Annotated in this window: 114 protein-coding genes, 5 tRNA genes and 2 other annotated features (1 of these 121 running past the window's edge); of the genes, 29 read left to right on the top strand and 90 right to left on the bottom strand. The window is 53.7% G+C overall.

Translation table 11 applies throughout. The annotated features are described in order from the left end of the window. The first annotated feature begins 64 nt into the window (after positions 1-64). The 5 genes from PEL01S_RS07125 (at position 65) to PEL01S_RS07100 (ending at position 3,426) form a co-directional block, all read left to right on the top strand. Entirely contained in the window at positions 65-391 is a 327-nt protein-coding gene (locus PEL01S_RS07125; protein WP_063184166.1) for an SPW repeat protein, read from the top strand. A gap of 96 nt (positions 392-487) precedes the next feature. Next, a complete protein-coding gene (locus tag PEL01S_RS07120; RefSeq protein ID WP_063184167.1) occupies positions 488-913 on the top strand; it encodes a universal stress protein in 426 nt (141 codons plus the stop codon). 160 nt (positions 914-1,073) lie between these two features. After that, positions 1,074-1,817 carry a hypothetical protein gene (locus PEL01S_RS07115; protein ID WP_127459813.1) on the top strand — a complete coding sequence of 248 codons (744 nt, stop codon included), beginning with the start codon at positions 1,074-1,076 and terminating at the stop codon, positions 1,815-1,817. Positions 1,818-2,124: 307 nt separating this feature from the next. Further along, the gene (locus tag PEL01S_RS07105) at positions 2,125-2,787 is read left to right on the top strand and encodes a TetR/AcrR family transcriptional regulator (protein ID WP_010492089.1); all 663 of its coding nucleotides are present in this window, start codon (positions 2,125-2,127) and stop codon (positions 2,785-2,787) included. 48 nt (positions 2,788-2,835) lie between these two features. Then, positions 2,836-3,426, top strand: coding sequence for a GNAT family N-acetyltransferase (locus PEL01S_RS07100; protein WP_063184169.1), 591 nt, complete (start codon positions 2,836-2,838; stop codon positions 3,424-3,426). 68 nt (positions 3,427-3,494) lie between these two features. On the opposite strand, the gene PEL01S_RS07095 is transcribed toward PEL01S_RS07100, so the two are convergent. Continuing rightward, positions 3,495-4,745: an MFS transporter gene (locus PEL01S_RS07095; RefSeq protein WP_477529344.1), complete on the bottom strand. Its 1,251-nt coding sequence runs from the start codon at positions 4,743-4,745 to the stop codon at positions 3,495-3,497. 293 nt (positions 4,746-5,038) lie between these two features. On the opposite strand from PEL01S_RS07095, the gene PEL01S_RS07090 reads away from it, so the two are divergent. Continuing rightward, a complete protein-coding gene (locus PEL01S_RS07090) occupies positions 5,039-6,508 on the top strand; it encodes an aminotransferase class I/II-fold pyridoxal phosphate-dependent enzyme (RefSeq protein WP_010492085.1) in 1,470 nt (489 codons plus the stop codon). Positions 6,509-6,549: 41 nt separating this feature from the next. On the opposite strand, the gene PEL01S_RS07085 is transcribed toward PEL01S_RS07090, so the two are convergent. Next, complete coding sequence (locus PEL01S_RS07085; protein ID WP_127459812.1) at positions 6,550-7,392, bottom strand: Cof-type HAD-IIB family hydrolase; 843 nt, start codon at positions 7,390-7,392, stop codon at positions 6,550-6,552. A gap of 138 nt (positions 7,393-7,530) precedes the next feature. On the opposite strand from PEL01S_RS07085, the gene PEL01S_RS07080 reads away from it, so the two are divergent. Further along, positions 7,531-7,950: a DUF1885 family protein gene (locus PEL01S_RS07080; protein WP_010492081.1), complete on the top strand. Its 420-nt coding sequence runs from the start codon at positions 7,531-7,533 to the stop codon at positions 7,948-7,950. A 124-nt stretch (positions 7,951-8,074) separates the two neighbouring features. Here PEL01S_RS07080 and PEL01S_RS07075 read toward each other — a convergent pair whose 3' ends face one another. The 3 genes from PEL01S_RS07075 to PEL01S_RS07065 form a co-directional block, all read right to left on the bottom strand. Then, entirely contained in the window at positions 8,075-8,374 is a 300-nt protein-coding gene (locus PEL01S_RS07075) for a DUF1292 domain-containing protein (protein ID WP_010492079.1), read from the bottom strand. A gap of 98 nt (positions 8,375-8,472) precedes the next feature. Beyond that, entirely contained in the window at positions 8,473-9,087 is a 615-nt protein-coding gene (locus PEL01S_RS07070; RefSeq protein WP_063184174.1) for a stalk domain-containing protein, read from the bottom strand. Between the two features lie 233 nt (positions 9,088-9,320). Next, on the bottom strand, positions 9,321-9,668 hold the full coding sequence (locus PEL01S_RS07065; protein ID WP_127459811.1) for a YhjD family protein: 348 nt from the start codon (positions 9,666-9,668) through the stop codon (positions 9,321-9,323). 188 nt (positions 9,669-9,856) lie between these two features. Here PEL01S_RS07065 and PEL01S_RS07060 point away from each other — a divergent pair, with 188 nt between their 5' ends. The 3 genes from PEL01S_RS07060 (at position 9,857) to PEL01S_RS07050 (ending at position 12,689) form a co-directional block, all read left to right on the top strand. Next, positions 9,857-10,600, top strand: coding sequence for an MBL fold metallo-hydrolase (locus PEL01S_RS07060; RefSeq protein ID WP_063184176.1), 744 nt, complete (start codon positions 9,857-9,859; stop codon positions 10,598-10,600). A gap of 44 nt (positions 10,601-10,644) precedes the next feature. After that, complete coding sequence (locus PEL01S_RS07055) at positions 10,645-10,878, top strand: DUF3892 domain-containing protein (RefSeq protein ID WP_025853309.1); 234 nt, start codon at positions 10,645-10,647, stop codon at positions 10,876-10,878. Positions 10,879-11,048: 170 nt separating this feature from the next. Beyond that, positions 11,049-12,689, top strand: a complete 1,641-nt coding sequence (locus PEL01S_RS07050) for an ATP-binding protein (RefSeq protein WP_127459810.1) — start codon at positions 11,049-11,051, stop codon at positions 12,687-12,689. On the opposite strand, the gene PEL01S_RS07045 is transcribed toward PEL01S_RS07050, so the two are convergent. Both PEL01S_RS07045 and mobA read right to left on the bottom strand, forming a co-directional pair. Then, complete coding sequence (locus tag PEL01S_RS07045; RefSeq protein WP_127459809.1) at positions 12,643-13,173, bottom strand: divergent PAP2 family protein; 531 nt, start codon at positions 13,171-13,173, stop codon at positions 12,643-12,645. The two genes, PEL01S_RS07050 and PEL01S_RS07045, sit on opposite strands and share 47 nt — an antisense overlap. Positions 13,174-13,291: 118 nt before the next feature. Next, positions 13,292-13,924 (bottom strand): molybdenum cofactor guanylyltransferase, encoded by a 633-nt coding sequence (gene mobA / locus PEL01S_RS07040; protein WP_010492071.1) that lies wholly within the window; start codon positions 13,922-13,924, stop codon positions 13,292-13,294. Positions 13,925-14,130: 206 nt separating this feature from the next. Here mobA and PEL01S_RS07035 point away from each other — a divergent pair, with 206 nt between their 5' ends. Continuing rightward, positions 14,131-14,853, top strand: a complete 723-nt coding sequence (locus PEL01S_RS07035) for a Crp/Fnr family transcriptional regulator (RefSeq protein WP_063184179.1) — start codon at positions 14,131-14,133, stop codon at positions 14,851-14,853. Here the strand turns inward: PEL01S_RS07035 and PEL01S_RS07030 are convergent. Beyond that, the gene (locus tag PEL01S_RS07030; protein ID WP_063184180.1) at positions 14,850-15,143 is read right to left on the bottom strand and encodes a DUF1811 family protein; all 294 of its coding nucleotides are present in this window, start codon (positions 15,141-15,143) and stop codon (positions 14,850-14,852) included. The genes PEL01S_RS07035 and PEL01S_RS07030 overlap by 4 nt on opposite strands. A 294-nt stretch (positions 15,144-15,437) precedes the next feature. Here PEL01S_RS07030 and PEL01S_RS07025 point away from each other — a divergent pair, with 294 nt between their 5' ends. Beyond that, positions 15,438-15,884 (top strand): PilZ domain-containing protein, encoded by a 447-nt coding sequence (locus tag PEL01S_RS07025; RefSeq protein ID WP_239551317.1) that lies wholly within the window; start codon positions 15,438-15,440, stop codon positions 15,882-15,884. On the opposite strand, the gene PEL01S_RS07020 is transcribed toward PEL01S_RS07025, so the two are convergent. Beyond that, positions 15,861-16,811, bottom strand: coding sequence for a hypothetical protein (locus PEL01S_RS07020; protein ID WP_174806910.1), 951 nt, complete (start codon positions 16,809-16,811; stop codon positions 15,861-15,863). The genes PEL01S_RS07025 and PEL01S_RS07020 overlap by 24 nt on opposite strands. 188 nt (positions 16,812-16,999) lie before the next feature. On the opposite strand from PEL01S_RS07020, the gene PEL01S_RS07015 reads away from it, so the two are divergent. After that, positions 17,000-17,072, top strand: a tRNA-Val gene (locus PEL01S_RS07015). Between the two features lie 202 nt (positions 17,073-17,274). Here the strand turns inward: PEL01S_RS07015 and PEL01S_RS34875 are convergent. After that, positions 17,275-17,808: a hypothetical protein gene (locus PEL01S_RS34875; RefSeq protein WP_176594913.1), complete on the bottom strand. Its 534-nt coding sequence runs from the start codon at positions 17,806-17,808 to the stop codon at positions 17,275-17,277. 422 nt (positions 17,809-18,230) lie between these two features. Between PEL01S_RS34875 and PEL01S_RS07005 the strand changes: the two genes are divergently transcribed. Both PEL01S_RS07005 and PEL01S_RS07000 read left to right on the top strand, forming a co-directional pair. After that, entirely contained in the window at positions 18,231-18,989 is a 759-nt protein-coding gene (locus tag PEL01S_RS07005; protein WP_127459807.1) for a hypothetical protein, read from the top strand. A gap of 127 nt (positions 18,990-19,116) precedes the next feature. Further along, positions 19,117-19,189 (top strand) — tRNA-Val (locus PEL01S_RS07000). An 80-nt stretch (positions 19,190-19,269) separates the two neighbouring features. On the opposite strand, the gene PEL01S_RS06995 is transcribed toward PEL01S_RS07000, so the two are convergent. The 11 genes from PEL01S_RS06995 to PEL01S_RS06945 all read right to left on the bottom strand — a co-directional run bounded on the left by PEL01S_RS06995 (position 19,270) and on the right by PEL01S_RS06945 (position 24,176). Next, on the bottom strand, positions 19,270-19,833 hold the full coding sequence (locus tag PEL01S_RS06995) for a 3'-5' exonuclease (protein WP_127459806.1): 564 nt from the start codon (positions 19,831-19,833) through the stop codon (positions 19,270-19,272). An 81-nt stretch (positions 19,834-19,914) separates the two neighbouring features. After that, the gene (locus tag PEL01S_RS06990) at positions 19,915-20,238 is read right to left on the bottom strand and encodes a MazG nucleotide pyrophosphohydrolase domain-containing protein (RefSeq protein ID WP_063184185.1); all 324 of its coding nucleotides are present in this window, start codon (positions 20,236-20,238) and stop codon (positions 19,915-19,917) included. A 713-nt stretch (positions 20,239-20,951) separates the two neighbouring features. Further along, positions 20,952-21,122, bottom strand: coding sequence for a hypothetical protein (locus tag PEL01S_RS34390; protein WP_164824252.1), 171 nt, complete (start codon positions 21,120-21,122; stop codon positions 20,952-20,954). A gap of 14 nt (positions 21,123-21,136) precedes the next feature. Continuing rightward, entirely contained in the window at positions 21,137-21,376 is a 240-nt protein-coding gene (locus PEL01S_RS06985; protein WP_063184186.1) for a WYL domain-containing protein, read from the bottom strand. Positions 21,377-21,577: 201 nt separating this feature from the next. Then, positions 21,578-21,778 carry a hypothetical protein gene (locus PEL01S_RS06980; RefSeq protein WP_036677498.1) on the bottom strand — a complete coding sequence of 67 codons (201 nt, stop codon included), beginning with the start codon at positions 21,776-21,778 and terminating at the stop codon, positions 21,578-21,580. Positions 21,779-21,995: 217 nt separating this feature from the next. After that, positions 21,996-22,385 (bottom strand): VOC family protein, encoded by a 390-nt coding sequence (locus tag PEL01S_RS06970; RefSeq protein WP_127459805.1) that lies wholly within the window; start codon positions 22,383-22,385, stop codon positions 21,996-21,998. A gap of 108 nt (positions 22,386-22,493) precedes the next feature. Next, entirely contained in the window at positions 22,494-22,880 is a 387-nt protein-coding gene (locus PEL01S_RS06965) for a spore germination protein GerPE (RefSeq protein ID WP_127459804.1), read from the bottom strand. After that, positions 22,877-23,062: a spore germination protein GerPD gene (locus tag PEL01S_RS06960; RefSeq protein ID WP_063184190.1), complete on the bottom strand. Its 186-nt coding sequence runs from the start codon at positions 23,060-23,062 to the stop codon at positions 22,877-22,879. The genes PEL01S_RS06965 and PEL01S_RS06960 overlap by 4 nt, the downstream gene beginning before the upstream one ends. Further along, positions 23,040-23,666 carry a spore germination protein GerPC gene (gerPC, locus tag PEL01S_RS06955; RefSeq protein ID WP_127459803.1) on the bottom strand — a complete coding sequence of 209 codons (627 nt, stop codon included), beginning with the start codon at positions 23,664-23,666 and terminating at the stop codon, positions 23,040-23,042. The genes PEL01S_RS06960 and gerPC overlap by 23 nt, the downstream gene beginning before the upstream one ends. 15 nt (positions 23,667-23,681) lie before the next feature. Beyond that, positions 23,682-23,933: a spore germination protein GerPB gene (locus PEL01S_RS06950; RefSeq protein WP_082867046.1), complete on the bottom strand. Its 252-nt coding sequence runs from the start codon at positions 23,931-23,933 to the stop codon at positions 23,682-23,684. A 6-nt stretch (positions 23,934-23,939) separates the two neighbouring features. Then, positions 23,940-24,176, bottom strand: coding sequence for a spore germination protein (locus tag PEL01S_RS06945; protein WP_063184192.1), 237 nt, complete (start codon positions 24,174-24,176; stop codon positions 23,940-23,942). Positions 24,177-24,312: 136 nt separating this feature from the next. On the opposite strand from PEL01S_RS06945, the gene PEL01S_RS06940 reads away from it, so the two are divergent. Then, the gene (locus tag PEL01S_RS06940; RefSeq protein WP_063184193.1) at positions 24,313-24,786 is read left to right on the top strand and encodes an Hsp20/alpha crystallin family protein; all 474 of its coding nucleotides are present in this window, start codon (positions 24,313-24,315) and stop codon (positions 24,784-24,786) included. Between the two features lie 111 nt (positions 24,787-24,897). Here PEL01S_RS06940 and PEL01S_RS06935 read toward each other — a convergent pair whose 3' ends face one another. The 22 genes from PEL01S_RS06935 to leuC form a co-directional block, all read right to left on the bottom strand. Further along, positions 24,898-25,116, bottom strand: a complete 219-nt coding sequence (locus tag PEL01S_RS06935) for a spore germination protein (protein WP_063184194.1) — start codon at positions 25,114-25,116, stop codon at positions 24,898-24,900. Between the two features lie 133 nt (positions 25,117-25,249). After that, positions 25,250-25,335: transfer RNA gene (locus tag PEL01S_RS06930), tRNA-Leu, on the bottom strand. Between the two features lie 11 nt (positions 25,336-25,346). Then, positions 25,347-25,423 (bottom strand) — tRNA-Ile (locus PEL01S_RS06925). A 10-nt stretch (positions 25,424-25,433) separates the two neighbouring features. Further along, a tRNA-Met gene (locus PEL01S_RS06920) sits at positions 25,434-25,510 on the bottom strand. 79 nt (positions 25,511-25,589) lie between these two features. After that, positions 25,590-25,754 carry a hypothetical protein gene (locus PEL01S_RS34385; protein ID WP_010492025.1) on the bottom strand — a complete coding sequence of 55 codons (165 nt, stop codon included), beginning with the start codon at positions 25,752-25,754 and terminating at the stop codon, positions 25,590-25,592. A 112-nt stretch (positions 25,755-25,866) separates the two neighbouring features. Next, positions 25,867-26,418, bottom strand: coding sequence for a phosphatidylglycerophosphatase A family protein (locus tag PEL01S_RS06915; RefSeq protein ID WP_063184195.1), 552 nt, complete (start codon positions 26,416-26,418; stop codon positions 25,867-25,869). A gap of 132 nt (positions 26,419-26,550) precedes the next feature. After that, positions 26,551-28,350, bottom strand: coding sequence for a hypothetical protein (locus PEL01S_RS06910; RefSeq protein WP_127459802.1), 1,800 nt, complete (start codon positions 28,348-28,350; stop codon positions 26,551-26,553). A 31-nt stretch (positions 28,351-28,381) separates the two neighbouring features. Next, complete coding sequence (locus PEL01S_RS06905) at positions 28,382-29,638, bottom strand: efflux RND transporter periplasmic adaptor subunit (RefSeq protein WP_063184197.1); 1,257 nt, start codon at positions 29,636-29,638, stop codon at positions 28,382-28,384. A gap of 58 nt (positions 29,639-29,696) precedes the next feature. Further along, positions 29,697-32,792, bottom strand: coding sequence for an efflux RND transporter permease subunit (locus PEL01S_RS06900; protein WP_127459801.1), 3,096 nt, complete (start codon positions 32,790-32,792; stop codon positions 29,697-29,699). Positions 32,793-32,959: 167 nt separating this feature from the next. Further along, on the bottom strand, positions 32,960-33,487 hold the full coding sequence (locus tag PEL01S_RS06895; RefSeq protein ID WP_223275575.1) for a GbsR/MarR family transcriptional regulator: 528 nt from the start codon (positions 33,485-33,487) through the stop codon (positions 32,960-32,962). A 193-nt stretch (positions 33,488-33,680) separates the two neighbouring features. After that, positions 33,681-35,903: a hypothetical protein gene (locus tag PEL01S_RS06890; RefSeq protein ID WP_127459800.1), complete on the bottom strand. Its 2,223-nt coding sequence runs from the start codon at positions 35,901-35,903 to the stop codon at positions 33,681-33,683. A gap of 68 nt (positions 35,904-35,971) precedes the next feature. Next, positions 35,972-37,441, bottom strand: a complete 1,470-nt coding sequence (locus tag PEL01S_RS06885) for an ABC transporter substrate-binding protein (protein ID WP_063184201.1) — start codon at positions 37,439-37,441, stop codon at positions 35,972-35,974. 192 nt (positions 37,442-37,633) lie between these two features. Continuing rightward, complete coding sequence (locus PEL01S_RS06880; RefSeq protein ID WP_063184202.1) at positions 37,634-38,512, bottom strand: ABC transporter ATP-binding protein; 879 nt, start codon at positions 38,510-38,512, stop codon at positions 37,634-37,636. A gap of 4 nt (positions 38,513-38,516) precedes the next feature. Further along, the gene (locus tag PEL01S_RS06875) at positions 38,517-41,414 is read right to left on the bottom strand and encodes an ABC transporter permease (protein WP_108531641.1); all 2,898 of its coding nucleotides are present in this window, start codon (positions 41,412-41,414) and stop codon (positions 38,517-38,519) included. Beyond that, on the bottom strand, positions 41,414-42,517 hold the full coding sequence (locus PEL01S_RS06870; RefSeq protein ID WP_307721997.1) for an efflux RND transporter periplasmic adaptor subunit: 1,104 nt from the start codon (positions 42,515-42,517) through the stop codon (positions 41,414-41,416). The genes PEL01S_RS06875 and PEL01S_RS06870 overlap by 1 nt, the downstream gene beginning before the upstream one ends. Continuing rightward, positions 42,477-43,331, bottom strand: coding sequence for an ABC transporter ATP-binding protein (locus tag PEL01S_RS06865; RefSeq protein WP_127459799.1), 855 nt, complete (start codon positions 43,329-43,331; stop codon positions 42,477-42,479). Before PEL01S_RS06865 ends, PEL01S_RS06870 begins: the two co-directional genes overlap by 41 nt. A 300-nt stretch (positions 43,332-43,631) precedes the next feature. Next, entirely contained in the window at positions 43,632-44,312 is a 681-nt protein-coding gene (locus PEL01S_RS06860; protein WP_063184205.1) for a DnaD domain-containing protein, read from the bottom strand. Between the two features lie 55 nt (positions 44,313-44,367). Then, positions 44,368-45,666, bottom strand: a complete 1,299-nt coding sequence (gene asnS, locus PEL01S_RS06855; RefSeq protein ID WP_063184206.1) for an asparagine--tRNA ligase — start codon at positions 45,664-45,666, stop codon at positions 44,368-44,370. Positions 45,667-45,706: 40 nt separating this feature from the next. Continuing rightward, positions 45,707-46,921 carry an acetate/propionate family kinase gene (locus PEL01S_RS06850; RefSeq protein ID WP_063184207.1) on the bottom strand — a complete coding sequence of 405 codons (1,215 nt, stop codon included), beginning with the start codon at positions 46,919-46,921 and terminating at the stop codon, positions 45,707-45,709. Beyond that, positions 46,918-47,790, bottom strand: a complete 873-nt coding sequence (locus tag PEL01S_RS06845; protein ID WP_127459798.1) for a 3-hydroxyacyl-CoA dehydrogenase family protein — start codon at positions 47,788-47,790, stop codon at positions 46,918-46,920. Before PEL01S_RS06845 ends, PEL01S_RS06850 begins: the two co-directional genes overlap by 4 nt. A 188-nt stretch (positions 47,791-47,978) precedes the next feature. Then, positions 47,979-48,584, bottom strand: a complete 606-nt coding sequence (leuD, locus tag PEL01S_RS06840; RefSeq protein WP_063184209.1) for a 3-isopropylmalate dehydratase small subunit — start codon at positions 48,582-48,584, stop codon at positions 47,979-47,981. A gap of 35 nt (positions 48,585-48,619) precedes the next feature. After that, entirely contained in the window at positions 48,620-50,038 is a 1,419-nt protein-coding gene (gene leuC / locus PEL01S_RS06835) for a 3-isopropylmalate dehydratase large subunit (RefSeq protein WP_063184210.1), read from the bottom strand. A gap of 328 nt (positions 50,039-50,366) precedes the next feature. Here leuC and PEL01S_RS06825 point away from each other — a divergent pair, with 328 nt between their 5' ends. The 3 genes from PEL01S_RS06825 (at position 50,367) to PEL01S_RS06820 (ending at position 51,998) form a co-directional block, all read left to right on the top strand. Then, positions 50,367-50,708: a DUF2512 family protein gene (locus tag PEL01S_RS06825; RefSeq protein ID WP_063184211.1), complete on the top strand. Its 342-nt coding sequence runs from the start codon at positions 50,367-50,369 to the stop codon at positions 50,706-50,708. Positions 50,709-50,732: 24 nt separating this feature from the next. Beyond that, positions 50,733-50,891: a hypothetical protein gene (locus PEL01S_RS34380; RefSeq protein WP_164824251.1), complete on the top strand. Its 159-nt coding sequence runs from the start codon at positions 50,733-50,735 to the stop codon at positions 50,889-50,891. Positions 50,892-51,074: 183 nt separating this feature from the next. Further along, positions 51,075-51,998, top strand: coding sequence for a LysR family transcriptional regulator (locus PEL01S_RS06820; protein WP_063184212.1), 924 nt, complete (start codon positions 51,075-51,077; stop codon positions 51,996-51,998). 26 nt (positions 51,999-52,024) lie between these two features. On the opposite strand, the gene PEL01S_RS06815 is transcribed toward PEL01S_RS06820, so the two are convergent. Both PEL01S_RS06815 and PEL01S_RS06810 read right to left on the bottom strand, forming a co-directional pair. Further along, on the bottom strand, positions 52,025-52,822 hold the full coding sequence (locus PEL01S_RS06815; RefSeq protein ID WP_127459797.1) for a carbon-nitrogen family hydrolase: 798 nt from the start codon (positions 52,820-52,822) through the stop codon (positions 52,025-52,027). 100 nt (positions 52,823-52,922) lie between these two features. After that, positions 52,923-53,711, bottom strand: coding sequence for a class I SAM-dependent methyltransferase (locus PEL01S_RS06810; RefSeq protein ID WP_127459796.1), 789 nt, complete (start codon positions 53,709-53,711; stop codon positions 52,923-52,925). A 291-nt stretch (positions 53,712-54,002) separates the two neighbouring features. Between PEL01S_RS06810 and PEL01S_RS06805 the strand changes: the two genes are divergently transcribed. The 7 genes from PEL01S_RS06805 (at position 54,003) to mtnB (ending at position 61,528) form a co-directional block, all read left to right on the top strand. Further along, a complete protein-coding gene (locus PEL01S_RS06805; protein WP_127459795.1) occupies positions 54,003-55,214 on the top strand; it encodes a pyridoxal phosphate-dependent aminotransferase in 1,212 nt (403 codons plus the stop codon). Between the two features lie 43 nt (positions 55,215-55,257). Next, positions 55,258-55,480 (top strand) — a binding site (T-box leader). Positions 55,481-55,553: 73 nt separating this feature from the next. Then, positions 55,554-56,687 (top strand): glutamate 5-kinase, encoded by a 1,134-nt coding sequence (proB, locus tag PEL01S_RS06800; protein WP_127459794.1) that lies wholly within the window; start codon positions 55,554-55,556, stop codon positions 56,685-56,687. 67 nt (positions 56,688-56,754) lie between these two features. Beyond that, positions 56,755-58,002 carry a glutamate-5-semialdehyde dehydrogenase gene (locus tag PEL01S_RS06795; protein ID WP_127459826.1) on the top strand — a complete coding sequence of 416 codons (1,248 nt, stop codon included), beginning with the start codon at positions 56,755-56,757 and terminating at the stop codon, positions 58,000-58,002. Positions 58,003-58,048: 46 nt separating this feature from the next. Continuing rightward, positions 58,049-58,915, top strand: coding sequence for a pyrroline-5-carboxylate reductase (gene proC / locus PEL01S_RS06790; RefSeq protein ID WP_063184217.1), 867 nt, complete (start codon positions 58,049-58,051; stop codon positions 58,913-58,915). Positions 58,916-58,930: 15 nt separating this feature from the next. Beyond that, positions 58,931-60,229, top strand: a complete 1,299-nt coding sequence (locus PEL01S_RS06785) for a 2,3-diketo-5-methylthiopentyl-1-phosphate enolase (protein WP_127459793.1) — start codon at positions 58,931-58,933, stop codon at positions 60,227-60,229. Next, the gene (locus PEL01S_RS06780; RefSeq protein ID WP_127459792.1) at positions 60,226-60,894 is read left to right on the top strand and encodes a 2-hydroxy-3-keto-5-methylthiopentenyl-1-phosphate phosphatase; all 669 of its coding nucleotides are present in this window, start codon (positions 60,226-60,228) and stop codon (positions 60,892-60,894) included. The genes PEL01S_RS06785 and PEL01S_RS06780 overlap by 4 nt, the downstream gene beginning before the upstream one ends. Next, positions 60,884-61,528, top strand: coding sequence for a methylthioribulose 1-phosphate dehydratase (gene mtnB / locus PEL01S_RS06775; protein ID WP_036677417.1), 645 nt, complete (start codon positions 60,884-60,886; stop codon positions 61,526-61,528). Before PEL01S_RS06780 ends, mtnB begins: the two co-directional genes overlap by 11 nt. A gap of 93 nt (positions 61,529-61,621) precedes the next feature. Here the strand turns inward: mtnB and PEL01S_RS06770 are convergent, their stop codons facing one another. The 11 genes from PEL01S_RS06770 to pyrR form a co-directional block, all read right to left on the bottom strand. Further along, positions 61,622-62,503: an ABC transporter permease gene (locus PEL01S_RS06770; RefSeq protein ID WP_127459791.1), complete on the bottom strand. Its 882-nt coding sequence runs from the start codon at positions 62,501-62,503 to the stop codon at positions 61,622-61,624. Beyond that, the gene (locus PEL01S_RS06765; RefSeq protein ID WP_127459790.1) at positions 62,500-63,453 is read right to left on the bottom strand and encodes an ABC transporter ATP-binding protein; all 954 of its coding nucleotides are present in this window, start codon (positions 63,451-63,453) and stop codon (positions 62,500-62,502) included. Before PEL01S_RS06765 ends, PEL01S_RS06770 begins: the two co-directional genes overlap by 4 nt. Next, positions 63,450-64,574 carry a hypothetical protein gene (locus tag PEL01S_RS06760; protein WP_127459789.1) on the bottom strand — a complete coding sequence of 375 codons (1,125 nt, stop codon included), beginning with the start codon at positions 64,572-64,574 and terminating at the stop codon, positions 63,450-63,452. Before PEL01S_RS06760 ends, PEL01S_RS06765 begins: the two co-directional genes overlap by 4 nt. Positions 64,575-64,588: 14 nt before the next feature. Next, positions 64,589-65,107, bottom strand: coding sequence for a sigma-70 family RNA polymerase sigma factor (locus tag PEL01S_RS06755; RefSeq protein ID WP_127459788.1), 519 nt, complete (start codon positions 65,105-65,107; stop codon positions 64,589-64,591). A 138-nt stretch (positions 65,108-65,245) separates the two neighbouring features. Then, positions 65,246-65,905: an orotate phosphoribosyltransferase gene (gene pyrE, locus PEL01S_RS06750; RefSeq protein WP_054976066.1), complete on the bottom strand. Its 660-nt coding sequence runs from the start codon at positions 65,903-65,905 to the stop codon at positions 65,246-65,248. A 37-nt stretch (positions 65,906-65,942) separates the two neighbouring features. Then, positions 65,943-66,674, bottom strand: coding sequence for an orotidine-5'-phosphate decarboxylase (gene pyrF / locus PEL01S_RS06745; RefSeq protein WP_127459787.1), 732 nt, complete (start codon positions 66,672-66,674; stop codon positions 65,943-65,945). A 117-nt stretch (positions 66,675-66,791) separates the two neighbouring features. Beyond that, on the bottom strand, positions 66,792-70,007 hold the full coding sequence (gene carB, locus PEL01S_RS06740; protein WP_127459786.1) for a carbamoyl-phosphate synthase large subunit: 3,216 nt from the start codon (positions 70,005-70,007) through the stop codon (positions 66,792-66,794). Further along, positions 69,994-71,169 (bottom strand): glutamine-hydrolyzing carbamoyl-phosphate synthase small subunit, encoded by a 1,176-nt coding sequence (gene carA, locus PEL01S_RS06735; RefSeq protein WP_127459785.1) that lies wholly within the window; start codon positions 71,167-71,169, stop codon positions 69,994-69,996. Before carA ends, carB begins: the two co-directional genes overlap by 14 nt. Before the next feature lie 345 nt (positions 71,170-71,514). Beyond that, on the bottom strand, positions 71,515-72,798 hold the full coding sequence (gene pyrC / locus PEL01S_RS06730) for a dihydroorotase (protein WP_127459784.1): 1,284 nt from the start codon (positions 72,796-72,798) through the stop codon (positions 71,515-71,517). A gap of 45 nt (positions 72,799-72,843) precedes the next feature. Then, positions 72,844-73,752 carry an aspartate carbamoyltransferase catalytic subunit gene (locus tag PEL01S_RS06725; RefSeq protein ID WP_063184226.1) on the bottom strand — a complete coding sequence of 303 codons (909 nt, stop codon included), beginning with the start codon at positions 73,750-73,752 and terminating at the stop codon, positions 72,844-72,846. Beyond that, positions 73,749-74,330, bottom strand: coding sequence for a bifunctional pyr operon transcriptional regulator/uracil phosphoribosyltransferase PyrR (pyrR, locus tag PEL01S_RS06720; RefSeq protein WP_063184227.1), 582 nt, complete (start codon positions 74,328-74,330; stop codon positions 73,749-73,751). The genes PEL01S_RS06725 and pyrR overlap by 4 nt, the downstream gene beginning before the upstream one ends. Positions 74,331-74,731: 401 nt before the next feature. Here pyrR and dapD point away from each other — a divergent pair, with 401 nt between their 5' ends. Then, on the top strand, positions 74,732-75,445 hold the full coding sequence (dapD, locus tag PEL01S_RS06715; RefSeq protein WP_010491968.1) for a 2,3,4,5-tetrahydropyridine-2,6-dicarboxylate N-acetyltransferase: 714 nt from the start codon (positions 74,732-74,734) through the stop codon (positions 75,443-75,445). A gap of 76 nt (positions 75,446-75,521) precedes the next feature. Next, positions 75,522-76,670 (top strand): N-acetyldiaminopimelate deacetylase, encoded by a 1,149-nt coding sequence (locus PEL01S_RS06710; protein WP_063184228.1) that lies wholly within the window; start codon positions 75,522-75,524, stop codon positions 76,668-76,670. Between the two features lie 59 nt (positions 76,671-76,729). Here PEL01S_RS06710 and PEL01S_RS06705 read toward each other — a convergent pair whose 3' ends face one another. The 3 genes from PEL01S_RS06705 to lspA are packed head-to-tail and all read right to left on the bottom strand — an operon-like array spanning position 76,730 to position 79,397. Next, positions 76,730-77,893 carry an aminotransferase A gene (locus PEL01S_RS06705; protein WP_127459783.1) on the bottom strand — a complete coding sequence of 388 codons (1,164 nt, stop codon included), beginning with the start codon at positions 77,891-77,893 and terminating at the stop codon, positions 76,730-76,732. A 26-nt stretch (positions 77,894-77,919) separates the two neighbouring features. Then, a complete protein-coding gene (locus PEL01S_RS06700) occupies positions 77,920-78,873 on the bottom strand; it encodes an RluA family pseudouridine synthase (RefSeq protein WP_127459782.1) in 954 nt (317 codons plus the stop codon). Then, positions 78,870-79,397: a signal peptidase II gene (gene lspA, locus PEL01S_RS06695; RefSeq protein WP_127459781.1), complete on the bottom strand. Its 528-nt coding sequence runs from the start codon at positions 79,395-79,397 to the stop codon at positions 78,870-78,872. The genes PEL01S_RS06700 and lspA overlap by 4 nt, the downstream gene beginning before the upstream one ends. A 117-nt stretch (positions 79,398-79,514) precedes the next feature. Here lspA and PEL01S_RS06690 point away from each other — a divergent pair, with 117 nt between their 5' ends. Then, positions 79,515-80,285 (top strand): TraR/DksA C4-type zinc finger protein, encoded by a 771-nt coding sequence (locus tag PEL01S_RS06690; protein WP_174806909.1) that lies wholly within the window; start codon positions 79,515-79,517, stop codon positions 80,283-80,285. Positions 80,286-80,291: 6 nt separating this feature from the next. Here PEL01S_RS06690 and PEL01S_RS06685 read toward each other — a convergent pair whose 3' ends face one another. From PEL01S_RS06685 to bshC, 31 genes are all read right to left on the bottom strand, one after another. Beyond that, positions 80,292-80,618, bottom strand: a complete 327-nt coding sequence (locus tag PEL01S_RS06685) for a DUF5665 domain-containing protein (RefSeq protein ID WP_063184232.1) — start codon at positions 80,616-80,618, stop codon at positions 80,292-80,294. Positions 80,619-80,699: 81 nt separating this feature from the next. Continuing rightward, positions 80,700-83,468: an isoleucine--tRNA ligase gene (ileS, locus tag PEL01S_RS06680; RefSeq protein ID WP_127459780.1), complete on the bottom strand. Its 2,769-nt coding sequence runs from the start codon at positions 83,466-83,468 to the stop codon at positions 80,700-80,702. Between the two features lie 50 nt (positions 83,469-83,518). Then, positions 83,519-83,787: a binding site (T-box leader), on the bottom strand. A gap of 59 nt (positions 83,788-83,846) precedes the next feature. Next, positions 83,847-84,326: a DivIVA domain-containing protein gene (locus PEL01S_RS06675; RefSeq protein WP_127459779.1), complete on the bottom strand. Its 480-nt coding sequence runs from the start codon at positions 84,324-84,326 to the stop codon at positions 83,847-83,849. A gap of 120 nt (positions 84,327-84,446) precedes the next feature. Next, the gene (locus tag PEL01S_RS06670) at positions 84,447-85,229 is read right to left on the bottom strand and encodes a YlmH family RNA-binding protein (RefSeq protein ID WP_127459778.1); all 783 of its coding nucleotides are present in this window, start codon (positions 85,227-85,229) and stop codon (positions 84,447-84,449) included. Between the two features lie 26 nt (positions 85,230-85,255). Then, a complete protein-coding gene (locus PEL01S_RS06665) occupies positions 85,256-85,525 on the bottom strand; it encodes a YggT family protein (RefSeq protein ID WP_088832962.1) in 270 nt (89 codons plus the stop codon). Positions 85,526-85,553: 28 nt separating this feature from the next. Next, complete coding sequence (locus PEL01S_RS06660; protein WP_010491957.1) at positions 85,554-85,979, bottom strand: cell division protein SepF; 426 nt, start codon at positions 85,977-85,979, stop codon at positions 85,554-85,556. A gap of 29 nt (positions 85,980-86,008) precedes the next feature. Further along, positions 86,009-86,698 carry a YggS family pyridoxal phosphate-dependent enzyme gene (locus tag PEL01S_RS06655; RefSeq protein WP_127459777.1) on the bottom strand — a complete coding sequence of 230 codons (690 nt, stop codon included), beginning with the start codon at positions 86,696-86,698 and terminating at the stop codon, positions 86,009-86,011. A 78-nt stretch (positions 86,699-86,776) separates the two neighbouring features. After that, the gene (gene pgeF, locus PEL01S_RS06650; protein WP_127459776.1) at positions 86,777-87,637 is read right to left on the bottom strand and encodes a peptidoglycan editing factor PgeF; all 861 of its coding nucleotides are present in this window, start codon (positions 87,635-87,637) and stop codon (positions 86,777-86,779) included. Between the two features lie 98 nt (positions 87,638-87,735). After that, complete coding sequence (locus PEL01S_RS06645) at positions 87,736-88,035, bottom strand: YlmC/YmxH family sporulation protein (RefSeq protein ID WP_010491952.1); 300 nt, start codon at positions 88,033-88,035, stop codon at positions 87,736-87,738. Positions 88,036-88,461: 426 nt separating this feature from the next. Then, positions 88,462-89,244 carry an RNA polymerase sporulation sigma factor SigG gene (gene sigG / locus PEL01S_RS06640; protein ID WP_010491950.1) on the bottom strand — a complete coding sequence of 261 codons (783 nt, stop codon included), beginning with the start codon at positions 89,242-89,244 and terminating at the stop codon, positions 88,462-88,464. 171 nt (positions 89,245-89,415) lie between these two features. Then, entirely contained in the window at positions 89,416-90,138 is a 723-nt protein-coding gene (sigE, locus tag PEL01S_RS06635; RefSeq protein ID WP_025853411.1) for an RNA polymerase sporulation sigma factor SigE, read from the bottom strand. A gap of 148 nt (positions 90,139-90,286) precedes the next feature. Then, the gene (gene spoIIGA, locus PEL01S_RS06630; RefSeq protein ID WP_127459775.1) at positions 90,287-91,186 is read right to left on the bottom strand and encodes a sigma-E processing peptidase SpoIIGA; all 900 of its coding nucleotides are present in this window, start codon (positions 91,184-91,186) and stop codon (positions 90,287-90,289) included. Between the two features lie 488 nt (positions 91,187-91,674). Then, complete coding sequence (gene ftsZ / locus PEL01S_RS06625; protein ID WP_063184238.1) at positions 91,675-92,811, bottom strand: cell division protein FtsZ; 1,137 nt, start codon at positions 92,809-92,811, stop codon at positions 91,675-91,677. A 49-nt stretch (positions 92,812-92,860) separates the two neighbouring features. Beyond that, positions 92,861-94,108 carry a cell division protein FtsA gene (gene ftsA, locus PEL01S_RS06620; protein WP_063184239.1) on the bottom strand — a complete coding sequence of 416 codons (1,248 nt, stop codon included), beginning with the start codon at positions 94,106-94,108 and terminating at the stop codon, positions 92,861-92,863. Between the two features lie 182 nt (positions 94,109-94,290). Beyond that, complete coding sequence (locus tag PEL01S_RS06615) at positions 94,291-95,208, bottom strand: cell division protein FtsQ/DivIB (protein ID WP_063184240.1); 918 nt, start codon at positions 95,206-95,208, stop codon at positions 94,291-94,293. Between the two features lie 250 nt (positions 95,209-95,458). Next, complete coding sequence (murA, locus tag PEL01S_RS06610) at positions 95,459-96,727, bottom strand: UDP-N-acetylglucosamine 1-carboxyvinyltransferase (protein WP_108531668.1); 1,269 nt, start codon at positions 96,725-96,727, stop codon at positions 95,459-95,461. A gap of 15 nt (positions 96,728-96,742) precedes the next feature. After that, entirely contained in the window at positions 96,743-97,648 is a 906-nt protein-coding gene (gene murB, locus PEL01S_RS06605) for a UDP-N-acetylmuramate dehydrogenase (protein WP_127459774.1), read from the bottom strand. 197 nt (positions 97,649-97,845) lie between these two features. Then, on the bottom strand, positions 97,846-98,919 hold the full coding sequence (murG, locus tag PEL01S_RS06600; protein ID WP_063184243.1) for an undecaprenyldiphospho-muramoylpentapeptide beta-N-acetylglucosaminyltransferase: 1,074 nt from the start codon (positions 98,917-98,919) through the stop codon (positions 97,846-97,848). A 9-nt stretch (positions 98,920-98,928) separates the two neighbouring features. Then, positions 98,929-100,026 (bottom strand): stage V sporulation protein E, encoded by a 1,098-nt coding sequence (gene spoVE / locus PEL01S_RS06595; protein ID WP_108531670.1) that lies wholly within the window; start codon positions 100,024-100,026, stop codon positions 98,929-98,931. Between the two features lie 89 nt (positions 100,027-100,115). After that, complete coding sequence (gene murD / locus PEL01S_RS06590) at positions 100,116-101,537, bottom strand: UDP-N-acetylmuramoyl-L-alanine--D-glutamate ligase (protein WP_063184245.1); 1,422 nt, start codon at positions 101,535-101,537, stop codon at positions 100,116-100,118. A 2-nt stretch (positions 101,538-101,539) separates the two neighbouring features. Continuing rightward, the gene (mraY, locus tag PEL01S_RS06585; RefSeq protein ID WP_036677323.1) at positions 101,540-102,502 is read right to left on the bottom strand and encodes a phospho-N-acetylmuramoyl-pentapeptide-transferase; all 963 of its coding nucleotides are present in this window, start codon (positions 102,500-102,502) and stop codon (positions 101,540-101,542) included. Positions 102,503-102,506: 4 nt separating this feature from the next. Continuing rightward, positions 102,507-103,916, bottom strand: coding sequence for a UDP-N-acetylmuramoyl-tripeptide--D-alanyl-D-alanine ligase (locus PEL01S_RS06580; RefSeq protein ID WP_127459773.1), 1,410 nt, complete (start codon positions 103,914-103,916; stop codon positions 102,507-102,509). After that, positions 103,913-105,406, bottom strand: coding sequence for a UDP-N-acetylmuramoyl-L-alanyl-D-glutamate--2,6-diaminopimelate ligase (locus PEL01S_RS06575; protein ID WP_127459772.1), 1,494 nt, complete (start codon positions 105,404-105,406; stop codon positions 103,913-103,915). The genes PEL01S_RS06580 and PEL01S_RS06575 overlap by 4 nt, the downstream gene beginning before the upstream one ends. Before the next feature lie 109 nt (positions 105,407-105,515). Continuing rightward, the gene (locus tag PEL01S_RS06570) at positions 105,516-107,465 is read right to left on the bottom strand and encodes a stage V sporulation protein D (protein WP_127459771.1); all 1,950 of its coding nucleotides are present in this window, start codon (positions 107,463-107,465) and stop codon (positions 105,516-105,518) included. Positions 107,466-107,540: 75 nt separating this feature from the next. Continuing rightward, complete coding sequence (locus tag PEL01S_RS06565) at positions 107,541-109,934, bottom strand: penicillin-binding transpeptidase domain-containing protein (protein WP_127459770.1); 2,394 nt, start codon at positions 109,932-109,934, stop codon at positions 107,541-107,543. Positions 109,935-109,963: 29 nt separating this feature from the next. Beyond that, positions 109,964-110,392, bottom strand: a complete 429-nt coding sequence (gene ftsL / locus PEL01S_RS06560) for a cell division protein FtsL (protein ID WP_127459769.1) — start codon at positions 110,390-110,392, stop codon at positions 109,964-109,966. 13 nt (positions 110,393-110,405) lie between these two features. Further along, the gene (gene rsmH / locus PEL01S_RS06555; RefSeq protein WP_127459768.1) at positions 110,406-111,362 is read right to left on the bottom strand and encodes a 16S rRNA (cytosine(1402)-N(4))-methyltransferase RsmH; all 957 of its coding nucleotides are present in this window, start codon (positions 111,360-111,362) and stop codon (positions 110,406-110,408) included. Between the two features lie 33 nt (positions 111,363-111,395). Continuing rightward, positions 111,396-111,833, bottom strand: coding sequence for a division/cell wall cluster transcriptional repressor MraZ (gene mraZ, locus PEL01S_RS06550; protein ID WP_010491914.1), 438 nt, complete (start codon positions 111,831-111,833; stop codon positions 111,396-111,398). A 119-nt stretch (positions 111,834-111,952) separates the two neighbouring features. After that, positions 111,953-113,029 carry a DUF4349 domain-containing protein gene (locus tag PEL01S_RS06545; RefSeq protein WP_127459767.1) on the bottom strand — a complete coding sequence of 359 codons (1,077 nt, stop codon included), beginning with the start codon at positions 113,027-113,029 and terminating at the stop codon, positions 111,953-111,955. 163 nt (positions 113,030-113,192) lie between these two features. Continuing rightward, complete coding sequence (locus tag PEL01S_RS06540; RefSeq protein ID WP_127459766.1) at positions 113,193-114,458, bottom strand: adenosylhomocysteinase; 1,266 nt, start codon at positions 114,456-114,458, stop codon at positions 113,193-113,195. Between the two features lie 38 nt (positions 114,459-114,496). Continuing rightward, on the bottom strand, positions 114,497-114,644 hold the 3' portion of the coding sequence (gene bshC / locus PEL01S_RS06535) for a bacillithiol biosynthesis cysteine-adding enzyme BshC (protein WP_127459765.1). The gene runs 1,490 nt beyond the window's last position; 148 of the gene's 1,638 nt are visible here — the last part of the coding sequence; the start codon falls outside the window, past its right edge; it ends in the stop codon at positions 114,497-114,499.

Raw genomic sequence — 114,644 nt, 5'->3', positions numbered from 1 at the left:
ACCTTTTGAAATCGGTTGCATATAGTTAATATAAAACGGCCATCCATTTCAGGGAGGGGTAGGCATGAAGAAAACTGCGGTTCGTAACCTGCTGGCTGCGTTAATTGGTCTTTGGTTCATAGGCGCTCCATGGATTCTCGGTTTTTCCGACCATTCCGGAGCTCTGCGGAGCAGCATGGCCGCCGGCTTTATTGAACTCGCCTTCTCGCTGCTGGCATTGGGCAAAACGGGTTGGGGCTCGTGGCAGCATTGGATAGCTTTTTTGACAGGCGTTTGGTTTATGATGCTGCCCTTCGTATTCTCATTCGGTCTGGGGATGACCCTCTTCATTCTGGTGCTCGGCGTAGTGACCGTCCTCTTGAACTTTTATAATATGAACGAGGAGTCTTAAATATTGTTGGTAATTTTCTGAATTTTCCGTCATGTAAGCGATTGTTTGTGGTATAATAAAATCGTAACCCACTAAACCGCAAATGAGGTGAGGATGATGTTATTTTCAAAAATCCTTGTTGCCTATGACGGTTCGAATTTATCGAAAAAGGCCTTGAAACGTGCGGTCGAATTGGTTCAGGAACAATCTCACAGCCTACATCCTCCGCGGCTCGAAATTATTCATGTGTACGCCCTACCTACTTATATCGGCAGCGAATATGCGGTTAACACCGATTACATCGAAGCTGCCGAAACGACGATCGAGGAAGCCAAGTCGCTCATCCCGTCGACGCTAAACGTGAAATTTACGCTGACCCGGGGGCAGCCGGCTTATACCATCCTATCGCATGCCGAAGAGATCGAGTGCGACCTGATTGTCATGGGGAGCCGGGGACTCGGGAAAATCCGCGAGTTCTTTCTTGGAAGCGTCAGCCATAACGTCGTGCAGCAGGCCAAAGTTCCCGTGCTGATTGTGAAATAAGCCGGATTCCCATATCGTCCGACAGACCGCCCGACCGGCGGTCTATTCGTCGTTGCGAAAATTTATTTTAGCCTAAGCTTGCTTTAAAGTAAGGTTAAGCTTGGATGCCTATCCTATGAATGGTTGCAAAACCAATCCAACATCAGGAAGGTGAACCTGCATGAAGCAAACGTATGCGAAACGGGTAATCGTCTCCTCGCTGGCTCTTGCGCTTCTGCTCGGAGGCGGTTCCCTGTACGGAACCAGACAATTGGCGCACGCCGAAGACGCGGCCGCGCAGCAGCCGTCCGCGGCGGGCCCATTCCACGAGTGGTTCGGCAAGCGAAGCGAGCATGACGGCTCCAAGGACCCCGGCGCTTCCGCCAAAGGCATGCCGATCTTCGAAGAAGCCGCTGCGATTCTCGGCACGGACAAAGCCTCGCTGATCGCCTCGCTTAAAGACAAGACGCTCGTACAGCTGGCCGCAGATAAAAACATGAGCGAAGCCGACTTCGTCGCCAAGCCGCAGGCAGCACGCAGCAAAACGATCGACGAAGCCGCAGCCTCCGGAAAGCTGACCGCCGAACAAGCGGAGAAGTTCAAAAGCCGAATGGCGGATCACCTGAAAAAGATCGTTAACCGTACCTTTGACGGCAACGGCCGCTACGGCATACATGCGGGCAAAAAACATCTGGGCATCGCGCCGGACAAGCTTGCCTCCCTTCTCGGAATAACCGAGGACCAGTTGAAAACCGAACTGAAATCGGGTAAATCGCTGACCGACCTCGCGCAAAGCAAAGGAATCTCTAAAGCGCAGCTGGTCGGCAAAATTAAGGACGAAATGACCCCGTGGATTGAGAATATGGTCGACCGCAAGCCTTCGCAGGATAGGAAAATGCCTGATACGACTAACACGACTCCATAGTACTTACGTACCATACCGTCCCGACAGGGGCGGTTTATTGCTTTTCCAACGTGGTATCTTAATGACGATGTCGGCGGTGCGCAATAGTCCCCCCACTCGAGCCCATGTCGTTCTTCCCCCGGCAAGGAACGCCTCCAAAATTTTTCCGCTATTGAACGTAATCAGTTTTGCGCCCGTCGGCTCGATGCGATCGCGAAATCGTTCCGCTGCAAAGTAAACGACCTCTCGAACGCTCGTTCACACTTCAGGACAATTTTGGTGTATAATAAATGAGGCTCCCGAACTATGCATCAAAGAGGTGTGAGTCATGTTACCCGAATCGAACGAAGATTGGATCGAGCAGCTGCTTAAGCTCAGCGACGAAGAACCGAAAATGACGGAAAAACAAACGAAAATCCTGCATGCGGCCATTGAAATTTTTGCCGAGAAGGGCTACGCCGCAGCTTCCACCAGTGAAATCGCGCAAAAAGCAGGCGTTGCGGAAGGCACGATCTTCCGTCATTACAAAACCAAAAAAGACTTGCTGCTGTCCATCGTCCTGCCGATCATGGCCAAGCTCGTCGCCCCGTTCGTCCTCCGTAATTTTACACCGGTGCTGGAAGCAAAGTATACCCGGTACGAGGACTTTCTGCGGTCACTCATCCGCAACCGGCTGGAGTTTGCCCGCCAGCATTTGCCGATGATCAAAATTTTAATGCAGGAGATTCCATTTCATCCCGATCTTCAGGAGCAATTCAAGACCGAAGTTATGAATGAAGTATTAACGCGCATCAAAAAAGTGATTGTTTTTTTTCAACAAGAAGGGCAGATCATCCCCCTTCCTGCCGCCACCGTAGTCCGGCTGACCGCCTCGGTCATCATCGGCTTCCTAATTACCCGTTTCCTGCTCGTACCGGAACAAGAATGGGACGAGGAAGAAGAAGCGGAGACGTGCATCCGCTTTATTATGCACGGACTCGCCACTCGGTAAGCTGTGGAGACATACGCTTCATACTCGGGTTCCAAAGGAGACAGCTTCATGATTGTACACGGAGACCGGATCTATATCCGACCTCTTGATTTACCGGATGTCCCAGCGCTTCATCTGCTGCGGGCGGAAAACGAAACGTTCTTCCGTCCGTTCGAGCCTCTGCAGGACAGCAACGCTTTTACTCTCGACGCCGTACGAGAATCCTTAGTGAAGACGATCGCCGAACGGGAGCAGGACAGCGCCTACGCCTTCGGTATTTTCTTGAACGGCACAGACGAGCTTATCGGCCGGGTCAGACTATCCTCCATCGTTCGAGGGCCATGGCAGAACGCCAATCTCGGGTATTACATTTCCGAGCGCTTCAACGGGCAGGGCTACATGTCCGAGGCGGTCGGACTTGTGCTCCGGTTCGCTTTCGAGAACTGCGGACTTCACCGGGTTCAAGCGGCGATCATGCCTCGCAACAGAGGATCGATACGTGTCGTCGAAAAAAACGCCATGCGGCTGGAAGGCCTGGCCCGCAACTATTTGCAGATCCACGGCGTATGGGAAGATCATGCGATCTATGCCATGACGCGGGAGGAATGGCCTCCGGTTCCCGGCGATCGAACGGATTCGGCGCTGAGCCTTCTGGAGTAAATAAGAAAGAAAAGCCGTCGCAGCGAACAATCGCATGCGGCGGCTTCTTTGCGTTCCTCAAGATTTCGTTATACGGGCTGTCCCGCTGCCCGGGTATCTGCGCGATCCGCGACGATAAAGCGGTACAGCAAGTACAAGGCAGCGATCGAAAGTACCGCTCCGGTCACGAACGGCACGCTGTGGTTGTAATCGTAAATGCCGGCCCCGAGCAGCGGCCCGGTAATGCGGCCCAGACTGTCCATCGAGGAGCTTAAACCGGAAGCTACCCCTTGCCCGACCTTGGTCTTTTGCGTAATCAGCGAGGTGACGCAAGGACGAATCAGCGCGTTCCCTGCGGCGAAGACGCTCAAGTAAATCGACGCGGTAAGCAGGCTGCTGGAGAACAGGATCAGCACGAAGCCGAGCGCCGACAGCAGCAAGCCGATGCCGATCACGCGGGATTCCTGCCCTTTCTTGACCAGCCTCCGGGCCACGCCGCCTTGAATCAAGGCTCCGACTACGCCGCTTACCGCGAACATGATGCCGAGCTGTGTCGGCGTCGCGCCAATCTGATCCCGTTCAAACAGCAGCAGCGTCGCCTCCAGCCCCGCCAGCGTGAACGAGACGAAGAACGAAAGCACATACAAGTATTTGAGCGAACCGACGAATGCGCTCCAACGGGAAGCTTTTGCTTCTCTTGATTTGCTCCGCATCTCCACGGTGAGCGACTCCGGCAGCATGAAGAAGGCGAACGCGAAGGTGGCCAGCGCCAGCGCGGAAGATGCGAAGAACGGCACCTGCAGCCCGAAATGGCTCAGCAAGCCTCCGAACGCCGGGCCGAAGATGAAGCCCAGACCGATCGACATGCCGACAAGCCCCATGCCCTTGGTGCGGTTCTCCTCGGTCGTAATGTCCGCGACATAAGCAACGGCGCACGCGGTAGTTGCTCCAGAGAATAAACCTCCCAAAATGCGCGACACGTACATCAGCACGAGGTTATCCCCCGCTAATCCGAACAAGAAGAAGCTGACGCTAAAGCCGAGCGCCCCGGTCATGATAAGCGGACGGCGCCCGATCCGGTCCGATAATCCGCCCCATACAGGAGACATCAGAAACGACGCCAAAGAATAGACCGACAACAGCATGCCGAGATGAAAGCTGTCGGCCCCCGATCCGGTGACGGCGGCGGGAAGCACCGGGATGATAATGCCGAAGCCGATAAATATCGTCATCAGCAGTACCATAATAATTGCCAGCTGTTTTTTCATATGCGTAACTGTTCCTCCCGATTCGTTGGTTGAACTAAAAACGGCCTGAGCCGCGGGTTCGGCCGAAGCCATTTGTAGAAATTATCCTTATCGTACCATAACTTTTTTGACGATGGAAACGAAAGCTTTTTAAGATTAACAAAATCGACAAACCTGCGCACGAGAGCCTTTGAAAAGCGCGGCCGGCAAGGCTTTTTCCGCCCTCGATCGCCTCCGCGGTTAATTATTCGGCCAAGTCAACAAACTATTTACCAAAAACCGCTTGCATCCGCGTCGCTTTTTGCTATACTCATTTTGTTTGCTTTTTTTCCGGCGAACGTTAGCATAGCCAACAATACTCGTACACACGAAGGGTAGGGATGACCGTGGATCAGACGAAAACTCCTCTGTTTACCGCACTTAAGGAGCATGCCGGACGCAATCCGGTGCAGTTTCACATTCCAGGACATAAGAAAGGTGTCGGCATGGACCCCGAGTTCCGGGAGTTTATCGGTGATAACGCGCTCTCCATCGACCTGATTAATATAGCTCCGCTCGATGACCTGCACCAGCCGACCGGCGTTATCGAAGAGTCCCAGAAGCTGGCCGCAGCCGCGTTCGGGGCCGATCATACGTTTTTTTCCGTGCAGGGCACAAGCGGCGCCATCATGACGATGATCCTCACCGTCTGCTCCCAGGGCGACAAAATCATCGTACCGCGCAACATTCACAAATCGATCATGGCCGCGATCATTTTCGCCGGCGCGAAGCCGATCTTCTTGAAGCCGGTTCGCGACGAAAATCTTGGGATCGATCACGGCGTGACGACCAGCTCCGTCAAGCGCGCCTTGGAGCGCCATCCGGACGCCAAAGCGCTGCTGGTCATCAATCCGACCTATTACGGCGTGTGCGCGAACCTGAAGGAAATTGTAGATATCGTGCACAGTTACAATATTCCGGTGCTGGTCGATGAGGCTCATGGCGTGCTGATTCATTTCCACGACAAGCTGCCGATGGCCGCCATGGAGGCCGGCGCCGACATGGCCGCTACGAGCGTGCATAAGCTCGGCGGCTCGATGACGCAAAGCTCCGTGCTGAACATTCGAGAAGGACGCGTGAACGTGCGCCGTGCGAAGACGATCATTAGTATGCTGACGACGACTTCGACGTCCTATATTTTGCTCGGGTCGCTGGACTGCGCGCGGCGGAATCTGGCGCTGAACGGCCACATGATGGCGGAACGGACGCTGGAGCTGGCGAACTACGCCCGCGAGGAAATCAACCGTATCCCGGGACTGGAATGCTTCGGAGAAGAAATTTTGGGTACGGAAGCGACCTACGATTACGATCCGACAAAGGTCAATATCCACGTGCGCCATCTCGGCATTACGGGCTACGATGCGGAAAATTGGCTGCGCGAGCACTATAATATCGAAGTCGAGCTCAGCGACATGTACAACGTGTTGTGCCTCGTTACGCCGGGCGATACGCGCGAAAACATCGACATCCTGCTTGACGCGCTGCGTCAGCTGTCCGAGGAGAACTACAACATTCGCCAGGCGAACGAACTGGTCATCAAAATCCCGAAAATTCCGCAGCTCGCCCTGGCTCCGCGCGATGCGTTCTACGGAGATACGGAGCTGATCCCGTTCAAAGAATCGGCCGACCGCATTATCGCCGAATTCATCTACGTTTACCCGCCGGGCATTCCGATTCTGCTCCCGGGCGAAGTCATCTCGCAGGATCTCATTGATTACATTACCGAGCATATCGACGTCGGTCTACCGGTCAAGGGGCCGGAAGACCGCAGCATCGAGTACGTCAAGGTCATCGTCGAAGCTCCCGCGATTTTCTAGAAAAATTCAAAGCTTCTCCGTCTTGGAGAAGCTTTTTTATTTTATGCCAATGTCCCCAGCCGGACTTGTTCCTCCAGCCACTCAATCGCATCGGCTATTGCATGCTCATTATGGTGCTTGCCATGGCGCTTGGCGGCGTCCAGAAGCTCTGGATGCGCGTTGGCTACGGCGATACCGATACCTGCCCGGCGTATCATCTCCAGGTCGTTCAGATGATCCCCAAGGGCGATACAGCGCTCCATCGGGATGCCAAGCTCCGCTGCCAACCGTTCCAATGCATGCCCCTTCGTCGCTTCCGGAGCCAGCATCTCGAAATATTTATCGTCCGAACGAACCCAGTCGACCTCCGTCCCTGCCGTCAGCCGCACGATCTCGGGTACGGCTTCGTCGAGCAGCGACGGCTCCCAGGCGAACAGAAGCTTGATCCACGGCTCGGATACGTCGTCATACGAATTCAGCCGCAGCAGCGGAAATTTCTCCACGGCCCGGTGACGCTCCGTCGCTGCATTTTCCTGCAGCACATAGGGCGCCGCTCCTCCGCGCACGTACAATTCCGCACCGATGCCGGGAAAGCGCTCAAGAACGCGCCCCACCGCTTCCTTAGCCGAGGCAGACAGCGTCCGTTCCCAGATGGCCTCTCCGCGGCTGAAATCGTGAATGACCGCCCCGTTGTACAAAATGGCCGGCGCATTCACCGACAGCTGCTCAACGAAGGGCCGGACCGATCCGGCGATCCGCCCCGTTGCGAGCGTAAACCGGCCGCCGAGGCTCGTAAACCGTTCGATAGCGGCTCGATTTTCCCCGCTTATTTGTTTGGCGCTATCAAGCAGCGTTCCATCCATATCCGTGACCAGTAGATATCCTTCAAATCTTCTGTCTTTCATCGTCGCTCTCCCTCTTCTCTGCCCGTCTACCACTGCCGGAACAAGTATTGTATTTGATTTTTCTTAATGCTATGATGTTCATGGTACTTCAAACAAGAAAATCGTTCCAGTCCATATGTATAGGCAGGTGCATTCATCATGGCGCAAAGCGCTTATATCAAGTTCGTCGAAGGGTCCGCCGTTTCCTCCCTGACGTTAGATGAATTGAAGGCCCAACTGGAGCATTACCGCGAGCAGCTTACGCTGACCGGCAAACAGCTCAATTGGGAATATGACGAAGCCGGATTTCCGTATGAGATTCAAACGAAACCCGAAGGGGAAGGCAAGTGGTTTTATTTAAAAGCAACAAGCCCGCGCTACAAATATATTGTGGCAGGCGTCGGATCGGAGACTTCAGGCGAGACGCAAAAGCATTACGTCCAGTTTGTCCTTCCCGAGGATGCCACGCACGGCGACAAAGCCAAGGGCAACGAATTTTGCAAATATCTCGCCAAGCTGTGGAAAGCGGAACTGCATTTATTCAACGGACGAACCATGTACTTCAATCCGCGTAAATAGACGTCCCAAAAGACCGTTGTCCGCCTACGGCGAAAACGGTCTTTTTCGACACTTCCCCTGGCGCAAGCCGCCTAAAACGCGAAAAACCTTTCTTGCAAACAAGAAAGGTTTTTTACGGTATTTGTTATTGCTGCTCTTGTTCTTCCACAATTTCGTTGTAGATTTGAACAACGCGGTCCCACTCTTCTTCGTCTTCAATGCTCGCAAGAAAAGCTTCGCCGTCCTCTTCGTCTATCCGGAAAATAACGCCGTCTGCCTCCATATCGTTACGATCGAGAAGTACCGCATAGGCCCGGTCGCTAGCTTCGAAAGTGTATACCATCACCATCTCATGCTCGACTCCGTCTTGGTCGGTCACGATAAAGATATCGTCCTCATGATCGTGATCGTGATCGCAGGAAGCGTCATGAATGTGATCGCTCATGGGAAAACCTCATTTCATCTTAATTTAATGTTCTCCCGTATCGTACCACGGTCGACAAGACGAAGTCAATGAACCGGGTTATCCCAACCGTCCGCGACTTATTCGGATGCGATCACCTTTTCCGATACGACCGTATAGTCGCTGCGCTCGTCCGGTTTGATCGAGAACTTCACGATATAGTTCCCGGATTCGGCGAATGTGACGTTGAACGGCCACGGGTACCAGAAGCTTTCCTTCTGGCCGTTGACGGCTTTCTCATGAACCGCCACCTGCTCCCCGTTCGGAGCGTGGATCGAGATTTTAAAAGAAGAGATCGGTGTCGTCAAGCTGTCTACTTGCGCAAACACGGCAAAGTCGAGACGGTCGCCCTTCTTCACACCGCCGAACGGCTGTTTGATCGAATAGTCGTCATTGACCTTCTTCGCAACAAACATATGTACGTTCGGCTTGGTGATGGAAACGGTCTTCGCAGCGTCGTCCCATTTCACGAGCGCCTGCAAAGATTCAGACAACACGCGAACAGGGAATACGGCGCTTCCCTTCGCGACAAAAGCGGGAGTTTCACCGTCTTTGAACGGCTTTTCCGCATTATTGATCATCAGCTTTACTTTCGGAAAACCTTCGAAATCGCCCCACATGGAGCTGGCGTACGCTCCCGCTGTTCCGAACAAGGAAAGCGACAGCACCAGCGTCAGCAATCGCGGCACCTTCATTTCCAGCAACCTCCATCATGTTCTTCGTTCTGCTATCTTATACTCCATAGCTCGCTAAGAGTTGCGCGCTTCGTCCAGAAAACTTTCAGCTTTTTTTAAGCGCCCCTCAAGATGTTGTGTGTGAGGAAGATTTTTTCCATTCTCTATACAAAATATGCCAACAAAAGGCGTCATTGTCGAACGATACTCCCGCAAGGCGAACCGTGGCGATTCGTGCGCTTACCCGGGAAATTTCAGCTCACGCCCTTAAGGAGCTCCTGCAGCTTTTCTTCGCATTTGCCCTTCAGTACGATAGGCATCATGGAGCAATGAAACTCGTAACCTTGGAATACATACATGACATGGTAGTGACGCTCCGGGGTCACTTCCTCCAGAACGATGCGGCATCCGCTCCGGCGCAGCCGCTGCTTCACATGGTTATGTTCCCGCTCGGCCAATAGCAGCAGCCGTTCGAAAAGCCCGCCCCATATTCTGGAAAGCTTCATCGCTTCAGCATGCTTCCGGTCGCGCTCAAGCGCCTTAAGCAAATAAAGCGTGACGACATACTGATGCACCCACGGTTCTACGGTCGTATTCCGCATGTTCCCTCTCCTGCCGGATTTAAATAAAGATTTGATTTTATTATATAGAACATTTGTTCCTATTACAAGAGGGACAAGATGTATTAAATTTACCCAAAATGTGACAAACCCATCTTGAATCGTGTAAGATAACCGTGGTAAATTTAAAAGCATATCCGGCTGGAAGCCTTAACGAGCGGAGGAACCAAGTGAGTCTGCAAATTCAAATGATAGGTACGGGAAGCGCATTTGCGAAAACGTACTATAATAATAATGCCTTGGTTTATACCGGCGGCTTCACGCTGTTAATCGATTGCGGTTATACCGCGCCAAGAGCTCTGCACGAGCTCGGTGTCTCTCTCGATCAGATCGATGCGGTGCTTATTTCCCACATTCACGCGGACCATATAGGGGGAATCGAAGAGCTCGCCTTTCGCTATATGTACACGTTCAAAAGAAAAATACCGCTGCTCCTATCCACCAAGCTGGAAACGATCCTATGGGAGCAATCGCTGCGCGGTGGACTGGAGAATCTGGCGGAAGACGTTACATCCCTTAACGATTACTTCGAGGTCATTGCACTTAGCGAACATACGCCGACAACCATCCATCCCGGTCTGACGGTCGAACTCCTTCCGGCCGATCACATCCCAGGCAAGCCGTGCTATTCGTTCCTGCTGAACGGTAAAATTTTTTTCAGCGCCGATACCCGGTTCAACGGTCCGCTGCTGCACGAGCTTCATCATAAGGGCTGCACCGTATTTTTGCATGATTGCCAACTCCACTCCCCCGGCATCGTTCACGCCACGTTGGACGAGCTGCTGACGCTGCCGAAGCCGATTCAGCAAAAGACGCTGCTGATGCACTATGGCGACGATATGCCCCAGTTCATCGGCAAAACCGGGGATATGACATTTATCGAGCAATTTAAGACCTACACGTTCGAAGCATAAAATGCCTCCATCCGGCGCATGATAGTCCGTGGAGGCGATACCGCATGGAACCAAACAAACAGCAAGTCGTAGCCGTACGCAAAAACGGCGACGGCGACATCGTCGAATTGAAGCTGTCTTCCGGCCAAGTGGTCGATTACTTGGAAGCGCAGCAGTTGGCCAAAAACGGACAGCTTGAGAACGTGAACGTATTCCGCGGAAGAGATGGAGACGAGCATTTGCGTTCCAACGCCGACGGAGATCCAAGCAACAATCTCGATAACCTGCCTGGATTTTAAACCCGGAGAACCAAGCGCAGCCCGACCGGCGATTCCGCTTGGTTTTCTTTTTTTGCACCCCAAAAAAGTTTTTACTGAATTTGGGAGTTCAAGCAGGAATTCCACCTCCTATACAGAATTTCTTTTAGTACTAATAAAACTACGGCTCATTCGGGGGTTGGAGTTCCAATATGAAAGGTAGCTGGATCTTCCTCATTTATACCGGTTTGGTTTGCGCTTCCTCCCTCTATCACGATCAGGCCTCAAGTCCGCTGCTGCTCGTTCTCGCATCCCTTGGTTACGCACTCACGCATATCCGTTCCGTTCACACATTCATACCGGCACAGCTTGCCATCCAACTCAGTCTTCTTGTCGCGCTTCACGCCGCAAGCTTAAGCGACTGGTGCATTCCGCTTTACTTGCTGCATATGTGCAAGCTGTTTTACGGGATGGCTCCTTTTCGCTATGCGGTTAGCGCCAATGCGGCCCTGATGCTGGCTTATGCTCTCATTTCGATGGCCGGCCGCCCCTTCAACTGGAGCACGCTGATTGAAGTTGTGTTTACGGCAGGAACCTGCCTGCTGCTTGCTTTTATGTTCCGTAAATACATTTATGATATCGAGCAGCAAAAACAGCTGCTGACCAAGGAGAAGAAGCATCTGAGTACTCACGATTCGCTAACAGGCCTATATAATTTTCAGGAATTTCATAAACAAATGGAGCAGCTCGTCAAGCAAAAAGAACCCATCATTCTCGTACTCATCGACTGTAAAGATCTCAAATCGCTGAACACGACAAACGGATTTCAGGGAGTGAACAAAATTTTGCGGCAAGCGGCCGAGCTGCTGCGCATCATGTTCCCCGACGCTTTGTTGGTATGTCGCTATGGCGGAGACGAATTTGCGATCGTGCTCCGCTCGGACGATATGCAAGAGACGGTTAATGCCGTCACGCAGCTGCTCGCTTCCGAATTTCCTAAACTGACCGGCATCGAAATCAATTTCGGCATGGCCTGCTATTCGCGAGACGGGGTGACCAAGGACGACCTGATCGTCGTCGCCGAGCACGGACTGTATATGATGAAGCGAGAGAGCTGGCTAAAGCGCGAGGAGCATATGCTGCGGTCGGAGAAGCTTCGCGTCGTCGGCGAGCTGGCTTCAGGCATGGCGCACGAAATCCGTAATCCGCTGACGACGATCAAGGGGTTTCTGCAGTTGTCAAAAGCCGGGGATTACAACATCGAGCCTTGGTATGAGCTCATTATGGACGAAATTAACCGGATGAGCATGCTGACCGCCGAATTTTTGCAATTTTCCAAGCCGCATGTCACTCAGTACAAAATTCAATCAATTCAAGGCTGTATTTACCGGGTTCTCTCGCTACTGGATTCGGAGACGACAAGACTCGGACACCAGGTAAGGTTCGAACACGACGACCGGGATATTCAAATGCTGATGGATCAAGATAAAATGCTTCAACTGCTGCTAAACCTGGTCAAAAACGCCTTTGAAGCGATGCCCGAACAAGGCATGGTCCGAATCCGGCTGTTTGCCGCGGGACCCGATGCCGTGATTGAAATTTCCGATACCGGCAAAGGCATTCCCGAGTCGGAGCTGGATAAAATTTTTATTCCGTTCTATACAACCAAAGATTCCGGAACAGGTCTCGGCTTATCTATCTGTCATAAGATCGTTCAGGATCATGAAGGAACTATAGAAGTGGAAAGCGTGCCGGACGAAGGCACCAAATTTACGATTACTTTGCCGACGTCCGGGACTAACGATCTTATTGAACCATACGAGAGCTCAACGTGTACAACGATTTCCGTATGAAAGCGGCACAAGCTTTCCCAGGGCGTTGCTGGGGAAATTCCGTCATATAGCTGAGCCAACCGATTGCCGCCCCGATGACTGCCCCTCCCAACACTTCTTCCGGCAAATGGCCTAACCGTTCTTCCAGCTCTTTGTCTTTACGATGCACATAAGGAGGATGCTGCTCCGTTAATTTAACGAGCACATCCTCCAGCTGGTTTACCTCCGATGCGATCATGCCGGCATGACGGCGAATCCCCATGGCGTCGTACATCACGATCAGACTCAATACGACCGCAAGTGAGAATGAGATGGAAGAAACCCCTTTCTTAAGCCCGATATAAGTCGCGAGCGACACGACTCCAGCCGAATGCGAGCTCGGCATGCCGCCGGTCCGAAACAGGTCTGCCCACTCAAAACGGCCGCTCTGACGGAGCCGATCGGGTATTTTCAGCGCTTGTGCCGTACCTATGGCGGCAAGGGACGTCCATAACGCCCGATTCATCAGCCATCACCTCAAGCATAGCATCGTAATCCGCCGCTGTTTCTATACTTGGCTTTTCACTTCCATAGCTTCCAGCACGAACTGGGAAAACAAAAAGGCGGGAAAGCTCCGCCCTTTTCTACCGATATACGCTTCGGACCAGGGCCTGCGCCCGCGAAACCGCTTCCGAATACTGCTTTTCTGTTTTAATCCGAAATGTAAAGGCATCCCCCAAATTTTGCTTGCGAAGCATATCCGCTTCGACACAGCCCCAACGAAGCTTGCGCAGGAACGTCATCCAGCCCGGCTGTACGTCGCTTCCCGATTCCAGCAGCGGCATCAATGCCGTGAGACAGCTTTGGCGGTATATGCCATGCAAAGGCTCAGGCCGTCCCGATACCTCTGGCAGCACGGCATCGTAGCCGAAGACGCTCCGGTGCTCTGCCAAGAAGGAGGCCGCTCTTGCCGAAATGAACGGCATGGCCCCGCCGGTTACCCATAGCTCGGGGTATCTGGATAGTGTGAGCGCCGCATGAAGCCCGCCGAGAGGTCCGCGGCCCGGGTAAAAATCCGTAATGATACGTACGGACCGAGGGACATGTTCAAGAAAAATTTTGGGCTCGTTCGTTACGATAATGACTTCTCCGCAGATTGTAAGCATTTCGCGGATTTGCTTCGCTACGACCGTTTCACCAGCCAACACCAACAGTTCCGCGGGACGGCCTTCAATTCGCCGCGGGTGACCGCCCGCTAATAGCACTCCGGTCATCATAACGTTTTCACTTCCCCCATGTAATGTGATTCTTATCTTCACTATACACGTCGGGCGAAGTGCTGCATGTTACAAAGATCACAAAAAAATATGAAGATTTAAGGAAGTGTGATGAAAATCACATCACAAACCTTTCAGAATAAGGTATGTTAGATACAACAAAACCTACAGAGGTCTCAACCAGACCGAAGCCGGAGGTATGTACCATGACGGATACACTTCAACGAAAACCGGTCAGCCAAGTGGCCAATTCGGATTGTTTCACAGAAGAAAGCTTATCGAAGCTCAAAGAAATTATGTATGAGATGAGAGCCGAAGCCGGGAATCATTTGTTTTGGGAAGGCGATGCGGCCGATAAGCTGTACTTTTTGAAGCGCGGTCAAGTGAAGATTACGAAAGCCAGCGATGAAGGGAAAAGCTTCATCCTTTATGTTTATAATACCGGGGACTTGTTCGGACAGGTCGATCCTTTCCAAAACTCTGTGCACAGCTTTAATGCCGAGGTCACGGAAAACTCCATCATCGGGGTCATCCAGCAAAAAGATTTGGAAGTTCTGTTGTGGCAGCACGGGGATCTAGCCGTCGAGTTCATGAAGTGGATGGGGCTTATGCATCGGATGACCCAAACGAAATTCCGCGATCTCATGATGTTCGGCAAGCCCGGCGCTCTCTGCTCGACGTTGATCCGGCTGTGCAACACGTACGGCAAAAATCACGGATCGGAAATTGTCATCACCAAAAAGCTTACGAACAGCGAGCTTGCCGATATGATCGGCGCAACCCGGGAGAGTGTCAACCGGATGCTCGGCGATCTCAAACGCGCCAATATTATTGCCATGGAAAACAACTACATCGTCGTTAAAGATTTGCCTTATCTCCGCGACATCTGCCAGTGCGAGAATTGTCCGGTTGATATGTGCCGCATTTAGAGCCGGGTCAGCATCGAAATTGGGAAGCTGGCGTCCGGCTCTTCCCCTATTGTCCCCCAAGCCATAATACCGTTCACATAGCTTAAAATAAACGGTAGCTGCACATGCTCCACCTTATACATCCCTGGCGGAAAATCGGACGGATCGAGCGTATAAGCTTGCGCCGTATAATACTTGCGCTCGATCACGGAGCGCTGGCTTTGAAATTCCGCCCGGTCCAGCTCCTCCCGCAGGCTCTTCATTTCCTGTTCCAATTCGGCCATGGTCATTTGGCTGTATAATTTTTTCATCTGCGATTCTCCGTTCCAATATGTTGTTCTTCCAGTAAGATTTTCAAAAATGCCCAATAAGGATGTCAACAAATGTAACAAAGTTTTAATGTTCTTTTTCCGACAATATTGTATAATAGAATTATCCGAATTTGGAAGAGAGGACCATTCGAATCCCAACATCAGCATTCAACTGCCGCTCTACTCCTGAGCGGCTTTTTATTGGAAAGCGGTTGCTTATGCCTGGTCCGCTCTGTTATAGTAAACGTTAATTTTGCCTCTTCACCTTGCTGCAAAGGACTGTTGGAGATGATTATGGAAAAAAACAAGCGCAGCTTTTTTCGTTTGCGCTTTCAGCAGCCGCTATGCGCGGAATTGAAAATTATCGGAATAGACGATCTTGAGCCGGAATTCAAGACCACGAAAGCCGCCATGCTGGATCTTAGCGCCGGTGGAGCCCGCTTTTTTACCGCAGCTCCGCTGCCGGAGGATAGCCGTTTATTGATCGAGCTGAAGTTCACCGTTCTGGCTAAAGAATACCGGACGCTGGGGATGCTTGTGCGCTCCGGGCAGACGGAAACCGGTCATTCGGAATACTGCATTCAATTTTCGCATAGCGAAAAGGAGACGGCGGCATTGACCAGCATGATCAATCAATTAGCGATCAAGCTTCGCAAAGCCACCGTCATCTCGCAGTGCAGCTTCTGTACCGAAGAAGATCTGGCCGAATTCGGAATATTACAGGCGGAGGCGGCCAGATAACCCGGCGATCAAATATGTTTTGCCGGAATCGGTATACCCGACCCAACTGCGGAACAATAATTGATCCGGCCGAAGGGAGTCATAAAGATCCCTGAGGCCCAGTACAGCCGCTTCAATCCCGTACTGCCCGAACGCTTCGAACAGAAAGCTCGTCCTCTCTTTATCGGTTCGCCGCCGGTCCAGCTCCTCGGCGATCCATTGCTTGTCCTCGTCCAGCAAAATCATATCCGTCCATACCGTCACCCGGCCGTCGGGTTTTACAAGCGACAGCAGCATCCGGTTATAATCCGTAATCAGGCTGTTCCGTAGGTACCCCAGCGCCTCGACAATTTGCCGGGTTTCATTTTCATTGTATTTCTCCATGTAACCGTAAAATTGCATGAGCGCATCGGGATAAAACAATTGCGTATGAACACCCGAGGACACGACGAGCGAGAACGCCTTTTTCAAATGCGGCATCGCCTCCAGCCCGCGTACGCGAAACGCGCAGTCCCTCAAATAATCCGTTATTTCCCCGGCAGACTTGCCTTCCGCCAGCAGCTCCTCAAACGTTTCGTAGAAGGAAATTTGGTCCAGTCGGGTATAGTCGATTCGCGTTAAAGAACGGACCCGGTTGTTAGCGATTCCTCCGGTCGAATCGAGCCACTCCTGCAGCATATTGTCTTCCGTATCCAGCGCGGTTACCTGCTGAAAATGGACGGAAAGCCGAGGCAGGCCGACATCACCGTGATTCCCCGCTCCCAGTACGACGGCTTTCTCCGGCATAGGCAGCAGCGATATGGAATTCTCGACAAGCCGGTTGACATGGTACCGGTGTGTACCCCATTCCTGCTCGCCCCAATCCAGCGCTTCTTGCTCCGGTTCCGGCTGCTCGTTTTCTCCTCCTTCGATATGCGGCTGTAAATGCGCCCATCGAAAATCTCTCATCAAAGTCCCCTCTTTTCAAATGCATGTCTAACTTGCTCTATTATACCATAACGAATGTATAGGGTTAAAAGAGAGATCCATGGCGGAATCAACCCATATTTACAAAAATAAAAAAAATTACAGGCTAACACTTGACATTGTGTGCCCATCTTGGTATTATGGAAAACGTCCCCGCAAGATATGAACACGACTTGTTAGCTCAGCTGGGAGAGCACCATCTTGACAGGGTGGGGGTCGCAGGTTCGAGCCCTGCACAGGTCATTATAACAGAAAGCCGCGTTCCTTTATAGGACGCGGCTTTTCTCATTGTCAATTAAGTCTAGCAGCCCTCGCTTTTTTGCTTCCCCGTCTCACATTCCCCAGCTTGATGGCGTCCTGCTCTTAAAATTAAACATAAGGAAACCCTCAATCCAAAAGGAAAGAGGGCCTCGCCGTTATTCTGTCTTTTTCACAGCGATTTATATTAAGTTGCTGTTATGGCACTGAGAGACGAGTAAGTGATAGTAGCCGTCGGCCCGCCGACAGCGAGTGTAACACCAGAGACGGTGACCGTCACCGTATAGATATGCGTGCCCGGAGTCAATGCGCCGTTGAAGAACGAAATTGGAATCGTGCGTGTAAGACTGAACGCGCCGAGAAGCGTAATGGCAAGCAGATCGGAGCTGGATGTCGTGGCTACGGGTGCGCCATCCTGAAGCAAGACCACCGTAATCGTCGGGTTCAAGGCAGCGGCAAGCACAGCAGCAAAGCTAATGCTGACCGTAACTGCACCTTCAACGACGACATGGTTTGCTCCGGCGGTAACAGGGACAGCAAGAGTTAGTGCGGTTACTGCCGTGCCTGCGGTGGGTATTGCAAGAGGCACTGTTCCTTGCAGCCCTGTGGCAGATGAACCCGGTCCAACCGGACCCGTAAGCCCAGTAGGTCCAGTCGGACCTGTCGGCCCCGTAGGACCGGTGGGACCCGTAGGGCCAGTCGGGCCAGTGAGACCTGTCAAACCAGTTAATCCTGTTTCACCCATTGGTGATTACCTCCTTTCAAAGGGTATACTAGATTATATGCCGACTCACTAATAGAGGCACGGTATTTGCTGCGGATCATTCGTATATTTCTTGTTTCCCAACCCTTCATCCCGCTTCCCCTGCCCTTTCGTTCCCGCGCCTGGAGCAGCGCGATCCGTTCAACATCAGCCAACATCTCGCACCGCCTGTTGCATGGCGCTTGCGGTGTTTAGCCCCCAATCTCCTCTTCCAGCGCTTTGCTACTATACAGGTTCCTAATCAACTCACAACCAAATTACCATATAAAGCTATTATATTCCTATATTTTCAATTCTATAAATCTACTATAATAAAATTGTTAATTGAAGAAGGCGCCGATCTTCTATTAATAGATGAATTGAAGAAAAGAGGTATGGAGATGTTCAAGAAATCCCTCATCTTTGTGCTGGTCTTCCTGCTGGCTCTTGCTGTGCCTGTCAGTGCGGCAGCCAATTACACGTACTCCAAAGTAACGGCTTCCAATGGCGTCATATTGCATGCAATGAAAGCTTCGCCCAACGACATTAAATTAAAAGCGATCAGCAGCAATTTAAAAAATCAAAGCAGCTACGGCATCAACGGCGGATTTTTCGGCTCCGGCGGAACTCTGCTGTCGATTGCCGTAAATAACCATGTGCCCGCAGGCGGCGGGTCCATCGGCGAGCTTTATAAAGGCGCGGTAAACGTCGGTTATGCCCGCGGAACTCTAGTATGGGACGCGAAAGCAAGCAAATATTCGGTACAGGTCGTCAAATGGGCCAGCGAGCTGAACGTATCGGATACGTCCAACTATTGGGCGCAAGGCGGCATCAGCATGCGTTTAAGCAGTGATTCGACCTGGAAAAGCCAAGCAACCGCTGAAAATATTCCAGGAGGTGTTAACGGCACGGCCTCCGGCCGGTCGGCGCTGGTGTATAACTCCGGAGGAAACATTTGGCTCGTCGTCACCAATACGACCTGCACTCCCGAGCAATTCCGTACCGCGATCAAAGAGAAAATCGGCTCCGGCACTTTGGTTGACGGCATATTTTTAGACGGAAGCGGTTCTTCCCAGATGAAAGCCCAGACGTCCACAGGACAAATCGTTGATGTTACCGGCGACGGACGAACCGTATACCAGATGGTTACATTCAAATAATCCATGCCAATCCGTTAGCGATGCCTCGTCAAGCATTCGATGCTTTGCGAGGCATTTTTTTCATTCCCCCTCTTGACTTCTTCCTCTATATGCGGTATAGTACTTCTTGCGACAACAAATACGACGTGACTTGTTAGCTCAGCTGGGAGAGCACCATCTTGACAGGGTGGGGGTCAGTGGTTCGAGCCCACTACAGGTCATAAAGAAAAAAACCTTGAAGCCAAGCTTCAAGGTTTTTTCTTACTCATTATACTATCGGGTGAACGTAAGTCTGCCTCATTCAGCCCCGTATCGCCGCTCTTAAATTAAGCTGGTCATAATACCGGACAAACAGTTTCGTCGTATTGATCGCATCGACCAGGGCGGAATGAAATCTGCCTTCCTTCTCGATACCGGCCAGCTCAATCGCATCCTTCAGCTTCATTTGATTGCGCTTAACCAGCAGCTGCGAGATCGGCCTCTGGATGTCATGGTAATGGTTCAGCCAGCTTTGAGACAGATCGAACCGCTTGCAATGCTCCAGCAAAATTTTGCGATCATCGACCCCCCAGCTGCAGAAGTAAACCAGCTCGGAGCCGATCCATTCCATAAAACGGTCATACCCCTCGCGAAACGGAACGACTTTGCCCAGATCCTCTTCTTTCAAGCCGATAAATTTTAGCGTCTTTTTGCCGAAACGTCCTTTAATTTCAGGAAACGTATAGCATTGAAAACAATCCGTACCGGCTTCGCCCGGGTCATACGGATTCAGATTCACTTTACATGCGCCGATCTCCACGATTTCCGGGATGTCGCCTTTAACGGTTACATATGTAGTCTCTACATCAAAGATGACTGCTAGCATTCTTCTCTCCTGCTTGAGAAATTTGTTCTAGTTTGTCCAACCTCTGCGCATCGTTATACTTTAGTGAAAAATCGGAGCGGCTCAGTTCGTCGGGCCGGCTTCGAATCGCTTCAATAGTTTCTCCTGGTGAGCCTTGGCAGCATCTTCCAATGTAAAACCGTATTTATCGGCCAAAATCGCCAGATTTGCCAAAATATCCCCAAGCTCTCCCATCAGCTCCTCCTTCAAAACCGGCTCGGCCTTTACCGCTTCGTCCGGACGATCCCGGCCGATTTCATACGTCCGCACGGCTTGGGCCAGCTCTCCCGTTTCTTCCATCAAAAAACCCATACGTTCGAAGACGCCGTATTGCGTCCAATTTCGTTGTCCGTAAAATTGCATGACCCATTCCTCAAAATGCTTCATTCAACTCTCCACCTTTTCCGAATAATGTAAAATACTCTCTATTTTCAGTTCGATCGGACAACTACAGGGTACCACAACTTCACAAGCCGATGGAAGGCCTGTGCCAAATAAAGAAGACGCCCCTCTCATATCCTATCGGACGAAGGCCGTCTTTGTCCGAAGCATTGTACCAATCAGTCTCCCCACCTCCTTCCTTTGTCGAATCCTGATAGACAAGCTTGGTCCCCGATTTACATTCCCCCCGTCTTCTACTCACAATGCGGAAAAACCGTGTAGCTAAGCGTCCCGCGCGGTTTTTCGTTCCTTTCTTTCGCCACATACGGACCGGCTTGCGCCGTCTAATGGTTGGATGTTTGTCTTTCTTTTGCATAATCTTTAGTAAAACTTTATACCATTTTGAGTGATATTTCGTAATTTTACGCATATAATGTGTCTATAATTGTCATATCGTGACTCGAAAAGGAGAAATCTTATGTACTATTGCCTCGCCTGCCAAAAGCTCCACAAGCCGAACCCGCTCAAAAAATATGTCGTCTTCAAGACAGGCTTCCACTTCATTAATTCTATGAAATATAACGCAGGAATTTGTCAAGTTGTCTCCGATTCGAAAGAAAATGTTAGCATTAGCCCGGTATCCGCTTAATCTGTACATGCCGCCGGGCTTTGCTTTTTTTTCTACACTCCCCGCTGTTCTTGTGAACTTGCTATGCCGGTTAATCCCAAGCTTTCGGCTTCGTGTTCGGACGTTTCGTACGAAGTCTGTCCAGCAGAGGGCGCTTTTTTTTCGCTTCCATCAGCATACGAATCTCTTCCATCAGCTTTCTTAGCCGCTCCTGATCTCCGTGGCGGTGCTCTTTCAACTCGTCGTACAAATTGCTTCTCACATGCATCCCTCTCCTTAAGCCAATTCCCGCTGTCTCGCTGACGTTGACGGCGTTTGTTTCGGGGATGAGATCGGCTGTACGGCCAATATGCGATCGATGGCAAAGCATCTGACCGCTCCGCGCTCCATGCAATAAGCCCGAATGAAAGCAGGCTGTACGGACCGAATGACGATCCTTCGTTTGCTGAATTGTCCGGAACGGTCCCCGTAAATGATCTCAACCGTACGCCCTGTGTACTTTTTCCATGGAACCACGATTTTCCCCCTCCTCGAAACAGGAACATTTGTTCTTCTATCTATATTATATACCAAACGTGCGTTCGTAATTCAAGTGGTGGGATTTTCTTTTTTAGGAGCAATATAAAGGAAGTTACTTTGACGAGAGGGTTGTCCTTGGGGGTGATTCGCAAAATAAAAGGCACCCCGCGACGGGATGCCTTTTTTTGATCGATCAGCCTAGCGGCGCTTGCCGCCTTTCCTGCTCCAATCGATGACGTTATCTTTTGGCTCTGCATTGACTTCTTCGTTGCGCAGCATCTGCGACAAGTCCTCGATCGTTTTATCGAGCAACTCGCCCTTATGCTTGGAAAACAGGCGCCGGCGCTCTTTGAGCAAAACGTCGAGGATCAGCTTCTTTTGACGGTTACTGAACAGCATGTCCGTTTCCCCTGCCGTTTACTTAATTTTTTCTTCATAGGACAAGCAAGGCTTGCCCGAGGAACGCATTACCAAAGCAGAAGGCATATCCGCGGTTTTGAAGCCGTAAGCGCGGCAGCCCCTGGGAAAACTTGGTTGCCAAGTCACATAAAAGTGCTTGCACTTCAAACAATTTATTTTCGTATCGGGCTTTGCTTTTCCGGAATTCATGTGCGCCTTATCTCGTCGATTGGAAAAATTCGACCCATTCGCCATCCGGGCCATGGAAAAAGAAATAACGCGAGCCATTCGGCAGCGACGTAATCTCTTGATCGATCAAACGCACGTCGAGTTCTTTGATGCGGGCGAATTCTTCCTCAATGTCGTCCACCGTAAAAGCGACATGGTGCACTTTGCCTTCCGCCGGAAGCCCGTCGTTATAGCCTTGGATCAGTTCCAGCTCCGTCTCACCCGACTCGTTGAACCCGAGAAAAGCCAGCGTGACGATGCCGTTCGTATGTACGAGCTTATCTTTCAGCTCAAGGCCCACGACGTCTTTATAAAACCGCACCGACGTATCGATATCCCGGACCATAATGCCCACGTGTTCTATTTTTTTGCGTGCCATCCGTTTTCGCTCCCTTATCCGTTCATTTCCAATACAACAAAATGATTATATCACAGAACGGAGACGGAAGCCCACGAAGGCTCATGCGTTCTCAATAGCTTTATTTCGTCACTTCGGAGGAAGCCCGCGAAGCAGTTGACGAATGTTTTTCACACGGGCTACCGCACGAATCGATCGGACCGACCCTAACTGCACCATGGACGCCGAAGAAATGGCGATAACCCGTACATCCCCGGCGCAAATGACCGGACTTGTATTGGTTACGTCCATCTGTACTGCCGGTTCCTGCCTGGCTTTAGGAAGCGGGGCCGAATAAATCGGATAAGCGCTCAATTGTCCTTCATCCCCATAAAAAATCGGAATTTCCCGCTGAACGGCAAAAACATAATTCACCGGGGAAAAGTCGACCAAGTCCCCCACAAAAACAGCGGAGCCAAAACCAACAATGTTGACTTTGAGGCTTCGCACAACGGATGTGCGCGGAACGCAAGTCATACGGGACCTCCGAATGCAAGCGGTACGAGCGGGCCGATAATGAGCGATTCCGGCGGCGTATCGAACACGCTGGACAAGCTAATGACCTCAGCGTCGCCGATCAGGAAAACCGACGAGCTGGCAACGCCCATAACTCTGATGTCGCCGACACAAATCTCTTTATTCTCCACCTGCAGCTTCATTCTGTGCCTCTCCTCCTGTCTTTCGCTTTAAAAAATATTGTTCAAGCCCAAGCCGAATATCCCGGATCACTTTATCCGCAATGCTTTGTTCCTGTTCTGTCGTCAAAACCACTACGTCCGGGTCGATTCCATATTTCAAATAATAATCGATCCGCTGTCCAATCTGCCCTTGGAGATCGCCAATGATCGATTCAGTCGCATCCTCATCAAGCTTTACTTGATATTTCTCTTCCATTTGCGCCAATTCAGCCGGGCACGACTGCTGCAAAAAATCCGTCACCCGCTGTTGGATACGTGCAAACGACTCCGATCTGGCCGTATTGGTTCGAATCGTTTCTCCACCGACTTCCATGTCTTCAACCGATTGCCCGCCGAGTCCAGAGGGAGACAATCCGACATTGAGCGTCCCATCGAGCTTCTCTACTTTTAATTGATCGAATTTGTATTCAATTCGCTCAATCGTCACTCCCCGCTGCTTTTTTAACGATTCAAGCTCTTTGGAAAGCGATTCGACCTTATTTTCCAAGGAACGGATGCGGCTCGTCTGCCATTTTAAATAGTCGTTCAGCTTTTGAAAGTAAGATTCCGGGTAAGATGAATACATCCGTCATTCCTCCGTTTACCTGGAAGGTGTAGGCAGCGGTACCAATGCTAACGGGCTGGGTTGCTCTATCACACCCTGCGGCGTCGCCAGCGGAGTCGTTGCAGGAGCGGTGAACTGAGGGGCAGGACCCGTAAACCCCCCCGTATTATATAGATTGGCCAACGCGCGAATCGTACCCGCAGTCCCAATCTGAAGCACGGAAGAGTTCGATAAGGCGCCGATCTTAAAATTTTGAATGACAATGCTTTGATGTATGATTAGCTGCATGACGGTTTATACGACACCTGCCTTATCGGCGGAAACCACATTGGAGTCAGCGATATCGTTATCGTAGGTATTGGTGGTGCTGACCATATTGCAGACCCGCAAATTATCCCCCGTATTAAAAGAACCCGCTCCGGCAAACGTTTTTGCCGTTACGCTCGGAGCCAATTGGATCGAATCTCCCACGTGCACGATGGAGCCTGTACCGACGCTCACAATTTTGATGGCGCCCACGATAGCCGGCATGAGGCAGCACCCTAACTCAATGGTTTTGTATTGTAGTATATGATCCATGGATAAGAAGTATGTTTTAGGCAGCTAGCGGGGACTCATGGTTTGCGCTTCGCACTCATATACTGGAATTAGTAAGGAGTGGATAAACATGAGCGATTCCAAAAATAGCAACTCTTTTTTCGATATGAATTGGAAACAATTCGAGCAGTTTTTTAACGGGAAGCTGCCGTTCCCTGCCCCTTCCCTTAGCGGCGACAACGGAGACCCCGTAACCTGGGTTGAAGGGTATATCAAAGACGTTCTGAACCGGGCATTGCCCAACGTGGAGGTCCAAGCGCTTAAGCATCATTTTCATTCGGAAATCTTCGACACTCATAACAATATCATCGTCAAAATCCATATCCCCGACAAAGCGCAAGCGCGCAAAATCCGGTTGAAACTCAATCCTTACCAAATCCGTTTGGAAGGAATCCCGGACGACAAAACGCAAACGATCCGGCTGGCCAGCCAAATCATGCCAAGCAGTTGCAAAGCGGTTTATAAGAACGGCATTCTCCAGCTGCATATGCGCAAGCAGCCGATTGACCACCCCTTTACAGACATTGATATCCGCTTTATGTAGCCTTTTCCCTTCCACAAACAAAAACGTCCCACAGCAGCGCGAAACGGCCGTCTGGGACGTACGGAATGGGTGAAGATCCATCAGGATGTGCTTCCCTGGTATCTATGTACTCTAATTATTCGCCGCGTTATTGGAATCCGCAATATCCGCATCAAACGTATTCGTTGAGCTGACCAGCGAAATATTCCCCATCCAATCACCCGTGTTGCCGCCGCCTGACCCTGAATACGACTTGGATGTATTTTTCGGATTAACCTGCAATACATCGCCGAACACAATTTCCCCACTGGCTCCGGTAATTTTGATCGGTGCCAAAATAATCGAAGGCATGGAAGCCACCCCTTCCTGATCGTGTTCTAAAGTATATGAGGCTCCGCCGCAAAAATCTCCTCCTGAAAAGAAAAAGAGTTTTGCTCTGAAGAATCAAAGCAAAACTCTTTATGTATGTTACTCCTACTGGAACTGCCGAAGACCGGACTCGAACCGGTACGGTAGTCACCTACCGCAGGATTTTAAGTCCTGTGCGTCTGCCAATTCCGCCACTCCGGCGCAGTTCTGTTTGGTGGGCCCTGAGGGACTCGAACCCCCGACCAATCGGTTATGAGCCGACCGCTCTAACCAACTGAGCTAAGGGCCCTTGAAAGCTTTGGTTGCGGGGGCAGGATTTGAACCTGCGGCCTTCGGGTTATGAGCCCGACGAGCTACCGGGCTGCTCCACCCCGCGTCAGAAGATTCCACACTGTATAATGACAGCGACAAAGATAACTATACACCAACTAAAACGTCAAAGTCAAGTAAAAAAATTAGACAGTGTAGCGGACGCCAAAACGGCCTTTTTTGGAACGGAACACTTGGACTTCGCTTGGGCATTCGTAACCGTAAATCCACCAGTCTTCCTCCATCCGCTTGGCCAAGCACCCGGCTTGAAACTTGCTGTCGTACAATTTCACCCAATAGACCCAGTTCATTTTATGTTCACTCCGCTTATCGAATGAAGATGAATTTTTGTTAGTATCTTAACCCAAAAAAAGCTCCCTTATTTGCATAAGGAAGCTGCTCCAATATATAACAAAATTCGCTTTAGCTTACGCTTTCTTCCGACGCGGCAATATAAGCGACGACATTGTCCCGTTCATCCGCATCCCGCTGCCGATGGGCCAGACGGCTTGATGCCGATGCCGCGATGCTGGCAACCAGATCATCCAGGAAGGTGTGTACGCCGTTGCCGTTCTTGGTGTCCAGGCGCTTAATAATTCCGACTTTTTGTTTATCCAAATGACCGAACGTTGTAAGTGCGATGCTGCCGTATCCGAACACCGACCCGAGAGCCAACGTTTCATCGCAGCCGAACAGCCCTTCATCGCTTTCGATAATCGATTGCAGCGGCTCGGACAACAAACCTTTTTCAGCCAATACGTCCAGCTCGATACCGACAAGAATCGCGTGCTGAAGCTCCCGCTTTTGCAAAACCGCATGGACCGATTCGAGACAAGTCTCCAGTGTCAAATCAGGATGATAAGGAAGCTGCATTTCTCTGACGATCAGGGCAATATCTTCCATCGTCACGCCGCGTTCCTCCAGCTTTTGATATACCGCGGCTTTTATTTCTTTGCTGTGAACCTGACGTTTCATGAGAATCGCTCCTTTAGTGGAAGTGCCATCATTATATCATGATCCCTATGCGTGTACCATGGGACAACTGGTGATAATTAGGGAAAAGCCGACCCAAAGGCCGGCTTTCGTTTACTTCAAATGACTATGAAATTAAGATTGCGTAAGCTCTTTAAGCAGACGCTTGGACTTCTGTCCGCCCGTCGTCGTAAATTGCTCATAAATCCGAACCGTCAGAGGGTGGTCGAATTGCTCCGTGCTGCCGTCAAAGATGATATTGTTTTCGCCAGTAGACAAACGGTTTACCCCTGTGAATGCTCCACTGCCTGTTCCGATCAATTGATTTGAGGAGTTATACAGCTCGAACAGCAGTCCCGAGAAGCTCGGATCTACCTGAACTTGATCATGACGGCTAACTTCCAGCCAGAACTTTGCTTTGTACTGATAGTTCTTCGGTCCCATAGGATTGAAGCTTGTACCGATTTGCCAGTTGTTCACTTTAATTTCAAACGGATACAGCTCAAACGTATCCTTGCTGTCCTCGGTTTGAAGCGCAATGCTGTAAGCGCCAATCGTCGACTTGTACGGAGCGGCCGTCTTCGTGTCTTGGATCTTCAGAGACAAGCCCTTTCCAGTCTCGGACACTGGAATCGTATAGAAGTAGTTCACGGTGAGCGAAGAATTCGGAAGCACGTTCGGCGTCGTAATATTTTGACGGCTGCCATTGTACTCATACCCGTCCGAGCTAACCAGATCCGTCGCAAACGCCGGAACGGCAAGCGGTCGGTCCGTCTTATTGGTGAGTTTGAACTTGGCCGAGACGGTTTTCGATCCTTCTTCTTTGTTGTCAAACATATGGAATTCGATGACGGAAACATCCATATCCGGATGAATCTGCTGGCTTCGTTTGTCTAACGTCATCGGAGTGCCGAGCTTATAGCTAAGAGCAGTTTCCCCGGTTTGCTGCGACGGCAGCAAAATGTTCAAGCGACCTACGTTATATACGCCGGCAGCACCCGCGGCTGCACCGGCATTGGCTCCAGCTCCTGCACCAGCCGCAGCGCCGGCCCCTGCTGCCGGACCACCTGCGCCTCCGCCGCCAGCTGCAAATTTCTCAGGGGTCAAAATGTTTAGGCTGTTCAAGATCGTATCTTGCTCCGTTGGAATCGCAAAATGAATGTATTTTTCTTCCTTCGCTTCCAGCGCGATGCTTCCTTGCTCTACCTGGCTGCCGGAGAATACTTTTCCCGCCGCCTTGCCGTCAACGGCGAAAACCGGAATCGTTTCGCGTTGGTTCGAAGGGTTATAAGCAAGAAATTGTACGACGTATACGGTACCCTTTTCCGTCGACTCTTTGTTGATTGCCGCCGGCGTATATTGAATCGGCGAGGTCAAAGTCGGGATCGTAAAGGAATCGGACCATTTCTTAATCGCGCTCGGATCCGTAATCGGCGTATCGCCGCCTTTCCAACTCTCCCCCGTAATTGGCGCTGCTACGATCAGCGTCTCCTTCTTCGGATAAACGTAGTAATCGACATCGGTCCAATTCACCTGGGCCAGATTTACGGTATCGGTGCGATCGATGACGGTCATATAGCTGAGTTCCGTGTTCGCTTTCGGCTGAATCGATTTCACATTCGACGCGCTTGGCTGCAGCGTATATTCGACGCCTTCGCTCGTCTTTACTCGCAGCTCGTAGTCCGGCACCCGCGTCGAGGCAGCGCCGTTATTCTTCATTCGAATCACGACACCAAGTCGGGTGCCGTCCTGAATTCGCTCGTTTAATACGCCTTTGACTTCCACATCGAGAAGGTCGGTCAGTTTATAGGTTACGACAGCTTGCGCTGCAAGCTCGTTTCCTGAAGGCTCCGCTGCCAGAGCGGAATAGCCTGTACTCATAATCGAGGCGGTAATAACGACGGATGCTACGGTTTTTTTCAGCTTGTTGTTCACTTGGGTTTCCTCCTGTCAGGTCCGCTGCGGATTACTTGGCCAGCTGGACTTTCTCCTTGTCTTTCAATTGGTTCTGACCCGAAATAATGAGCTGTTCCCCTTCTTTGAGACCGGACAGCACTTCTTGGATCGTTTCGTTCAAACGGCCTAAAGCCACTTTACGTTTCTCCGCCGAATCGCCTACGAGCACGAAAGCAAACGTTTCTCCACCTTCACGTACGATAGCTGTAGTAGGCACGGTAACAACCATCTGATCGGCTTCTTCCGTTACGAGAACCTGAGCCTTCATACCAGGCTTAAGCTTACTCTCAGCGTTAGGGTATTCAAGCTCCAACGTGTAAGACTTGGAATTGGCGCTCATTACGTCAGCCAAATAGCTAACCTTGGCTTTGGTCTTATCAAGCGTGCCAGGGACGTAGAATGTCAGCTCCTGCTTGCCGCGCACCAAATTAGCCGTCTCCTCGGTCAGCTCCGCCCGAATTTTGATCGGATTGAGCTGCTGCACCTTCCCGGCTTGAAAACCGGCGTTCAAAGACATGCCCACTTCAATCGGCATGTCGGTTAATACACCGCTAACCGTCGCTTTCACTTCCATATTTTCGAGCGTCCGATCGGCTTCGCGAATCGAAAGATTCGAGGATTGCAGCGCTTGCTCCAGCGGCGCCAAGGAGTTCGTCGATTCCAGCGTTTTCTGCTTGTTTCGGTTGTTTTCCAAATCGAGCTTGAGATTGTTAAGCTGCGTTTCCATTTGCTCCAGCTGGAATTTTGTGACTAAGCCCATATCGTAATCATTGCGCATTTTGTTATAGTTCTTTTCGGTTTCCTTGATGGAATCTTCCAGCTTCTTGATTCCATTCTTCATTTCCTGCTTGCTATTGGCCAATTCTTGCTTTGCTTTGTCCAACTGCTGTTGACTGCTGGCAATGTCAATCTGCGCTTTGTCCTTTTTCATTTTCACATCCGTCGGGTCCATGCGGAAAATCACATCGCCTTTTTCCACCATATCGCCGCGCTTCTTCAATACTTCCATGACGTCTCCGCCAACCTTGGTGACCAAGTCAATCTGGATGGAAGAAATAACGTCGGCTACCTGCTCCTGCGGATCGCCGATCCTTTGCTTCTCGATCTTCGAGACTTTAACGGTTTTGAGCTGGGGCTCCGACGCGTTGGCAGCCGTCGGTGCGGCTTGCGGTTGAGCGCCGCAGCCGGCGAGGAGCGCCGTCGAAATAACGACGGCCCCCATCACTTTGGTACTTTGCTTGAAAGATTTTGACATGATCGGATTCATGGGCTGATTCTCCTTTTTCCCTTATGGAACTCTCTATCTATCTGAATGAAATGCTCTCTTAAGCATTCGTTACCGGTGTTGACTTGGATTCCTTTCTGCTGAACAAACGGCCGAGACGGGTCTTCATATTATGAATAATTTCGTATACGACCGGCACAACGACGAGCGTAAGCAAAGTCGATGTGGTCAATCCGCCGATAACGACAACGGCCAAGCCTTTGGAAATGAGCGCCCCTTTAGAGAACCCAAGAGCCAGCGGTAGCAGGGCAATAATGGTAGCCCCTGCGGTCATGATAATCGGACGAAGCCGGGATAAACCGCCCTCCAAAAGTGCGTCACGTACGGATTGCCCCGCTTCCTGCAGCTGCTGTACGCGGTCGATAAGCACGATCGCATTGGTAACTACGACACCGATCAGCATCAGGAACCCGATCAATGAGGTAAGGTTGAGCGATTCGCCGCTGACGAGCAAGCCTAGCAGGCCTCCGATTGCTGCAAGCGGCAAAGAGAATAAGATTGCAAACGGCGCACTGGCGTTTCCGAAAGCCAGAACCATGATCAGATATACAATAAAGATGGAGACAGCCATGGCTACGAACATTTGCATGAAGTTTTTCTGAATATCGTCGGATACCCCTTTGACTTCGGGACGAACTCCCGACGGAAGATCCAAGGTTTTTAGCATTTCGGCCGCTTTGGCGCTAACGCCGCCCTTGTCCCTCGACTCGATCGTTGCCGTTACCGTGACGTATTGAACTTGCTGATCCCGGGTGATCGACGCCGGAGCCTCGATTTGGCGAACCTTCGCTACTTCATTCAGCTTGACGGTTGCCCCTGTCGGAGTCTTGATCAGAAAGTTGCCGATTTTGTCGATGGAATCCTTAAAGCTCTTGTCCAGCATGATCTTGGTGGAGAAGGTCGTATTGTCGAACTTCAGATCCCCGATCTTTTCCTCTCTCAGCCAAGAATTCACGGTTTCGACGATTTGTCCGGAAGACAAATTGTACAGTCTGGCTTTATTTTGATCTACGGCGATTTCCACTTCGTTTTTCGATTCGCTCAAGGTGTCTTTTACATCTTTAAATTCCGGAATTTCCTTGAGCTTATCCTTTACCAGCTTGGCTCCCTGGGTGAGCAGATTCAGGTCGTCGCCTTTAAGCATATAGGAGAAGTCTCCCCCGCCGCCAGGTCCGCCGCCGCTTAGCAGCATGCCGTTTACCTCGGAGCCTTTGGGAAGCAGGTACAATATTTTATCCTTCGTTTCGTTCAGCAGCTTCTTGGCGTTCGTTCCCTGCGATGCCGCGCCAATCAACTGGCTTTCATAATCGATGCGATTATCCGAAGAACCGCCACCTACATAGGATTGCATATATTCGAAAGCGGGTTCTCCGGCTTGGTTTTTCGTCTCGCGGATCATCGCTTCAATTTCTTTCATCTTCAAATCGTTAGATGCAAGCGAAGTTTCCCGAGGCATTTTGATCATAATAAACATTTGTTTATCCGAATCGCTGGAAGGCATGAATTCCACAGCCAGGAACGGAACCGTGCCTGCGATAGCCACAACAAAAACCAGCATGGAAAGCAGCATCGTTTTGATGCGGTTGTTCAGCGACCATTTCAGTACTTTCAAATAACCGCCGGACATTTTGCCGACATGCGATTCGTCGTGCACCTTAATATTTTTGGAACGCAGCACGAGCAGCTTGGCAAGCATCGGAATCACGGTCACGGCCACCAGCAGCGAAGACAATAAGGCAGCGGAAAGCGTGACGGCGAACGGACGGAACAAATCCCCGAGCTCTCCCCCGACAAAAGCGATTGGAGCAAATACCCCAACGGTTGTAAGCGTGGAGGATGTAATCGCCGAAGCCACTTGCGCGGTCGCTTTCTTAATGACCGATTCCCCACGCTCATGAACTTTCACGAGCTCGCTGTAAATATTTTCGATTACGACGATACTGTCGTCCACGACACGCCCGATCGCGATCGTAATCCCGCCCAGCGTCATGATGTTGAGCGAAATGTCCAATGGAGCCATGATCAGCAGCGTGATTAACAGCGATAAAGGAATAGAGACCAAAACGATAATGGTCATCCGAACATTTCTTAGGAAGAGCAATATCATAATAGAGGCAAGCAGGGCGCCGAGCGCACCTTCCTTAACCATGCCGTTAATGGAATCCTTGATCATGCTGGATGTAGCAAAAAGCGGTTTAAACGTAAGGTTCGGGAAATCCTGCTTCCACTTGGCCATCAAAGCGTCTGCTTCTGCAGCCAATTGAACGTCATTGGAGTTCTTCGTTTTGAAGATCGTCACACCGATGGCCGGCTTGCCGTCGAGGCGCGAAATGAATCTGGACTCGGAAATCGCTTCAACCTTGGCAATGTCTTTCAGAAGAAGCGTTTGTCCCCCCGGTGCCGTAATCTTCATGTTTTCCAGGCTGTAAATCGTATTGAGATCGCTCTTGACGCGTACCATCTGCGTGTTCCCGCTGAAGTCGACTAATCCCGCTGGGCTTGTCAGAATGGCAGTTTGAATGCTTTGGGACACCTGTGCCGGTGTCAATCCGTAGCTGCTGATTGCGTTGCCGTTCATTCGTAAGGTCAGTACCGCTTCTTTATTGCCGACCCCATCGACGCGGTCAACCCCTTTAATGGCCGCAAATCCAGGCTGGACGATATCCTTGAAGATCTTATCCAGCTCCTGCTGGCTCATGTTGTTCTCGCCGTACACCGAGAGGTAGTAAATGGCGCTCGCTTCAGCGCTAGAGGTCTGAACCTTCGGTTTTTCCGCGCCCTGGGGCAGCTTTACGTTCGCAAGCAAGCCTTCGGCGTCCCTTCTGGCATCCTCGATCTTCTTCCCCTGTTGCAGTTCTACGGTAACCATGGAGAAGTTATCGCTGGAGGTAGACTTTAAAGATTTGATGCCGTCCAGCCCCGCCACCGCTTTCTCAACAGGCTTGGTCACCAGCTCCAAAACGTCCTTAGGAGGAGCCGTATACTGGGTGGTAATATTGAATCTCGTTTGCGTAGTACTCGGTATGAGTTCCATTTTCAAGATGGAAGCCGCATAGGTACCGCCGCCAAACAACATCAGCACAATAATGATTACTGCGGCGATGTTCTTCATCGAAAAATTGGTTAATGAATTCATCTCTCTACTCCTCCATTACGATTGCTGACTACTTAGACGAGGCGTTTCCGGTTACCCCTTCATTTTCCATAAATCTTTTTTCAGTATAGCTTGGTTCGATTCGGCTGTAAGGTGAAAAAAGTCATAACATAAAAAAAATCCGGGCGTCCCGTCTTTCGTCTATCTGTTTACAGCTGCTCTCTTAATCGGATCCACTCCTCCTCGATCCCCTCCAATCGCGATAAAAACATCCGGTACATCGCGGAAACTTCCGCAAATCTTCGCTTGGAAACCTCAAAGGATTCAGTTTCCTCCTCATCAATCTGGGACATTCCTTTAAGAGTGAACAACAATTCTTCGCATTGCTTGGTAATCGATTCGATTTTTTGCTTGCTGGCCCGCATGCTGATCAGTGTGAAGTCGTCGGATATGTAATAGTAGTCTTTTCGATCGCTTCTCAACGGAACTTTTTGGCACATGGAGTACTTTTCCAACGCACGGACCTGGACGCTAACAGCTGCTTTCGTTACACCAAGCTGATCGGCAATTTCCTGCAGGCTGACCGGTTTGGGTGCAAATAAAAGCAAACCGAATATTTTGCCAACAAGCGGGCTGAATCCTTCCAATTCAAAAGTCCGGGACATTTGTTGGGTGACCGTCCATTTATATTCACCAAACGAGAGATGCGGTTTACTCATTATCTTCTCCTTATTCATTGAATTAACATCGTTAAGAATGTTGTTAACGTTAATAACATTAAATCGTCTTGAAAAACCTGTCAATCCCCCCAATGAACTTTTAACCAATTATTCATAAAAGTCACTAGGTTCCCAGCAAAAAACCGCTTCTGCACAGTTTTACGCAACTGATGCAGAAACGGTTTCGTTCAATCAAAAAAAAGTAAACATATTATTCCGCGGTTTCAAACCAGTTGACCTCTTTCGTAGCGATCAATTTCTTTTGTCCTTGGAACGAATCGTAGATGTTCAGCTTGAAGGTTTTCAGCTGATTGATTCTATACTTTATGTCCTTGATAGATTCCTTAAATTCAAAGTCTACATGCTCACCTACGGTCATTTTTTCTTTTGTTTCCGTTTGAGTTGTAGTGCCTTGCTTATCGGACGCTATACCTTCAAAGTCTTTAAAATCGAGCGAGCTTTTCATTTTTGTCTTACCGTCGGAATCTTCAAGCTCAATAATTAGCTGGCGGCCTTCCATGTTTGAAACAAACATTGAATCTTTTGTCAGGTTGTAATCGAATTTTATCTTGACTGGCGTGATATCGGAATCTTTGACGTATTCAATGGTGGAACGAATGTTGCTGATGGATAGTTTATATGGATCGAGATTGATATCTTTAAATCCGTCTTGAACCGTGAAATCCTCTTCCGGAAGCCAGTATGCGGCAGCATTGACATAAGCATCCGGTTTTTTGTCCGCTTCCGTTAATTTTCCTTCAGTCACTGCTTCACCGACTAATATACTCATACCGGACGTCGGGGCTCCCTTGCCTACATTGCTGGACAGCAGCAGCATCGCCGTTCCGTTCGGGTTGACTTTTGTCTTAATCTCGGAAATGGTAGCAGGATATGTACCTTCAGCTGTCTTGAAATAAGCAACCAATTTTGTAATATCCGATGGTCGTTTTTCTAGATTGTTTACTTCTAGAAGAGCCGTAAATGTGTCGTTCATTTTTCCACCATACGTCCTGACAGAACGGACCTTATAGTTTGCGCTCCGGCCGACGCTTGTCACTTTATACGTTTCGCCGAAGTTATTATAAGGAATGTTCATCAGCTCCGAGCGGTGTACGAATTCGAGCAAATCGCTCGCCGCCGTCTGCTGGTCTGTTTTGCCGTCGCTGCTGGCGCTGCCCGTTTTCTCTTGCAGCACAAGCTTGACCTTGCCGAATTGCGACGTGTAAGGAATTTTGCCGATAAACTGGAATTGAGCTTCCGCATTCGGGGCCAGACCGATGACATTGTCCGTCCGAACCAGTTTCGCTTCCACCTTCACGTTATCGTCCAGCTTGAAGTACCCTGTCAGATCCGGAATCGGAAGCGCTTCGGGACCTTTGTTGGAAAGCGTAAACCCTGCGGTCAAAATATCCTGATCCTCCCAAGGCAGCCTTTGGACGGTGTTCAGTTGAGCCGTGTAGGTACCCGCCTTGTTCGTGAAGCTGAAGGCTTTGCCCGTGTCCACCCCGTCCGTATCCGATACGGCCGGTAAAGCGAAGAAAGCAATCGGCAGATTTAGCTTCAAATCCTGCGCGTTCTGAACGATCACGAGCTGCCAGCCTTCCGTTGAGACGGAGACCGGGACAGAGCCCGTAAGGTCGATATCTTTGTTCGTTTGCGGATTGAGTGTCAAATCTTTTATCGCCTTGGCGTCGAGCGGATACATGTACCCTTCGCTTGTGCGAAGCAAATATTGATATCCGGGCACCGCGACGCTCTTCGAGCCTACGTTCTCCAGATTAAGGACGATGGTCGGAGTGTAATTTTTCTCGTTCTTGCTCATCAATACTTTTTTGATGGTGCCTTTGACCGGATTGCTTGCCATTTGAATCGTATGTGCTTTACCGGCCGGCGTAACGACGGTATAGTCGTCAGGAACGCTCACATCTCCGATTTTCCGTACGAAATCCGCCTCCGGCATGCTGAAGTCCCATTTGATAATTTCAAAAATAAGATCCTTCAGGTCCGTCGATTCGTTCACCGTTGCATAAAAGCTGATGTCTTGGCTCGATTTGGCCGGAATACGGTTTTTATCCTTGTCCTGCGGCAGGACGCGAACGGAAATTTGGTTGCCGCTTTTCGTCCGCAGCCGTGGCCAGTAATCGATGAACTGCAGGTCGGTCGCCCCTCCGTTGTGGACCCCTACGGTGAATGTCACGGTTTTGTTGCCTTGCTCCGGCATCATGACCACATTTTTAATCTCGAAATAGCTGGCCGCGTTAAGAGCTACCTGTCCGATCGCCGGAGCGGTCCCTGTCGAGACGGTCGCCGTTGTTCCCGAAGGCGGGGTCGTGCCGCCGCTCTCCGCCGCAAAGGCGGGGAGCGCCGACCCGAAGGCAAGTACGGCTGCCAGCAGAACTATGCAAGTTTTATATCGTTTGCGTTTGGAATTCATCTTGTTGTTCCTCCTTGTTGAGTTTCACTCCGAACGTACTGCCCGCATTCTTGCTAAGAAGGGACATCTTATCCCCCCTGCATCATCGAATCAAACTGAGCATTCGGATTCTCTTTAATTTTTTGCAGCATCGCATCGCCTTCCGTTTGCCATTGCTTGAGCGCATCGCGCACTTGCAGCTTATTTTGGGCGACTTGCTGGAATTTTTGGGAGCCAAGGCGTTCCACTTCATACAGGCCCGGTTTTTCGCGATAAATCTTGTAGTCCCGGCTTGGCGCAGGAAGCAGTGTCGTGAACGCTTTGATGTTGATTTCCGCGCCCTCCTTCGGCTTGATGTACTTTTGACGCGATACCAGATTGTGGCTGCTGCTGCCTTTCAGCTTGGCCCATTCCTCGCTGTTGATAAACTTGATAAATTTCCAAGCATCCTCGGCGTTCTGGGCCTTGGCGTTAATGCCCATCAGACCGTCCAGACTGATGTTACCGCCGTATTCAGGCGCTTCCTGATGCACGGGTAGCGTAACGACATCCCAATCGAATGGGGTGAGGCCTTTGATGTTCGCCGCATTTTTCATGACGTTCGTATACTGGCCAATTTGATAGTAGCTGATGACAGACATCGCGACACGTCCGGATATGAAATCGTCGTCCATGAACGGGTTGTAGTCTTCATTAGGCCCAGGGTTGCGCCGTTTGGAGAAATCGATCGGCTCAGGCAAAATTTTCTCGGTCTTTAGCTGCAGCATCATTTTCCATACTTTTTCCCATTGATCGGAATCGACGGTCATCTTCTCGCCTTTATCGTCGAAGGTCTTCAGATCAAGCGGTGCCGTATACATATTTGTCGCGTAGTAAATGTCATCGCCCATATTGTGCGTCGAGAACGAGAAGCCGTACTTACGGTTTTCCCCTTCCCCTTTCGCCAATCTACGGGCCAGATCGAACATTTGATCCCACGTCATTTTGTCGGTCGGGTACGGAACTCCGGCTTCATCGAACAATTTTTTGTTATAAATGAGCGCGGAAGAATAAAAGGTCGGCGCCAGCGCATAAATTTTGCCGTCGCCCGCCTTTTTAATGCCCTCGATGACCGCAGGAACGATATCGGACGTATCGAATTTGTCCTTCGCGATGTCCTGATCGAGCTGCTTCAGCATATTGTTGCTGATCAGCTCCGGCAGTTGATCGTAACCAACCATCACGACATCGGGGGGACTGTCACCCGTCATGACTTCCTTTAGCTTATCCATCGGATCTTTCGGCTTTTCCTTCGGATCCGGGCGGCCTCCATACATGTAACGGTCATCGGATGTCGAGATGAATTCCAGCTTAATGTTCGGATTCGCAAATTCAAACAATTCGGTGAACTGCTGCCGGAAATACTCGCTATCACCGCCATATCCCATGCTGGTTGCGATCCGAAGCACTTTCTCGGTCTTGCTGTCCCCGCTGCTGGATTTCGTGCAAGCAACCAGTGTCGGCGCCATCAAGCCGACGCAAAGCGATACAGCCACCGTCTTCTTAACATATTTTTGCATTCTCAGGATCCCTCCGGATTAGTTTCTATGTATAATCAAGGCAGTTTTAAAAAAAGGTTAATGATCAAAAGACGCATTCGGGTTGTCTTTCATCTTCTGAAGCGTAGCATCCCCCTTGCTTTGCCATTGCTTCAGCGCCTCGCAAACCTGAAGGTTATTCACACTGACGTCTTGCAATTTACTCTTATCGTGCTAATCCAGCGACTTCGGCGTACGTATAATGATTTTCTCGCCGTCGAATTCCATCGATGCCTTTCCTTCGATCCCAAGCGCCTGCAAATACGCCCTCGGAATTTGAAGCCGCCCCGCCCGGTCGAGTACGACATATTCCTCATGGACATCGTGAATCGATCCGTGCGATGCCGCCGTCTCTCCTTCAGCGTCCAGGTTCGGGTTGCGTTTGACGAATTCGGTGCTTGTCATCCCGTCGCGGATGGCGACGACGCGGTCCACCTTGCCGGCAAGCGCCATATCGTGGGTTACGATAACGATGGTCACGCCAAGCTCGGAATTCAGATGCCGGAAAATGTCCATAATCATATCCGACGTCCGCGTATCGACGGAACCGGTCGGTTCGTCGGCCAACAGCAAGGACGGGCGATTCGCAAGCGCAATGGCAATCGCCACCCGCTGCTGCTCACCGCCTGACAGCTGCTGCAGCTTGTTATTGAGCCGCTCTTTGAGGCCGACCCACTCCAGCAGTTGCTTCGCATAGGCCCGGTCGTACTGACCGCTGAGCATCATCGGCATTTCCACATTCTCTAGCGCCGTCAAGTAAGGAACGAGATTGCGCGCATTGTTCTGCCAGATGAAGCCGACGGTTTTGCGCTTGTACTGCACCAGCTCGTCGTCCGTTATTTTCAGCAGGTTCCATTCGCCCACGCGCACCTGGCCGGCGGAGGGGCGGTCGAGCCCCCCCAGAATGTTCAGTAACGTCGACTTGCCGCTGCCGCTGTTTCCGATGATCGCCATCATTTCCCCTTGGGCGACGGAAATGTTCAGCCCATGAAGCGCAACGACCTCGATATCGTCGGTCTTGTATATTTTGACGAGTCCGTCGCAATGAATCACTGCATCATTTCTCCTCTCCCAGCTTCACGGCCTGGTGTACGCGCAGCCTTCTGATGTGAAGGAACAACAACCCGGCACCGGTCAGCATCATAACGGCTATGACGACATACAGCTGATCGGTATCTCTCGCATCGAATATGACGCGGAACGGAGGCACCTGCGTCTTGACGTTTTCCGCGGTTTGCAGGAACGGCAGGAACAAGTAGCTCGTCAGTTTGCCGATGCCGAGACCGAGGCCAATAGCCAGACCAGCGGTAAACAGTTGCTCAAGCAGCAGCATGCCCGTAAGCTGTCGTCGCGACAACCCCATGGCTCGCAGCACGCCGAACTGAACGACCCGGCTGGACAAATTGAAAAACCAGTACAAAATGTAGCCGATCAACGAGACAAGAACGGATACGAGAAAGCCGAGGCTCAAGATACCGAACACGCCGCCGCGCGCCGGATGCTTTTTCTGCGTGATCAGTTCGTTGCGGACGTCTTTGACGCTGGCAATGCCGATATTTTTGGCTTTGAGCGCTTCAATGACCGGCGCCACCTTGGCTCCGTCTTTCATTTTCATCCATACATCATAAGGTACGACAGGCGCTTGATCGTACACATAGTCGAGATTGGCGATAAAAAACGGCGTCTGGTCCGGATACTGGCTCGGCCAGTAAGGCACGGTAGCTACCACGACAAACTCGACCGGCTGGCTGGAAACCGAAATGCTGATCAAATCCCCCGACTTGATATGATGTTTTTCGGCAAAAGAGGTCGGAATAATGACCGCCTGCTCGTATTGCCCCAACAAATTCAAGTAGTTGTAAGGATGCGTTTTGTACAAGTCTTTACGGAACCAGGCCACCTTGGCGAAATCGGCGTTATCGATGCCCATCAGCATGCCTTGTCCGAGCGACTTGCCGGAAACGACCACGTTCCCCTTCGATTGCAGTACGCGGGCTGCGTGCTCGACGCCTTCCAGCTCCCGAAACACTTGGAACGGAGGCTCAATGAAACGCAGCTTCGGCGGCGGGCCTTCCCCCGGACCTCCCGGCTGACCGCCGCCTCCCTGACCCGGGTTCTTTCCTCCGCCTTGCCCTTGCCCCTGTCCTTGACCTTGCCCGCCCTTGTTCGGGTTGGACGTTGACGGCAGATCGTCGGATACGGAAGTCCATTCCGCTCTCATGGTAACATCGGTGCCGTAGGCGTAAAGCACCCGTTCCGTCGAGTTCAAATCGATCGTCCGAGCCGCCGAAGCGTTGTAAATGCCGAGCCCAAGCGTCAAAATGAGCAGCAGCATGAGGGGATAGTACGCCGTAGACGAACGTGAAAGCTGGGTCAGCGTCAGGTAGACGGGAACCGGCAGCAGCCTTTTGCCCAGCCAGTTGCCGAAGCGGAGCAGCCACGGGAAAATGCGCAGGAAAAACAGTCCAAGCGCAATGATCGACAATGCCGGAATAAAAAACAGCAGCGGGTTCACGCTCAACTGATCGGTTGTTAGCCCGGTCCGGCTGAATAAATCCTGACGGTCGTGGAACAGGTAATACCCGTAGCCCACCAGACCGATCAGCACCACATCCAAAAACCAGCGCTGCCAAAACGGTTTTCGATCCGATCTGGCCAGCTTCTGCTTATAGCTGACGATGGATGCTTTGGCATAGACAATGGCCGGAATGATACTGGCCATCAGCGCAATTACGACTGCGGCCACGCCGTACAACAGCGCTTCGGTCGACACCCCGACAGGTACCGCCTTGCGGTCCACGAACGTCAGGAACCCGCTGGACGAACCTATGCTCTTCGCCATAAACCAGCCGAGCAGCGGGCCGATGATCATCGCAACCGCGCCGAGCAGCAGTCCTTCAAGCAAATAAATCCAGATGATTTGATTCGTGCTGCCGCCACGGCTGCGAATCACTGCAATGACGGTGCGCTGGCGGTCGAGCGATTGTCTGGCATTCATGACGATATAATAGAACACCATCGCGATCATCGGTGCCGCCAATGTAAAGAGCAGCATTTGCAGCTGCAAGCTCTGCACCTTAAATTCCTGCAGCAGCGGGATAAACGAAATATCCACCCTTGTGTTTTTGAGCTTTTGGAACAAAACGATATCCAAGCGTTCCAGCTTCGACTGGAGCGAGGACAGCTGGCTCGTCTTGATTTCACGCAAATCAAAAGCATAATACCAATTGGCCAAGCTAAGCGGGATTTTTTTGCTCTTCAGCACATAATCGTTAAAACCGGCTTCGCTCATAAAAAAGGACGTAAGCAGGCCTTCCATGCCTTGATACCAATATTGATCGGTATCGTTCTTCGGCTTAAACGTTCCCGTCACTTTCACTTTGAGCGGGGCAATGCCGTTTCCGCCGCTGATCGGATACGTGAAGACGTCGCCGACATGAAGGTCGTTGCGGAACATCGCTTCCTCGTGAATAACGGCTTCAATGATTCCGCCCTGCGGCTGCTCGGAGAACCACTGCCCCTGCGTCAGCTCGACTTGATCCTTCAAGCCGTTCTGGGCCATCAGCGTCATCTGCCGGCGCTTGCTCGGATCGACCTTGCCCGTATCCTCGGGCGTAATTTGCGAGCCGCGAATAGAATACGTCCGTACGTATGCCTGATACGGAAACGCGATGTCTTTGGGCAAATCTTCCTTTATGTATTGGTCAACGTCGCTTAGCGCATTCAGATCGGCTTTCTCGTTGCCGGACGCTTGAAATCGGATCATGACGGCGCCGGCGGAAAGCCCGTTGTTCTTCTCCTCCAGCGATTTCGACACGACGCGCTTGAGCGAGCCGTCGGAATACATCGGGATGCTGGTCGTAAAAGCGACGGCCATAATGAGGCCGGCGAGCGTGCTGAGCGTCAGCCAGCGCGTGTTCCACATTTTACGGAATAAAAACCGGAGCATCGCCATTAGCGTCCCACTACTTTCTGCCCTGCCGTGAGACCTTTCACAATCTCTACAGCCGTCGACGTCTGCAGTCCGATTTCGACGTCCACTTCACGCTTGTTGCCTTTATCATCCACAACCTGCACGTAATTGCGGCCCGCATACGAACGGAGAGCGGCAGGCGGAATCGTAATGGCATTCTCCTTGCGCTGGGTAATAATTTTCACTCCGAGCGGCGTTCCGTGGGAAAGTCCTTCCGGAAATTGGTCCAGTTGGATCAGCATGTAGTTCTCGATCGAATCCGGCTTTTTCTGCTGGCCTCCGCCTGGGAACCCGCCGTCGCCATTGCCATTGTTCGCGGCCTTCGGACTCGGAAGCTTCGATACTTTGCCTTTGACCTTGCCTACACCGTTGATGTCCGCTTCAGCCTCCATGCCAACGGCGACTTTCGACAAGCTATCCGCGCTAATGGTTGCAGCCACCGTAAGCTGAGACAGATCCGCGATCGTGGCGACCGCATCGTAAGCCTTGGCCGAATCCCCTTTTTTCATGTAAACGGAGATAATCGTGCCTGCATAAGGAGCCGTCAGCTTGGCGCCGGCAATCGTTTTTTCAAGCGTGGTTACTTCTTCCTTTTTCAATTCAAATTCGATTTTGTCCCGCTCCAGCTGCTCGGGGCCTGTCTCGTCGGCTTTGCGCAGCTTTTCGATCATACTCAATTCATCCTGACGCGTCTGCAGCCGCTTCTGCCGCAATTTGTTTTCCTGCTCCGTGACGTCGAGCTCGGCGATCACTTGCCCCTGCTCAACCTTGTCTCCGGTTTTGACCGGAAGGGATTTGATCCTCCGGTTAGCATCATCCGTAAAGTATAAATCTTCTTCTACGGTCGACATCAGCTTCCCGGAGAGAGGGACGTCGAACACCAGCGTCTCGGTTTTAACCGTATACTCCGGTTTTTTGGACAACTGGGGCGGAGTTATGGCCGGCAGCGCTTCCTCCTCGTCCTCCTTTGGCAACAGCGAGCATCCGGACGACAACGCGAGGGATGCGGCGATGCAAACGAGCAGCAATGGCCTGCCCGTCTTTTTAACTACTGATAAATTTTCCATCCACCATTTCGAATACACGGTCGGCAACCTCCATTATTGTCGGATCATGCGTTGTCATGCAAATCGTCATGCGTTCGGTATGGATAATGTCCCGGAATACCGCCATGACTTGCGCGCCCATTTGCGAATCGAGTTCCGCCGTCGGTTCGTCGGCAAGCAGCAGACTGGGCTTGTGCGCGATGGCTTTGGCAATAGCGACACGCTGCTGCTCCCCGCCCGACAGCTCGAACGGACGATGGTGCATCCGTTTGCTGAGGCCCACCAGCTCCAAGCAATGGGTGATGCGGGATTTCCATTCCGATCGGGGAACTTTCGCCATGCGCAGTGACAATTCCACATTTTCCCATGCAGACAAAAGAGGCATTAAAGCAAACGATTGAAAAATAAAACCAATCTCTTTTCTTCTTATGTACGTCCGCTGGTCGTCACTGCATTCATGGAACGGGTATTCCTTGAACATGATTTGTCCCCGGTTCGGCTGGTCCAGACCGCCGATCATGTTAAGCAGGGTCGTTTTCCCCGAGCCGGACCGGCCTTTCAGCATAACGAGCTGCATCGGATATAGCTCCATATTGATTCCCTTAAGCACATGAAGCTGCTGTCCTCCGACAGGAAATGAACGCTCCACTCCCGTTACGGTAAGGAGCGGGATACTCGTGTCAATGGGTGGTCTGGTATCGACCAATACACTCGCGCCATCGCTTGCCGCAGCAGCTTCCCCTTCAGCAGAAGCTTCCGGCGCCGCGGTTTCGATCCCCTGCGGAGCGGCTGGCACGGCGGCTGCCGCTTCATTCTGCGCTTCGTTCTTGGGTTTGCGCAGCCATTGGAACATGTGGCCCCTCCTTCTAACCGTTCTATAAATCTGTAAAATCATGTAACACCTAATATAATAGACGCCACGAAACACAAAAAAGTTACAAAAAAACTACGGTTTTTTAAAATGTTTTTCACATTTTGCGACCAACGAATCTGCTCTGGTACTTAAGTCAGGGCCTGAAAGTGCGATGGCAGCAGCTTTGCTCGAACCCCCTGGCACAGATCGCTTGCGCAGATGCCCCAACACGCCACTCCGTCCAATAACGCAAAACAGCCCTGCACGCAATGTTTGCGTACAGGGCCATGTCATTCCCGCTTACCGGGAACGGAATTTCTGCGAGTGCTCCTTCGCCTGCTCAACGGTCGTAATCCGGTTGCGCTGCCACTCCAGCAAGATCCGGTCGATATACCGGAAATGCAGCTTGCCGGCAAACACCGCTTCCTTAAGACCGGCGAGAATGAGCTCCTCGGGATAGCCATCCTTGTCGATCCACCCGGATATCGACTCCAGTTCCATTGGAGTGAGCGGGCGGCCGAATTCGTTTTCGAAAATTGAGAAAATATCTTTCCGCTCCGCTTTGCTTGTCCGCTCGGCCTGTTTCCTGGCCGCCAGCTCCGCCCGATGCTCATCGATGCGGCACTCCGCGAGCCGCTCCAGCAGCGGCCATAAGTTATAAGCCTCGCTGTGGACTCCCGTAACGGGATCTTCGATCTCGTCGATCCGCAGCAGCTGCTCCCGGATCAGCTTTTGCAGCACGGCAATCACTTTCTCCTGCGGCAGCGACATGCGGGTTTGAAGCTCTTCCAATGTCGGAAAATCTTTGTTTTCCTTTTGCTTAAAGGCCATGACATGAAGAATAAGCATCACGTCCGGCTCCAGCAGCCCGAGCTGCTTGTAATATTTGAACAGCCAGTAGGGAACGTCGACGTTCCCGTCCTGCCAGCCCGCGAGCAGCACGGACGGCAGCTCTTTCGTGTCGTTATCGCTACGTCTCATGCCTACCCTACTTTCCACTTACAGACTCGCGAGAGACGGCTTCCGTATGCAGACCTTACGGGTACAAGCGGTACAGCAGCCGTGGGAACGGAATCGTCTCGCGAACGTGATCGAGTCCACAAATCCAGGCGACCGTGCGCTCAAGCCCCAAACCGAAGCCCGAGTGCGGCACGGAGCCGTATTTTCGCAGGTCGAGGTACCACTGGTACGCTTCTTTGGACAGCTCGTGCTGCTGGAAGCGTTCTTCCATCAGCTCCGGATCGTCGATCCGCTGGCTGCCTCCGATAATTTCCCCGTAGCCTTCCGGAGCGATCATATCCGCGCAAAGCACGACTTCCGGACGGTTCGGATCCGGCTTCATATAGAAGGCTTTGATCTCCGTCGGATAATGCGTGATGAACACCGGCTTCTCATATTTTTCGGCAATGGCAGTCTCGTGAGGCGCGCCGAAGTCTTCGCCCCATTCGAATTCGTGACCGTTCTCTTGAAGGAATTTTACCGCTTCGTCGTACGTAATGCGCGGGAACGGGCCCACCACTTGCTCCAGCTTCGTCGTATCGCGCTCCAGCGTCTCAAGCTCCTGGCGGCAGTTCTGCAGCACCGATTGTACGATGTGAGAGACGAACTGCTCCTGCACTTGAAGATTCTCTTCGTGCGTTACGAACGCCATCTCCGGTTCGATCATCCAGAATTCGATCAAGTGCCGGCGCGTCTTCGACTTCTCCGCCCGGAAGGTCGGACCGAACGAGTATACCCGGCCGAGCGCCATCGCCGCAGCTTCCATGTACAGCTGGCCGCTCTGCGTCAAGTAAGCGTCCTCGTCGAAATATTTCGTATGGAACAAGTTCGTCGTTCCTTCGCAGGACGAAGGAGTCAAAATCGGCGGATCGACCAAATGGAAACTGCGCTCGTCGAAAAATTGCTGAATCGCCCGGATAATTTGCGCCCGGATGACCAGAATTGCCCGCTGACGCGGCGAACGGATCCACAGATGGCGGTGATCCATCAGAAAATCGACGCCGTGCTCCTTGGGCGTGATCGGATAATCGCTTGTCACTTGAATAATTTCGACACCGGTTACCGTCAGCTCGAAGCCGCCTTTGCTGCGCGTATCCTCACGTACCGTTCCGGTAACGTAGAGCGAGCTTTCTTGCGTCAGCTTGCCCGCGTCTTCCCATACCTGCTCCGGCACTTCGCTCTTAACGACGACGCCCTGAATAAACCCGGAGCCGTCCCGCAGCTGCAGGAAACGAATCTTGCCGCTGGAACGGATGTTATGCAGCCAGCAGCCGATCGTCACCGACTCGTTTATATGTTTATTCACATCCCCGATCATACACAGGTTACGGTTCATGAACATTCCTCCGCCTACTTATAAAATTGACCACCGTTCACTAGTTTACATCATTTCGGTCCAAAATCAACCTGTACGTGTCCCGGGCGATAACAAGTTCCTCATTGGTTGGGATGACAAGCACCTGTACCCGGGAGCCCGGTGTCGTGATGGCGCGCTCATCGGATCCGCGCCGGTCGTTCGCCGCTTCGTCCAGCTCCAGGCCGAGAAAGCTGAGATTGCGGCATACCGCAGCTCGCAGCGAAGCGGAGTTTTCCCCGACACCCGCCGTGAAGACGATGGCGTCCAAGCCGTTCATGGCCGCCGCGTAAGCGCCGATACATTTGCGCAGCCGGTACTCATACATGTCAAACGCGAGCGCCGCATTGCGGTCTCCCGTCTGCCTCGCCTCATCAATCTCCCGCATGTCGCTGCCGATGCCCGAGATGGCAAGCAGTCCGCTGTGCTTGTTCAGCATCGAGTTCACTTCGCTGAGCGTCAGATCCTCCTTGCCCATCGTAAACGGGACGATGGCCGGATCGATATCTCCGCTCCGCGTTCCCATCATCAGCCCTTCCAGCGGCGTCATCCCCATGCTCGTATCGTACGACCGCCCGTCCATCACCGCGGTGCAGCTCGCTCCGTTTCCGATGTGGCAGGTGACCAGCTTCAGCTCGCGGAGCGGACGACCGAGGAACGCGGCGGCGCGCTCGCTCACATAAGCGTGCGAGGTGCCGTGGAAGCCGTAGCGGCGAATTTTATGCTTCTTATAGAGCACCATCGGGATCGGGTACAAATACGTCACCGGCGGCATCGTTTGGTGAAAAGCCGTGTCGAACACGACGGCCTGCGGCACGTTCGGCATATTCGCTTCGACCGCCTGAATTCCGAGCATATGGGCAGGATTGTGCAGCGGCGCCAGATCGAACAGCCTCTTGATCTCCTGCTTTACCTCTTCGTTGACTAACGCGGAATTGGAAAACGATTCGCCCCCGTGCACGACCCGGTGGCCCACCGCGTCGATTTGCTGTGCCGATTCGAGCACTCCATGGACCGGATGGACCAGCATGTCCAAGACCTTGCGAATCGCCGTCGTATGCTCCAAAATTTCGCTGACTTCGCGCACGTCCTGCTTACCTTCCGGCTCGTACGTCAAGATCGCGGATTCCATTCCGATCCGCTCCACCTTCCCTTTAGCCAGTACGGATTCGTCCTCCATCTCGTAAAGCTGAAACTTAAGAGAGGAGCTGCCTGCATTAATGACGAGTACGATCATATCCGGTCACCATCCTTATCATAGCGGAAAAAGCCCTGTCCCGTCTTCGTGCCGAGATGACCGGCCCTTACCATCTGCTTCAGCAGCACCGCCGGCCGGTACTTCACATCGCCGAATTCACGGAACATACGTTCCATTGCAGCCAATATCGAATCCAAGCCGAAGCGGTCTGCCATCTCCAGCGGCCCATAATGAAAATCATAGCCGATTCGCATCGCATTATCAATATCGTCCGCGCTCGCCACCCTCTCCGACAGCGCATGCATCGCTTCGTTGATCAGCACGCAGATCAGCCGCGTCGTAACAAAGCCCGGCGATTCATATACCTGAATGCCGCGTTTTTGAATTGTTTCTTCGACAAACTTCCGGGTCGTCTGGAAGACGTCCTCTCCCGTTTGCAGCGCGCGAATGATTTCCACCAAATGAATTTTCGATACCGGATATAAAAAATGAAGGCCGATGACGCGCTCCGGATGTTGCGTCTCCGCCGCCAGTTCCGTCAAACTGAGCGTAGACGTGTTGCTGGCGAGGATGGTCGACGGCGGGCATACCTCGTCAAGTTTGCGGAATACTTCTTTTTTAATCTCCAGATCTTCCGAAACGGTTTCGATAACCATGTCGCATTCGGCCAACCGGTGAATATACGTTTCCTTCGCGATGCGCGAAAGAATCAATTTTTTCTCAACGGGAGTGATCGCCCACTTCTCCAGCTGCTTGTCCAAGCTGATCTCGATTTGTTCCCAGGCCTGCTCCAGTCTTTCAGGCGTCCGTTCGATCAGCATGACTTCCAACCCTTTGGCTGCCAACATTTCGGCAATACCTTGACCCATTGTTCCGGCGCCCACGACGCCGATTCTGGCAAAATTCATTTCTGACACCCTCCCATCATGCTTCCAGTGATATTATACACAACGCTTTCGGCGTTTGAAAAAACATAAATCACACTTTTCACGGAAATTGTCGAAAGTTTTTGAACATTGTATGATATAATGCGGCCGGATCAAAAAAAAGCCCGACCTTATCTCTTTTTCGAGAATCGGGCCGGGCTATTCGTCGCTTATTTGTACGCGAGACGCGCTTTGTGCGCCGCTTCGTATGCCGCAATTTTATCTTCATGCTGCAGTGTCAGACCGATATCGTCGAGACCGAGCAGCAGGAACTGGCGGCGGTGCTCATCCAGATCAAAATCGATGCTAAGGCCTTGATCGTCGGTGATCTTTTTGTTCTCCAGATCGACCGTCAGCTTGTAGCCTTCTTTCGCTGCAGTGCGCTGGAACAGCTCCTCGACCTGCTCTTCGCTCAGCTTGATCGGCAGGATGCCGTTCTTGAAGCAGTTGTTGTAGAAAATGTCGGCGAACGACGGCGCGATCACGACTTTGAAGCCGTAGTCCTGAATGGCCCAAGGGGCATGCTCCCGGGACGAGCCGCAGCCGAAGTTGGCGCGGGAAATCAGAACGGAAGCGCCTTGATAGCGCGGCTGATTCAGGCTGAACTCCGGAATCGTATGGCCATTCAGGTCAAAACGCCACTCGTAGAACAGAAATTGGCCGAAGCCGGAACGCTCGATGCGCTTCAAAAATTGTTTAGGAATAATGGCGTCCGTGTCCACGTTCACGCGGTCCACCGGACCGACCAGGCCGGTATGCTGTTTAAAAGCTTCCATGTCGTTTAACTCCTCGCTTCGATAAAATGATCTTCTTAAGCTTCCTGCTTCACTTTGAATTCCCAATCGCGCACGTCGGTGAAACGGCCTTCGATCGCTGCCGCGGCGGCCATTGCCGGAGACACGAGGTGCGTCCGTCCGTCGCGGCCTTGACGGCCTTCAAAGTTCCGGTTCGACGTCGAAGCGCAGCGTTGGCCCGGCTTCAGTACGTCCGGGTTCATTGCCAGACACATGCTGCAACCAGCATCGCGCCATTCAAAGCCCGCTTCGATGAAAATTTTATCGAGGCCTTCTTTTTCCGCTTGGATTTTTACCCGGCCCGAGCCCGGCACAACGATCGCCGTCACGTTCGGCGATACCTTGTAGCCTTGTGCCACGGCAGCCGCCGCGCGCAGGTCCTCGATCCGGCCGTTCGTACAGGAACCGATAAATACGTAGTCGATCGTAACATCCGTCATCGGCGTTCCCGGTGTCAAGCCCATGTACTCAATCGCTTTTTCCGCCGCTTTGCGCTCGTTCTCCGTGCTGAAATCCGCCGGATTCGGCACGCGGGATGTCACATCGGTACCCATGCCCGGGCTGGTGCCCCAGGTGACTTGCGGAATCAAGCTGTCCGCGTCGAAATCAACCACGCGATCGTATACCGCGCCTTCGTCCGTCGTCAGTTGCTTCCATGCCGCTACCGCTTGCTCGAACGCTTCGCCCTGCGGCACGTATTCGCGTCCGCGGAGGTAATCGAACGTCGTTTGGTCCGGAGCGATCAAGCCTGCTCTCGCACCCGCTTCGATCGACATGTTGCACACGGTCATGCGCTCTTCCATGGACAAGCTGCGAATCGATTCGCCCGTGTACTCGATAACATAGCCGGTTGCAAAATCCGTCCCGTATTTGGCAATGACACCGAGGATCAAGTCCTTCGCCGTAACCCCCGGCTTCAGCTTGCCGTTGATGCGCACTTCCAGCGTTTTCGGCTTCGCTTGCTGCAAGCACTGCGTCGCAAGCACGTGCTCCACTTCGCTCGTTCCGATCCCGAACGCCAAAGCTCCAAACGCGCCGTGCGTAGACGTGTGGCTGTCGCCGCAAACAATCGTTTTGCCGGGATGCGTCAAACCGAGCTCCGGTCCCATAACGTGGACGACCCCTTGGTCGATGCTGTCCAGGTCGAACAGGGTAACGCCGAAATCCGCACAGTTTTTGGAGAGCGTATCGATCTGCTGCTTGGAAATCGGATCGGTGATATTGAAACGATCCTTGGTCGGTACGTTGTGATCCATCGTTGCGAACGTCAAGTCCGGACGGCGAACCTTGCGGCCGCTCAGGCGAAGACCTTCGAACGCTTGCGGCGAAGTCACTTCATGGACCAGTTGAAGGTCGATATAAATGATGCTCGGCTTGCCCGACTCCGAATGAATAACGTGATTGTCCCAAATTTTTTCGAACATTGTTTTTGCCATCGGTTCCACCTCGGTATCTGAATGATGCTCCTAATGCCACCTATCGTATCACGTCCATCTTCATTGATCCAAGATATAATATCTATAGCCTTCATAGGTTTTCGCTATAGATAGCCAATGGCGGGGTGAACCAATCTTATTGAATCGACATGTTGAGCGCCGCATGGGAATGAATGTGCTCATTCAGCTGCCTTGTCAAGGCTTCCCGTACGTAAGGCGTGGATATTTCGGTGATGGCAATACTTTCGTTTCGCCCGCTAGCCCTGTATAAATGAAGGTTGTTCAGGACAACCTTTCAACGAAAGCATAAGTAAGGGAGCTGGAAGGCATGAGCAAGCTGCTTGTCAAACTCGTCGTAAACGCTCTATTTACCGTCCCGCTGCTGCTTTATTTGTCAAACGCAACTCCGTTCCAGGCGCTGATGGCGTCGCTCAGCCTGAGTATCCTGGCCTTTTTTCTCGGAGACCAATGGATTCTCGACGAATTCGGGAATGCCGCCGCGACCTTGGCCGACGGGCTACTGGCCGCTTTATTTGTAGGGGCCATGGGAACGGCTTATCATTGGGGATTGTCCTGGTCGGCCCTGGCCGTTATCGCCGTCGTAACCGCTGCCGTTGAATTTGGGTATCATCTGCTGCTCCGAAGATGGGACGTCCGATGGTATTCCTGATCATACCTTAAGGAGGACTGCACAATGACCGATACGCCTCGCCCTGCAAACACCGTTCCCCCAGAGGAGCCCGCCGCCAGCAAAGTAAAGCTGGTCGCCGAAATGCCCGGGGACGAAGAGATGCGCGAGCATTTGGAAGAAATGAAACGGAACGACGGGTATCCCGGTTCCTGCGGAACTTGATCTTACGGCCGAAGATGCGGCTGCTGCGCGTTTCACGCAATATTCCGTTCTGCCCTGGAAGAAGGAGCCTCCCGCTCTTTCTTCCTTTTTTTGTTTGCGAACGTGGAGCTTTCATTCTTATAACAAATACGTTACGATTAATGTAGTATTAATAGGTATTCTTTATAAAAGGAGCCGAGCCGCATGGAACTGCGCCAGCTGCAATACGCTTTGCAAATTGCCATTGACAAAAACTTTTCCCGTGCCGCCGAAAAGCTGCATATCGCCCAGCCGTCGCTTAGTCAGCAGCTTTCCAAGCTGGAGAAGGAGATCGGCGTGCTTTTGTTTCAACGGACGACCAACTCGGTGGAAGTCACCTATGCCGGTACCCGCTTCGTGGAAAAAGCGCAAAAAATTCTCGACATGGTCGAGCAGCTAAAACAAGAAATGGAAGACATTTCCCAAATGCGCAAAGGCAAGCTTGTCGTGGGCAGCCTTCCAATTACAGGCGCGCACGTGCTGCCCCTCGTCCTGCCCGTCTTCCAGGAGCGCTACCCGGAAATCGACATCGTGCTCGTCGAAGAGACGACGTCGAACCTGGAACAATTGACGGCGAGCGGGCAAGCCGACATTAGCCTGCTTTCCCTGCCCCTGATCGACGACTCGCTTGACTACGAGCCGATCATTGAGGAAGAGATCGTACTAGCCGTCCCGCCGCAGCATCCGCTGGCCGCGCGTCTAACCGAGGCAACAAACCGAACGGTCGATATTGCGGAACTGCAGGAGGAGCCGTTCATCGCGCTGAAAAGAGGCCAGGGCTTCCGTCAAATCGCGATCGAATTGTGCAAAGACGCCGGCTTCACGCCGAATATCGTGTTCGAGAGCAGCAATATTGAGACGGTCCAGTCGCTCGTCGCGGCGGGGATGGGCATTGCCTTTATCCCGCGTATGCTGCTCAGAGGATGGAACGAGCTGGCGCCCGCGTACCTGCAGCTGTCCAACCGGCCGACCCGTACGCTCGTGATCGCTCACCGCAAGGGGCGTTATTTATCGAAGGCGGTCGTCGCGTTCATGGAGACGTTTCGCAAAGTGATGGAAGCCGAACGCGCAAAAAACCGGCCGGAATGATCCGAGCCGGTTTTCGCATGCTGTTTTTAATACAAGGAAGGGCGTCTGTCTTCAAACACCGGAATTTTGCTGCGAACGGCAGGCACCTCGCTAAGGTCGACGGCAGCGCGAATGATCGTTTCGGTTTCCCCGCCTTCGGCCAGCACCTCGCCCCACGGATCGATGACCATCGAATGACCGAAAAACTCCGTCGTCCCGCTTACACCTACGCGATTGCAGGAGACGACGAACATCTGGTTCTCGATCGCCCTCGCCATCAGCAGCGTACGCCAGTGATGCAGCCGCGGATTCGGCCATTCGGCCGGAACGAATAAAATTTGCGCGCCCCCGAGCGCCAGCTTTCGCGCAAGCTCCGGGAACCGGATGTCATAGCAGATCATCATGCCGGCCGGAATGCCGTCCAACTGCAGTTCGCCCGCCCGGTCTCCGCTTTGCAGAAACTTCTCCTCATCCATCAGCCGGAACAAATGAATTTTCGAGTAGTCTCCTGCACGGTTTCCTTGCCGGTCATATGCGAATATCGTATTGTAAACGCCGTTGTCCCGCTTCTCCGCGATCGAACCGCCGATGATGTTTACACCGTGCTTTCGGCTAAACGCCGACAGCAGCGCCTCGGTCCGCTCACCGTAAGGATCAGCAAGATCCTGAATCCGATCCAGCGCGTAGCCGGTATTCCACATCTCCGGAAATACGATCACATCCGGCAGCGTATCGTGAGAGACCGCTTCATGCAGAAGGCTCTCCAGCTTCGCGAAGTTGCGTTCGGGCTCTCCTATTGCGATGTCCATTTGCAGTAGAGCCAAGTTCCATCGTTGCCCAGCCATTTAACCTTCCCCCTACCCGTCTCGAATTCCGAACGCAGCAGCCCGCTTCGGGAAACCGCGCCGTTTCTTCCTATTATCATAGAGCAACGTAAGCGGAACTTCAACGCGCTTGCGCAAAGAATATTGTCCAGCGGTCCCGTTCCTCGACTGGCTCATTCGATTCAAAGCCCGAGTCCGCTGCGACGGCATCCGCCAAATCCTGAAGCCCCGCATCCGATAGTTCGTGCAAAATGGAACGTCCTTTCCGGCTCAATAGCTCCTCCCGATAGTCGCTATAGCAAGCGTAGCTTTTGCGCACTTCCCATAGCTGCGTTTCTTCCACGACCGAGAACCCGGATGCTTCCAATGCTTTGCGTATGGCTGCCGCATCGTGACGGCGCCCTGCTTCCAGCTGGCGTAGACGCGGGTACTTCTCGAACCAGTAGCCGCGCAGATGCTCCCTGCTTCCGGGAAGCAGGCAGTCCTCAGGCGTGCGATCTTGCACGATCAGCAGCCCTCCGGGCTTCAGAATCCGCTGCGCCTCGCGGAATACATCCGGCAGTGCTTCTGCGGGAACATGGTGGATCAGCGCGCGCTCCAGCACGAGCTCGACCGAGTCATCGGGCAATCCCGTCCGATCCGCCGTCCCTTGTGCCAAGCGGATCTGCCCGTACTCCGTGCAATGCTCTGCGGCTCCTTGAAGCATCGCTTCGGAGAAATCGATGCCGACGACCGACGAAGCGCCGAGCTCCGCCAAAGCGACGGAGTATATCCCCCCGCCGCAACCGATGTCCGCTGCCGTTTTCCCTTGAGGGTGCGCCTTCTTCCGGATCAGCTCCATCCAGCCGGAATCGGCGAGCCTGCCGGTATAGGTATATTTATTGTATTCATCGTGAAAGCTTATCGCCATGGATGTTCCCTCCGTCGTCAACATAATTTCATTAAATGAAACTAAATATCATTTGATGAAACTTCATGCACTTAATATAACACATCCACTTAATTTTGCACATAATAGAAGAATAAAATAGTTCCACTCGACAGTTAAATGGATGATTCGATGAAATAGACCCGTATACACGCACCGTTTTTCATGTTACATTATTCCTATCCGCTCAGGTTATTTACCATATTCCGATAAGAACACGGGGAATTTATTGTAAGGCATCACATTTGAAACCAAACTAATGGAGTGACATAGATGAATACCAACAACCCAACGAAAGCAGCCGTCAGCGCTTTTCCCATGATTCCGGCTCAGCGGCTGCAAGAACTGCCCACCCAATTTTTCGCCACGCTTGTGCGCAAAGCCAATGTCCAGATTGCCGCAGGACACGACGTGATCAATCTGGGACAAGGGAATCCGGATCGTCCGACTCCGCCTCACATCGTCAAGGCGCTGCAACAAGCGGCAGAAAATCCGCAGTACCACCGCTACCCTCCGTTCAACGGTTACTTGTTTTTAAAAGAGGCCGTGGCCCAAAGATACCGGGAAGATTACGGCGTCGAGCTTGACCCGGAAACGGAAGTGGCGGTTTTGTTCGGCGGCAAAACCGGCCTTGTGGAAATTGCCCAATGCCTGCTCAATCCCGGCGACGTCTGTCTGGTGCCGGACCCGGGATACCCGGATTACTGGTCTGGCGTCGCCCTGGCCGGCGCCCGGATGGCCTTCATGCCGCTTTTGGAATCGAACGGCTTCCTGCCGGATTACAGCGCGCTTTCGGCCGATGACGTGAATCGGGCGAAGCTGATGTTCATCAACTATCCGAACAATCCGACGGCGGTTTCGGCTCCGGCTTCCTTCTATGAAGAGACGATTGCTTTTGCGGCGAAGCACGGCATTGTAGTGGCCAGCGATTTCGCTTACGGCGCTATCGGCTTCGACGGTCAGAAGCCGGTCAGCTTCCTGCAGCTGCCGGGCGCCAAGGAAGTCGGCGTCGAATTTTACACGCTGTCCAAAACGTACAACATGGCCGGCTGGCGGGTCGGCTTCTGCCTCGGCAATCCCGAAATCGTGCGGATGATCAACTTGATTCAGGATCATTACTACTGCAGCTTGTTCGGAGGCATCCAAGAGGCGGCGGCCGTCGCGTTGACCGGCCCGCAAGATAGCGTTCACGAGCTCGTGCAGATGTACCAGAGCCGCAGAGACGCCCTGTTCGGGGCTTTGGACCGGATCGGCTGGCAAGCGTCGCGTTCGCAAGGCTCTTTCTTCACTTGGCTGCCTGTTCCGAAGGGCTATACGTCGGAGTCGTTCTCCGACATGCTGCTCGAGCAGGCCAAGATTGTCGTCGCACCAGGAGTCGGCTTCGGCGACCACGGCGAAGGCTACGTGCGTCTCGGCTTGCTCAGCACCGAGGAGCGGCTCCGCGAAGCGATTGACCGAATCGACGCCCTTCGCCTGTTCGGCTGATCGCCTTTACAAACCTCCCCCCTCATGCTATGCTAATGAAAAGCAAAACGTATTGATGGGAATAGTAGGAAAGCCCCTTCACGATCAGAGAGTAAATTCCACCGGCTGCGAGAATTTACCGTGGAGCCTTGCCGAACCCGCCCCTGAACGGCCAGCGACGAGCTGGACGGCTTTCCCTGCCGTTACAAGGGACTGAAGCAGGATGGATTGGTCGTCAATTCATCAAGTAAGGTGGTACCGCGGAAGTAGAGGCTTTCGTCCTTAAAGGACGGGGCCTTTTTGTGTTTTCTGCACCTGCCCCGGACGACAGCCAGATCAGTCATGGAAAGAGTGATACCTATGCAGCAAACGATCGTAGTGAAAATCGGCAGCAGCTCGCTAACGTCCGATGAAGGCGGATTGAACCGGGCGAAAATCGCATTTTTTGCAGATGAGCTCGCGGCGCTTCGCGCCCAAGGCTTTCCCGTGCTCCTCGTGACCTCGGGTGCCGTGGCAGCCGGCTTTCGGGAGCTGGGCTACGCGTCGCGTCCCAAGCTGCTGCACGAGAAGCAGGCCTCCGCTTCCGTCGGGCAGGCGCTGCTGATGCAAGCATATCAGGCCGCATTCTCGGGGCATGGCGTAGGCGTAGGGCAAATTTTGCTGACCCGCTCCGACTTCTCCAACCGCAAGCGAATCCATAACGCGCAGATGACGATTGAAGAGCTGCTGCGCCGCGGAATGCTGCCGATCATTAACGAAAACGATACGGTCTCGGTCGACGAGCTGAAATTCGGCGACAATGATACGCTTTCCGCCCTCGTAGCCAATCTGGTGCGGGCGCAAAGGCTGGTCATTCTTACCGATACGGACGGATTGTATACCGAAGATCCGCGCAAAAACGCCGACGCCAAACGGATCGACCGCGTGCTGGAAATCGACGAAAACATTTACCGGATCGCCGGCGGCTCCGGCTCCATGGTCGGCACCGGCGGCATGCGCTCCAAAATCGAGGCCGCCCGAATCGCCATGCGCGGCGGCGTGCCGGTGTTCGTCGGGCGCGTCACGGAGTCCGGCGATCTGAGGCTGGCCGTGGAAGGAACCGGAAAAGGCACTTATTTCGATACGTCGGAGCATAATTTGCCGATGAAGAAGCAGTGGCTTGGCTTCCACTCCCAGCCGCAGGGCTCGGTCTATGTGGACGAAGGCGCGGAGCTGGCGCTCGTCACAGGCGGCAAAAGCTTGCTGCCCGCGGGAGTCAAGGAAGTGACCGGGGAGTTTCATCCCGGCGATGTCATCGAAGTGCTTAGCCCTGCTGGGGAAACGATCGGGCGCGGCGTCGTCAATTACGCCTCCTGGCAGCTTCAGGCCGTTGCCGGTCTTAGTACGGAGGAAGTGCAGAAGCGGATCGAGGTATCGCGCATCGAAGTCATCCATCGCGACGAATGGATTACCCTCGCATCCACGGTAAAAGCAAAGGATGCTGCCGAAACCTAAGCAAGTACGACCTAAAACGACGCTCCGAAGGAGGAAGTTGAACATGACAACGGATCAAGCTCTAAACCTGAGCGAAGTGGTGCAAAAAGCGAAGCTGGCCAAGCAAGCCGCGCCGAAGCTCGGTTTGCTCAGTACAGAGCAAAAGAACAACGCGCTGCTGCGTATGGCGGACGCCCTCGTAGCGGAGTCCGAATCGATTATCGCCGCCAATGCGGAGGATCTGCAGCGCGGACGCGAGAGCGGCATCATCACTTCGCTGCTCGACCGGCTGGCCCTGAACCGCCAGCGGATCGAAGCGATGGCTGACGGACTGCGGCAGGTCGTTGCTTTGCCCGACCCGATTGGCGATACGCTGGAGGCGTTTGACCGCCCGAACGGCCTGCAAATCCGCAAGGTCCGCGTGCCGCTCGGTGTCATAGGCATTATCTACGAAGCGCGGCCGAACGTAACGGTGGATGCGGCCGGGCTCTGCCTGAAAACCGGCAACGCCGTCGTGCTGCGCGGCGGCTCCTCGGCGCTCCATTCCAATAGACGGATCGTCGAGGTGCTTCACGATTCGCTGAAATCGACGGACGTTCCGGCAGACGCGCTCCAGCTCATCATGGACCCAAACCGCGCATCGGTGGACGAAATGCTCAAGCTGAACGGCCTGCTCGACGTGCTTATTCCTCGCGGCGGAGCTTCTTTGATTCAAAACGTCGTCAAAAACGCAACCGTACCGGTGATTGAGACCGGAGCCGGCATTTGCCACACTTATATCGACGCCAGCGCGCAGCCGGATATGGCGCTCAAGATCGCCATCAACGCGAAAGTACAGCGGCCTTCCGTATGCAACTCGATGGAAACGTTACTGGTGCATCGCGATTTCGCGGAACGGCATCTCGCAAGCATCGCCGAGCAGTTCGTACAGCAAATGGTCGAGCTGCGGGGCGATGCGGAAACACAGCGGCTCGTACCGACGGTGAAGGCGGCCACGGAATCCGACTGGGATACGGAGTACAACGATTATATCTTGAACGTTCGCGTCGTGGAAGGATTGGACGAGGCGCTGGCGCACATACGCCGCCACGGAACGATGCACTCGGAATGTATCGTGACTGAAAACGAGGCGAACGCTGTGCGTTTCCTGCAGGAAGTCGATGCAGCAGCCGTGTATCATAACGCCTCCACCCGCTTCACGGACGGTTTCGAATTCGGCTTCGGCGCCGAAATCGGCATCAGCACGCAAAAGCTGCACGCTCGCGGCCCTATGGGCTTGCCGGCGCTGACGTCGAGCAAATACTGCATTGTCGGAGACGGGCAAATTCGCGGTTAACCCAGAGGATCGTATACACTTGCAAAGTTCGAAAGGAGCAGCCAATATGTCACAGATTTTATCCAAAAACATCACGTTCGTCGGCGCCGGCTCCATGGCGGAAGCGATCATCCGGGGACTCATCTCCGAGGCGGGCATGCAGCCGGAACAGCTTGTGGCTGTCAATCGGTCGAATGAAGCCCGTCTGCAAGAATTGAATAAGCAATACGGCATTCGATATGCCGCGGGAGTAGCCGGACGAAACGATGCTGTCGCTTCAGCCGATATCGTCGTTTTGGCCTTTAAGCCAAGCGACGCCGCCCAAGGCTTGCTCGACTTGAAGCCGATACTCCGCAAGGAGCAATTGCTCGTATCGGTGATTGCCGGACTTTCCATCGACATGATGGAAGCCATTCTCGGTGGCACCGGCTGGGCCATCGTCCGCACGATGCCCAACACATCCAGCACCATCGGGCTTGGCGCAACCGGGCTCAGCTTTTCCCGCGGCGTCTCGGACGCGCAGCGGCAGCTGGGCGAAGAGATGTTCCGCTCCGTCGGCATCGTATCGATCGTCGAAGAATCGCTGATGGAAACGATTGTAGGGTTATCCGGCTGCGGCCCGGCCTACATTTATTATATGATGGAAGCCATGATCGAAGGCGGAATGAGCGGGGGGCTAACGTATGAGGAGGCCAAACGTCTGACCGTGCAAACAGTGATGGGCGCGGCCCGCATGGTCGAGCTGAGCGGAGAAGAGCCGGCTGAGCTGCGCCGCAAGGTGACGTCTCCGAACGGCGCTACGCATGCGGCCATCGAGACGATGGACCACTGCGGCTTCACCGATACGGTTTCCAAAGCGATACGCCGCGCCACGGAACGTTCTGCCGAAATGGGCGCGGCGATCAGCGCTTCCATCGCTTCCCATACCAAGTAAAGAAGGTGTCCGTTTGTGAGTGTTGCTATATCCTCAGCGTATTGCGTAGCCACCTACCGTTGCTACGACGAGAAAGCCGATTTTCATAAAAAAGCGACCGGCATCGCCGTCGGTCTGACCGTCGGAAGCTGGACCGAGCTGCCGGAAGCTCGCAAGGCGGAAATGGAAAAGCATCTCGGCCGCGTCGTCAGCGTGGACGTACACGAACCGTCCGCAGGCGAGGCCGCTTCCGCAAGATATGCGGATATTCGTATCGCTTATCCCGATATTAATTTCAGCCGCGATATCCCTGCCCTGCTTGTTACGGTTTTCGGGAAGCTGTCGATGGACGGCCGGATCAAGCTGATCGACCTGGCATTTTCCGAGTCGTTCTTATCCGCCTTTCCGGGACCACGCTTCGGCACCCGGGGCGTGCGCAAGCTGCTTGGCGTCCACGACCGTCCGCTGCTCATGAGCATTTTCAAATCGGTGATCGGCCATGATCTGCCCGCACTGCAGGAGCAGTTTTATCAGCAGGCGCTCGGCGGCGTCGACCTGATCAAGGACGACGAGATTTTGTTTGAGAATCCGCTGACCCCAATCGAGAAACGGGTCGAGCTGTGCATGCAGGCGGCGGCCGAAGCCGAGCGGGAAACCGGCCAGAAGCTGCTGTACGCGGCCAATTTGACCGGACCGACCTTCGGGCTCGTCGAGCAAGCCAAAAAAGCGATCAACGCTGGAGCCAACGCGCTTCTGTTCAATGTGCTTGCCTACGGCTTTGACGCTCTCAGCGAGCTGAGCCGGCACCCTGACGTCAACGTGCCGCTGATGGCTCACCCGTCGCTCGCCGGGGCCTTGTATCCGTCGCCGTATCACGGCATCGCCGCGAACGTGCTGCTTGGCAAGCTCATGCGGCTCGCCGGGGCCGATCTGGTGCTGTTCCCTTCGCCGTACGGTTCCGTCGTTATGCCGAAGGAAGAGAACATGGCGATCAAGGAAGCGCTGCTGACAACCGAACGCGCCGATTATATTTACGTCGGAGACGGCGCATCGGCGTCCGTGAACGGACAAGTTCCGCTCGCAGCGAGCTTTCCGGTTCCTTCGGCCGGTATTCATCCCGGGCTTGTACCGCTGATTCTGCGGGATTTTGGCGGAGAAGTGGTGGTCAATGCGGGAGGCGGGGTACATGGCCATCCTATGGGTGCTGCGGCCGGCGGGCGAGCCTTCCGGCAGGCGATCGATGGCTGCCAGGCGGGCGTTCCGCTGCGGGAGTATGCAGCGGATGGACATCCGGAGCTGCAAGCCGCAATTGACACTTGGGGGATTAAAGAATGAGCAAGCAGCGGGTTATTTTTTGCGATTTCGACGGGACGATTACCGTCAACGACAATATCGTGGCGATTATGAAGCATTTTCAGCCCGAGGGCTGGGATACATTGGTGAATCAAGTCATCTCCAAGGAAATCACGATCCGGGAAGGCGTCGGACACATGTTTGCGCTGCTTCCGGCCTCCCGCCGGCAGGAAGTCGTCGATTACGCGATCGGCAACGTGACGATTCGCAGCGGGTTCCGCGAGCTGCTGGATTACTGCAAGCAGGAGGGCATCCTCTTCCTGGTGACAAGCGGCGGCATCGACTTTTTCGTCTATCCCGTTCTGTCCTCGTTTGCGATTCCAGAGGAGAACATTTATTGCAACGCCAGCGATTTCAGCGGCACGCATATCCGCATTTTGTGGCCGCATACGTGCGACGCCGAATGTGACAACGACTGCGGCATGTGCAAAACGAGAATCATCCGCTCCTATCCGCGGGAAAAGTACGAGCGCATCATGATTGGCGACAGCGTAACCGATTTTGCCGGGGCGAAGCTGGCCGATACGGTATTCGCCCGCTCCCATCTGATTGAGCTGTGCCAAGAGCTCGGGTTGAATTACTATCCTTTTGAAGATTTTCACGACGTGATCAAGCGGTTAGAGGAGATGAAAGTGCGTGAGCTTTAGCGCTATTCGTTTGGAAGAGAAGCAGCAGGCGTTCGCCGAGCTGCGGGAGATTAAAACATTGCTTGCCGCACGCGGCTGGTTTCCGGGCACAAGCGGCAATCTGTCGATCCGGACGGGAGAATTTTCTCCCGAGCAGTTTGCGTTTGCCATTACGGCGAGCGGCAAGGACAAATCGGTCAACACGCCTTCCGACTATTTGCTGGTCGACCAATCGGGCCAACCGATCGAAACGACCGGCCTGAAGCCGTCCGCGGAAACGCTGATCCACTGCGAGATTTACCGTTTGACGGGCTGCGGCGCGATTTTTCATGTGCACACCGTGTTCAACAATCTCGTCTCCGAGCTGTATGCAGAACGAGGCAGCGTGCCGGTGGACGGCGTCGAGCTGATCAAGGCCTTCAACATATGGGAAGAAGAAGCGCACATCGATATCCCGATTCTGCCCAACTACGCGGAAATTCCGCGGATCGCCGAATTGGTCGAAGGCGCGATCGTGCCGCGCATTCCCGGCATTTTGCTGCGCAAGCACGGCATTTACGCTTGGGGCGCCAATGCCTTCGAAGCGAAGCGCCACCTCGAAGCGTTCGAGTTTCTGTTCGAGTATGCGTATCGCTGGGCTCTGCTGAAGAAGTAAGCTTATCCTATACGAACAAAGCCCGTCTCCCCGCTCATCGCAAGCAAGCGATGAATGGAGCAGACGGGCTTTTTTTGGTAAGATGCGCGCGGATCATAGGTCTTTTCTCCGAAACGACCACAAGCCGAGCAGCAGCATAACAAGCATATATCCGGCACTATACATTAGAAAGGCGTTTGACGGCACTTGGCCGACACCGAAAAAACCGAGAAGACTTCTAATATTCAGCAGTCCTTGAAACTCATCCATTGCAAACAGCTCCGCTTGCATCCGGTTTTGCAGCGAATCGGCCGGCATGACAAGCGACATGATTCCTGCGATGGTCAGCAGCGGCTTAATGGCTATATTTTGATCGAGTTGGATCGAGCCTGCCACTTTTTCGATCATCCCCCCGAGCCATCCCGCCCCGTAAAGCATCGTCATCAACACGCCGTTCCCGGTGGAAGAGAAATGACAAGAGCCCAGCATTGATAAAGATACAAGCAGCGGCACAACGAAAATAAACAAAGCGAACGAACGCGTTAGCGATACGATATCACCGGGAATACCGGCATGAGCCCAAGATACCAGCAGAATCGATATAAAAAGCAGCGTCGCGTAACCGATCCCCCAACTGACAAATCCGATCCAACGCCCCATATACCAGGATAAACGGGATAATGGCCGAGTCATTAACGCCTGCAGTACACCTTGCTCGGCTTCCCCTGCAATCACGGAGAACGAGCTAAAAATGGACAAAAAAGCAATGACGAACGAACCGAAAAAAAAGCCGAGCGACAAGATCATCGCACTTCGTTCGTAAACTTCAATCATATGCTGTATGTCCGACGAAAAATGGCTCTCATGCAAGCTTGCACCGATAGTTTTGGCAACAAACCAGAAGGCGAACAGGAAAATAACGGTCATCAGCAGCGTCAGCAACATGACCCGTTTGCGCAGCAGCTCCTTCCAAGTCGAGCCGATGATGGTAATCATTCGCGTTCCCCCCTGTGGCTCCGTCCGGCAACGGAGCTGACGAACCATTCGTCCAGCTTCGTTTTTGCCTTCTTTACTTCGTACAACGTCATCCCCTGCTCGATGACAATCGCGTTCAACCAGCCGATCTGCTCGTCATCCTCCAGCTCCGTTTCCAGCCAGACCGAATCTTCTTCCGCTTCCATCTCAAGAAGACGTACGGTCAGGCCTGAGGCTTCCTGAAGCCAGGCCAGCAAAAACGGCGCAAACCCGCCGACACGAAGGTGCCAGCGGGATGTCTCGTGCAGCACGTCAGCCACGGAGCCAACCTGCAGAATTTGACCGTTATTCAGCAAGGCGACGCGGTCGCACAGCAGCTCCACGTCCTCCAACAAGTGCGAGTTGAGAAAAATCGTTTTTCCTTGCGCCTTCATCAGCCGAAGCAGTTCTCGCACGTCTCTCCGGCCCAATGGATCAAGCGCGGAGGCCGGCTCGTCCAAAAAAACGATAGGCGGGTCGTTCACCAGGGCGCAAGCCAATCCGAGCCGCTGCTGCATTCCTTTGGAGTACATCTTCACCCGGTCTTTGCCCCGCAGCCCGAGACCGACGAGGTCAAGCAGCTCCGGAATGCGCCGCTTCGCTTCGGAAGCTTCGACGTCGCATAGCCGGGCATGCAGCTGCAGCACTTCTTCGCCGCTGAGCCACTCCTGGTACCGGTACAGCTCCGGCAAGTAGCCGAAATGCCTTCTCGCTTCCAACGAGCCGATCGGATGGCCGCAAATCGTACCGTGCCCTTCAGTCGGCCGGATCAAGCCGACGAGCATTTTCACAAAGGTGCTCTTGCCCGCCCCATTCGGGCCGAGGAAGCCAAAGGCTTCCCCTTCCCCTACGGTAATCGTAATGCTGCGGCACCCGCGGCCGTTGCCGTAATCTTTCGTCAGCTCATGCGCTGTAATGGCTAGCCCGGTCAAGAGCCGATCAGCTCCTTCACTTTGCCAAGCAGCGCTTCGCGACCCGTGAGATCGTTATTGCCATAAAGTTCAAAGAGTTGACCTTGCTTCACCCACATGGCAGAGTAATAATTTTGCTTGTTCGTAGATTCCGTCATAATCAACACATCCGTATTCCCCACCTTGACCTTCTCGGCAGGGCGATTCGTGATGATAGGCAGCGGCACGTTTCCGGTAGTGAGCAGGTCCACGTTCCGCAAGCTCTGCTTCAAATTCTCCGGCAGCAGCGGGAACTGCAGAACCGCTTGCAGCGCTTCGGCTACCGGAATGGACGGATCGACAGATACGACGGGAATCGGCTGCTGGGTTAGAGAGTAATTTCGTTCGCCGTTTCTCACGTTCAGATGGACTTGTTCGCCCGTTTCAAGCGTAATCGCTTTGCCGTCCACTGATTCGGGCAGCATCTGCTTCGCGCCAAGTCTGGACATCGCCCGGTTCACTTCGTCAACGTTCAATTTTAATGTCAGCGTATTGGAGGGGCTAACGTAAGGCTTATCTTGCTTGGCGTCGTAATCCTTTGGAATGACGATGCTGCGCCCCAGCATCTGTGAAAGCTTATCAACCTCAAATACTCCGCTTATTTTGCCGGACGTATTCGTGAATGCCCCAAGCTTGTTGATGCTTTCTTTCGTTTGTCCTTCCGGAAAAGCGCTGTTCAGCAAATACATCAGATCGTTTTCCTGAACGACCGTCATTTCCTGCATTCGAAATTTATTCAAGATGGAAGCTAGCGCCTCGTTGCCGATTGGTGTACTCAGGAAAGCGGCCAGTACCAGTACCGCGGCCGAAGCAGCCACCCGCTTCCTACGCCGTTTGATCCAACGGACGAGCGGATGAGCTTTAGGCATCTCCCCCGCTGTCTTCTCCGGTTCTAAAACAGGCAACGAACGACTATCGGATACTGCGATCGATTGTGACGATTCTGTCTCCACGGCTACTGCCGCCGACGGATTTAAATTATTAGCTTCCTTTGCCCACTGCTCCCAACGAAGCGATTTCGGTTCGGAAGCAAGCCGCTGCTGAAGCTTCTCCCAAGCGGCATCCGTGGGGTCGGAATTTTTCCTTACAAATGACTCAGTCATATGCCGCGGTCCTCCTATTCAACTTGAGTTTGCAATTCCGCATGCCGTTTCAATCGGGCGGTCGCCCGGTGGATAAGCGTGCCTACAAGCGGTGTGCGAATTTGAAGCTTCTCGGCAATCTCCGCGTAACTGTAGCCGGAGAATCGAAGGAGCAATACTTGCCGGTCCCGTTCCGAAAGCTGGTCCAGCCACCCGTGCAATTCCTCGTGCTCAAACTGCTCCAACACCGTCTCCTCGTTCGACTTGCCTTCCTGCTCCGTTACCCGCAGATGAAGCTCCTGCTTCTCCTGAAGCGCCCGTTCACGGGCCCGCTTGGACATATGATCGTAGGCGATTCGTGTCAATACCCGATGAAGCCAGGCGCCGATCACTTGCGGATCGTCCGGGGGATTGCGGTATAACCTCAGAAATACTTCCTGGGCCAAATCATCGGCGGCTGCCTCGTCGCGGACAAGCGCGATTAATTTTCGGCGCACCGAAGGGTAATGCTTATAAAATATATGACGGAAATAATCGGAATCCGGATGTTCCAATTGTGATGTCCTCCTTTCAGCTGCAGCTATACATAAGACAGGGACCAGCTTTATTTTGTATCACCCGGTGAAAAAAGAAAAGCATCCGAGTTCTTCCTTTTACCGTAGCGGAAGAATTCGAATGCCAAAATTTTTTATTTAAGCTTTGCCGTATTCGCTCGGATTTTCACGCCATGCTTTCAACGCCTGCAAGTCCTGCTCTTGAATGCTGCCGTTCCGAAGAGCGACGTCGAGCAGTACCGAGTAATTCGTCAGCGTCTCAAAAGGAATGCCCGATCCCGCAAAGGCCTCTCTCGCTTTCTCGAACTGATACGAGAAGATGCCAAGCACCCCAAGAGCCTGCGCCCCGGCTTCATTGACGGCCAAGGCCACCTTGAGCGAGCTGCCGCCTGTCGAGATCAAGTCCTCGATGACTACCGTCTTCTGCCCGGGCTTGATCAAGCCTTCGATCAAGTTTTCCTTCCCGTGGCCCTTGGCCTTGTCGCGCACGTAAACCATCGGTAGGCCGAGCTTTTGAGCCACCCAAGCCGCATGCGGAATACCTCCGGTTGCCGCTCCCGCTATGACTTCCGCATCCGGGAAATTGTCGCGGATGAGCGTAACGAAGCCTTCGGCGATCCGTTCGCGGATCTCAGGGAACGAAATGGTCAGTCGGTTATCGCAGTAGATCGGCGATTTCAGGCCGGACGTCCAAGTAAACGGCTGCTGAGGACGAAGCGCTACTGCGCCGATTGCGAGCAGATCCGCGGCGATTTGCCCGGCTAGCTCCGGATTTATACGAATCGATGGGGTTGTCATTCGATTTCATCTCCTTAAGTATAAAAAATGCGCTTTTTTACAGCCCTTCGACCGAGGCAATAATTGCTTCCAGCGCCGCTCTTGGGTCCGGTGCGGCTGTGATCGGACGGCCAATGACGATATAGTCCGTCCCTTGGGCGAACGCTTGCTCCGGCGTCATGACGCGGGATTGATCGCCGATGTCCGCTCCTGCCGGACGGATGCCCGGTGTCACGGTCACAAAGCCGCTGCCGCACGTCTCTTTAAGTCCAACGACCTCCAGCGGAGAGGCTACCACACCTTGAAGACCGGCGGCTTGCGTCAATCGGGCATACCGGATCACCGCATCCTCTACCGTACCTTCGATGCCGATTTCTTCGTTCATGACCGCCTGGCTTGTGCTGGTGAGCTGCGTAACGCCGATGACGATCGGCTTAGGACCGGATGTGGCTTGAAGCGCCTTGTCCACGCCTTCCATTGCCGCCTCCATCATCTGCTTGCCGCCGGCCGCATGCACGTTGAACATATCTACGCCAAGCTTCGTGATGCTCTCCGCTCCGCCTTTGACCGTATTCGGAATATCATGCATTTTGAGATCGAGAAAGACATTATAGCCCTTTTCTTTAAGCATTTGTACAAACGCCGGACCGGCGCTGTAAAACAGCTGCATTCCCACCTTCAAATAACACGGAATGCCTTCCAGCGACCGGACGAGCGACTCCGCCTGCTTCGCCTCGGCATAATCGAGCGCGACCATGATGCGCTTCGCCGCCGCTAAGTTGGTAGACATAAGTTATCGCCCCTTTTCATTAAAATCAAGTCAATCTGAGGCTCGTAGAAGGGCCTAATCAAGGGATTAGCACAGCATTTCCGCAAGAAGCGAAACGCTGTGCTAATGCAATTGTTGTTATGCGTGATTCGCAGGCATAGCCGTGGATTGGAAGTAGATAGACTCCAACACGTGCAGCAGCGCGCTTACCGTATCCAGCGAGGTCATGCAGACGACGCCGTTCTCTACCGCCTCGCGGCGAATCCGGAAGCCGTCGCGCTCCGGCGTTTTGCCCTTCGTCAGCGTATTGACGACAAAGTGCGCTTCGCCGTTCCGGATCAGGTCGAGAATGTTCGGCGAGCCTTCGCTCAGCTTGTTGACGCGGTTCACCTGGAGACCGGCGTCCTCCAAAGCCTGTGCCGTTCCACCCGTAGCGACGATGCGGTAACCCAATCTTTCGAAACCGCGGAAAATATCAATCGCTTCGGCTTTATCTTTATCAGCAATTGTAGCGATGATCGCGCCTGCCGGCGGAATTTTCATGCCGGAGCCAATCAGACCTTTATAGAGCGCTTTGGCAAACGTTTTGTCGCGGCCCATCACTTCGCCCGTCGATTTCATCTCCGGTCCGAGCGTCGTATCGACACGGCGCAGCTTCGCGAAGGAGAAGACCGGCACTTTGACGGATACAAACTCGTCTTCCGGCCATAGGCCGGTTTGGTACCCCATATCGGCCAGCTTTTCGCCCATAATAACGCGAGTGGCGACGTTGGCCATCGGAATTTTCGTCACTTTGCTGAGGAAAGGAACCGTACGCGAGGAGCGCGGATTCACTTCGATCACATACACTTCGTTTTGATAGATGACGAACTGGATGTTGACGAGACCGACAACCTGCAGCCCTCTGGCGATTTTGGTCGTAATGTCGATAATTTTTTGTTTCAGCTCGGCGGATACCGTCTGCGGCGGGTATACCGCGATGGAGTCGCCGGAGTGAACGCCGGCCCGTTCCACGTGCTCCATGATGCCCGGGATAAGAACCGTTTCTTTGTCGCAGATCGCGTCAACTTCGACTTCTTTGCCGAGCATGTAACGGTCGATGAGCACCGGATGCTCCGGGTTGATTTTGACCGCATACTCCATGTAGCTGAGCAATTCTTCGTCAGAGTAGACGATTTCCATCGCGCGGCCGCCAAGGACATACGACGGACGAACGAGCACCGGATACCCAAAGCGGGAAGCCATGCCGACAGCCTCGTCCACCGAGGTTACCGTACCGCCCGGCGGCTGTGCGATGTCAATCTGACGCAGCAGCGCTTCGAATTTTTTGCGGTCTTCGGCCGCGTCGATATTCTCCAAATCCGTGCCGAGGATGCGTACGCCCGCTTTCGTGAGCGGCGCAGCGAGGTTGATCGCCGTTTGTCCGCCGAATTGGACGATAACGCCGATCGGCTGCTCGCGCTCGATGACGTTCATGACGTCCTCGAAGAATAGCGGCTCGAAGTACAGCCGGTCCGATGTATTGAAGTCCGTAGACACTGTCTCCGGGTTGTTATTGATAATGACCGCTTCATAGCCAGCCTTTTGGATCGCCCATACCGCATGTACGGTCGAGTAGTCGAATTCGATCCCTTGACCGATCCGGATCGGACCGGAGCCGAGCACGACAACTTTTTGCTTGACCGTTTCCTTGACTTCGTCTTCCGTCTCGTAGGTCGAGTAGTAGTAAGGCGTCGTCGCTTCAAATTCCGCGGCGCAGGTGTCGACCATTTTGTAAACCGGCTTCAGCCCCAGACCGATCCGGTATGCGCGAACGTCCGCTTCCTGCGTCAAGCTCAGCCCTTTGTCAGCCTGACGACGCAGCTCGGCAATAGCGCGATCGGTGAAGCCTTTGCGCTTCGCTTCGCGGAGCAGCTCTTCGCTCAGCTCCGGCGCAAGCAGCTCGGCTTCGAAGGCAATCAAGCCTTCCAGCTTGTGCAGGAACCACCAATCCACCTTGGTCAAATCCTGCAATTGCTGTACGCTGTATCCGCGGCGGATTGCTTCGGCGATTAGGAAGATGCGCTCGTCGTCGGGCTTCACAAGCCGCTGCTCAAGCGTCTCTTGGTCTAATGTCTCCGCATCTTTCAAATACAGGCGGTGAACGCCGATTTCAAGGGAGCGGACCGCTTTGTGAATCGACTCCTCGAACGTGCGGCCGATGGCCATGACTTCGCCGGTCGCTTTCATTTGCGTGCCGAGCTTGCGATTTGCCGCGGTAAATTTATCGAACGGCCAGCGCGGAATTTTGGATACGATATAGTCCAGCGTTGGCTCGAAGCAAGCGTACGTTTGGCCCGTCACTGGGTTGATGATTTCGTCGAGCGTATAGCCGATCGCGATTTTGGCTGCCATTTTAGCAATCGGGTAGCCGGTTGCCTTGGAAGCGAGCGCCGACGAGCGGCTAACCCGCGGATTCACTTCGATGACGTAATATTGATAGCTGTGCGGGTCCAGCGCAAACTGCACGTTGCATCCGCCTTCGATGTTCAAGGCGCGGATAATTTTGAGCGATGCGGAACGCAGCATTTGGTATTCACGGTCCGACAGCGTCTGGCTCGGCGCCACAACGATACTGTCGCCCGTATGAACGCCAACCGGATCGAAGTTTTCCATGTTGCAGACGACGATACAGTTGTCGTTTGCGTCGCGCATTACCTCGTACTCGACTTCCTTCATGCCGGCGATGCTTTTCTCGATCAGACATTGGCCAATCGGGCTGTAACGAATACCGGAGGAAACAGTTTCCAGCAGTTCTTCCTCAGTGGCGCAGATACCGCCGCCCGTACCGCCCAGCGTGTACGCCGGACGTACGATAATCGGATAGCCGATTTCATTCGCAAAATCGAGCGCTTCCTGCACTGTTGTAACGATTGTGCTTTCCGGCACCGGCTGTTCCAATTCGCGCATCAGATCACGGAACAAATCGCGGTCTTCCGCTTTTTCGATCGCCGTCAGCTGAGTACCGAGCAGCTTCACGTTTTCGCGCTCCAGTACGCCGGCTCGTGCCAGCTCAACCGCCATATTGAGGCCGGTCTGCCCGCCCAAGGTCGGCAGCAAGCCATCCGGACGCTCTTGGCGAATGATTTGGGTGACGAAGTCGAGCGTAATCGGCTCGATATATACTTTGTCGGCCATGTTCGTATCGGTCATGATCGTTGCCGGATTGCTGTTGATCAGAACGACCTCGAAGCCTTCCTCTTTCAAAGCCTGGCAAGCTTGCGTGCCGGCATAGTCGAATTCCGCCGCTTGTCCGATGACGATCGGACCGGAGCCGATCACGAGAATTTTTTTGAGGTTATTATTTTTCGGCATAGTGGAGCTCCCCTTTCGATGCGGATACGGCCGTGCTGCCCGCTTTGTATGCCGCTGCGATCTGCGCCTGACGCGGAAGCTGCGGGTTGTTTTGCTTATGATCGCGGATCAGCTGCAGGAAGTCATCGAACAAGTAGCTCGAATCGAACGGTCCCGGCGCTGCCTCCGGATGGTACTGAACGGAGAAGGCTGGATATTTCTTGTGGCGCAGCCCTTCGATCGTCTTGTCGTTGTTGTTGATATGAGTCACTTCCAAATCCGTGCCGGCGATCGACTCTTCATTTACGGTGTAGCCATGGTTTTGCGATGTGATGTAGCAGCGGCCCGTAGCCAAATCTTTTACCGGGTGGTTACCGCCGCGATGACCGAACTTCAGCTTTTCCGTATCGGCACCGCTCGCCAGCGCGAACAATTGATGGCCGAGGCAGATGCCGAAGATCGGGAATTCACCGAGCAGCTCGGCGATCATTTTCGCCGCATGTGGCACGTCTTTCGGGTCCCCGGGGCCGTTGGACAGCAGAATGCCGTCCGGCGCCAGCCGGCGGATTTGATCCGCGGTCGTGTCTTGTGGCACGACGACGACGTCGCAGCCGCGCTTGGTCAAGTCGCGCAAAATACCGCTCTTCGAGCCGAAATCGACGAGAACGACCCGTTCTTTCGTTCCCGGTGCGCTGAACACGCTTTTCGTAGATACGCGGGACACTTGATCGGTCATAAGCGGCGATGCTTTAAGCTGCTCCAGCAGTTCTTCCACACGCTTCTCGGAGGTGGTCAGGATGCCTTTCATGACGCCATGGTGACGGATGCGGCGGGTCAGCATCCGGGTGTCGATACCGCTGATGCCGATAATGCCGTATTCTTTAAGCAGGCTGTCCAGCGAGTACTCGGCTCTCCAGTTGCTGGGCACCGTTTCATGCTCGCGAACGACGAACCCGTGAATGAACGGGCGGATCGATTCGAAATCGTCGCGCGTGATGCCGTAGTTTCCGATCAGCGGGTACGTCATGGTCACGATTTGTCCGCAATAGGACGGATCGGACAATACCTCTTGGTATCCTGTAATGCCTGTATTGAACACGACTTCGCCAACCGAGTCGCCGGTGCTTCCGAATGCTTTGCCGGTAAACAGCGTACCGTCTTCCAACAACAATCTTGCCTGCATCTGCTGTCATCTCCTTATACTGTGTGGTGAACAATCCCCCTAAATCCCCCTTTCCAAAGGGGGACCCCAGGGGCGCCGCCCCCGGACCCCTCAAGTTGTCGCACAAGGGGGTATGTAGCTTTTAAAGGGGCTGCGGCGGGGGATCGCGTTTGTCCGGACGGCGCGGAGGCTGACGCCCGCGCGGTCGGCCGGACACGCTTTACGGTGCTGCGGGCAGCGGCTCGCAAGCTGCCGACTTGCTCATTGCTTCTTTACAACAAAATCGTTTCTATAAAATAAGGAACTCTGTTCCTTTATTTCCCTAACTGTAGGTTCCCCTCGCAGCTGAGGTCTACTCGCCTTTTCCTACTCGGACCAGACGACGTTTCCGCCAACGATGGTTAAGGTTGGCCAGCCTTTCAGGCTCCAGCCGGTGAACGGCGTGTTGCGTCCCTTGGAGAGGAATTCCGCCGGGTTGACCTTCTTTTCCGTTTCGAGGTCGATCAGCGTCAGATCGGCGGTTTTGCCGACCTCGATCGTTCCCCAAGTAAGTCCGAATACTTGTGCCGGCAGTTTGGTCATTTTATCGAGCAGAAACTCCAGCGTCCATTGGCCCGTAACGACGAACTTCGTGTACAAAAGTGGGAAGGCCGTCTCAAAGCCGACGATGCCGAACGGGGCAAGCTGCATGCCACGCGCTTTCTCTTCCTCGCTGTGCGGAGCGTGGTCGGTGACCACGATGTCGATCGTGCCGTCGACTAGACCCTCGATGCAGGCCTGCACGTCGCGCGGGGTGCGCAGCGGCGGGTTCATTTTCCAGTTCGCATCCATCCCCGGGATGTCTTCGTCGGACAGCAGCAAGTGGTGCGGGCACACTTCGGCGGTTACTTTAATGCCGATCTGCTTCGCTTGGCGGATAAGGCGAACCGACTGTTCCGTGCTAACGTGGCATACATGGTAGTGAACCCCTGTCGCTTCGGCGAGCAGAATGTCACGGCCGACATGAATCGCTTCGGATTCGTTCGGAATCCCTTTCAGTCCGTGCTTGCGGGCAAATGCGCCTTCGCTAACAGCAGCGCCTTCGACCAGCGTATTGTCCTCGCAGTGCGCAATAACCGGCATACCGATCGAGGCCGCTTTGGCCATTGCATCCTTCATCATTTGCGCGCTTTGCACGCCGACACCGTCATCCGTGTAGCCGATCACTCCGGCTTCCTTCAAGGCATCGAAGTCCGTGAGCTCGCGTCCAAGCTCGTTTTTCGTGATGCAGCCGTAAGGCAGGACGCGCACGATGCCTTCGGTTTGAGCTTTGTTCAGCACGTACTGCACCGTTTCCACCGTATCAATGACCGGCCGTGTGTTCGGCATGCAAGCGATCGCTGTAAAACCGCCGCGAGCTGCGGAACGGGTCCCCGACGCGATATCTTCCTTATATTCGAAGCCCGGTTCGCGCAGATGTACGTGCATGTCGATGAGTCCGGGCGCCAGCAGCTTGCCTTGGGCGTCGATAACCGTATGCCCGGCCGTATCGGGCAATGCTTCCCCTGCGTCGACGATTTGCTCGATGCGTTCGCCATTCGCGAACACGTGCTTTTTCTTTAATTCATTGCCCCCAGCCGCCAGGCTGGCATTCAGTATCCAAATTCCCATGGGAACCTCCGCTCGTTTCATCTTCGTAGTAGGTTAGGATTCGGTTTAGCTTAGCGCCCGCTCGATGACCGCCATCCGGATCGGCACGCCATGGCTCATTTGCGTAAAAATTTTCGATTTCTCACATTCCACCAGCTCGTCGTCGATTTCCACATTCCGGTTGAACGGAGCCGGATGCATGATCACGGCGTGCGGCGCCATGCGGGCGGCGCGTTCTGCCGTCAATCCGTAGGCTGCACGATACTCCTCCGCCGAGCCGAACAGCGAGCCTTCGTGCCGTTCAAGCTGCACGCGCAGCATCATAACCACGTCGGCTTTCAGCGCCTCGTCGATCGAGACGTAAGGCGCATGCTCCGCAAGCTCGGCGGCCTGCATGACCGGCGGCGCGCAGAAGCTTACTTTGGCTCCAAGCGTCTGCAGCGCCCACAGGTTCGAACGTGCCACGCGACTGTGCTGGATGTCTCCGACGATCGCCACATGAAGGCCGCGGATTTCGCCGAACTGCTTGCGCATCGTATATAGATCGAGCAGCGCCTGCGTCGGATGCTCGTTGTTGCCGTCACCCGCGTTGATCAGCGGGACTTTGATTTTTTGCGCCAGCTCGGCCAGCAGCCCGTTGGGCTTCATGCGGATGACGCCGGCGTCGATGCCCATCGATTCGAGCGTTCGGACCGTATCGTAGATCGATTCACCCTTCTGTACGCTGGAGACGGCTGCCGCGAAGTTGAGCACTTCCGTTCCAAGCCTTTTCTCCGCAACCTCGAAGGAGAATCGCGTTCTTGTGCTGTTTTCAAAAAACATGTTGGCGACAAAACGCCCCTGCAGCTGGTTCGTCACTTTTACCGGATGCTGTTCCCAATGGGCTGCACGATCGAGGATCGCGTTCAGCTCTCCGGCGCTAAGTCCTTTGGTGCCTAGCAAATGTTTTTCCGACTGTACTTGAAGCTGTGTCATTCGTTTGGCCTCCTCTGTCCTGTGATGACGACTTGATCCACCCCATCCACTTCATTCACCTGTACTTCGATGCTTTCGAGCCGGGACGTCGGAATGTTCTTCCCTACGAAATCCGGACGGATTGGCAGTTCCCTGTGCCCTCGGTCTACCAACACCGCCAATTGAATCATTTGCGGCCGACCGAGATCCATCAGGGCATCCATAGCTGCCCTTACCGTGCGTCCCGTGAACAGCACGTCATCGAACAAAATGAGCTTTTTGTTGTGAACCTCCAGACGATCGTTTGCCTGCTCGCTTCCCGGCGCATCTTCCCGAGCTCCCGATACGGTCGCTTCCAGCAAGCCGCTTCGGTCGTCCCGGTATTTGGTCACATCCACTTCGCCGATGGGAGCAGGTATGCCCTCAATCTCCCGGATTCGATCGGCCACCCGCTTTGCAAGGTAAATCCCCCGTGTCCGGATGCCGATTAACATGCAGTTTTCGAAGCCCTTGTTTTTCTCCAAAATCTCATGGGCGATACGCGTCAAAGCCCGCCGTATTGCGGTTTCATCCATTAACACATGCTCAGCAGACTCCATCGATCAGGCAACCCCCTTCACCAAAGCTTTCGCGATTTTGACCATAAAAAAACCTTGCCGTATCGGCAAGGTTTGCGCACACAGAAACAGAACAGGTTACACCGGAACAGACACACCACACCGGCATCTATGCCGTCGGCGCATCCGCTTGGACCGTTCGATTCGTCGTTCACCTTGCCAGCCTCACGGGACTGATTTTAAAGGTGCTATTCAGTTACAAGCATTATGCCATGTTCGACACCCGATGTCAATACTCTTCGAATCACATCCGATTCGACCGGCCAAGGATTGCTAGGGCATGCGTTTTATGCTATAAAAGATGTAGTTCGTGATCTTCGGGACAACGGATCATGCCCGTTTTCGTTCACGGTATCACTACATAAGGAGCTGGAATCCCGTTTATGTCGATCGAAATGAATACGGAAGACGTTATTAATCTCATTAAAACAAGCAAGAAAAAAACTCCGGTTAAAGTATATGTTAAAGGCGACCTGGAATCCATCTCCTTCGGAGACAATATTCAAGCGTTCATCTCCGGCAAAAGCGGCGTGCTGTTCGGCGATTGGGCGGAAGTAAAAAGCGTGCTGGACGCGGAAGCCGGCAAAATCGAAGACTATGTCGTCGAGAATGACCGCCGCAACTCCGCAGTACCGCTGCTGGACCTCAAAAATATCAATGCCCGCATCGAACCGGGCGCGATTATCCGTGACATGGTCGGCATAGGTGATAACGCGATTATCATGATGGGAGCCGTAATCAACATCGGCGTCTCCATCGGCGAAGGCACGATGATCGATATGAACGCCATTCTTGGCGGCCGCGTGAAAGTCGGCAAAATGTGCCACATCGGAGCGGGCGCCGTCCTTGCAGGCGTAATCGAGCCGCCTTCCGCTCAACCGGTCGTGATCGAAGACGACGTGCTCGTCGGAGCTAACGCCGTTATTCTCGAAGGCGTACGCGTCGGACAAGGTTCCGTCGTCGCCGCAGGCGCGGTCGTCGTAGAAGACGTGCCGGAATTCAGCGTCGTTGCCGGTACCCCTGCCCGCGTCATCAAAAAAGTGGACGACAAAACGAAGTCGAAAACGGAAATTTTGAAAGACCTGCGCAACCTGTAATTCGGCGCATTCAAGGCTCGGCGATCAAACGCCGGGCCTTTCTCTTCATTCCCTCACCAAAGGAGGCACCAGCACCATGTCCGTAGCCGTCAACCCGAGCCGCTTTGTACAAATTCGCAGAGATTTGCATAAAATCCCCGAGCTTGGGTTTCAAGAGTTTAAAACCCAGCGGTATTTGCTCGATTACATCGCCTCCTTGCCGCAGGAGCGGCTCGAAGTCCGCACTTGGCGAACCGGCATTATCGTGAATGTAAAAGGAACCGCGCCCAAGCGCCGGTTCGGCTACCGCGCCGACATCGACGCATTACCGATAACGGAAGACACCGGGTACGACTTCCGTTCGGAGCATCCCGGCTTTATGCACGCCTGCGGACACGACCTGCATATGTCCATCGGTCTCGGTATCCTGACTCATTTTGCACAGCAGCCGATCCGCGATAATCTGACCTTTATTTTTCAGCCCGCGGAAGAAGGCCCGGGAGGTGCCAAGCCGATGCTGGAATGCGAAGAACTTCGGGACTGGATGCCCGATGAAATTTTCGCCTTGCATATCGCGCCGGAATATCCGGTAGGCACCGTGGCTACCAAGCCGGGCATCTTGTTTGCCAATACGTCAGAGCTGTTCATTACCCTCACGGGTAAAGGCGGGCATGCGGCTTTCCCGCACAACGCGAACGATATGGTAATTGCCGCGTGTCAGCTTGTTGGACAACTGCAAACCGTTATTTCCCGCAATGTGAATCCTCTTGATTCGGCGGTTATTACCATCGGCAAAATTGACGGTGGCACAAAGCAAAATATTATCGCCGAAACAGCCCGTCTGGAAGGAACAATACGGACACTTTCGGCTGAAACGATGTCGCTCGTCAAGTCCCGAATCGAGGCGCTCGTCGCCGGAATGGAGACGGCTTTCGCCTGCAAGGCCGAGATCGATTATGGGGCCAATTACCGGCAGGTGTTTAACGAGGCGGACGTAACGGGTCAATTTATGAACTGGGTTCGAGATACGGACCATTCGATGCCGCTTCAATTGATCGAATGTACCGAAGCGATGACCGGGGAAGATTTCGGTTATTTTCTCGAAGCGGTTCCCGGGTTCATGTTCTGGCTTGGCGTCGGAACCCCTTACGGACTGCATCATGCGAAGCTGGAGCCGGACGAACGCGCCATCGACTTGGCTATCGACCTAATGAGCCGCTTCCTGACTTGGAAAAGCCAACAATAGCAAAAAAGCTTCTCATCACGTCTCTGTCAGAGAAACGGGATGAGAAGCTTTTATTTTTCCTACAGGCGGCTTACGAATACTTTCAATCGCTCCATCGCCTGCTCTAAAACGTCCATCGAATAAGCGTACGATAAGCGGATATAGCCCTCCCCTAGTGCGGAGAACGCATCCCCCGGCACAACGGCCACCCGCTGTTCTTCCAGCAGCTTCATAGCAAAATCAATGGAAGAAAAGCCGAAGCGCTCAATCGAAGGAAACAAATAAAACGCTCCTTCCGGCTTCGCCAGCTCGAAGCCCATCTCGACGAGCCGATCATACACGAAGTCCCGCCGTTTTACATACTCGGCTCTCATCGGCAGCGCATCGTCGACTCCCGCCGTTAGCGCTTCGATGGCCGCATACTGGCTGATGGAGCTTGCGCAGGTGACGTTGTACTGGTGAACCTTAACCATGTGCTGCGTCAAATAAGCCGGGGCAAAAGTAAAGCCGATTCGCCAGCCCGTCATCGAGTGCGACTTGGACAATCCGTTAATGACGATAGTACGCTCCCGCATCCCCGACAACGCGGCAATAGAGCGATGAGGTCCGTCATAAATCAGCTCGCTGTAGATTTCGTCGGAAATGACAAACAGCTTGCGCGATTCGAGCAGCCGAGCGATATCGACAAGCTCCTCCGCGCTCATCACCCGTCCGGTCGGATTCGACGGATAAGCCAAAATAACGCACCGAGTCTTTTCGGTCAGATATGGCTCCAACACTTCCGCCGTCAGCTTGAAGCCAGTGCCGCGGGTATCCGCATAAACCGGCACGCCGCCGCACAAACGAATGAGCGGCTCATAGCCCGGATAGATCGGACCCGGCAAGATCACTTCGCTTCCCGGCTCCAAAATCGTGCGAAGCGTTATGTCCAGCGCTTGACTCGCGCCTACGGTAACGAGCACTTCCTCCAGCCCGGAATAGCTGAGCCCGTATTTGCGTTCGAGGAACGCCGCTGCGGCCTTCCGGAGCTCCGGTAGACCCGGATTCGGCGTATAGGTCGTCCGATGCTCTTCGATGGCCCGCTCGGCCGCACGCATAATGTGATCCGGCGTCGGCAAATCAGGCTGGCCGATCGTTAGCGTGAGGGCGTCTTTATAATTCGCAACCAAATTGGAAATTTTTCGGATACCGGAGATTTGTATCTCCTTGACACTAGGATTAATCAAGCGCTCAAGCTGTTCCATAACGTTCCCCCATGTCCCTGACCTTGTTACCTTGTTCGCAGCACTTCCAGAAGCCGCTGCATATCGTCCGGAATCGGCGCTTCGAACTGCAGCTCCGCTCCCGAGCGGGGATGCTCGAATCCGAGCACGGCCGCGTGAAGCGCTTGTCCTTCCATCAGGACCCCCTTGCTCTTGGAAGGACCGTAGGCCGGATCTCCCACAAGCGGATGTCCGATGAATTTCATATGCACCCGAATCTGATGTGTGCGTCCCGTCTCCAGCTTCAGCTCCAGCAGCGTGTAATCGCCGAACCTCTCCACTACGAGAAAATGCGTGACCGCATGCTTGCTGTTCCGTTCGGTGACAGTATACAGCTTCCGATCCTTCGGATCGCGTCCGATCGGCGCATCGACAGTGCCGTTCTCATGAGGAACGTTGCCATGCACAAGGGCAAAATATTTGCGATTGACCGTATGCGCCTTCAATTGGGCGGCAAGCCCCGAATGAGCCAGATCGTTTTTCGCGGCCATCAACAGACCCGACGTATCCTTATCGATGCGATGAACAATGCCGGGCCGAATAATGCCGTTAATGCCGGACAAATCCTTGCAATGATACAGAAGCGCATTGACGAGCGTTCCGCTGTAATGTCCGGGCGCCGGGTGCACGACCATACCCCGCGGCTTATTGACGACAATCACGTCCGAATCCTCATACACAACGTCCAGCGGAATCGGTTCCGGCGTAAGCACCAGCTCTTCCGGTTCGGGCATGACCAGCGTCATGGCGTCCCCTTCAGAAAGCTTATAGTTCGGCTTTACCACGCGGCCTCCGACCTTCACGCAACCGTCCTTGATCCACTGCTGCACTTGCGTACGGGACACTTCTTCCTCCAGCGCTTCCGTAATGAACTTATCGATTCGTTCTCCGGCGTCTTCCGGCTCGGCCGTCCATTCGAACCGCTGATCCTGCTCCGACCATCCTTGCTCGGTTACATTCATGATTGCGAGTCCCCGCTTTCCAGCTTGTTGGCGGCATTTTGTTTCGCTTCCTGACGCCAGCTGATCAGCGAATCAACGAAGATCAAGGCGACCCCGACGACGATGGCGGAATCGGCAACGTTAAAGATCGGGAACGGGTAGTTCACCGGGATGCCGAAGAAATTGAAACGGAAGTGAAAATCGAGAAAATCCACAACTTCGCCAAACAGCGCACGGTCGATAAAATTGCCAAACGCCCCTCCAAGCAGCAAGCTCAGAGCAAAAGGCAGCAGCTTTTTTCCTTCTTTTCGCATCTTCTGCAAATACCAGATGACCCCAACCACTACAAAAACCGTAATGACCAGGAAAAACCACCGCTGATTTGGCAAAATACCAAAAGCGGCTCCAGTGTTCCGGTGAGAGGTGATTTGGAAAAAATCGCCGATGACCGATCGCGATTCCCCCCGCTCCAACCGGCTTACAATAAGCCATTTGGTAGCCTGGTCCAACAGGAGAACGATAAACGCGTAAATGTAATATCTCAAAATAACAACTCCTTATTGGGCTTGCTGACAACCTGCATACATTTACCTAGCTAAAAACAACGGGCGGCGCGAAACATAACGATACATGCTTGCTTTAATCAAAAGGAGGCGCTTTTCTTGACAAACCTTCCGTTCGAATCCGGTTCCCCCGGTCCGCTTACCGGGCAGCAGCTGCAAGCGCTCAAAGCCAAGCTGACGGAAGAAAAGCAGTGGCTGGAGCGGCACTTGGAATCACGTGAGCATATGGGACTCGGCGATTCCATGCGCGTCCAGACCGGAGAGCTTTCCAACTATGACAACCATCCCGGCGATTTGGGCACCGAGATGTACGAACGCGGAAAAGATATCGCCCTTCACGAAAATGCCGAGCACCAGCTTACCGACATCAACGAGGCATTGACTCGCATGGAATCGGGGGATTACGGCATTTGCCGGGTATGCGGGCAGCCGATTCCGCCCGAGCGGCTGGAAGCCCTCCCTACAACCGCCTACTGCGTAGAACATGTACCCGACCCCGATATGTCCCAACGCCGGCCCGCGGAAGAAAAATTTCTTGACCCGCCGTTCGGAAGAACAAGTCTTGACGAACGCGAGGGGCAGACGCAGTTCGACGGCGAAGACGCCTGGCAAATCGTCGAAAGCTGGGGAACGTCCAATACGCCGGCGATGGCCGACGATCCGAACGAATCCGACAGCTACAACGAGATGCAGATCGAAGCCGACGAATCCGAAGGGTACGTCGAACCGATCGAAAGCTTCCTGGCCACCGACATGTTCGGCCGTCAAGTCACGGTTGTCCGTAATAAAGCGTACCGACACTATATGCGCAGCGGCGAAGGAGACGGCTTGCTCGAACCCGAGGAAGAGGCCGAAGACCGGTTTTCGTAGGCTGTGCTAGAAGGTCCTTTTTCCTTCCAATTGGAACTGCACATGTTTGACAATATCGGCAATATAATTCCCGATTATAGGCAAGTTCAACACGTTAAGCGCCTGGAGCAGATACAGGATGGTCGAAGCGAATATGGTAAAACCGATCGCAATGCCTACGCCGCGTGAAATCCCGGCAAGCAGGTTGGTCCAAATCAGGCGAATCGGGCTGTTCATGAGCAGAACGTAGTCGGCAATTTGCGTCCGTTCGATGTTCGCGGCAATGTCGGTTACTTTTTTGTGTACATGCTCAAGCAATTTTTCCTGATCGTTCTTTTCCGTCGTCTGTTCTATCGCGCAACCCTCCCAGGGTACAAATCACGAGCCTTTCCATGGGAAGCTCCCTTCGCTTCCCATGGATGGCTCGCTAACCCATTAGCCTGCAGCGCCGGCTTTCAGCACTCCCGAGCAGCGTTTGCACAACGTCGGATGCTCGGAGTCATGACCGACCTCAGGCGTAACGATCCAGCAGCGTTCGCACTTCTCCCCATCGGCCACAGCGACTTTTACGTCAAGCCCCTTGAACGCTTGAGCTCCCTCAGGTGCTGTCTCCTCCGGATTATGCACTTTCACCGCGGAAACGATAAACAACAGATCCAATCGGTCGAAGCCGCCAAGCAGCTCGTACGTCTCCGTACTCGGGTACAGATGAACCGAGGCGCTGAGCGAATTGCCGATCAGCTTTTCTTTCCGAGCTTCCTCCAGCGCTTTCAGCACATCGTCGCGCACACCGCTGAATTTTTCCCATTTTTGTTCCAGATTCGCATCGAACAAGCTTGTATCGATCGTCGGCAGCTCAGCGAGCTGTACGCTCGGCAGCGTCGTACCCGGAATGTATTTCCATACCTCGTCAGCCGTATGCGGCAAAATCGGAGCAATCAATTTAGTTATTGCCGTCAGCGCATCGTATAATACGGTTTGCGCCGCTCTGCGGGCCGGATCGGACGGAAGGCTGGCATACAGCCGGTCTTTCAAAATATCCAGATAGAACGCGCTCATATCGACCGCGCAGAAATGGTTTACGGTCTGATACACCACGTGGAAATCGTAGTTGTCGTACGCCTTGATGACTCGATCCGTCATCCGGTGCAGACGCAGCAGCGCGAACCGGTCCAATTCACTCATTTGTTCTACGCCTACGCGGTCTTTGGCCGGATCGAAATCCGACAGGTTGCCGAGCAAAAAGCGCAGCGTATTGCGGATTTTCCGGTAGCTTTCGGCAATCTGGTTCAAAATGTTGTCCGAGATGCGCTGATCTGCCTGGAAATCGGTCGAAGACACCCACAAGCGCAAAATATCGGCGCCCAGCTTGTTGCACATCTGGTTCGGATCGATCGTGTTACCGAGCGATTTGGACATTTTGCGTCCTTCGCCGTCCAGTGTAAAGCCGTGGCTCAAAATGCCTTTGTACGGCGATTGTCCTTTGACTGCCACGCCGGTAATTAACGACGAGTTATACCACCCGCGGTATTGGTCCGAGCCTTCCAGATACAGATCGGCCGGCCATTGCAGCTCTTCGCGCGTTTCGAGCACCGCCGAATGGCTGGAGCCGGAATCGAACCATACGTCCATAATATCCGTTTCTTTGCGGAAATGGTCGTGACCGCATTTCGGACAAACGGTACCCGCCGGGAGCAATTCCTTCTCGTCACGCAGGAACCACGCGTTGGAGCCTTCCTTTTCAAAAATCGAAGCGACATGCTCGATCGTCGTCTCGTTGACCAGCGGCTCATTACAGCTGCGGCAGTAAAAGATCGGAATCGGCACGCCCCATGCCCGCTGACGGGAAATACACCAGTCGCCGCGGTCGGCGATCATGTTATGAAGTCGAATCTCGCCCCACTCCGGCGTCCACTTCACGCGCTTGATTTCGTCCAGCATCGCTTGGCGGAATTTATCGACCGATGCGAACCACTGCTCAGTTGCGCGGAAAATGACCGGCTTCTTCGTCCGCCAGTCATGCGGATATTGGTGCTGAATAAAACTCATTTTCAGCAGGTGGCCGCTTTCCTGAAGCTTTTCCGTAATCGCCTTGTTCGCTTTATCGTAAAACAGCCCTTCAAAGCCCGGCGCTTCCGCTGTCATATGCCCTTGGTCATCCACCGGACACAAGACGCCGAGACCGTATTTTTGCCCGATCACGAAGTCGTCTTCCCCGTGTCCCGGAGCGGTGTGTACGCAGCCCGTACCGGCTTCCAGCGTCACGTGCTCGCCCGTCATCACAAGCGATGTCCGATCGTAGAACGGATGGCGGCAGAGCACATGCTCAATCTCACTGCCCTTGAACGTCTGCAGAACGTTCACATCAGTCCAGCCGATTTCCTTCGACGCCGCTTCGAGCAGTCCTTGCGCCAGCACGAACTTCCGGCCTCCCGTTTCCACCAGAACGTAGTCGAAATCCGGATGGACGCTGATCCCAAGGTTCGCCGGTATCGTCCAAGGCGTCGTCGTCCAGATGACGATGGCTGCGTCCGCAGGCAGCTTGCCTTTGCCGTCCTGTACGTCGAAAGCGACGTAAATCGAAGCCGATGTCTTGTCGCGGTATTCGATCTCGGCTTCCGCCAGCGCGCTTTCCGAAGAAGGCGACCAGTAAACCGGCTTCAATCCTTTGTAGATATAGCCTTTCGTCACCATCCCGCCGAAAACGCGGATTTGCTGTGCTTCGTATTCAGGCAGCAGCGTAATATACGGGCGATCCCAATCGCCGCGGATACCGAGACGCTTGAACTGCGCTTTTTGCCTCTCCACCCACTGCAAAGCGTAATCTTTGCAATAGTCGCGGAATTCCGGCACGCTCATTTTTTTCCGGTCGACTTTGCCGCTGTTGGTAATGGCCTGCTCGATCGGCAAACCGTGCGTATCCCAGCCTGGCACATAAGGTGCATCGTAGCCCTGCATTGTTTTGAAACGGACGATAATGTCCTTTAAAATTTTGTTTAGCGCGTGGCCGATATGAATGTCGCCGTTCGCATACGGAGGTCCGTCGTGCAATACAAACTTCGGTTTGCCCTTGCGGCTCTCCTGCACTTGACGGTAAATGTCCGTCTCGTCCCAATGCTGCTGCATTTTCGGTTCAGCCTGCGGAAGGTTGCCGCGCATCGGAAAGTCCGTTTGCAGCAGGTTTAGCGTTTTTCCATAATCCATCGAATGTCTCACTCCTAACTGAATTTACAACAAAAAAAGACCTCGCATCCCTAAGGGACGAGAAGTCTCGCGGTACCACCCTGTTTAAGACCACGATCGTCGAAGCAATCGTCCGTGACGTTCACGGCCGCTGCCCGGCTCGAAGTCTTCGCTCCATGATCGATAACGGGATCAGCCGATGCTCTTTACTTCCGGAACGAGGTTCAAGAGATGCTCCTGGGGGATATTCCTTGACCGCCGAAGTCCGGGCTCGCACCATTCCCCCCGGCTCGCTGGCCTCCGCTGGACGTCAAGTACTCGTCCCAGTCATCGCTTTCATTCATGTTAACTTATACAGGGAGTATAGCGGAAATGAGCCTCCACGTCAACTTGGGCCAATCAAGGCTGCTCGATCTCCATCCGGTCGAGCGAGTTCCAATCTTCCTTGCTGAGCAGCTCGAGCTGCGCCTCGATAAGCGTGCGGAACCGGGTCCGGTAGATCGACGCCTGCTTTTTCAGCTCCTCGATTTCTACCGACACTTTACGCGCTTTGGTCAGCGATTCGTTAATGATGCGGTCGGCGTTCTTCTCCGCTTCTTTAATAATCAGCTGCGCTTCTTTTTTCGAGTTATTTTTCACTTCATCAGCCGCTTCCTGCGCGATGATGATCGTTTTGCTAAGCGTTTCTTCGATATTGGCAAAATGGTCCAGACGCTCTTGAATCGCGGCCAACTGATTTTGCAGCTCTTTATTTTCACGGATCAGCGATTCGTAATCTTTAATGACCTGATCCAGAAATTCGTTCACTTGATCTTCGTCATATCCCCGAAACGAGCGGCTGAACTCCTTGTTATGTATATCGAGCGGTGTTAAAGCCATTGCTGCACCTCCTGCAAATTTGGCAAAAAAACTATGATCCTATGTTGTCCGCGCATGCGTAATCCTATATTCGACAGTTGCTGGCATATTCCTGCATCGGCAAACAAAAAAAATCGGCGTTCACGCATATTTGCCGATTTTTAAACGGTATCTCCCTTTTTTGGTTACTCCTTCGACTTCCAGCACCTTGAAGCGCCCGAACCCTTGAAGCGATACGACGTCCCCCTGCTTTAGCGGCTTACTCGGATCTTCTTCCTGCTTCCAGTTCACTTTGCAACGCCCGGCTTTAATCGGAACAAGCACTTTGGCCCGGCTCAGCCGGTATACGTCGCTGACGATGCCATCCAGACGAAGCGAAGCGACCGATAAGAACATTTCGTCCAGCTTCGTTTCCGTCGCCTTGAGCTTATTCAGCGGCAACTGCTCTGTCCGCACGTGCAGCCGGTGCACCTGACTCAGATTGAGCCGGATATAATCGGCAATTTCCGAAGCCACGAGAAAATGACAGCCATCTTCCCGCACATAAATATCGCCGATTTTATCGCGCTTGATACCAAGTCCGAGGATCGCTCCCATGAAATCGCCGTGGTCCAGCTCCTTCAGCTTCTCGTCCTCGGAAGTAATTTCAATGAGGCTGATCCCCATCTCTTCATCGTCCAGCACGCGATAATCCGGAGCGACCAATGCCCGCTTCCGTTCCGCACCCGGATGGCCGCCGTCGAATCGCACATGCACGTCCGGGTTCCGATTGGCAAGCGTGGTCAGGATGAAAATCTGCCGCGGGTCCAAAAAATCGGTCAGCTTGACCGTATGCTGCTCGGCCCGCTCCACCCATTCCGCCGCCTTATCGACAAAGCGGTGTTCGTCCGGATGGAAGTGGGCATATAGTTGTTCCTGCATCATCGGTTTAAGTCTCCTGCAATTTTAAACTAGGGAATAATGAAACGGAGAACCGCAACGATTCCTTCCCCTACGAAACGAAGCGCAATCAGCGCGATAATTGGGGAAATATCGATCATCCCGCCGATCGGAGGAATGAACCGGCGGAATACGGACAAATACGGCTCACACAGCTTCCCCAGTATTTCCCCAATAAAGCTTTCTCGCGCGCTCGGCAGCCAGGAGAGCAGAACGTAGGCGATGAGCACGTACTGATAAATCTGAATCAAAGTGCGAATGTAGTCTTCAATGTAGTACAAGCCGTTCACCTCGTTCTTTCTATATACGCTATTCTTCGTTATGGTGCATCATTTCCGAAATCGAGCCGTGAATTTCCACGGTATCCGGAGTGCACAAAAAAATGTTCGGTCCGATCTTCGAGATGGAACCGCTGAGCGCATACACGGTACCGCTCAGGAAGTCGACGATCCGCGTAGCCTGATCCGGCCGGACCCGGTGCAGATTGACGACGACAGGCCGGCGTGAGCGCAAATGGTCGGCAATTTCCTGGGTTTCCTCGTAAGACCGTGGCTCGTTCAAGATGACCCGCACGTTTTTTTGCGAATGGATGCTGACGATGTTCCCCTTATTTTTACGCAATTCCTGCGCCGGGGTTTCAGCTTCTTCATGATGCTCTACGACGCGCTCGCGCTCCACGACTTCTTCTTCTTCCTGCAAGCCCAGAAAGTTCATGAATTTATTCATTACGCCCATATCCTTTCCTCCTCGGAGTTTCATCTCTGTCACTCTTTACCCACCAAGACCGAACCAAGACGCACCCAAGTCGCTCCTTCTTCAATGGCTACTTCAAAATCGTTTGACATTCCCATCGACAAGCCCGTCACTTCATAATCGAGCACGGTTTCCCGGTTCAGACGGTCCCGCCATTCGCGCAAGCCGCGAAACACCGGGCGGGTCGCCTCGGGCTCCGCTTCATAAGGCGCCATAGTCATCAGACCGGCCACACGGATATGCTTCATGCTCCGCAGCTCCGCCGCAAAATCAAGCAGCCCGCCGGGCTCCAAACCGTATTTCGTCTCTTCCCCCGACACGTTCAGCTGAATAAAGCACGGAACCTCGATTCCGAGCGCCGACGCCTTCTTCTCGATCTCTTTGGCCAGCGACAGCCTGTCCAGCGAATGAATATACGCGAATCGTCCGACGACGTCCTTTACTTTGTTCGTTTGCAGATGTCCGATGAAATGCCACACGCCTTCACTGCCGAATGCTTCCCATTTGGCAGCGGCATCCTGCCAGCGGTTCTCGCCGACATCTGTCAATCCGCTCCTCAGCGCTTGTCCTGTCGTTTCGAGCGAAACGTACTTGGTCACGGCGATGACGCGCACCTCCTCGGGGCTACGTCCCGCGCGGGCGCACGCCGCGGCAATACGCTTGCGGACTTCTTCGATTCGTTCCTTCAGCTCTACAGTCATAACGTCAATTCACCTCGCTTTCGGCCTGCCTGGCTATGGGGCGGTCCCCGGTGTTATCAAGCCGGAGTCCCCCAGCCTCTATTCCCGCAGTCCGATCCATGCCGCCATTCTACCGGTTTTTCCGCCTTCTTTGCGGTGCGAGAAAAACAAGTCGGTACGGCAGCTTGTGCATAAACCACTTATTTCGATATGAGACGGCATAATTCCTGCTTTTATCATAATTTGTCGGTTTATTTGTTGCAAGTTCAACTTGTATTTGCCGTTAGGCTGTTTTTCGTAGAACGGCGAACGGCCGGATTCGTCGGCGCCGCTACCCGGTGCAACCTGCTCCAGCACCTTGTCCATTCGCGCAATAACGGCATCGTCCACCTCGTAGCAGCATGCGCCGATAGAAGGGCCGATGGCAGCCTTCACGTCCCGTGGCTTGGTGCCGTATGCCGCGCTCATCGTCTCCAGCGTCGCCTTGGCGATTTGCAATGCGGTCCCCTTCCACCCTGCATGCGCCAATCCTACCGCCTTGCGGACCGGATCATAAAAATACAGCGGCACACAGTCCGCAAACAACGCGTGCAAAAAGACCCCCGGTTCGTTCGTGACGAATCCATCTTTGCCCTGCAGCGCCTTCTCCCGAGAATCGTTGCCCGCACCGCGCTGCCCTTTACCGACAACCTGAATTTCCTTCCCGTGAACCTGCTCCGCGTATGTGCACGATTCGAACGGCAGCTCGAGCGATTCGGCCAGCAAATTCCGGTTCGCAACCACATCAGCGGGTACATCCTCCACGTGAAGCCCGCAGTTCAAGCTGCCGAACGCTTCGCGGCTAACCCCGCCGCGTCTTGTCGTAAAACCGGCCGTCACGGCCGGACAGGCGTTCATGAAACGCTCCAGCATAAGCAGTTCACAGCCGTTTTCGGCTTGTCGGATTACAAAAGGCTCCATGGGTCCGCCTCCCGTCTTTTTACTACTCAGTATACACGAAGCGAAAAAAAAGAACACCCTTGTTCGTCCGGGTGAATGCACGCCTGTCTTCGCTTGCCCTATCCGCGGGACTGACGGTTGTACTCATACACGTTATCGGCCGGCTCCTGCTGCCGGAAAGCCCGAACATCCTCCAGCTTGACCAGGACGACGTCCATGCCGATTTTGACGATGTTGCTCCAAGGGATAATCACATCGGTTCCGCCGCCGAACAATCCGAAGAAACGGGAGGAATTCGGGACGACGATCGCCTCGATGCGTCCTTGCCGGAGATCGAGCTCCAAGTCGCTGATTTGGCCCAGCTTTTTGCCGTCGACGATATTGATCACGTCTTTGGTTTGGAAATCGGATATTTTCACGCTGTCACCACCGGGGAAGGCATATTGCAGAACGATTTTGGAAGCCTCATTGGCGACACGTCTGCGAGTGAAAGGTAATCCGCTTCGGCTCAAACACAGCCTGAAAAAAACTCGCCGCGGATCACTTTTCACTCTACGACCAACTCGCCAATAGACGTTTCAAAACCAAAAAAATCGGTTCCGCAAATGCCCTTTTTTATACTATATGAGCAACTTGGGCAAAATGTCCTTTCCAGTCTATAAAAAAAGCTTTTTATCGAAGCCTTTTCGAGGAAGATACATTCGTGTTTTAACGGAAGCTTTTCTTGCGATATAGAATTCAATCAGCTCCGCTGATAACTTATAAATTCTATATCTATAAAAAAAGACCGCGCCCGCTGCATTGTAGCGAGTCGGTCGGATCTTCGCAGGTCGGGCAAGCTCCCGTCAGTTTTTCACATGCTTCTGCATCTGGGATATGGCCGATTTCTCGAGCCGGGATACTTGCGCTTGGGAAATGCCGATCTCGTCGGCTACTTCCATCTGGGTCTTACCGTCGAAAAATCGCATGGACAAAATCATTTTCTCGCGGTCGTTCAGCTTTCGCATCGCTTCCCGGAGGGCAATGCCTTCGATCCAAGATACGTCTTTGTTCCGGTCGTCGCTGATCTGGTCCATCACATAGATCGGATCACCGCCGTCATGATAGATCGGTTCGAAAAGCGACACCGGGTCTTGTATGGCATCGAGTGCAAACACGACATCTTCCTTCGGCACGCCGAGCGCTTCCGAAATTTCGTAAATGGTGGGCTCCCGCGAATTTTGATTCGTCAGCTGATCGCGCACCTGAAGCGCCTTATAAGCGATATCGCGCAAGGAGCGGGACACACGGATCGGGTTGTTGTCCCGAAGGTAACGGCGGATCTCTCCAATAATCATCGGAACCGCATAGGTGGAAAACTTGACGTTCTGGCTTAAATCGAAATTATCAATGGCTTTCATCAGTCCGATACAGCCTACTTGGAACAGGTCGTCGACAAATTCCCCCCGGTTGTTGAACCGCTGAATGACGCTCAGCACGAGCCGGAGGTTGCCGTTGACTAATTTCTCTCTTGCAGATCGTTCGTTATTCGTCTGCAGATCCACGAATAGTTCACGCATTTCCGCATTGGTCAAAACCGGTAGCTTTGCCGTATCGACGCCGCATATTTCGACTTTGTTTCGGGTCACCGTGATTACCTCCCAAGGAGAAACATTACTGTTAATTATCTCCTCGGAATGCTTTTTTATGCGGTCTTGGCGGGCTCTCAAACGGCCGCACCGCTCTCTAAAAATCGTTCAAATCCAGTTCCCGCAAGGGCGGTTTCGCTTTCATCGCCCACGAAAAAAACTTTTTCCAGTTTACACCATCTTGTTGAACTCTTTGCGGAGCCGTTTGATGATGCGCTTTTCAAGCCGCGATATATACGACTGGGAGATGCCGAGCATGTCCGCGACGTCCTTTTGCGTCTTCTCTTCACCGTCCTGCAGACCGAAGCGCAGCTCCATGATGATCCGTTCGCGCTCCGACAGCTTGTCAAGCGCCTTATGGAGAAGCTTGCGGTCGACCTGCTCCTCGATATTGCGGTAGATGGTGTCGTTTTCCGTCCCAAGCACATCCGACAGCAAAAGCTCGTTACCGTCCCAATCGATATTGAGCGGCTCGTCGAACGAAACTTCGGTGCGAATTTTACTGTTACGCCGCAAATACATCAAAATTTCGTTCTCAATGCAGCGCGAGGCGTACGTGGCGAGCTTGATTTTTTTCTCGGGATCGAACGTATTGACCGCTTTGATCAAGCCGATTGCGCCGATCGATACGAGGTCTTCGATATTGATGCCTGTGTTCTCGAATTTACGCGCGATGTAAACGACGAGCCGCAGATTTCGTTCGATCAGCATGCCACGGATGGCCGCATCTCCTGAAGGAAGCTTTTCCAGTAAATATTCTTCCTCTTCGCGTGTGAGCGGGGGCGGCAGCGCTTCGCTTCCACCGATGTAGTAGATTTCGTCCGATTTGAGCCCCAGCACCAGCAGCAGGCGAAAATACATAATTTGCAGCATCAGCTTCCACTTGACCATCATGTTTACGCTTCCTCCCATTCATACCATTTTTTTCGCCGGACATCCCCAGTCGTGAAAACAGCTTTCTTGCGGTCAAGCTTCGGTCTCCCTTACAAGCACGGCCTTGAGCTGCGGCAAGCCAGGCGTCGGATATCGGGTCCCGCTGTTGTTACAAGTTGACTAGCGACGGATGAATGATAGCCTGATAAGCGTTGTCCGAGCTGAGGCGCCCGCCGTCCAGTCCGATCAGCACTTTGTTCGCCTCGATCTGCTCGCTTCCCGTTGTGATGACGACCCGGTCCGGCTTGAGCGCCAGCATAAACTGCGTATTCCGGTTCACCCCCCGATACGGCACCAAGCGCAAGCGGTCCTGCCAGACAAAGGGCTCGGTACCGATCGACGTCACGAGTTGGTCCACTTCGGCACGGCGGATTTTGACCAGCCAAGCTTCGGGAATGCGCTCCCCCCACTGTCCCGCTTCCATGACCATGACCGGCGTTTTCGTCAGCGGATCGTACAGTTGGTTGCCCGTATCGATAAGTCCGGTGCAGCTGGAGGCAAATTCGTCGATATGGACCTCCACCTTGGCCAAAAACGAGGTCAGTTCCTGCTTGCGTCTCAAGGCTTGCAGGACGTGCCGGCATAGCCATAACGCCAATGGGAAGGAAAAAGCTAGCATCGTCAGCGTGACCCCCAGATCGTGGCTGAACAAGATGCCATTGACGATTTCGCTGGAGGATTGCCAGAAGTAGGCGCACCCGAAGACGGCACCGGCTGCCATAAAATTGATGACGTAAAATGCGCCAAGGTTCCGCAAAAAATGCTGCAATCCCCCAAATCCGAAGGCGGTCAGCAGCATCAGCAGAGAAAGCGCAAATTTTAGCGAAACCGTAAACAGAAACGATAACGGCGGAAAAAACAGCATCACCGCATAGCTGCCTCCGATGGCTGCAGAGAGCCCCAACCGCCACGGGCGGTAACGGAGCTTGCGCGACCAGGCCGTCGTCCAGAGCAGCGCACCGTCGATCAGCACGTTCATGAGGAATATGACATCGATGTACACGACCATCTTCGTTACCTCCCGCCCAGCTTGCCACCCGCTTGCCGCGAATGAGACAAGTATATCCCAATCGTATTCCAAAGTCTGTCTAAACATGCCGAGGGGGCGGTACTATTTTTGTCGAGAGGAGGGGGTTGGGAAGAGTGAATTTGAGGGAGCGGAGTTGATGGAGGGAGAGAGTTGAAACTTGATCAGCAGTCGTGTGGCTGCGAGCAGTCGTATGTGCCTTCGGCCGCTGTTGAACTCGGGTTTTATTCAACTTACCTTTCGGTAAGAACCCAAGTTCAAAGGCGGCACGTAAACTCTACGGCACATACGCTGCTCTCCGCCACACAAGCTGATCTGGCGAGGACTCACTTCTCCCAACCAAGGGAGGAGTAGATAGGATGCCTCTCGAGACGGGAGAAGGCGAAATAAACGTCAAATAAAAAACAGCCGCCTCTAGGGATAGAGGCGACTGTGCATTAAACAATATAGTAACAATATGGATTAGTTCATTACTTATCGAAGCCGTTGCGGTTGCGGTTGCGAAGGAACGCCGGAATGTCGAGCTGGTCGTTCGACGATTGGCCTCCGAATGGACGGAGGTTGCCAAGACGGTTGTCCACAGGCTCCTGCGATTGGTTGGTGGACGCCGTTGTACCGGTTGCTGACGGTTTCTTGGCTGGTGATACTACTTCGCGATGTTCGAAGCCGGTGGCGATAACGGTCACCTGAATCTCGTCTTTCAAGCTTTCGTCAATCACCGCACCGAAGATCATATTGACTTCCGGGTCGGCTGCATCGGCGACGATATCGGCTGCTTCGTTGACCTCGTAGAGCGACAGGTTGTTGCCGCCCGTGATGTTCAGCAGCACGCCGCGCGCTCCGTCAATCGACGTTTCAAGCAACGGGGAGCTGATCGCTTTCTTGGCCGCTTCCGCCGCACGGTTTTCGCCTGAAGCGTGCCCAATCCCCATTAAAGCCGAGCCACGCTCGGTCATGATGGTCTTTACGTCGGCAAAGTCCAAGTTGATCAAACCGGGAACGGCGATCAGGTCGGAAACCCCTTGGACCCCTTGACGCAAAACGTTGTCCGCCGCAAGAAACGCTTCCAGCATCGGCGTTTTCTTGTCGACGATCTCAAGCAAACGGTCGTTCGGAATAATAATGAGCGTATCGACTTTTTCCTTGAGTGCGGCAATACCTTGCTCCGCTTGTCGAGCACGCTTCAATCCTTCAAAACGGAACGGACGCGTCACGACGCCGACGGTCAGCGCACCGCATTCTTTTGCGATTTCGGCAATAACCGGCGCAGCGCCTGTCCCTGTGCCACCGCCCATACCTGCGGTAACAAAGACGAGGTCGGAACCTTTGAGGGCATTGGCGATTAACTCGCGGGATTCCTCGGCCGCCTTCTTGCCGACATCGGGATTGGCGCCGGCTCCGAGACCGCGTGTGAGCTTGTCCCCGATTTGCAGTTTCATCTCCGATTTGGCGAGATGCAGAGCTTGCGCGTCGGTGTTGACCGTTATAAATTCGACCCCTCTCACGCCAGTGTCAATCATCCGGTTGACAGCGTTGCTTCCGCCTCCGCCACAGCCGATTACTTTTATTTTGGCAAACCCTTCCATGTCCATATCAAATTCAAACATACTAGCGTCTTCCCCCTCATTAGGCTTTCATCATGCAAGCTACCCGAGTTTAAATAAATTCGCTTAACCAATTTTTGAAACGTTCCATGGCCGAGGGCTTTTGCTCTTGACCGGAAGACGCTTTTTTCGTCGTGACGAGCTTCTTGACGCCGGAGCCTTGTTTGGCATGCCGCAAATATTTGGAGGCGTACTGGATAATTCCTACGCCGCTCGTGAAAGCAGGGTCTCGCACGCCGATAAACTCGGGAACGGCAATACGAACGGAAGAAGCCAGCTCCACTTGGGCGACATTCAACACGCCGGGCAGCGAAACCGTACCACCGGAAAGCACATAACCGCCCGGCAGATCGGTGAAGCCAAGCCGCTGAACTTCCAAGAGGATCAGATGAAATATTTCTTGTACCCGGGGCTCGATGATATTCGCCAGATCGACCTGCGAAAATTCCTTATCCGTATTGCTGCCGATCCGGTTAACCTTGAACACTTGATCAGGCGCTGCATGCTCTACAACGGCGCATCCGAATTTCAGCTTGATCTTCTCAGCGATGTCCGCTTGCGTCCGCAAGCCGTAAGCGATATCGTTCGTAATGAACTCGCCGCCGATCGGAAGCGTCGATGTAGCAACCAGATTGTTCTCGTTAAAAATGGCGATCGTCGTAGCGCCCGCACCGATATCGACCAGTACGGTTCCGACAGCCTTTTCGTCTTTGGACAAAGCCAGATGGCCTGCGGCCAGTGACATCAGTATAAGTCCGGCTACCTTGAGTCCGGATTTCTCCACGACACGGAGCAAATTATGTATCGCCGTTTTCGTACCGGTAACGATGGTCGCTTCAACTTCCAGTCTAACTCCGATCATGCTCCGGGGATCGTGAATCTGATCCGTTCCGTCAACTACGTATTGGTTTGGCACAACGCCGATAATCTCGCGTTCGGGAGCCAAAGGAATCACTTTCGCCGCCTGAATGACCCGTTCGATGTCGTCGTCGCCGATTTCGCGGTCTTCATTCGATACCGCTACGACCCCGTGACTCGATTGCAGCGCAATATGATTGCCGGAAATTCCAACGTACACTTCCGATATTTGCACTCCGACCATTCGCTCGGCATGATCCACTGCGCTCCGGATCGACTGGACCGTTTGATCGATATCCACGATCGCTCCTTTGCGAATTCCCTGCGAGTCGGCAGATCCAACTCCAATTATATTAATGGCGCCGTTAACGACTTCCCCAATAATAGCACGAACTTTGGATGTACCGATGTCCAAACTAACAATGATGTCATTGCTGCTCAACCCGTGGCACCTCCTGTGACATAATTTCGATAATGAGCCTTGGTCAGCAAAACCTCCTGTGTATATTCCACACGGCTCGGCAATTCCCTCTTTTTTAGCTCATTTTTTTTCACGGCCAGGCTTAAATTATACCATAATTTCAATTCTAGCACTATTCTAGTAGGTTGAGTAGAGTTTTTTGCTCAGTTGCGGGCTGTATCCTGGCTTTCCGGCTTCTTTTCGTCAGCGGACGACGATGCGTCCGTCTCTTTGGAAGCGGTGCTTTTACCGTCCTTACCGTCCTTGTCCTTGCTGTCTTTGTTATCCTTGTTTCCTTTTCCATCCGAGCCGTCTTTCGTATCCTTGGCGTTCGTTTTGCCCGTATCCTTTTCGAAAGGCGCATGCGTATCCGCTTCGAGCATCGTAATCACGCCTCCCGTTATTTTACTACTGTGCAGGCTGGCGATGTAAGAATCCAAATATTTCATCTTGTCGGGCAAATACCCGATCGTCGTCTGCACTTCATATTGGGAGCGGGTGTACATTTTGATTTTGTCCGGATAGGAATCCGTCGGCGAAGGCTTGATCTCGGACACGTCGGAGAAATACGAGGCCGGCATCTTGGACATGGCCAGACACAGCTTGACCTTGAGCGGATCGTCCTTCGGCCATCCCGTCAGGATCGGCTTGTCCAGCGCAACGCCCTGTACCGTTACGGGCACAACGCTGGCGTCGGCGAGCAGCGCCTCGATCTGGCCATTTTCTCCAATCTGGTAAGCCACCTTCGGGTACTCGTGCACCTGAATGATCAGGCGACCCGGGAACTTTTTGGACACATCGACCGATTCGACCATCTTTAGTGCTTTGACCTGCGATTCGACTTTGGAGGATGAGACGGAAAAAAAGTGGTCCCCCGCTTTGACGGCGGCCGCTTGGGCGATTTCCTCCTTCGATATCAACTGCTGCCCTTGAATCTCAATCTCCGTTATTTTGCTGAGCGACGATTGGAAGAAAAGAATCAGCAGAAGCGTAATAAAAAAGATAAATAAAAACAGCAGCAGCTTCTTGCTGCTCCGGCTTTTCGGATTCGGTTTCTTGATCACTGGGAGTCTGTCTTCCATAGGTGCCTCCTCTTCTGAACGCAACAAAGCCCGCATGGCAGGCTCTGTACGCTTTTGCGCCGGGCAGCTTGTCCCGGACAGGACGGGAGCCGTCGGCAGGCTAGGACGGATCGGTGCCCTCCCCCGTATTTGCCGGCATCGCCCGCACGATAATGCAAATCAAATACGCAATATGTAAACCGCAGGGTATCCCTTCTCCCATGGAAAAAGGGATATTCCAGCGGCTGTGGTCATATGGATGTATAAAGTGCTACTCCGTAGGCACCGGCGTCGTACGATGTATGCCCGCCCCGAGGGACCCGAGCATCAGTTCAATCCGGTCGTACCCCCGGTCGATATGATGGATTTGTTCAATAACGGTTGATCCCTGAGCCGCCAATCCGGCGATGACGAGCGCAGCGCCGGCGCGAAGGTCGGTCGCTTCCACGGTGGCGCCATACAGTCTGGGCACTCCTCGAATATAGGCCGAGTTCAAATCTACCCGGATATCCGCTCCCATGCGCGACAGTTCGTCTACATGCTTGAATCGTCCTTCAAATACGGTTTCCTTTACGATGCTTACCCCTTCTGCAAGGCTGAGGAGCACCATGATTTGAGATTGCAGGTCCGTGGGGAACGACGGATAAGGCGAGGTCACGATCCTCTCCACCGATTTCGGCCGGCCGAGAGCACACACGTTCATTATATCACCGTTAATTGTGATTTGAATACCTGCCCGCTTGAGCACATGAATGGCGGAGGTCAGATGAGCCGGACAAACCTTTTCCAGCGTCACGTTTCCTCTTGTAACCGCAGCGGCAATCATCAGCGTGCCGGCTACGATGCGATCGGGAATGATCCGGTAAGTACAGGGGGTTAATTCCGATACGCCTTCAATGGTGATCGTATCCGTACCGGCTCCGATAATACGAGCGCCCATGGCGTTCAAAAAGTTTTGCAAATCCTGAATCTCGGGCTCTCGGGCCGCATTGATGATCGTTGTCATCCCCCGGGCCGTCGCAGCAGCCATCATGATGTTTTCGGTAGCGCCCACGCTCGGGTAATCGAGCGCGATTTCCGCACCCTGCAGCTCATTGGCCGTGCATACGATCTGGCTGCCGTTTTCCTCAATATGCGCTCCCAGAGCAGCCAGCCCTTGCAGATGCAGATCGATTTTTCGCTCGCCGATCGCGCAGCCGCCCGGCTGATACAGCTCCACGCGTCCGAGACGGGAAAGAAGCGGGCCCATCAAAAAAATGGAGGATCGCATTTGGCTCATCAGGCTTTCGGGAATATGAAACTGATGAACGGCGTTCGTACTCACGGTTACGTTATCCCCGACCAACTCCGCCTTGCACCCCAGCGCCCGCAAAATACCGAGCATCACGTGAATGTCCGACAAATCCGGCACGTTCTCAATCGTAATCGTGCCTTCCGCCATGATGCTGGCTGCTAGAATGGGCAAAGCGGCGTTTTTCGCACCGTGAATTCTGATGGCTCCCGAGAGAGGTTTCCCGCCTTCGATAACCAACTTTTCCAAAGTCCCACCTCCGATTTACCGCTCACCCACCACCAATACTTCAGGAACAAGGCAGACGCCGAACTTCTCATTCACGGCAGTCTTGACTTGTTCGATCAGGGTGAGCACGTCGTGGGCCGTCGCCTGCCCGGTGTTGACAATGAAGTTGGCGTGCAGCGGCGATACTTCGGCTCCGCCGACCCGAAGGCCTTTAAGTCCGGCTTCCTCGATCAGCTTGGCGGCGAAGTGTCCTTGAGGATTGCGAAAGACGCTTCCGGCGCAAGCAAGCTGCAGCGGCTGCGTCCGCAGCCTCCGGTCTTTGTAGGACGCGAGTGTAGCGGCAATCTCCTTGCGGTCCCCATACCGCAGCCGGAATACCGCCTCAGTCACAATCCCCGGCTTCGTCTGCAGAATCGAATGTCGGTAAGCATAAGCCAAATCCTCATTGTTCAGCGTCACCAACTCCCCTGTCGGGAGCAGTACTTCAGCCCGCAATAAGATGCGTGACACATCAGACCCGTGCGCCCCGGCGTTCATGTAGACGGCGCCTCCCACGGTTCCCGGAATGCCCCCCGCGAACTCCAGGCCGGTCAATCCTTCCTTGCCCGCCATCACCGACAGCTTAATGAACGAATAGGCTCCGCCGGCATAGACGATTTCCCCTTCGAACCGTACGGTTTCCAGATCATCTCCGAGCTTGATGACCACGCCCCGTACCCCTTTGTCGGTTACAAGCATGTTAGAGCCCCGCCCTAGCGCCATCCATGGAATCTGGTGCCGGTTCAGAAGCTTTACCGCATCGATAAGCTGCGATCGTGTACGAGGAATGAGCAGAATGTCGGCCGGACCTCCGATTTTCCACGTGGTGTAAGGGGCAAGCGGTTCGTTCAGCCGCAACTCGCCGCAGGACCCGTTCAGCAATTCCGTTATGACCTGTTGCATGGGAAATCCTCCTTCACAGAACGACGCGGCGTCCGGCTTTCCGGTAAACGAGCTCCGGAACCAAGGATTGGCGGCACGCACAGAGCTTCTGCATTTTTACGCCCGGGCTGCGCGCCGCTTCGCCAAGTGTCTGTCACGGTATAGTGTAGTTTATGTGAATCGTATCAGAGTGTGACAATCGCCTAGTGCAAAATTCACTAGGCGCGAGGCAAACAATGGGTTTCAATCAGCTTCACGATGTGATCCGTGCCGTTGCCGTACGGATTCAATTCCATCCGCTGCCGAATTTCATCCTGCTCCGCAGACAGGCCGTAGAGATTGGAGATCAGCGACTCCGGACTCAGCTCCTCTTCGAACAGCACTTTGCCGTAGCCCATGCCCCGGAATGATTCCGCGTTAAGAATCTGGTCTCCTCGGCTCGCCTGGCGGGTCAAAGGGATGAGCAGCATCGGCTTGCGCAGCGCAAGAAATTCGAAGATCGAGGTGGAGCCTGCCCGCGAGACGACCAGATCGGCGCAGGCGAGCAGATCGGGCAGCTCGTCCTTGACGTACGCATACTGCCGATAGCCCCGGATTCGGTCGAAGGAGGGATCGGTATTTCCTTTCCCGCAAATATGAATGACCTGGAACCGTTCCAGCAGTGCCTCCAGCGATTCGCGAACCGTTTGGTTGATCCGCTGGGCGCCAAGGCTGCCGCCCATAATAAACAGGACCGGCTTTTGAGAATGAAAGTCGTTCATCTGCAGTCCGCGGGACGCTTTTCCACCCAAGATCTGCTCGCGAATCGGAAGACCGGTGCGTTCCGCTTTGTCTCTGCGGACATATTTCAACGTTTCGGGAAAAGTCACGCAAATACGGGAGACGAGGGGCATCGTAATCTTGTTGGCGAGGCCCGGGGTATAGTCGGACTCGTGCGAAATGACGGGAATTCCCCTCAGTTTGCTGGCAACGATAACCGGTACGGTCACGAAGCCGCCCTTGGAAAATACGATATGGGGCTTAATTTTGCCCAGCAGCCGATAAGCCTGGCCGACGCCTTGCAGCACCTTGAACGGATCTTTAAAATTTTTGGCGTCAAAGTAACGCCTCAGCTTGCCCGAAGCGATATGATGAAACGGAATCCCTTCGTGCTCGATAATTTCTCTCTCGATTCCATCCTTGGAACCGATATATTCCATGTCCCAGCCGAGCTGGCGCAGCTTGGCCATCACCGCCAAATTCGGCGTCACATGACCGGCCGTACCGCCGCCCGTGAAGACGATTTTTTTCATAAAGGAAGGTCACCTCGAATACCGGGAAATGTTCAATAGCACGCCGATCGAGGTCAGCATCAGCGTTAGCGACGAGCCGCCGGCGCTAATTAGCGGCAAAGTAATACCTGTAACGGGAAACATGCCGATCACGACGCCGATGTTGATGATGACCTGTACGGCGATCATGCCGACGATGCCCGTAGCAAGCAGACTGCCGAACGTATCCGGCGCGGTAATCGCCGTACGCAGCCCCCGCCAGACCAGCAGCGTAAACAGCAGCAGCACGAAGGAACCGCCTATAAAACCGAGCTCCTCTGCAATGATGGAAAAGATAAAGTCCGTTTGCGGCTCGGGCAAATAACTGTACTTTTGCCGGCTCATGCCCAGACCGAGGCCGACCAGTCCCCCGGGACCGATCGCGTAAAGCGATTGAATCGCTTGATAGCCCGCGCCGAGCGGGTCCTGCCACGGATCGAGAAAAGCGGTAATCCGCTTCAGCCGATAGGGCGCCGCAATGATCAAGCCGACGAATCCGAGAATCCCGACCAGTCCGAGATACGATAAATGCAGCAGACGGGCTCCTGTCGTATAGATGATCAGCAGTGAGGCGCCGACCAGCACCGCGCCCGTTCCCAGATCGGGCTGCAGCATGATGATTCCGAAAGCGAGGCCGACGAGGCCAAGCGGCGGCAGCAGCCCACGGGTAAAATGCGTAATCGAGCCCTGCTGCTCGGACAACCATTTGGACAAAAACACAATCATGCCCATTTTCATAAATTCGGACGGCTGAATCCCGAACGAACCGATACCAAGCCAGCTGCGCGCCCCTCCGCGAACGACCCCGATGCCGGGAATAAGCACCGCAACCAGCAGAATGAAGCAGACGATCAAAATGATTTTTGCATATTTTTTCCAAATCCAATAATCGGCGTTCATCGTAAAAATCATCGCTGCGATGCCGAGCGCCGCAAACAGCGCTTGACGTTTCAAATAGTACAGCGAGTCGCCGAACTCGCGAAACGCAAGCACCGCGCTGGCGCTGTACACCATCACCACGCCTACGGCAAGCAGCAGCAGCGTGGAGCCCAACATCATCCAATCCGGAGTCGAACGTGCTTTCACCATACCGCCCACACCTCTACCTCTCGGTAATCTGGGAAGGGACCTTTCACGCCGGATCAGCGCTGCCGGCTGACAGGGCTTGTTCCCCCCTTTTACAGGTTATGCACGGACTCCTTAAACATGCTTCCCCTCTCCTCGTAAGAGGAAAACATGTCCCAACTTGCGCATGCGGGCGAGAGCAGCACCACGTCGCCGGGCTTCGCCAGCGCCTGTGCTTCCCGCACCGCTTCCTCCACCGTTTCCCGTGCATCCTTAGCAGCAGTATCGACGGTTTTAATCCGGCTCATGCCTGCAAGGCGCGCCACACGGACGATTTTTTCCTTTGTCTCTCCGAAGGCGACAAGGCCTTTCACCCGGCTTTGGAACGCGGGCAGCAATTCCATGTAATCCGATCCGCGATCAAGTCCCCCCGCAATCAAAACGATGTCCTGCTTGAATGATTCAATGGTTTTGATCGTCGCCGTTGGATTCGTCGCTTTGGAGTCGTTATAAAAGAGCACGTCGCCCTTCTGCTCCACATATTCAAGCCGGTGCTCCACGCCGCGGAACTCCTTCAGCACCTGGGCGATTGTCTCCAGCTTCACTCCGGAAGCGACGGCCATGGCGCTGGCTGCCAGCGCATTTTCCACATTGTGGCTGCCCGGTATTCCAAGCTCCCGTACCGGCAAGATACGGTGCGTTTGCCCGTCTTTATCGCGGTAAACGATCGTATGTACCGTGTCTTCATCCCTGGCGGCAAGCGGAGGCTGTACGAACATTCCAAAAGCCAGCTCCTCGCGTACGGAAAAAGGCAGCACCGAGGAACGAATCGAGTCAGCCGTTTGGCGGCAGACCGGGTTGTCCCAGTTTAGCACGGCCGTGTCCGCTTCCGTTTGGTTCGCGAACAGCTTCGTCTTGGAGACGACGTAATCGTCCATCGTCCCGTGATAATCGAGATGCGTCTCGTACACGTTTAGCAGCGCCCCTACGGCCGGACGGAACGCACGCGTTCCTTTGAGCTGAAAGCTGCTCAGCTCGACAACCATCCGGTTGTCCGCTTCGGCTTCCAAAGCGGCTTCCGTCAAGGCACGTCCGATGTTACCGGCGACGATCGGCTTTAATCCGCCCGCTTCGAGCATAAGACCGGTCCACGTCGTCGTGGTCGTCTTGCCGTTGGAGCCGGTTATTGCGATCATCGGCGCCTTGCAAATATGATAGGCGACTTCGACCTCGGTCACCACTTCGATTCCCAGCTCGGCCGCCCGCTTTACAGGTTCGATCGTGTAAGGAATGCCGGGATTTTTCACGACGAGCGCAACACCCTCATGTACAAGCCCTTCGGGATGGCTCCCGCAAACAACAGAAATACCCAGAGCCTCCAACTCGGCGGCCTCAGGGCATAAATGGCGTTCTTTCTTATCGTTGACGGCGACGACCGCGCCGTTCTCGTGAAACAATTTGGCGACTGCAACGCCGCTGCGTGCAAGACCTAGAATGACGACCTGACGGCCGCGGTACTGAGCGGGATGCTCCATGCCTACAACACCTCGTTAATATAAAGTCCGATACCGGCTAAAATCAGCCCCGCTGTCCAGAACGAAATGACCACGCGCCACTCCGACCAGCCTGTTAACTCGAAATGATGGTGAATCGGGCTCATTTTGAACACCCGTTTCCCCCTCGTCTTGAAGGAGACGACTTGAATGATGACCGATAAAATTTCGACCACGAACACGCCGCCGATCAACGCCAGCAAAATTTCCGCTTTGGTCAAAATCGCCACAGCCGCCAAACCTCCGCCGATGCCGAGCGAGCCGGTATCCCCCATGAACACTTTCGCCGGGTGAGCGTTGAACACCAGAAATCCGAGTACGGCGCCGACCATCGCGGCACAGAAGATCGCAAGATTCGGCTGCGAGTTATTCAAAGCAATGATGGCATAAGCGCCGAACGCGATCGCGCTAGTTCCGGCCAACAAGCCGTCCAGTCCGTCCGTAAAGTTCACCGCATTGGATGTACCCAGCAACAGAAAAGCGACGAACGGGAAGTACAACCAGCCGATATCAAACGAAAAGCCGATATAAGGGATCCGGATGTCTGTGTTGTGTCCGGTCTGCACCAGCAGGATACATACGATGATCGAGACGGCGAGCTGCCCAAGCAGCTTTTGTCTGGCCGTCAAGCCGAGCGAGCGCTTGAACAAAATTTTAATATAATCGTCCAAAAATCCGATAAAACCGTATCCAAGCGATGCGATAATGAGAATGAGCGTTTCGATGTTTTTTTCTCCGAAACGCAGCACGGCGAGCGCCAGCGCCAGCATGATGATGATCCCGCCCATCGTCGGCGTGCCCGCTTTTTTCAGATGCGCTTGCGGTCCTTCGGTACGAATCTGCTGCCCGAATTTAAGTCTGCGAAGAAGCGGAATGAATAAAGGTCCCATAATGACCGCAAGCAAAAAGGCCACGCCGAGCGTGATCATGACAATTTGAAAATCCACCGGACTATCCCCCCAATTGCATTAAAAACGATGCCACCTGTTCCATCCGCATACCGCGCGAGCCTTTGATCAGCACGACGTCGCTCGCTGCGGCAGCCTGACCGAGCGCACGGGCCAGCTCCTCTTTATCTTCAAAATGCCGGACGCGCTCCGCCGGAAACCGCTCCCTCGCCCCCTCGGCGATATGCCGGGCAAGTGGGCCGTAAAGATATACCGCCTCAACCACGTCGGGATTGACGAAACGGCCGATATCCCGGTGAAATTCCGCCTCTTCGGGACCGAGCTCGAGCATATCGCCAAGCACCGCGAATTTGCGGCTATAGCCCGTCGCCTCGTGCAGAAGCGAGAGCGCGGCCCTCATCGAAGTCGGGGAAGCGTTGTAGGCGTCATTCCACACGGTCAAGCCGGAAGGCGCCTGCGACACTTCGATCCGCATTCCGGTAACGACCAGCGATTGCAAGCCTTCGGCCATCCGCGCCGCATCCAGCCCGAAATATTTCCCGACGGCGATCGCCGCCAGCCCGTTGACCACATTATGTCCTCCGAGCAGCGGAATATAGAAAGGAATTCCCGGATCAGTGTTGACGACAAAGTGCGTCCCTTTCGCATCCAGCTTCATTTCCAGAGGGTACAGATCGTTGGACGCGCCCGCTCCGAAGCGGACTTTGGCATAGCCGTCCACCTTCATACGCCCGGACTGGGCCAGCTCCGGCAGAACCTCCTCAATCAGGGGTTCGTCCCCGTGATAGACGAGTGCGCCGCCGGGCAGGAGTCCTGCCAAAATTTCCGTTTTGGCTCGAGCGATTTCGGCGCGTGAGCCGAGCTGCAGCAGATGCGCATCTCCGATATTCGTGATGACGGCAAGCTCCGGCTCAGCGAGCCGGGACAACAGCTCAATCTCGCCCCGTCCGCTCATGCCCATCTCAAGGACGGCAATCTCGGTATCCTCATTCAGCTCCAACAAAGTGAGCGGAAGACCGATATGATTGTTGTAGTTCCCTGCCGTTTTATGCACACGGAAGGCCGTGGCGAGCACGGCTCCCGTCATATCCTTTGTCGTCGTTTTGCCGTTGCTGCCCGTGATGCCGACAACACGTACTTTCAGCTGACGGCGATAGGCTTGGGCCAGACGCTGCAGCGCCGACAGCGTATCGTCCACGAGAATCAGCGGCTTGCCCGACGGCGGATTGGGGCGGTCGGTCTGCCACAGCGATGCGGTAGCGCCTCGCTCGAAAGCGGCATCGGCAAACTCGTGCCCGTCGAACGACTCCCCGATCAGCGGCACATACAAGCTGCCTTCCGCGAGAGTGCGCGTATCCTTCGAAACGCCGCGAATCACGGCATCGCCGGGCGTTCCTTGCGCCAAGGTTCCTCCGACCATGACGGCAATCTCGGCCAACGTACGTCTGATCACTGCAACCGTCCCCTTATCGCGTTTTCCGCTACCAGCCGGTCGTCAAACGGATGCTTGACGCCTTGGATATCTTGATACGTTTCGTGCCCTTTTCCCGCAATCAATACTACATCCTTAGAGGTTGCCCGGGCAATCGCTTTTTGAATGGCCTGTCTGCGGTCGGCGAGCAGCTCGTAACGCTCTTTATCCCAGCCGGCCTCGACAAGGCCCGGTTCGATATCCCGGAGAATGCTTTCCGGATCTTCGGTGCGCGGATTGTCGGAAGTGACGAATACATAGTCACTATACTTTGCAGCCACGCCTCCCATCAGCGAGCGTTTGGCGCGGTCGCGGTCACCGCCGCATCCGAATACACAATAAACTTGGCCTTCCGCAAATTGCCGGATCGTCGAGAGCGCATTTTCCAAGCCGTCCGGCGTGTGGGCATAATCGACCAGCACAAGAGACTCTTGCCCCGCATCCACAATCTCCATCCGCCCTTCGACGGAAGTCATGCTGCCGAGGCTGGCGACAATTCGCTCCAGCTCAATCCCTTCCGCCAGCGCTGCGGCGATGGCGCCGAGCACGTTGTAAACGTTGAAGCGGCCGACCAGCCGCATCTTCACCTCGGCCGTTCCGCGGTAGGTGACGCAGCGGAACTTGGTACCCTTGGCAGTTATTTCAATGTCCTCCGCCCGCACGTCGACAGCCGGGTTGTCTATGCCGTATACGATCGTCTGCGCCGGCGTATGCTTGGCAAAGTAGTCGGAAGCCGCATCGTCTCCATTCAGCACCGCATATTGGCGCTGATCGGCTGCCGGCGCGAATTCGTTGCCGAGCCTGGAGAATAACAGGCCTTTGGCCTCCCGATACCGCTCCATCGTTTGGTGATAATCCAGATGATCCTGCGTTAAGTTCGTAAATAAGCCGGTACGGAACCGGCAGCCGTTCACCCGGCCCATATCAAGGCCGTGCGAAGAAACTTCCATGATGCAATAATCGGTTCCCGCATCGGCCATATCGCGCAAAATACGCTGAAGCTCAATCGCCTCTTGCGTATTGTTCTTTTCGTTCGGATGACGGACAGCACCGATTTTCACATGGATATTTCCCATTAATCCGGTTTGAAAACCTTGGTCCGATAATATTTTTTCCAATAAATACGTGGTCGTCGTTTTGCCGTTCGTTCCCGTTACGCCGATGAGCTTCAGCTCCCGGCTCGGATATCCGTAGAAATGGCAGGCTAACGCCGCCATGGCGTAACGCACCTGTTTCACCAGCAGCACGGGGACATCCGCTTCAATCTCCCGTTCCGCAACCAAAGCTGCAGCTCCCTGCGCAACCGCCTGCCCGGCATAATCGTGACCGTCCGTCTTCAGGCCGGGTACGCAGAAAAACAAATCTCCGGGCCGAACCTTGCGGGAATCGGCCGCGAGACCGTGAATATGGGTATCGCCGTCTCCGATCATCCGGCTGACGGCAAGCTGGGCTGCCAGCTCCTTCAGTTGCATGTTGTGTCCCCCTCCGTTTTTTGCACATGGTATCATTATGGACAAAAAAATGCGTGCTGAAAAGCCCATTTCCCCAAATGTTACCGTACTTTCATTCAAGCGTCAGCCTTCACTGCACCTGCGGTTTGCCGCCTTCCGGCGGGCTCGAATCGGACAAATAAATCCGGATCGTCGAGCCCTGCTCCACCCGGGTCCCGGCTTTCGGAACCTGACTGATCACGGTACCGCCTGTGCCGGATTTCGCCAGTTGAAAATTCATGTTCATACTTTCGTAAATCTCCGTGACGTTCATGCCAACGAGATTCGGCACTTCCACGACTTTCGTATCGCCGTACACGTATTTGCGGTCCATTTGATCTTTGCGCGGCGGAACCTTCATATAACGAAGCGTGTCCTCCATAATTCCCTTGACGAGCGGAGCTGCGACCAAGCCGCCGAACTGGATGCCCTGAGGATTGTCGACAGCGGCGTACACGACGACTTTCGGATCGTCGGCCGGAGCAAATCCGATAAAGGAGACGATGTGCTCGCTCGCGGAATAGCGTCCGTTCACGACCTTCTGTGCTGTCCCCGTCTTTCCTCCTACCCGGTAGCCGTCAATGAACGCATTGCGCCCGGTTCCGTTCGCCACGACGCTCTCGAGCGTCTCCCGTACCTGCTTGGAGGTCGCTTCGGAGATCACCTGGCGCACAAGCTCCGGCTTCATTTCCTCGACCAGCGCTCCGTTATCCGGGTTATACCAAGCCTTCGCCACATGCGGCTTGAACAGCTTGCCGCCATTTACGGCTGCGGATACGGCCGTAATTTGCTGAATCGGCGTGACGGAGACCCCTTGCCCGAACGAAGTGGTGGCCAGTTCGACCGGACCGACCCGCGACGGCTTAAACATAATTCCGTTCTCTTCACCGCCGAGATCGATCCCCGTTTTTTTACCGAACCCGAAGTTATAAATATACTCGAAAAGCTTCTCTTTGCCAAGTCTTTGGCCCATCACGACGAAGCCCGGGTTGCATGAATTTTCTACCACCTGCTGAAACGTTTCGCTGCCATGTCCGCCCCGCTTCCAACACCGCAACCGGGCACCCGCCACCTCAATTGCACCCGGATCGAAAAAACCTTCCGTCAAGTTAACCTTTTTCTCCTCTAGTGCTGCCGCAAGCGTAATAATCTTGAAGGTGGAGCCCGGTTCGTAGGTCATCCAAATCGGCAAATTCCGATTATAGTTCTCCACCGGGTACGCCTTATAATTGCCCGGCTCGTAGCCCGGCCTTGACCCCATCGCCAAAATCTCTCCGTTATTCGGGTCCATGGCAATCGCGATCACATGATTCGGTTGATATTTCAGCATCGCCTGATCCAGCTCGCGTTCCATAATCGCTTGAATGTTGCTATCGATCGTGAGCTGAAGGTTCAGGCCGTCGAGCGGCTTCTTGTACTCATCCGTCGATCCGGGCATCGACTTGCCCGCGGCGTCGGCCAAATACGAAATGCTCCCGCCTATACCCGTCAATGTCCGATTATACTTCAATTCTATGCCCGTCAATCCTTGATTATCAATCCCGGTAAAGCCGAGCACGTGTGCTGCCAAACTCCCGAACGGATAATATCGCTTATTATCCTCGGTCACGACGATGCCAGGAAGCTTCATATCGCGGATTTCCCGGGCTTTTTCCTGCGTAATTTTGCGGCCGGCAGGCTTGATATAGGCGCTGGACGCTCTCGTCGTCAACTGCTTGTAAATCGTCTCCTGACTTGCGTCCAGCGCCGCCGCCAGCTTGGACGCCGTTGCCTGGGGATCTTGAATTTGCGCCGGAATGGCCATCACCGTAGGCGAACTTATGTTGTAAGCGAGCTGCGCCCCGTTCCGGTCCAGGATTTCCCCCCGCTTGGCCGTGACGGGAATGTCGCGGCGCCACGAATCTTCCGCTTTATCCGACAGCTCCGGTCCGAGCCAGATCTGCACGTACGCGAGCCGCACCGCCAAGGCCAGAAAAATAGCCGTTCCGACAATCAGCGCGGCGAACAACCGACGGCGAACCGTTACGTTCGATGCCTTCATGCCCGCTCCTTCCCCTTCCTGAAAGAGAATCGTTTCATATCATCCCTATTCAGGACAACCAGGGGTTAGAACAAGCTATGGCTGCGCCGATGCCGTTTTTTTGGACCCGCCGTCGGGGGTTTGCTTGACAGAGTCAGTATTTTTCTTGCTTGTGCCCGACTTTCCGCTGTCGCCCGTCGTCTTGGCCGAGGAGGAATCCGCCTTCGCCGTTTTATCGGATTTGCCCGATTTATCCGACTTGTCGGATTTGTCCGTCTTGCCGGCTACCGCAGTTTCCTGCAGCTCCTTATACGATTTCAGCTGCAGAGTGAGCACGCGCGAATCGCCGGAGCCTTCCAGTGACTGATCCGACACATACCCTTCGCCGGTCGATTGGCAGCGTACTTTGAGGAAGGAGCATACCTCCAGCGCATCGCGAAGCGATTTCCCGGACATGTTAGGCACCGGAACATCCTCGCCTTCCTGCATCAGTACATACATTCGCTGCGCCCCGCCGATTTCGGTACCTGGCAGAGGAGATTGGGCGATGACCTTCGGTCCTTGACCGATCGGCTCGACGGAAACGCCGAATTTGTTCATCGCCGATTTGGCATCGTCCAGCGATTGGCCTGTCAGATCCGGCATTTGGCCCTGCGGCGCTTTCTCCGTCGGCTGGGAGGTCTGCTGCACGGTGGTGCTCGGCGCAATGCCCATATACCGCAGCGTTTGCGATACGATTTCTTTAAAAGCCGGGGCGGTTACATCGCTCCCCAAATGATAATTGCCGCCGAGATCGGGATCGTCCGCCATAATCGCTACCAAGATTTGCGGGTCCTCCAGAGGCGCGTAGCCGATGAAGGAAACCATCCATCGTCCTTCAGCATATTTGACTTGACCCGGCAGCACGAAGTTAGCGGTACCGGTCTTGCCTGCTACCCGGTAGCCCTCGATATATGCCTTGCGTCCCGTTCCTTTTTCCTGGTCCGACACGACCTGCTCCAAATATTCGCCAACCTGTTTTGCCGTCTCCGGCGTTACGACATTGCGGATAACCTTGGGGTCGTACTTCTCGACGACTTCGCCCGTATCCGGGTTCGTGATCTGCTTGATGACATGCGGCCACATCAGCTTGCCGCCGTTTGCAATCGCAGCGTAAGCCGCTGTTTGCTGGATCATGGTGCTGGTTAACCCTTGACCGTAGGTCGCCGTTGCGTACTCCGGCGCATACTGCATTTTGACCCGGCCCGCAACTTCACCGGGGATATCGACGCCCGTCTTGGCGCCGAATCCAAAATTATCGATATACTGGCGCAGCTTGTCCGGCCCAAGCTTCTCGAGACCAAGCTTCACGAACGCTACGTTACTTGAACGTTTCAGCCCCTCAAGGTACGAAATTCTGCCCCAACCGACGACGTTATGGTCGTGCAGCTCACGGTCCGCTACGATGATTTTGCCGGACTGATATTTGTCTTCCGGAAAAAACACGCCTTCCTGCACCGCTGCCGCCAGGGTAACAATCTTGAACGTCGAGCCCGGTTCATATTGCGAGGCGACGGCATGATTGATGAAATCCGATTGATTTTTCGTTTCGCCGTATTTGTTCGGGTTGAACGTCGGCATGTTCGCAAGCCCAAGAATTTCCATCGTCTTCGGATCGACCGCGATCGCGGTAAGACTTTTCGGATGCCACTTGTCGTACGTCTTCTGCAGCGCATTCTCGATGTAGAATTGAATGTTTTTATCGATGGTCAGCTGCACGTTGCTGCCGTTCACCGCAGGCTGATATCGGCTCTTCGAACCCGTCAACTCAACGCCATAGCGGTCTTTCTCGTAATTCAGAAAGCCCGGAACACCTTTCAAATAGTTGTCGAGCTGCGCTTCAATCCCCATCACCGGCTTGCCTTCCTTGTTACTATAGCCGATCAGATGGGCAGCAAGCTGGCCAGCCGGGTAAAACCGCTTAATCTCAGGCAAAAGTACAATACCGATCGGCGTGTTCTTTTTTGGCAGCTTGGCCTGCAGATCTTTAACGAGTTGATTGATTTTATCGGCCTTCTCCGAGTCGATCTTCCAGCCTTCGTTGCGAATTTCGATCTGATCCGTAGGCGTCCATTCCCGCTTGGCTTCAAAACGCTTGCGTATTTTGTCTTCCAACGCCGTGACGCCGGTCGGATCGCCGGAAGTCGCCAGAATCGCCGCCAGACCTTTTACAACTTCTTCCTGATTGTTGTTATCTTTAATCATCCGGGGAACCAGAGCCAGCGTAAACGCCGGGGAATCTTCCGCAAGCACCTTGCCGTTCCGGTCCAAAATACTGCCGCGGACCGGCAGAATTTCCTTCTCCTTAGACCACTGATTTTCTTTAACCTCCGCAACTAATTTGGCGCCTTCCACGACTTGCACCCAATAAACACGGGTTATCAGAACAACAAAAAGGAGGGTGAACCCCCCTCCGATGATTAACGAACGCAATTTTACCTTTTTTGTCATCGTATATCCTCCCTATTCCAACGGACAGATCAGGGTTGATCCTTTGTTTTTTTGGAAGCGACGCTTTGCCCTGAGGTCCCCGACGTCTTCCCGGTTCCCGACGGCTTCGTCTGATTCGGATCGGCTACGCTGTAGCCGCGGCTGCGGGCTTCTTCCTCAAGACGCTGATGGTCGGAGAGCGCGTCTACCTTTTGCTTAAGAATGCTATTCTCCGCTTCAAGATTGGCAATTTTCTTCTCAAAGGTTTGAATGCTGGAGCTTATCTCGTAAATTTGCGCATAACGCCAGATGATCACACCCGCAACGACGACGCAGACGGCAACCGTAAACAAATAGAGCAGCTTTTCTTGTACCGGCAACGTTTTGTTCCGGTATACGATCTTTTTCGTCTCCTTGACTTTGACTTTGTTCTCGGTCCGCTGCTCAACTGCTAAATTCCCTTGGATATAAGCCGGCAAGATGCTTTCCCCCTCAGTTCGTCAGTTTTTCCGCAATTCTCAACTTGGCCGAGCGGGCGCGCGGATTCGCTTCGAGCTCTTCCGCTCCAGCTTCGATCGGCTTGCGGTTCACCAGTTTAACGATACCGGCAGATCCGCACACGCACATCGGAAAGTCGGGCGGGCATGTGCATTTGGCTACATATTTGGCAAACGTTTGTTTACATATCCGGTCTTCGAGCGAATGAAAGGTAATGACCGCCGCCCGGCCACCCGGGGCCAGACAGCGGATGGACTGCTCCAGCGCGTCCTCGAAGGCGCCGAGCTCGTCGTTTACGGCGATCCGCAGCGCCTGAAAGCTGCGCTTGGCCGGATGCGGTCCGGAACGCCTCGCCGCCGCGGGAATCGATTCCTTGATCAAGTCGACAAGCTGCCCCGTCGTTTCGATCGGAGCCTTGGCTCGGGCCGCGGCTATGGTCGCTGCGATGCGGCGAGAGAACTTTTCTTCCCCATACTCGAATAAAATTTGCGCAATCTCCTGCTCCGACCATTCGTTGACGATGTCTCTCGCTGTCAGCAGAGCCTTCCGGTCCATCCGCATGTCCAGTTCGGCGTCATGATTGTAGCTGAAGCCACGGTCAGCCTCGTCGAGCTGCGGGGACGACACGCCCAAATCGAACAAAATCCCGTCCACCTGTGGACGGCCGTCTCTCAAAGCGCGCGGCACTTGGGCAAGCTCGCGCTCCAAATAGCGAAAGTTGCTGCGGACCAGCTTCACCCGGTCCATAACCGGAGCGAGCCGCTCCCTCGCATTGGCAAGCGCCGCGTCGTCTTGATCGAAGGCGATAAGCAAGCCTTCCGGTCCGAGACGCGAAGCGATCTCGAAGCTGTGCCCCGCTCCGCCAAGCGTACAATCGACATAAACGCCGTCCGGTTGTATATGTAATCCTTCCACTGCTTCCTGCTTAAGTACGGTCACATGATGAAACATCCCGCTGCTCCTCCTACGCCGGCTTTTCCCGGGTTATAGATCAAAGTTAAAATCGACCAGTTTCTCCGCAATTTCGGCGAACGATTCCTCCGATTGCTGGAAGTAGTTTTCCCAGATCGACTTGCTCCAAATCTCCACCCGATTAGAAACGCCGATAACGACACAATCTTTCTCCAGCTTGGCGTGCTCGATCAGATTGTTCGGCAGGTTGACCCTGCCCTGCTTGTCCAGCTCGCATTCGGTGGCGCCAGAGAAAAAAAACCGGGTAAAGGCGCGAGCATCAGACTTCATGAGCGGCAGCGCTTTGAGCTTCTGCTCCAGCACCGCCCACTCGTTCATGGGATAAACGAATAAACATTGGTCCAGGCCGCGAGTGACGATGAATGATGTTCCCAGGGCTTCGCGAAACTTGGCCGGCACGATCATCCGGCCTTTTTCGTCAACAGTATGTTGATACTCCCCCATGAACACCACTCGCCACCCCCTTTCCTCCACTTTACCCCACTTTCCACCACTTGTACAGTAATGATTCGCCACGTTAACAAAAAATCCTGCTTCGTCAAGAGACGACCGCAGGATTTTTTTTCGGGTTATTCTGTTTTTTCCCGGGGTGGTTCCGCATTCTCTCCGGCTTGCTCCGGAAGGGACAAACGGTCAGATGGCTGCGCTTTCGACGGCGGGTTATCCCCGGCCAGCCGCGTACGAATGTCCGCCAGCTTCTCCTTGCGCCGTTTGCGTAGGAGCCAGACGGGAATACCGATCAACACCAGCAGCAGAATCACCGGCAGCGCTCCCGCCAGAAAGACGAACGTCCATTGAAGCAGAAAGCCCAACACCGCTATGCTTCCGCTAAGAGCTTCTGCCGCCCGCTGCCCTAACGGCCCCTGACCGCGCGCCTGAATAACCTCGGCGGAGCTGTTTTTCTGCGTCAGCTTTAGCTCGATCGTCGACATGGCTACGTTTTGCTCCAAGTACCGCATACGCCCTTTAATTCGCTCGATTTCTTCCTGAACCTTGCCAAGCTCGCTGGAAAAAGCAAGCAGTTCGTCGGTCTTCGCAGCTTTTTCCATAAAAGCGATCAGCCGGTTCTCCACGACCTGCTTTGCCTTCAAACGCGCGGCGAGATCGACATATTCCTCCGTCACATCCTGACCCTGTAAGTTTTTTTGCAGCGTCGGCTGAATCTGTTCAAGCAGCGCCAGCAGCGATTGGAAGCCGGTCGCCGGCACCTTGATGACGAACGTACCGCTTTTTTCCAAACCGGAAGCGTTCTCGTTGAACTGTAAAATATAGCCGTCCGACTGTTTGACCGCCTCCTGTATTTTGGCTTGCGCCTCTTGATACTTTTCCACCTGCATGACCAAATTTGCTTTGTAGATGATTTTGCGGCTGAACGGCTCCGTCTTCTCAGGCGCCGTTTCCCCCGTCAAGCTTGCGCCTGCGGCAGGCTTCACCGCATTCGAATCAGCGGCCTCACCGGTTGAGCCGGCAGAACTTGCCCCGCTATTTTGCGCCATTTTCTGATCGCCCACAGCCAGCTTTTCCGAGTCCGTTGAAACCGCATTGCAGCCTGCAAGCCATCCGGCCAGCAGCAGAACCGCCCCGGCTCCACGCATCAGCCGCAGCAAGCGCAGCTTCGGCGCAGCCCCTTCCCCTACCTTTCGCATATTGCTTCCCCCTTCTTTTGTCTGAATCCCACGCCGCTGAACGCTGCGTTATTTTCTAGACGCGAGGAGGGTTTCCATTGTTTCAATTTTATGACAACTCCAAACAAAAAAATCTCCCCTTGACGCTACTGCATCAAAGAGAGATTCGATAGCCGAATGCGGATTAGTGCTCCGCCCAGCTGTCCAAGTATGCTTTTTGCTCATCGGTCAGCGTGTCGATGCCAATGCCGAGCGAAGCCAGCTTGAAGCGGGCCACTTGCTCATCCAGCTCGTAAGGCACATTGACGACTTTGCGGCCGATTTGCTTGTAGTTCTCGTTCACGTACTTCAAGGACATCGCCTGAAGCGCGAACGTCATGTCCATAATTTCCGCCGGATGCCCGTCGCCTGCAGCCAGGTTGACAAGACGTCCCTCGGCCAAGATGTAAAATTTGCGGCCGTCTTGAAGCGTATACTCCTCGATATTGCGGCGAACCGTACGTACGGACACGGCCAAGGCCTCCAGCTCCGGTTTGTTTACTTCCACGTCGAAGTGACCGGCGTTGGACAGGATGGCTCCGTCCTTCATGACTTTGTAATGCTCCCCGCGGATGACGTCCCGGTTCCCCGTTACCGTTACGAAGAAATCGCCCACTTTGGCCGCTTCGCTCATCGGCATAACCGCAAAGCCGTCCATGTAAGCTTCAACCGCTTTGATCGCGTCGATTTCCGTCACGATGACGTTGGCGCCGAGTCCTTTGGCGCGCATGGCTACGCCCTTGCCGCACCAGCCGTAGCCGACAACAACGACCGTTTTCCCTGCAACGACAAGGTTCGTCGTCCGGTTGATGCCGTCCCAAACGGATTGGCCCGTACCGTAACGGTTATCGAACAAGTATTTGCAGAATGCGTCGTTGACCGCAACCATCGGGAATTGAAGCTGGCCGTCCTTCTCCAGCGATTTCAGGCGAAGGATGCCCGTCGTCGTTTCTTCCGCGCCCCCGCGCACGTTCTTCAGCAGGTCTTTGCGCTCGGAGTGGAGAATAGTCACCAAATCTCCGCCGTCGTCAATGATCAAGTCCGGCTCGGTTTCAAGTGTCTTGATCAACAGATCCTTATATTCCTTCGGCTCCGGATTGTACTTCGCAAATACCGTAATGCCGTCCTCTACCAAAGCCGCGCATACGTCGTCCTGTGTGGACAGCGGATTGCTGCCGCAAATGGTTACTTGAGCTCCGCCGGCCTGCACCACTTTGGCCAAGTATGCCGTTTTGGCTTCCAAGTGAAGCGATATGGCGACTTTCAGCCCTTTAAACGGCTGCTCCTTCTCGAACTGCTCGCGGATACGGTTAAGCACCGGCATGTGAGCGTTCACCCAATCGATCTTCAAATGTCCTTCCGGCGCGAGCGCAATGTCGCGGATAATGCTGCGGTCGATCGTACTTGCCATCGGTAACGTCCTCCTTGGATCATGAATTCTCTACGTTATTACATGTAACATATACGATGCATTCCGTCCAGTGGCAAAGGTACTTCCACGAGTTCCCTTATCCAACCGTCGCCGTATTTGTTCAAATAGGCCAGCGAATTGAACACCCGTTCCTGCGGCTTGCCGTCAGGCAGCAAGGAAAGCCCG

Source organism: Paenibacillus elgii NBRC 100335 (assembly GCF_004000865.1).
Taxonomy (GTDB): domain Bacteria; phylum Bacillota; class Bacilli; order Paenibacillales; family NBRC-103111; genus Paenibacillus_G; species Paenibacillus_G elgii.
Note: the sequence above shows the minus strand (reverse complement) of the source record. Positions and strands in the feature narration are given on the sequence as shown.

What these genes read in the sequence shown, in the direction of transcription:
- PEL01S_RS07125 (WP_063184166.1), top strand. Translation starts at nt 65, where the DNA reads ATGAAGAAAACTGCGGTTCGTAACCTGCTGGCTGCGTTAATTGGTCTT.
- PEL01S_RS07120 (WP_063184167.1), top strand. Translation starts at nt 488, where the DNA reads ATGTTATTTTCAAAAATCCTTGTTGCCTATGACGGTTCGAATTTATCG.
- PEL01S_RS07115 (WP_127459813.1), top strand. Translation starts at nt 1,074, where the DNA reads ATGAAGCAAACGTATGCGAAACGGGTAATCGTCTCCTCGCTGGCTCTT.
- PEL01S_RS07105 (WP_010492089.1), top strand. Translation starts at nt 2,125, where the DNA reads ATGTTACCCGAATCGAACGAAGATTGGATCGAGCAGCTGCTTAAGCTC.
- PEL01S_RS07100 (WP_063184169.1), top strand. Translation starts at nt 2,836, where the DNA reads ATGATTGTACACGGAGACCGGATCTATATCCGACCTCTTGATTTACCG.
- PEL01S_RS07095 (WP_477529344.1), bottom strand. Translation starts at nt 4,745, where the DNA reads ATGGCTTCGGCCGAACCCGCGGCTCAGGCCGTTTTTAGTTCAACCAAC.
- PEL01S_RS07085 (WP_127459812.1), bottom strand. Translation starts at nt 7,392, where the DNA reads ATGAAAGACAGAAGATTTGAAGGATATCTACTGGTCACGGATATGGAT.
- PEL01S_RS07080 (WP_010492081.1), top strand. Translation starts at nt 7,531, where the DNA reads ATGGCGCAAAGCGCTTATATCAAGTTCGTCGAAGGGTCCGCCGTTTCC.
- PEL01S_RS07075 (WP_010492079.1), bottom strand. Translation starts at nt 8,374, where the DNA reads ATGAGCGATCACATTCATGACGCTTCCTGCGATCACGATCACGATCAT.
- PEL01S_RS07070 (WP_063184174.1), bottom strand. Translation starts at nt 9,087, where the DNA reads ATGAAGGTGCCGCGATTGCTGACGCTGGTGCTGTCGCTTTCCTTGTTC.
- PEL01S_RS07065 (WP_127459811.1), bottom strand. Translation starts at nt 9,668, where the DNA reads ATGCGGAATACGACCGTAGAACCGTGGGTGCATCAGTATGTCGTCACG.
- PEL01S_RS07055 (WP_025853309.1), top strand. Translation starts at nt 10,645, where the DNA reads ATGGAACCAAACAAACAGCAAGTCGTAGCCGTACGCAAAAACGGCGAC.
- PEL01S_RS07050 (WP_127459810.1), top strand. Translation starts at nt 11,049, where the DNA reads ATGAAAGGTAGCTGGATCTTCCTCATTTATACCGGTTTGGTTTGCGCT.
- PEL01S_RS07045 (WP_127459809.1), bottom strand. Translation starts at nt 13,173, where the DNA reads ATGAATCGGGCGTTATGGACGTCCCTTGCCGCCATAGGTACGGCACAA.
- mobA (WP_010492071.1), bottom strand. Translation starts at nt 13,924, where the DNA reads ATGATGACCGGAGTGCTATTAGCGGGCGGTCACCCGCGGCGAATTGAA.
- PEL01S_RS07035 (WP_063184179.1), top strand. Translation starts at nt 14,131, where the DNA reads ATGACGGATACACTTCAACGAAAACCGGTCAGCCAAGTGGCCAATTCG.
- PEL01S_RS07030 (WP_063184180.1), bottom strand. Translation starts at nt 15,143, where the DNA reads ATGAAAAAATTATACAGCCAAATGACCATGGCCGAATTGGAACAGGAA.
- PEL01S_RS07025 (WP_239551317.1), top strand. Translation starts at nt 15,438, where the DNA reads ATGGAAAAAAACAAGCGCAGCTTTTTTCGTTTGCGCTTTCAGCAGCCG.
- PEL01S_RS07020 (WP_174806910.1), bottom strand. Translation starts at nt 16,811, where the DNA reads ATGAGAGATTTTCGATGGGCGCATTTACAGCCGCATATCGAAGGAGGA.
- PEL01S_RS07005 (WP_127459807.1), top strand. Translation starts at nt 18,231, where the DNA reads ATGTTCAAGAAATCCCTCATCTTTGTGCTGGTCTTCCTGCTGGCTCTT.
- PEL01S_RS06995 (WP_127459806.1), bottom strand. Translation starts at nt 19,833, where the DNA reads ATGCTAGCAGTCATCTTTGATGTAGAGACTACATATGTAACCGTTAAA.
- PEL01S_RS06990 (WP_063184185.1), bottom strand. Translation starts at nt 20,238, where the DNA reads ATGAAGCATTTTGAGGAATGGGTCATGCAATTTTACGGACAACGAAAT.
- PEL01S_RS06980 (WP_036677498.1), bottom strand. Translation starts at nt 21,778, where the DNA reads ATGCTGTTCAGTAACCGTCAAAAGAAGCTGATCCTCGACGTTTTGCTC.
- PEL01S_RS06970 (WP_127459805.1), bottom strand. Translation starts at nt 22,385, where the DNA reads ATGGCACGCAAAAAAATAGAACACGTGGGCATTATGGTCCGGGATATC.
- PEL01S_RS06965 (WP_127459804.1), bottom strand. Translation starts at nt 22,880, where the DNA reads ATGACTTGCGTTCCGCGCACATCCGTTGTGCGAAGCCTCAAAGTCAAC.
- PEL01S_RS06960 (WP_063184190.1), bottom strand. Translation starts at nt 23,062, where the DNA reads ATGAAGCTGCAGGTGGAGAATAAAGAGATTTGTGTCGGCGACATCAGA.
- gerPC (WP_127459803.1), bottom strand. Translation starts at nt 23,666, where the DNA reads ATGTATTCATCTTACCCGGAATCTTACTTTCAAAAGCTGAACGACTAT.
- PEL01S_RS06950 (WP_082867046.1), bottom strand. Translation starts at nt 23,933, where the DNA reads ATGCAGCTAATCATACATCAAAGCATTGTCATTCAAAATTTTAAGATC.
- PEL01S_RS06945 (WP_063184192.1), bottom strand. Translation starts at nt 24,176, where the DNA reads ATGCCGGCTATCGTGGGCGCCATCAAAATTGTGAGCGTCGGTACAGGC.
- PEL01S_RS06940 (WP_063184193.1), top strand. Translation starts at nt 24,313, where the DNA reads ATGAGCGATTCCAAAAATAGCAACTCTTTTTTCGATATGAATTGGAAA.
- PEL01S_RS06935 (WP_063184194.1), bottom strand. Translation starts at nt 25,116, where the DNA reads ATGCCTTCGATTATTTTGGCACCGATCAAAATTACCGGAGCCAGTGGG.
- PEL01S_RS34385 (WP_010492025.1), bottom strand. Translation starts at nt 25,754, where the DNA reads ATGAACTGGGTCTATTGGGTGAAATTGTACGACAGCAAGTTTCAAGCC.
- PEL01S_RS06915 (WP_063184195.1), bottom strand. Translation starts at nt 26,418, where the DNA reads ATGAAACGTCAGGTTCACAGCAAAGAAATAAAAGCCGCGGTATATCAA.
- PEL01S_RS06905 (WP_063184197.1), bottom strand. Translation starts at nt 29,638, where the DNA reads ATGAATCCGATCATGTCAAAATCTTTCAAGCAAAGTACCAAAGTGATG.
- PEL01S_RS06900 (WP_127459801.1), bottom strand. Translation starts at nt 32,792, where the DNA reads ATGAATTCATTAACCAATTTTTCGATGAAGAACATCGCCGCAGTAATC.
- PEL01S_RS06895 (WP_223275575.1), bottom strand. Translation starts at nt 33,487, where the DNA reads ATGAATAAGGAGAAGATAATGAGTAAACCGCATCTCTCGTTTGGTGAA.
- PEL01S_RS06890 (WP_127459800.1), bottom strand. Translation starts at nt 35,903, where the DNA reads ATGAATTCCAAACGCAAACGATATAAAACTTGCATAGTTCTGCTGGCA.
- PEL01S_RS06885 (WP_063184201.1), bottom strand. Translation starts at nt 37,441, where the DNA reads ATGCAAAAATATGTTAAGAAGACGGTGGCTGTATCGCTTTGCGTCGGC.
- PEL01S_RS06875 (WP_108531641.1), bottom strand. Translation starts at nt 41,414, where the DNA reads ATGGCGATGCTCCGGTTTTTATTCCGTAAAATGTGGAACACGCGCTGG.
- PEL01S_RS06865 (WP_127459799.1), bottom strand. Translation starts at nt 43,331, where the DNA reads ATGTTCCAATGGCTGCGCAAACCCAAGAACGAAGCGCAGAATGAAGCG.
- PEL01S_RS06860 (WP_063184205.1), bottom strand. Translation starts at nt 44,312, where the DNA reads ATGAGACGTAGCGATAACGACACGAAAGAGCTGCCGTCCGTGCTGCTC.
- asnS (WP_063184206.1), bottom strand. Translation starts at nt 45,666, where the DNA reads ATGAACCGTAACCTGTGTATGATCGGGGATGTGAATAAACATATAAAC.
- PEL01S_RS06850 (WP_063184207.1), bottom strand. Translation starts at nt 46,921, where the DNA reads ATGATCGTACTCGTCATTAATGCAGGCAGCTCCTCTCTTAAGTTTCAG.
- PEL01S_RS06845 (WP_127459798.1), bottom strand. Translation starts at nt 47,790, where the DNA reads ATGAATTTTGCCAGAATCGGCGTCGTGGGCGCCGGAACAATGGGTCAA.
- leuD (WP_063184209.1), bottom strand. Translation starts at nt 48,584, where the DNA reads ATGGAAGCTTTTAAACAGCATACCGGCCTGGTCGGTCCGGTGGACCGC.
- leuC (WP_063184210.1), bottom strand. Translation starts at nt 50,038, where the DNA reads ATGGCAAAAACAATGTTCGAAAAAATTTGGGACAATCACGTTATTCAT.
- PEL01S_RS06825 (WP_063184211.1), top strand. Translation starts at nt 50,367, where the DNA reads ATGAGCAAGCTGCTTGTCAAACTCGTCGTAAACGCTCTATTTACCGTC.
- PEL01S_RS34380 (WP_164824251.1), top strand. Translation starts at nt 50,733, where the DNA reads ATGACCGATACGCCTCGCCCTGCAAACACCGTTCCCCCAGAGGAGCCC.
- PEL01S_RS06820 (WP_063184212.1), top strand. Translation starts at nt 51,075, where the DNA reads ATGGAACTGCGCCAGCTGCAATACGCTTTGCAAATTGCCATTGACAAA.
- PEL01S_RS06815 (WP_127459797.1), bottom strand. Translation starts at nt 52,822, where the DNA reads ATGGCTGGGCAACGATGGAACTTGGCTCTACTGCAAATGGACATCGCA.
- PEL01S_RS06810 (WP_127459796.1), bottom strand. Translation starts at nt 53,711, where the DNA reads ATGGCGATAAGCTTTCACGATGAATACAATAAATATACCTATACCGGC.
- PEL01S_RS06805 (WP_127459795.1), top strand. Translation starts at nt 54,003, where the DNA reads ATGAATACCAACAACCCAACGAAAGCAGCCGTCAGCGCTTTTCCCATG.
- proB (WP_127459794.1), top strand. Translation starts at nt 55,554, where the DNA reads ATGCAGCAAACGATCGTAGTGAAAATCGGCAGCAGCTCGCTAACGTCC.
- proC (WP_063184217.1), top strand. Translation starts at nt 58,049, where the DNA reads ATGTCACAGATTTTATCCAAAAACATCACGTTCGTCGGCGCCGGCTCC.
- PEL01S_RS06780 (WP_127459792.1), top strand. Translation starts at nt 60,226, where the DNA reads ATGAGCAAGCAGCGGGTTATTTTTTGCGATTTCGACGGGACGATTACC.
- PEL01S_RS06770 (WP_127459791.1), bottom strand. Translation starts at nt 62,503, where the DNA reads ATGATTACCATCATCGGCTCGACTTGGAAGGAGCTGCTGCGCAAACGG.
- PEL01S_RS06760 (WP_127459789.1), bottom strand. Translation starts at nt 64,574, where the DNA reads ATGACTGAGTCATTTGTAAGGAAAAATTCCGACCCCACGGATGCCGCT.
- pyrE (WP_054976066.1), bottom strand. Translation starts at nt 65,905, where the DNA reads ATGACAACCCCATCGATTCGTATAAATCCGGAGCTAGCCGGGCAAATC.
- pyrF (WP_127459787.1), bottom strand. Translation starts at nt 66,674, where the DNA reads ATGTCTACCAACTTAGCGGCGGCGAAGCGCATCATGGTCGCGCTCGAT.
- carB (WP_127459786.1), bottom strand. Translation starts at nt 70,007, where the DNA reads ATGCCGAAAAATAATAACCTCAAAAAAATTCTCGTGATCGGCTCCGGT.
- carA (WP_127459785.1), bottom strand. Translation starts at nt 71,169, where the DNA reads ATGCAGGCAAGATTGTTGTTGGAAGACGGTACGCTGTTTACCGGCAAA.
- pyrC (WP_127459784.1), bottom strand. Translation starts at nt 72,798, where the DNA reads ATGGGAATTTGGATACTGAATGCCAGCCTGGCGGCTGGGGGCAATGAA.
- PEL01S_RS06725 (WP_063184226.1), bottom strand. Translation starts at nt 73,752, where the DNA reads ATGACACAGCTTCAAGTACAGTCGGAAAAACATTTGCTAGGCACCAAA.
- pyrR (WP_063184227.1), bottom strand. Translation starts at nt 74,330, where the DNA reads ATGGAGTCTGCTGAGCATGTGTTAATGGATGAAACCGCAATACGGCGG.
- dapD (WP_010491968.1), top strand. Translation starts at nt 74,732, where the DNA reads ATGTCGATCGAAATGAATACGGAAGACGTTATTAATCTCATTAAAACA.
- PEL01S_RS06710 (WP_063184228.1), top strand. Translation starts at nt 75,522, where the DNA reads ATGTCCGTAGCCGTCAACCCGAGCCGCTTTGTACAAATTCGCAGAGAT.
- PEL01S_RS06705 (WP_127459783.1), bottom strand. Translation starts at nt 77,893, where the DNA reads ATGGAACAGCTTGAGCGCTTGATTAATCCTAGTGTCAAGGAGATACAA.
- PEL01S_RS06700 (WP_127459782.1), bottom strand. Translation starts at nt 78,873, where the DNA reads ATGAATGTAACCGAGCAAGGATGGTCGGAGCAGGATCAGCGGTTCGAA.
- ileS (WP_127459780.1), bottom strand. Translation starts at nt 83,468, where the DNA reads ATGGATTATGGAAAAACGCTAAACCTGCTGCAAACGGACTTTCCGATG.
- PEL01S_RS06675 (WP_127459779.1), bottom strand. Translation starts at nt 84,326, where the DNA reads ATGGCTTTAACACCGCTCGATATACATAACAAGGAGTTCAGCCGCTCG.
- PEL01S_RS06670 (WP_127459778.1), bottom strand. Translation starts at nt 85,229, where the DNA reads ATGATGCAGGAACAACTATATGCCCACTTCCATCCGGACGAACACCGC.
- PEL01S_RS06660 (WP_010491957.1), bottom strand. Translation starts at nt 85,979, where the DNA reads ATGGGCGTAATGAATAAATTCATGAACTTTCTGGGCTTGCAGGAAGAA.
- PEL01S_RS06655 (WP_127459777.1), bottom strand. Translation starts at nt 86,698, where the DNA reads ATGACTGTAGAGCTGAAGGAACGAATCGAAGAAGTCCGCAAGCGTATT.
- pgeF (WP_127459776.1), bottom strand. Translation starts at nt 87,637, where the DNA reads ATGGAGCCTTTTGTAATCCGACAAGCCGAAAACGGCTGTGAACTGCTT.
- sigE (WP_025853411.1), bottom strand. Translation starts at nt 90,138, where the DNA reads ATGATGGTCAAGTGGAAGCTGATGCTGCAAATTATGTATTTTCGCCTG.
- spoIIGA (WP_127459775.1), bottom strand. Translation starts at nt 91,186, where the DNA reads ATGGTCGTGTACATCGATGTCATATTCCTCATGAACGTGCTGATCGAC.
- ftsZ (WP_063184238.1), bottom strand. Translation starts at nt 92,811, where the DNA reads ATGTTTGAATTTGATATGGACATGGAAGGGTTTGCCAAAATAAAAGTA.
- PEL01S_RS06615 (WP_063184240.1), bottom strand. Translation starts at nt 95,208, where the DNA reads ATGGAAGACAGACTCCCAGTGATCAAGAAACCGAATCCGAAAAGCCGG.
- murB (WP_127459774.1), bottom strand. Translation starts at nt 97,648, where the DNA reads ATGCAACAGGTCATAACGGAATTGCTGAACGGGTCCTGCGGCGAGTTG.
- murG (WP_063184243.1), bottom strand. Translation starts at nt 98,919, where the DNA reads ATGAAAAAAATCGTCTTCACGGGCGGCGGTACGGCCGGTCATGTGACG.
- spoVE (WP_108531670.1), bottom strand. Translation starts at nt 100,026, where the DNA reads ATGGTGAAAGCACGTTCGACTCCGGATTGGATGATGTTGGGCTCCACG.
- murD (WP_063184245.1), bottom strand. Translation starts at nt 101,537, where the DNA reads ATGGAGCATCCCGCTCAGTACCGCGGCCGTCAGGTCGTCATTCTAGGT.
- PEL01S_RS06575 (WP_127459772.1), bottom strand. Translation starts at nt 105,406, where the DNA reads ATGCAACTGAAGGAGCTGGCAGCCCAGCTTGCCGTCAGCCGGATGATC.
- PEL01S_RS06570 (WP_127459771.1), bottom strand. Translation starts at nt 107,465, where the DNA reads ATGAAGGCATCGAACGTAACGGTTCGCCGTCGGTTGTTCGCCGCGCTG.
- PEL01S_RS06565 (WP_127459770.1), bottom strand. Translation starts at nt 109,934, where the DNA reads ATGACAAAAAAGGTAAAATTGCGTTCGTTAATCATCGGAGGGGGGTTC.
- rsmH (WP_127459768.1), bottom strand. Translation starts at nt 111,362, where the DNA reads ATGTTTCATCATGTGACCGTACTTAAGCAGGAAGCAGTGGAAGGATTA.
- PEL01S_RS06545 (WP_127459767.1), bottom strand. Translation starts at nt 113,029, where the DNA reads ATGCGAAAGGTAGGGGAAGGGGCTGCGCCGAAGCTGCGCTTGCTGCGG.
- PEL01S_RS06540 (WP_127459766.1), bottom strand. Translation starts at nt 114,458, where the DNA reads ATGGCAAGTACGATCGACCGCAGCATTATCCGCGACATTGCGCTCGCG.